Origin of the sequence: Streptomyces tauricus (assembly GCF_014650955.1) — a bacterium.
In the GTDB taxonomy this organism is placed as follows: domain Bacteria; phylum Actinomycetota; class Actinomycetes; order Streptomycetales; family Streptomycetaceae; genus Streptomyces; species Streptomyces tauricus.
In genome coordinates, this window is record NZ_BMVY01000030.1 from 1 (window position 1) to 114,292 (window position 114,292).

95 protein-coding genes, 2 tRNA genes and 1 pseudogene are annotated in these 114,292 nt (G+C 70.9%); 58 read left to right on the forward strand and 40 right to left on the reverse strand.

Going from position 1 to position 114,292, the window contains the following annotated elements; translation table 11 throughout:
* From malQ to IE278_RS32220, 4 genes are all read left to right on the forward strand, one after another.
* Nucleotides 1–2,017, forward strand: a 2,017-nt coding sequence (malQ, locus tag IE278_RS32205) for a 4-alpha-glucanotransferase (protein ID WP_189777287.1), incomplete at its 5' end; no start/stop codon positions are given.
* Between the two features lie 101 nt (nt 2,018–2,118).
* Entirely contained in the window at nt 2,119–2,415 is a 297-nt protein-coding gene (locus tag IE278_RS32210) for a hypothetical protein (RefSeq protein WP_189777290.1), read from the forward strand.
* Between the two features lie 235 nt (nt 2,416–2,650).
* The gene (locus IE278_RS32215; protein ID WP_189777292.1) at nt 2,651–4,126 is read left to right on the forward strand and encodes an FAD-dependent monooxygenase; all 1,476 of its coding nucleotides are present in this window, start codon (nt 2,651–2,653) and stop codon (nt 4,124–4,126) included.
* Nucleotides 4,127–4,350: 224 nt separating this feature from the next.
* A complete protein-coding gene (locus IE278_RS32220; protein ID WP_189777293.1) occupies nt 4,351–4,956 on the forward strand; it encodes a response regulator transcription factor in 606 nt (201 codons plus the stop codon).
* Nucleotides 4,957–4,991: 35 nt separating this feature from the next.
* On the opposite strand, the gene IE278_RS32225 is transcribed toward IE278_RS32220, so the two are convergent.
* The 3 genes from IE278_RS32225 to IE278_RS32235 form a co-directional block, all read right to left on the reverse strand.
* On the reverse strand, nt 4,992–6,263 hold the full coding sequence (locus IE278_RS32225) for a sensor histidine kinase (protein WP_189777296.1): 1,272 nt from the start codon (nt 6,261–6,263) through the stop codon (nt 4,992–4,994).
* A 254-nt stretch (nt 6,264–6,517) separates the two neighbouring features.
* Nucleotides 6,518–8,788, reverse strand: coding sequence for a TOMM precursor leader peptide-binding protein (locus IE278_RS32230; RefSeq protein ID WP_189777298.1), 2,271 nt, complete (start codon nt 8,786–8,788; stop codon nt 6,518–6,520).
* Nucleotides 8,785–8,964 (reverse strand): hypothetical protein, encoded by a 180-nt coding sequence (locus IE278_RS32235; RefSeq protein ID WP_189777300.1) that lies wholly within the window; start codon nt 8,962–8,964, stop codon nt 8,785–8,787. The genes IE278_RS32230 and IE278_RS32235 overlap by 4 nt, the downstream gene beginning before the upstream one ends.
* 264 nt (nt 8,965–9,228) lie before the next feature.
* Here IE278_RS32235 and IE278_RS32240 point away from each other — a divergent pair, with 264 nt between their 5' ends.
* Nucleotides 9,229–10,047: an AfsR/SARP family transcriptional regulator gene (locus IE278_RS32240; protein ID WP_189777302.1), complete on the forward strand. Its 819-nt coding sequence runs from the start codon at nt 9,229–9,231 to the stop codon at nt 10,045–10,047.
* An 18-nt stretch (nt 10,048–10,065) separates the two neighbouring features.
* Here the strand turns inward: IE278_RS32240 and rfbH are convergent, their stop codons facing one another.
* Nucleotides 10,066–11,370, reverse strand: a complete 1,305-nt coding sequence (gene rfbH / locus IE278_RS32245; RefSeq protein WP_189777304.1) for a lipopolysaccharide biosynthesis protein RfbH — start codon at nt 11,368–11,370, stop codon at nt 10,066–10,068.
* Nucleotides 11,371–11,533: 163 nt separating this feature from the next.
* On the opposite strand from rfbH, the gene IE278_RS32250 reads away from it, so the two are divergent.
* Nucleotides 11,534–12,526: a Gfo/Idh/MocA family protein gene (locus IE278_RS32250; RefSeq protein WP_246570970.1), complete on the forward strand. Its 993-nt coding sequence runs from the start codon at nt 11,534–11,536 to the stop codon at nt 12,524–12,526.
* A 79-nt stretch (nt 12,527–12,605) separates the two neighbouring features.
* Here IE278_RS32250 and rfbB read toward each other — a convergent pair whose 3' ends face one another.
* From rfbB to IE278_RS32275, 5 genes are all read right to left on the reverse strand, one after another.
* A complete protein-coding gene (gene rfbB, locus IE278_RS32255) occupies nt 12,606–13,577 on the reverse strand; it encodes a dTDP-glucose 4,6-dehydratase (protein WP_189777306.1) in 972 nt (323 codons plus the stop codon).
* On the reverse strand, nt 13,565–14,911 hold the full coding sequence (locus IE278_RS32260; RefSeq protein ID WP_189777308.1) for an activator-dependent family glycosyltransferase: 1,347 nt from the start codon (nt 14,909–14,911) through the stop codon (nt 13,565–13,567). The genes rfbB and IE278_RS32260 overlap by 13 nt, the downstream gene beginning before the upstream one ends.
* Before the next feature lie 70 nt (nt 14,912–14,981).
* Complete coding sequence (locus IE278_RS32265) at nt 14,982–16,334, reverse strand: cytochrome P450 family protein (protein ID WP_189777310.1); 1,353 nt, start codon at nt 16,332–16,334, stop codon at nt 14,982–14,984.
* Between the two features lie 73 nt (nt 16,335–16,407).
* The gene (locus IE278_RS32270) at nt 16,408–17,214 is read right to left on the reverse strand and encodes an SDR family NAD(P)-dependent oxidoreductase (protein WP_189777312.1); all 807 of its coding nucleotides are present in this window, start codon (nt 17,212–17,214) and stop codon (nt 16,408–16,410) included.
* A gap of 45 nt (nt 17,215–17,259) precedes the next feature.
* Complete coding sequence (locus IE278_RS32275) at nt 17,260–17,694, reverse strand: nuclear transport factor 2 family protein (RefSeq protein ID WP_189777314.1); 435 nt, start codon at nt 17,692–17,694, stop codon at nt 17,260–17,262.
* A gap of 214 nt (nt 17,695–17,908) precedes the next feature.
* Here IE278_RS32275 and IE278_RS32280 point away from each other — a divergent pair, with 214 nt between their 5' ends.
* Together IE278_RS32280 and IE278_RS32285 are read left to right on the forward strand one after the other, a co-directional pair.
* Nucleotides 17,909–18,694 carry a cyclase family protein gene (locus tag IE278_RS32280; protein ID WP_189777316.1) on the forward strand — a complete coding sequence of 262 codons (786 nt, stop codon included), beginning with the start codon at nt 17,909–17,911 and terminating at the stop codon, nt 18,692–18,694.
* Nucleotides 18,695–18,766: 72 nt separating this feature from the next.
* Nucleotides 18,767–19,495, forward strand: coding sequence for a class I SAM-dependent methyltransferase (locus IE278_RS32285; RefSeq protein WP_189777318.1), 729 nt, complete (start codon nt 18,767–18,769; stop codon nt 19,493–19,495).
* A 32-nt stretch (nt 19,496–19,527) separates the two neighbouring features.
* On the opposite strand, the gene rfbA is transcribed toward IE278_RS32285, so the two are convergent.
* Nucleotides 19,528–20,403 (reverse strand): glucose-1-phosphate thymidylyltransferase RfbA, encoded by an 876-nt coding sequence (gene rfbA, locus IE278_RS32290; protein ID WP_189777320.1) that lies wholly within the window; start codon nt 20,401–20,403, stop codon nt 19,528–19,530.
* Nucleotides 20,404–20,611: 208 nt separating this feature from the next.
* Between rfbA and IE278_RS32295 the strand changes: the two genes are divergently transcribed.
* The gene (locus IE278_RS32295; RefSeq protein WP_189777322.1) at nt 20,612–21,721 is read left to right on the forward strand and encodes a DegT/DnrJ/EryC1/StrS family aminotransferase; all 1,110 of its coding nucleotides are present in this window, start codon (nt 20,612–20,614) and stop codon (nt 21,719–21,721) included.
* An 89-nt stretch (nt 21,722–21,810) separates the two neighbouring features.
* Here the strand turns inward: IE278_RS32295 and IE278_RS32300 are convergent, their stop codons facing one another.
* From IE278_RS32300 to IE278_RS32325, 6 genes are read right to left on the reverse strand one after another with little or no spacing between them, the layout of a single operon-like run.
* Entirely contained in the window at nt 21,811–23,163 is a 1,353-nt protein-coding gene (locus tag IE278_RS32300) for an NDP-hexose 2,3-dehydratase family protein (RefSeq protein WP_189777324.1), read from the reverse strand.
* Between the two features lie 51 nt (nt 23,164–23,214).
* On the reverse strand, nt 23,215–24,186 hold the full coding sequence (locus tag IE278_RS32305; protein ID WP_246570973.1) for an NAD-dependent epimerase/dehydratase family protein: 972 nt from the start codon (nt 24,184–24,186) through the stop codon (nt 23,215–23,217).
* Nucleotides 24,150–24,767, reverse strand: coding sequence for a dTDP-4-dehydrorhamnose 3,5-epimerase family protein (locus tag IE278_RS32310; protein ID WP_281403197.1), 618 nt, complete (start codon nt 24,765–24,767; stop codon nt 24,150–24,152). The genes IE278_RS32305 and IE278_RS32310 overlap by 37 nt, the downstream gene beginning before the upstream one ends.
* Nucleotides 24,768–26,090 (reverse strand): activator-dependent family glycosyltransferase, encoded by a 1,323-nt coding sequence (locus IE278_RS32315; protein ID WP_189777326.1) that lies wholly within the window; start codon nt 26,088–26,090, stop codon nt 24,768–24,770.
* A gap of 37 nt (nt 26,091–26,127) precedes the next feature.
* Nucleotides 26,128–27,510, reverse strand: a complete 1,383-nt coding sequence (locus tag IE278_RS32320) for an SRPBCC family protein (RefSeq protein ID WP_189777328.1) — start codon at nt 27,508–27,510, stop codon at nt 26,128–26,130.
* A 47-nt stretch (nt 27,511–27,557) separates the two neighbouring features.
* Nucleotides 27,558–28,343: an SDR family NAD(P)-dependent oxidoreductase gene (locus IE278_RS32325; protein ID WP_189777329.1), complete on the reverse strand. Its 786-nt coding sequence runs from the start codon at nt 28,341–28,343 to the stop codon at nt 27,558–27,560.
* 350 nt (nt 28,344–28,693) lie between these two features.
* Here IE278_RS32325 and IE278_RS32330 point away from each other — a divergent pair, with 350 nt between their 5' ends.
* From IE278_RS32330 to IE278_RS32355, 6 genes are all read left to right on the forward strand, one after another.
* A complete protein-coding gene (locus IE278_RS32330; RefSeq protein WP_189777331.1) occupies nt 28,694–29,092 on the forward strand; it encodes an antibiotic biosynthesis monooxygenase family protein in 399 nt (132 codons plus the stop codon).
* Nucleotides 29,089–30,360 (forward strand): beta-ketoacyl-[acyl-carrier-protein] synthase family protein, encoded by a 1,272-nt coding sequence (locus IE278_RS32335; protein ID WP_189777333.1) that lies wholly within the window; start codon nt 29,089–29,091, stop codon nt 30,358–30,360. The genes IE278_RS32330 and IE278_RS32335 overlap by 4 nt, the downstream gene beginning before the upstream one ends.
* Nucleotides 30,357–31,622, forward strand: coding sequence for a ketosynthase chain-length factor (locus tag IE278_RS32340; protein WP_213089758.1), 1,266 nt, complete (start codon nt 30,357–30,359; stop codon nt 31,620–31,622). Before IE278_RS32335 ends, IE278_RS32340 begins: the two co-directional genes overlap by 4 nt.
* Before the next feature lie 89 nt (nt 31,623–31,711).
* The gene (locus IE278_RS32345) at nt 31,712–31,987 is read left to right on the forward strand and encodes an acyl carrier protein (protein WP_189777335.1); all 276 of its coding nucleotides are present in this window, start codon (nt 31,712–31,714) and stop codon (nt 31,985–31,987) included.
* On the forward strand, nt 31,987–33,216 hold the full coding sequence (locus IE278_RS32350; protein ID WP_189777337.1) for a ketoacyl-ACP synthase III family protein: 1,230 nt from the start codon (nt 31,987–31,989) through the stop codon (nt 33,214–33,216). Before IE278_RS32345 ends, IE278_RS32350 begins: the two co-directional genes overlap by 1 nt.
* Complete coding sequence (locus IE278_RS32355; protein WP_189777339.1) at nt 33,213–34,238, forward strand: acyltransferase domain-containing protein; 1,026 nt, start codon at nt 33,213–33,215, stop codon at nt 34,236–34,238. The genes IE278_RS32350 and IE278_RS32355 overlap by 4 nt, the downstream gene beginning before the upstream one ends.
* 215 nt (nt 34,239–34,453) lie before the next feature.
* On the opposite strand, the gene IE278_RS32360 is transcribed toward IE278_RS32355, so the two are convergent.
* A complete protein-coding gene (locus IE278_RS32360) occupies nt 34,454–35,314 on the reverse strand; it encodes a class I SAM-dependent methyltransferase (protein ID WP_189777341.1) in 861 nt (286 codons plus the stop codon).
* Between the two features lie 259 nt (nt 35,315–35,573).
* On the opposite strand from IE278_RS32360, the gene IE278_RS32365 reads away from it, so the two are divergent.
* From IE278_RS32365 to IE278_RS32380, 4 genes are all read left to right on the forward strand, one after another.
* A complete protein-coding gene (locus tag IE278_RS32365; protein ID WP_107016224.1) occupies nt 35,574–36,008 on the forward strand; it encodes an ester cyclase in 435 nt (144 codons plus the stop codon).
* A 54-nt stretch (nt 36,009–36,062) separates the two neighbouring features.
* Complete coding sequence (locus IE278_RS32370; protein ID WP_189777343.1) at nt 36,063–36,905, forward strand: AfsR/SARP family transcriptional regulator; 843 nt, start codon at nt 36,063–36,065, stop codon at nt 36,903–36,905.
* An 84-nt stretch (nt 36,906–36,989) separates the two neighbouring features.
* On the forward strand, nt 36,990–37,436 hold the full coding sequence (locus IE278_RS32375; RefSeq protein ID WP_189777345.1) for a nitroreductase family deazaflavin-dependent oxidoreductase: 447 nt from the start codon (nt 36,990–36,992) through the stop codon (nt 37,434–37,436).
* Nucleotides 37,437–37,507: 71 nt separating this feature from the next.
* Nucleotides 37,508–39,136 (forward strand): FAD-binding oxidoreductase, encoded by a 1,629-nt coding sequence (locus IE278_RS32380; protein WP_213089759.1) that lies wholly within the window; start codon nt 37,508–37,510, stop codon nt 39,134–39,136.
* A gap of 123 nt (nt 39,137–39,259) precedes the next feature.
* On the opposite strand, the gene IE278_RS32385 is transcribed toward IE278_RS32380, so the two are convergent.
* Nucleotides 39,260–39,973, reverse strand: coding sequence for a class I SAM-dependent DNA methyltransferase (locus tag IE278_RS32385; RefSeq protein WP_189777347.1), 714 nt, complete (start codon nt 39,971–39,973; stop codon nt 39,260–39,262).
* 15 nt (nt 39,974–39,988) lie between these two features.
* Nucleotides 39,989–40,870 (reverse strand): NAD(P)H-binding protein, encoded by an 882-nt coding sequence (locus IE278_RS32390; protein ID WP_189777349.1) that lies wholly within the window; start codon nt 40,868–40,870, stop codon nt 39,989–39,991.
* Nucleotides 40,871–41,131: 261 nt separating this feature from the next.
* On the opposite strand from IE278_RS32390, the gene IE278_RS32395 reads away from it, so the two are divergent.
* The 4 genes from IE278_RS32395 (at nt 41,132) to IE278_RS32410 (ending at nt 44,346) form a co-directional block, all read left to right on the forward strand.
* Nucleotides 41,132–41,563, forward strand: coding sequence for an ester cyclase (locus IE278_RS32395; RefSeq protein WP_189777350.1), 432 nt, complete (start codon nt 41,132–41,134; stop codon nt 41,561–41,563).
* 174 nt (nt 41,564–41,737) lie between these two features.
* A complete protein-coding gene (locus IE278_RS32400) occupies nt 41,738–42,352 on the forward strand; it encodes a PadR family transcriptional regulator (protein WP_189777352.1) in 615 nt (204 codons plus the stop codon).
* A gap of 162 nt (nt 42,353–42,514) precedes the next feature.
* Nucleotides 42,515–43,495, forward strand: coding sequence for an ATP-binding cassette domain-containing protein (locus IE278_RS32405; RefSeq protein WP_189777361.1), 981 nt, complete (start codon nt 42,515–42,517; stop codon nt 43,493–43,495).
* Entirely contained in the window at nt 43,492–44,346 is an 855-nt protein-coding gene (locus tag IE278_RS32410; RefSeq protein WP_189777363.1) for an ABC transporter permease, read from the forward strand. The genes IE278_RS32405 and IE278_RS32410 overlap by 4 nt, the downstream gene beginning before the upstream one ends.
* Nucleotides 44,347–44,644: 298 nt before the next feature.
* On the opposite strand, the gene pepN (IE278_RS32415) is transcribed toward IE278_RS32410, so the two are convergent.
* A complete protein-coding gene (gene pepN, locus IE278_RS32415; RefSeq protein ID WP_189777365.1) occupies nt 44,645–47,236 on the reverse strand; it encodes an aminopeptidase N in 2,592 nt (863 codons plus the stop codon).
* A 112-nt stretch (nt 47,237–47,348) separates the two neighbouring features.
* Between pepN (IE278_RS32415) and IE278_RS32420 the strand changes: the two genes are divergently transcribed.
* Nucleotides 47,349–47,864 (forward strand): DUF1203 domain-containing protein, encoded by a 516-nt coding sequence (locus tag IE278_RS32420; RefSeq protein WP_189777367.1) that lies wholly within the window; start codon nt 47,349–47,351, stop codon nt 47,862–47,864.
* A gap of 132 nt (nt 47,865–47,996) precedes the next feature.
* Nucleotides 47,997–48,830 carry an SCO4651 family lipoprotein gene (locus IE278_RS32425; protein WP_189777369.1) on the forward strand — a complete coding sequence of 278 codons (834 nt, stop codon included), beginning with the start codon at nt 47,997–47,999 and terminating at the stop codon, nt 48,828–48,830.
* A gap of 89 nt (nt 48,831–48,919) precedes the next feature.
* Here IE278_RS32425 and IE278_RS32430 read toward each other — a convergent pair whose 3' ends face one another.
* The gene (locus IE278_RS32430; RefSeq protein ID WP_189777377.1) at nt 48,920–49,945 is read right to left on the reverse strand and encodes an aspartate-semialdehyde dehydrogenase; all 1,026 of its coding nucleotides are present in this window, start codon (nt 49,943–49,945) and stop codon (nt 48,920–48,922) included.
* A gap of 280 nt (nt 49,946–50,225) precedes the next feature.
* Between IE278_RS32430 and IE278_RS32435 the strand changes: the two genes are divergently transcribed.
* On the forward strand, nt 50,226–50,780 hold the full coding sequence (locus IE278_RS32435; RefSeq protein WP_189777379.1) for an RNA polymerase sigma factor: 555 nt from the start codon (nt 50,226–50,228) through the stop codon (nt 50,778–50,780).
* A 1-nt stretch (nt 50,781) separates the two neighbouring features.
* Entirely contained in the window at nt 50,782–51,633 is an 852-nt protein-coding gene (locus IE278_RS32440) for a hypothetical protein (protein ID WP_189777381.1), read from the forward strand.
* 79 nt (nt 51,634–51,712) lie between these two features.
* On the opposite strand, the gene IE278_RS32445 is transcribed toward IE278_RS32440, so the two are convergent.
* Nucleotides 51,713–55,018: a S8 family serine peptidase gene (locus tag IE278_RS32445; protein ID WP_189777383.1), complete on the reverse strand. Its 3,306-nt coding sequence runs from the start codon at nt 55,016–55,018 to the stop codon at nt 51,713–51,715.
* A gap of 231 nt (nt 55,019–55,249) precedes the next feature.
* Here IE278_RS32445 and IE278_RS32450 point away from each other — a divergent pair, with 231 nt between their 5' ends.
* Together IE278_RS32450 and IE278_RS32455 are read left to right on the forward strand one after the other, a co-directional pair.
* Entirely contained in the window at nt 55,250–55,723 is a 474-nt protein-coding gene (locus IE278_RS32450; RefSeq protein ID WP_189777385.1) for an NUDIX hydrolase, read from the forward strand.
* 251 nt (nt 55,724–55,974) lie between these two features.
* Nucleotides 55,975–57,732, forward strand: a complete 1,758-nt coding sequence (locus IE278_RS32455) for a TIGR03767 family metallophosphoesterase (protein ID WP_189777387.1) — start codon at nt 55,975–55,977, stop codon at nt 57,730–57,732.
* 71 nt (nt 57,733–57,803) lie between these two features.
* Here the strand turns inward: IE278_RS32455 and IE278_RS32460 are convergent, their stop codons facing one another.
* Complete coding sequence (locus tag IE278_RS32460) at nt 57,804–58,880, reverse strand: hypothetical protein (RefSeq protein WP_189777389.1); 1,077 nt, start codon at nt 58,878–58,880, stop codon at nt 57,804–57,806.
* 310 nt (nt 58,881–59,190) lie between these two features.
* Nucleotides 59,191–61,767: an aminopeptidase N gene (gene pepN, locus IE278_RS32465; RefSeq protein ID WP_189777391.1), complete on the reverse strand. Its 2,577-nt coding sequence runs from the start codon at nt 61,765–61,767 to the stop codon at nt 59,191–59,193.
* A gap of 164 nt (nt 61,768–61,931) precedes the next feature.
* Here pepN (IE278_RS32465) and IE278_RS32470 point away from each other — a divergent pair, with 164 nt between their 5' ends.
* Complete coding sequence (locus IE278_RS32470) at nt 61,932–62,588, forward strand: mycothiol-dependent nitroreductase Rv2466c family protein (protein WP_189777401.1); 657 nt, start codon at nt 61,932–61,934, stop codon at nt 62,586–62,588.
* Nucleotides 62,589–62,608: 20 nt separating this feature from the next.
* Here the strand turns inward: IE278_RS32470 and IE278_RS32475 are convergent, their stop codons facing one another.
* From IE278_RS32475 to IE278_RS32510, 8 genes are all read right to left on the reverse strand, one after another.
* The gene (locus tag IE278_RS32475) at nt 62,609–62,830 is read right to left on the reverse strand and encodes a hypothetical protein (protein WP_189777404.1); all 222 of its coding nucleotides are present in this window, start codon (nt 62,828–62,830) and stop codon (nt 62,609–62,611) included.
* A 273-nt stretch (nt 62,831–63,103) separates the two neighbouring features.
* Nucleotides 63,104–64,510 carry an amino acid permease gene (locus tag IE278_RS32480; RefSeq protein ID WP_189777406.1) on the reverse strand — a complete coding sequence of 469 codons (1,407 nt, stop codon included), beginning with the start codon at nt 64,508–64,510 and terminating at the stop codon, nt 63,104–63,106.
* A 128-nt stretch (nt 64,511–64,638) separates the two neighbouring features.
* Nucleotides 64,639–65,532: a TauD/TfdA dioxygenase family protein gene (locus IE278_RS32485; RefSeq protein ID WP_189777409.1), complete on the reverse strand. Its 894-nt coding sequence runs from the start codon at nt 65,530–65,532 to the stop codon at nt 64,639–64,641.
* 31 nt (nt 65,533–65,563) lie between these two features.
* On the reverse strand, nt 65,564–66,973 hold the full coding sequence (locus IE278_RS32490; RefSeq protein WP_189777411.1) for an LLM class flavin-dependent oxidoreductase: 1,410 nt from the start codon (nt 66,971–66,973) through the stop codon (nt 65,564–65,566).
* On the reverse strand, nt 66,970–67,776 hold the full coding sequence (locus tag IE278_RS32495; protein WP_246570976.1) for an ABC transporter ATP-binding protein: 807 nt from the start codon (nt 67,774–67,776) through the stop codon (nt 66,970–66,972). Before IE278_RS32495 ends, IE278_RS32490 begins: the two co-directional genes overlap by 4 nt.
* Nucleotides 67,752–68,738: an ABC transporter permease gene (locus IE278_RS32500; RefSeq protein ID WP_246570979.1), complete on the reverse strand. Its 987-nt coding sequence runs from the start codon at nt 68,736–68,738 to the stop codon at nt 67,752–67,754. The genes IE278_RS32495 and IE278_RS32500 overlap by 25 nt, the downstream gene beginning before the upstream one ends.
* A 5-nt stretch (nt 68,739–68,743) precedes the next feature.
* Nucleotides 68,744–69,811 (reverse strand): ABC transporter substrate-binding protein, encoded by a 1,068-nt coding sequence (locus tag IE278_RS32505; protein ID WP_189777413.1) that lies wholly within the window; start codon nt 69,809–69,811, stop codon nt 68,744–68,746.
* Nucleotides 69,812–70,142: 331 nt separating this feature from the next.
* Nucleotides 70,143–71,393, reverse strand: a complete 1,251-nt coding sequence (locus tag IE278_RS32510; protein ID WP_189777415.1) for an ROK family transcriptional regulator — start codon at nt 71,391–71,393, stop codon at nt 70,143–70,145.
* 521 nt (nt 71,394–71,914) lie between these two features.
* Here IE278_RS32510 and IE278_RS32515 point away from each other — a divergent pair.
* Nucleotides 71,915–72,496 (forward strand): biotin transporter BioY, encoded by a 582-nt coding sequence (locus IE278_RS32515; RefSeq protein WP_189777417.1) that lies wholly within the window; start codon nt 71,915–71,917, stop codon nt 72,494–72,496.
* Here IE278_RS32515 and IE278_RS32520 read toward each other — a convergent pair.
* Nucleotides 72,480–73,850 carry an FAD-binding oxidoreductase gene (locus IE278_RS32520; protein WP_246570991.1) on the reverse strand — a complete coding sequence of 457 codons (1,371 nt, stop codon included), beginning with the start codon at nt 73,848–73,850 and terminating at the stop codon, nt 72,480–72,482. The genes IE278_RS32515 and IE278_RS32520 overlap by 17 nt on opposite strands.
* A gap of 171 nt (nt 73,851–74,021) precedes the next feature.
* Nucleotides 74,022–74,807 carry a hypothetical protein gene (locus IE278_RS32525; RefSeq protein WP_189777420.1) on the reverse strand — a complete coding sequence of 262 codons (786 nt, stop codon included), beginning with the start codon at nt 74,805–74,807 and terminating at the stop codon, nt 74,022–74,024.
* 240 nt (nt 74,808–75,047) lie between these two features.
* Between IE278_RS32525 and IE278_RS32530 the strand changes: the two genes are divergently transcribed.
* Nucleotides 75,048–76,955, forward strand: a complete 1,908-nt coding sequence (locus IE278_RS32530; RefSeq protein WP_246570982.1) for a serine/threonine-protein kinase — start codon at nt 75,048–75,050, stop codon at nt 76,953–76,955.
* Between the two features lie 98 nt (nt 76,956–77,053).
* Here the strand turns inward: IE278_RS32530 and IE278_RS32535 are convergent, their stop codons facing one another.
* A complete protein-coding gene (locus IE278_RS32535; RefSeq protein ID WP_189777423.1) occupies nt 77,054–78,538 on the reverse strand; it encodes an amino acid permease in 1,485 nt (494 codons plus the stop codon).
* 251 nt (nt 78,539–78,789) lie between these two features.
* On the opposite strand from IE278_RS32535, the gene IE278_RS32540 reads away from it, so the two are divergent.
* Together IE278_RS32540 and IE278_RS32545 are read left to right on the forward strand one after the other, a co-directional pair.
* On the forward strand, nt 78,790–79,275 hold the full coding sequence (locus IE278_RS32540; protein ID WP_189777425.1) for a ribose-5-phosphate isomerase: 486 nt from the start codon (nt 78,790–78,792) through the stop codon (nt 79,273–79,275).
* Between the two features lie 194 nt (nt 79,276–79,469).
* Entirely contained in the window at nt 79,470–80,279 is an 810-nt protein-coding gene (locus IE278_RS32545; RefSeq protein WP_189777427.1) for an Fpg/Nei family DNA glycosylase, read from the forward strand.
* Between the two features lie 30 nt (nt 80,280–80,309).
* Here IE278_RS32545 and IE278_RS32550 read toward each other — a convergent pair whose 3' ends face one another.
* A complete protein-coding gene (locus tag IE278_RS32550; RefSeq protein WP_189777429.1) occupies nt 80,310–81,545 on the reverse strand; it encodes a GNAT family N-acetyltransferase in 1,236 nt (411 codons plus the stop codon).
* Nucleotides 81,546–81,731: 186 nt separating this feature from the next.
* On the opposite strand from IE278_RS32550, the gene IE278_RS32555 reads away from it, so the two are divergent.
* Nucleotides 81,732–82,913 (forward strand): PP2C family protein-serine/threonine phosphatase, encoded by a 1,182-nt coding sequence (locus IE278_RS32555; protein ID WP_189777431.1) that lies wholly within the window; start codon nt 81,732–81,734, stop codon nt 82,911–82,913.
* 173 nt (nt 82,914–83,086) lie between these two features.
* On the opposite strand, the gene IE278_RS32560 is transcribed toward IE278_RS32555, so the two are convergent.
* Nucleotides 83,087–84,268 carry a cation:proton antiporter gene (locus IE278_RS32560; protein ID WP_189777433.1) on the reverse strand — a complete coding sequence of 394 codons (1,182 nt, stop codon included), beginning with the start codon at nt 84,266–84,268 and terminating at the stop codon, nt 83,087–83,089.
* A gap of 116 nt (nt 84,269–84,384) precedes the next feature.
* Here IE278_RS32560 and IE278_RS32565 point away from each other — a divergent pair, with 116 nt between their 5' ends.
* Nucleotides 84,385–84,735 (forward strand): hypothetical protein, encoded by a 351-nt coding sequence (locus IE278_RS32565; protein WP_189777435.1) that lies wholly within the window; start codon nt 84,385–84,387, stop codon nt 84,733–84,735.
* Nucleotides 84,732–85,208, forward strand: a complete 477-nt coding sequence (locus tag IE278_RS32570) for an HD domain-containing protein (RefSeq protein ID WP_189777437.1) — start codon at nt 84,732–84,734, stop codon at nt 85,206–85,208. Before IE278_RS32565 ends, IE278_RS32570 begins: the two co-directional genes overlap by 4 nt.
* A 149-nt stretch (nt 85,209–85,357) precedes the next feature.
* Here the strand turns inward: IE278_RS32570 and IE278_RS32575 are convergent, their stop codons facing one another.
* Nucleotides 85,358–86,530, reverse strand: coding sequence for an acyltransferase family protein (locus IE278_RS32575; RefSeq protein WP_189777439.1), 1,173 nt, complete (start codon nt 86,528–86,530; stop codon nt 85,358–85,360).
* Nucleotides 86,531–87,120: 590 nt separating this feature from the next.
* Here IE278_RS32575 and IE278_RS32580 point away from each other — a divergent pair.
* Complete coding sequence (locus IE278_RS32580; protein ID WP_107016269.1) at nt 87,121–87,315, forward strand: hypothetical protein; 195 nt, start codon at nt 87,121–87,123, stop codon at nt 87,313–87,315.
* 337 nt (nt 87,316–87,652) lie between these two features.
* Nucleotides 87,653–88,492: an alpha/beta fold hydrolase gene (locus IE278_RS32585; protein ID WP_246570985.1), complete on the forward strand. Its 840-nt coding sequence runs from the start codon at nt 87,653–87,655 to the stop codon at nt 88,490–88,492.
* A gap of 87 nt (nt 88,493–88,579) precedes the next feature.
* On the opposite strand, the gene IE278_RS32590 is transcribed toward IE278_RS32585, so the two are convergent.
* Nucleotides 88,580–88,653, reverse strand: a tRNA-Gly gene (locus tag IE278_RS32590).
* Nucleotides 88,654–88,806: 153 nt separating this feature from the next.
* Between IE278_RS32590 and IE278_RS32595 the strand changes: the two genes are divergently transcribed.
* The 5 genes from IE278_RS32595 to clpX all read left to right on the forward strand — a co-directional run bounded on the left by IE278_RS32595 (nt 88,807) and on the right by clpX (nt 93,916).
* Nucleotides 88,807–88,883, forward strand: a tRNA-Pro gene (locus IE278_RS32595).
* A 187-nt stretch (nt 88,884–89,070) separates the two neighbouring features.
* Nucleotides 89,071–90,459, forward strand: a complete 1,389-nt coding sequence (gene tig / locus IE278_RS32600; protein ID WP_189777440.1) for a trigger factor — start codon at nt 89,071–89,073, stop codon at nt 90,457–90,459.
* A gap of 624 nt (nt 90,460–91,083) precedes the next feature.
* Nucleotides 91,084–91,689: an ATP-dependent Clp protease proteolytic subunit gene (locus IE278_RS32605; RefSeq protein WP_189777497.1), complete on the forward strand. Its 606-nt coding sequence runs from the start codon at nt 91,084–91,086 to the stop codon at nt 91,687–91,689.
* A 99-nt stretch (nt 91,690–91,788) separates the two neighbouring features.
* Nucleotides 91,789–92,469: an ATP-dependent Clp protease proteolytic subunit gene (locus tag IE278_RS32610; protein ID WP_281403199.1), complete on the forward strand. Its 681-nt coding sequence runs from the start codon at nt 91,789–91,791 to the stop codon at nt 92,467–92,469.
* A gap of 160 nt (nt 92,470–92,629) precedes the next feature.
* The gene (gene clpX / locus IE278_RS32615; protein ID WP_189777442.1) at nt 92,630–93,916 is read left to right on the forward strand and encodes an ATP-dependent Clp protease ATP-binding subunit ClpX; all 1,287 of its coding nucleotides are present in this window, start codon (nt 92,630–92,632) and stop codon (nt 93,914–93,916) included.
* Between the two features lie 75 nt (nt 93,917–93,991).
* On the opposite strand, the gene IE278_RS32620 is transcribed toward clpX, so the two are convergent.
* Nucleotides 93,992–94,915, reverse strand: coding sequence for a hypothetical protein (locus tag IE278_RS32620; RefSeq protein WP_189777445.1), 924 nt, complete (start codon nt 94,913–94,915; stop codon nt 93,992–93,994).
* Nucleotides 94,916–95,050: 135 nt separating this feature from the next.
* Here IE278_RS32620 and IE278_RS32625 point away from each other — a divergent pair, with 135 nt between their 5' ends.
* The 14 genes and pseudogenes from IE278_RS32625 to IE278_RS32690 all read left to right on the forward strand — a co-directional run.
* Entirely contained in the window at nt 95,051–97,681 is a 2,631-nt protein-coding gene (locus IE278_RS32625; protein WP_189777455.1) for a valine--tRNA ligase, read from the forward strand.
* A gap of 318 nt (nt 97,682–97,999) precedes the next feature.
* Nucleotides 98,000–99,505: a bifunctional tetrahydrofolate synthase/dihydrofolate synthase gene (gene folC / locus IE278_RS32630; RefSeq protein ID WP_189777457.1), complete on the forward strand. Its 1,506-nt coding sequence runs from the start codon at nt 98,000–98,002 to the stop codon at nt 99,503–99,505.
* A gap of 3 nt (nt 99,506–99,508) precedes the next feature.
* Nucleotides 99,509–99,853, forward strand: coding sequence for a DUF4233 domain-containing protein (locus IE278_RS32635; protein ID WP_189777459.1), 345 nt, complete (start codon nt 99,509–99,511; stop codon nt 99,851–99,853).
* Nucleotides 99,854–100,028: 175 nt separating this feature from the next.
* Nucleotides 100,029–100,442, forward strand: coding sequence for a nucleoside-diphosphate kinase (gene ndk, locus IE278_RS32640; RefSeq protein WP_189777461.1), 414 nt, complete (start codon nt 100,029–100,031; stop codon nt 100,440–100,442).
* Between the two features lie 404 nt (nt 100,443–100,846).
* A complete protein-coding gene (locus tag IE278_RS32645; protein ID WP_107016277.1) occupies nt 100,847–101,866 on the forward strand; it encodes a rod shape-determining protein in 1,020 nt (339 codons plus the stop codon).
* A gap of 199 nt (nt 101,867–102,065) precedes the next feature.
* A complete protein-coding gene (gene mreC, locus IE278_RS32650) occupies nt 102,066–103,010 on the forward strand; it encodes a rod shape-determining protein MreC (RefSeq protein ID WP_189777463.1) in 945 nt (314 codons plus the stop codon).
* A 14-nt stretch (nt 103,011–103,024) separates the two neighbouring features.
* Nucleotides 103,025–103,696 carry a rod shape-determining protein MreD gene (mreD, locus tag IE278_RS32655; RefSeq protein ID WP_189777465.1) on the forward strand — a complete coding sequence of 224 codons (672 nt, stop codon included), beginning with the start codon at nt 103,025–103,027 and terminating at the stop codon, nt 103,694–103,696.
* Nucleotides 103,693–105,948, forward strand: a complete 2,256-nt coding sequence (gene mrdA / locus IE278_RS32660; protein WP_189777467.1) for a penicillin-binding protein 2 — start codon at nt 103,693–103,695, stop codon at nt 105,946–105,948. The genes mreD and mrdA overlap by 4 nt, the downstream gene beginning before the upstream one ends.
* Nucleotides 105,945–107,144 carry a rod shape-determining protein RodA gene (rodA, locus tag IE278_RS32665; RefSeq protein WP_189777469.1) on the forward strand — a complete coding sequence of 400 codons (1,200 nt, stop codon included), beginning with the start codon at nt 105,945–105,947 and terminating at the stop codon, nt 107,142–107,144. The genes mrdA and rodA overlap by 4 nt, the downstream gene beginning before the upstream one ends.
* Before the next feature lie 160 nt (nt 107,145–107,304).
* Complete coding sequence (locus IE278_RS32670; RefSeq protein WP_189777470.1) at nt 107,305–108,822, forward strand: CYTH and CHAD domain-containing protein; 1,518 nt, start codon at nt 107,305–107,307, stop codon at nt 108,820–108,822.
* A 429-nt stretch (nt 108,823–109,251) separates the two neighbouring features.
* On the forward strand, nt 109,252–111,219 hold the full coding sequence (locus IE278_RS32675) for a TIGR03960 family B12-binding radical SAM protein (protein WP_189777472.1): 1,968 nt from the start codon (nt 109,252–109,254) through the stop codon (nt 111,217–111,219).
* Between the two features lie 133 nt (nt 111,220–111,352).
* Nucleotides 111,353–112,717, forward strand: coding sequence for a hypothetical protein (locus IE278_RS32680; protein ID WP_189777475.1), 1,365 nt, complete (start codon nt 111,353–111,355; stop codon nt 112,715–112,717).
* 48 nt (nt 112,718–112,765) lie between these two features.
* Nucleotides 112,766–113,560, forward strand: a complete 795-nt coding sequence (locus IE278_RS32685) for a TIGR03936 family radical SAM-associated protein (RefSeq protein WP_189777477.1) — start codon at nt 112,766–112,768, stop codon at nt 113,558–113,560.
* Nucleotides 113,561–113,809: 249 nt separating this feature from the next.
* Nucleotides 113,810–114,292: pseudogene (locus IE278_RS32690) on the forward strand (Rne/Rng family ribonuclease); the annotation flags it as partial.

Below are 114,292 nucleotides of genomic sequence, written 5' to 3' on the forward strand. Positions count from 1 at the left end.
ACGCCGACCTCGGCCATCGCTTCGACCACGGCGGGTTGACGGTGTCGGCGGGGGCGGAGCCGCAGCCGAGGGCGCCCCGGGAGCTGCCGCGCCGGCCGGGACCCCGGGCGACTCCCTGCCGGGCGGCGACCCGCCCAGCGGGTCCTCGCTGGGCGCCGCCCTCGCCGCCCTGCCCGTCGGGACCCGGCTGAGCGTCAGGACCGAGCAGGGGGAGGTCCGGGAGTCCGTCGAGCGGCTGCCGGTCGGGGTGCACGAGCTGGAGGCCGCCGCCCCCGACGGACGTACCGCGCGGGCGCATCTCGTCGTCGCCCCGTCGAGGCTGCCCGCGCCTCCGGGGCGTTCGTACGGGCTGCTCGTGCAGGTCTACTCGCTGCTCTCCCGGCGCTCCTGGGGCATGGGCGACCTCGGCGACCTCGCCGAACTGACGGCCTGGGCCGGACGGGCGCTCGGCGCCGGTTTCGTCCAGGTCAACCCGATGCACGCGGCCGTGCCGGGCGCACCCACCGACCCCTCCCCGTACCGGCCCTCCTCGCGCCGCTACCCCGACCCCGTGCACCTGCGCGTCGAGGACGTCCCCGAGTTCGCGTACGTCGACGAGGGGGACAGGGAACGGCTCCTCGCGCTGCTGACGCGGGCCCGCCGGCTGCGCGAATCCGTGCTCGACAAGGGCGCGTTGATCGACCGCGACGCCGTGTGGGAGCTCAAGCGCGAGGCCCTTGAGCTGGTCCGGGAGGTACCGCTCGGGCCCGGCCGCCGGGCCGCCTACTGCGACTTCCTCGCCGAGGAGGGCGAGGCCCTTGAGGACCACGCCACCTGGTACGCCCTCGCGGAGGTGTACGGCTCCGACTGGACGCGGTGGCCGCAGGGCCTGCGCGACCCCCGCTCCGCCGAAACCGCCCGCGCCCGCGCCGAGTTGATGGACCGCGTCGACTTCCACAGCCGGCTCGCCTGGCTGACGGACGCCCAGCTCGCCGCCGCCCAGCGCAGCGCCCGCGACGCCGGTATGGACGTGGGGCTCGTGCACGACCTCGCCGTGGGGGTCCACCCGAACGGCGCCGACGCCTGGGCGCAGCAGGAGTACTTCGCGGCCGGCATGTCGGTCGGCGCGCCCCCGGACGCGTTCAGCGTCCAGGGCCAGGACTGGGGGCTGCCGCCCTGGCGCCCGGACCGGCTCGCCGAGTCCGGCTACGCTCCGTACCGCAGGCTCCTGCGCGCCCTCTTCCGGTACGCGGGCGCGCTGCGGATCGACCACGTCATGGGTCTCTTCCGCCTCTGGTGGGTCCCGCAGGGCCGCCCGGCCACCGAGGGCACCTACGTCCGCTACGACGCCGAGGCCATGCTCGCGATCCTCGTCCTGGAGGCCTCCCGCGCCGGGGCCCTGGTGATCGGCGAGGACCTCGGCACGGTGGAACCGGGGGTGCGCGAGACCTTGCAGGAGCACGGCGTGCTCGGCACCTCCGTCCTCTGGTTCGAACGCGACTGGGACGGTACGGGCCTGCCGCTGCCCCCGGAGAGCTGGCGCGCCGACTGCCTCGCCACCGCCACCACCCACGACCTGCCGCCCACCGCGTCCCGCCTCACCGGCGACCACGTCGAACTCCGCGACCGGCTGGGCCTGTTGACCCGCCCGGTGGGCGAGGAGCGGGCCGAGGCGGCCGCGGACGTGGGGGAGTGGCTGGCGCTGCTCACCCGGCTCGGGCTGCTGCAGGGGGCCGCCGGGGGTGTCTCGGAGCAGTCGGAGGAGGCGGAGATCCAGGCCGTGCACCGGTTCCTGCTGCGCACTCCCGCCCGGCTCGTCGGGGTCTGGCTCCCGGACGCCGTCGGCGACCGCCGCCCGCAGAACCTGCCGGGCACCTGGGACCAGTACCCGAACTGGCGCCTGCCCGTCGCCGACGCCGAGGGCCATCCCGTCACCCTGGAGGAACTGGCCGCCTCCCCACGGCTGCACGCCCTCGTCGAGGTGCTGCGCGAGGACGGGGCGGACCGGGTCACCGACGGCCGGGGACCCTCCGCGTGAGCCCCCGCACGCCGTCCGGCGGCCGGCACCGCAGCCGGTGCCGCACCCCGTACGGCACCCCCGGGCGCGCGGCCGCGACAGGAGTTCGCTACGTTTGCACCGTGGACAAGAAGAACGCCCTGCGCGCCGGCGCCCTGGCTGCCGGTACGACGCTGATGATGCTGCTGATGTCGGCCCCCGCGCTCGCGCTGACGCCCGACGACGGCGACGACCCCGGTCAGGGGCTGAGCGTCATCGAGACGCTGGGCCTCTATGTCGTGGCGCCGATCGGGCTGTTCGCGCTGATCGCCGGACTGGTCTGGGTGCTCGACGGTTCGTCGGACCGCGAGCCGAGGCGCAAGCCGGGAGGCAAGGGCCAGGGCAAGATGCAGGGCCCGGACCAGGTCCGCGCCTCCTGACCCCGGTTCCCCACCGAGATCTGAGAGTTCCCTCCGAGGGCACCGTCCTCGCACCCGTACGCGACCGAAGTCGTACGGGGGCGAGAACGGTGCCCTCGGCGTGTTCCGGGAAGCGCCCTAGGGTGGCGGACAGACGTCGGCCGACGCGTCCGCGCCATCTGTCAGCTGTACCTGTCACCTGCGACCCGCCGCCGGCCGGCGACCCCGACCGGAACCGCCGGCATCAGGAGGCCGCATGAACGGCACTGTCCGCAACGTCATCGTCGTCGGCGCGGGACCAACCGGGCTGCTGCTCGCGGGTGACCTCGCGAGCGCGGGTGTCCCCGTCACCCTTGTCGAGCGGCGGCCGCACGGGATCAGCAACCTCTCCCGTGCCTTCATCCTGCACGCCCGCACGCTGGAGCAGCTCGACGCGCGGGGCCTCGCCGACGAACTGGAGGCCAAGGGCCGGACCCTCGACCGGCTGCGGCTCTTCGGCCGGCTGACCGTCGACCTCACCACCCTCCCCTCCCGCTTCCGGCACCTCCTGGTCCTGCCGCAGTACGAGGTGGAGAAGGCGCTGGAGCGGCGGGCCGTGGAGGCCGGGGTGCGGTTCGTGTACGAGACCGAGGCGACGGGCCTCGTACAGGACGCGGACGGGGTGACCCTGCGGGTGCGCGGAGCCGGCGGGGAGGCCGACGAACTGCGGGCCGCGTACGTCGTCGGGACGGACGGGATGCGCAGTGCCGTGCGGGAGGCGGTGGGGCTGCCCTTCCCCGGCCGGTCGGTGATCCGGTCCGTCGTCCTCGCCGACGTGCGGCTCGCCGAGCAGCCCGAGACGCTGCTGACGGTGAACGCGGTCGGGGACGCGTTCGCGTTCCTCGCGCCGTTCGGGGACGGCTACCACCGGGTGATCGGCTGGCACCGGGGCCGCGATGTCGCCGACGGCGAGCCCCTCGGTCTCGACGAGGTCAGGGAGATCACCAGGCTCGCGCTCGGCCGTGACTTCGGTATGCACGACGCCCGTTGGATGTCCCGCTTCCACAGCGACGAGCGGCAGGCCCCGGCGTACCGGGTGGACCGCGTGTTCCTCGCCGGGGACGCCGCGCACGTGCACACCCCGGCCGGCGGCCAGGGACTGAACACCGGCCTCCAGGACGCCGCCAACCTGAGCTGGAAGCTGGCGGCGGCGATCGACGGGTACGCGGGCGAAGGCCTGCTGGACACCTACCAGGCGGAGCGCCACCCGGTCGGCAGGTCCGTGCTGCGCAGCAGCGGCGGGATCGTCCGGCTCGCGATGGCGAAACGCCCCTGGACACTCGCGTCCCGCGCGCTGCTCACCACGTTCCTCGACCACGCCCGCCCGGCCCGCACGCGCATGGTGGGCCAGGTCACCGGGATCGGCTACGCGTACCCGGCCCCGCGCGGCGCCCACCCGCTGGTCGGCAGGCGCGTCCCGGACGTGGCCCTGCGGGACGGCCGCCTGTACGAGGCCCTGCGGGACGGCAGGTTCGTCCTCGTCGCGCCCGCCACCGGGACCGGCGACCCGGCCACCCCCGCCACCCGGACCGGCACCCCCACCCGCAAGGACCGGCTCACCGTCGTGACCTGGGCGAGCGGCCGGCGTACGAGCCTGCTGGTCCGGCCGGACGGGTACGCGGCCTGGGCGGCGGAATCGGCCACCGCCGAGGAGACCGAGGCGGCGCTGGCCGAGGCCGTCGGTCGGGACTGAACGACCGTCCCCGGGCGTCGTATAACGCCGTTCGAGGGGTCGGCCGAAAGAGGAAATCGACGCGGTTAACAGGGGTGATTGAATCTGTGACTTCCTTTCGGAAACGGAACCCCGACGGGAAGTCAACCGAAAGGCAAGGAACTTGGCGCTTCGAAGCCTTGTTCTGGCTTTCCGGATGAGAGTATGGGGCCTGGGCGACCTGTGTGCGGTCGATGTGGGGGGCCATGATAAAGATTCTGATCGCCGAGGACATGGCGATGCTGCGCCGGGCGCTGGCCGAACTTCTGTCGCTGGAAGCGGACTTCGAGGTGGTGGCCGAAGTCGACCGCGGGGACGAGATCGTTCCGAGGGCGCGGGCCCTGCAGCCCGACGTGGCCGTGCTCGACATCGGCCTGCCCGGTATGGACGGCATCTCCGCCGCCGCCGCGCTCGGCACGGCCGTGCCCGCCTGCCGGATCCTCATGCTCACGGGCCTCGGCAACCCCAGCACGCTGCGGCGGGCGCTGGCCACCCGCGCCACGGGCTTTCTGCGCAAGGACGCCGATCCCACCCAACTCGTGGGCGCCATCCGCGCGGTGGCCGCGGGCAAGCGGGCCGTCGACCCCCAACTGGCGGTGGCGGCACTGGAAGACGTGACACAGCCGCTGGCCCCCCGTGAGCTGGAGGTCCTGCGGCTGGCCGCCGCGGGCGAGGGCACCGCGGCCATCGCCCGCCGGCTGTTCCTCTCGCCGGGCACCGTGCGCAACTACCTCAGCAGCGCCGTGGTCAAACTGAGCGCCCGCAACCGCATGGACGCGGTACGCATCGCCCGCGAGGGCGGCTGGATCTGACCCCTGCCGCGCGGCTCGGGGCACCGTCGCGCGGCTCAGGCCACCGTCGCCGAGTCGCGCAGTTCGCTCTCCGGCGGGTGCGCCGGGGGGCGGGCGGGTGCGGCGGCGGTGCGGAGGAAGGGGCGCTTGGACTCGTGGGCCCCGGCCGGAAGCGGAACGACCGCCGTCAGCGAGAACCACTTGTCGTCCATGATCTTGACGCTGAGCCTGCCGTCGACCGCTTCGATGCGTTCGCGAAGGTTGGTGAGTCCGCTTCCGGGCCGCGTACCGCCGGCGGGGCCGGACGGACGCGCGGGGATTCCGTCGTTGGTCACGATCAGTCCGACGGCGCCCGGTTCGCGGCTGAGCTGCACGACGCAGGTGCCGACCCTGCTGTGCCGGAGCATGTTGGTGATCCCCTCGCGCAGCACCGTCGCCAGCGTGGTCTCTATATGGGGCGGCAGCGGACCGGCCCCGCCGCGGAAGACGGCGTGTATGCCCATGTCCTTGAGGGTCGCGAAGACGGTGTCGACCTCCGCGGTCAGTGACATGGCGCGGTAGGTCTGCGAGACGGCCCGTACGTCGGCGAAGGCCCGCTGGGTGGTGTCCAGGATCTCCGTCAGCTCCTGGTGGAGCCGGGCGTGCTTGGAGGGCGGCAGCCGCCGCGCGAGTTCGCACTTGAAGGCGATGGTGGTCAGGCTGATGCCCAGCAGGTCGTGCAGATCGCGGGAGAACCGCAGCCGCTCCGCCTCCAGGGCCATCCGGGTCAGCTCGCTCCGGGAGCGGTGGGCCTCCTGGACGAGCCGGGTCAGCTCGGAGAGTCCGTACACCACCAGGCCGGTCAGCGCGGTCGCCACCGTTCCGTACCAGATCGAACCGCGGCCCATGCCGGTCTCCAGCACCAGCAGGCTGGCCGATCCCACGGCCGCCGCGTACGCGGGCCACTTCCAGCGGGCGGGCAGCACGAGCAGTGCGGAACCGGCGAGGAAGCCGGGGGCGGCGAGCCAGGCCTCGGCGTAGACGAGAAACGGAAGGTACGTCAGGAGCGCCTGGAACCCGAGGGTCCAGTACTGCCTGCGGGCCAGCCGGGGCGACAGATGGGGAAAGGAATGCGCCAGTTGGAGCCCGTAGACGAGGAGCAGGGTGGTGATGCCCGTGCCCAGCCTGAGAGGTGAGGGGTGGCCCTCCACCAGGTAGGTCACGCCGATGCCGAAGAAGGCCACGAGGACCGCGAAGGTGATGGCGATGGAGGTGCCGCGAGCGAGGTGCCTGCTTCGCGCGTCCTCATGATCGACGCGCGCACCGTCATGCAGGGCAGAACCTTGCATCTCTTCCCCCCGGACGAACCGAACGAATTAGTGAGTCAGGTTGTGCCGTGCCCACCCTCTCACGGCATACCGGGAGGATGAGAAGTCGCCATCGATAGTAATCGATCGAAACCGCTCAGAAGCGGAACTCGGTGGGGTGGAGTGTGCTTCGGGCTCCCTAATGGAAGAAGACCGTCCACGAAGTGAAAAGGTTTGCTCCAGCCTGTGAAAACAAGCGGAGGATTTCATTCCGTAAAGAGGAATGCTTCCTTCCGTCACAAGTGCAGGGGAAAGGGATTCAGTTCGGCGAAGTCCGTCGGGCGGGACAGCCGGCCGAGCGCGACCGGTACGTCGAACAGCCGGCCCGGGCCGAATCCCGCCCAGTGCGGGCGCAGACCGGGGATCAGCACCTTGGCGACGGGCAGCTCCACATCGGGACGGGTCTGGTCGAGGACGAGGACGTCGAGGCCGTGCCGGCGCAACAGTCCGACCAGCGCCACGGCCTGGGCCGCGGCGTCGGCGGGCGGGCGCGGCGCGGCGGGCGGCGGGGCGGAGCGGCGGGCGGCGGGCAGCAGATAGGGCTGACCTGCGGTCGTGGCGTGCCGGAACCAGTCGAGGGCCTCCGGGTCGTCACCGGTGTAGGCGGTTCCCCCGTCGGCCGGCTCGGCCGTCAACGGCGGCAGCATCTGGTTGAGTTCGGTCAGCGCCCGGCGCAGCGCGATCCGCGCGTCGAAGTGCGCGCCGAAGCCCAGCACGATGTCCTCGGCAGGTGTGCCGATCCGCGCCGACACGGCCGCGACCACGGGGATCCCGAGGTCGGACGTGAGGTCGAGGGCCCACACCGACCGCCCCATGGCCCTGAGTGAGGCCCGGGTCCGGGTGATCCACTCGTCCCGCCCGTCGAGGACCACACCGGGCTGCCGGGTGCGGTTGTACCACCACAGGGCGACCGCGTCCCGCTCCACCAGCTCCAGGCAGCCGTGTACGACGGCGTCCTCCAGGCTGGTGCCCGCGGCGGCCCCGTTGGAGGTGGCCCGGCAGTAACGATTCTCCGCGTCCGGGGCGTTGTAGTAGAGCAGGCTCGTGGGCGCCAGCCGCTGCCGCCGCTCGGTCAGTGACCAGACGGGCGTCCAGTCGAGCGGGGCGTCCTCGTCGAAGGGCTCGGTCACCTGGTGGAAGGGACCGTGCGCGCGGTTCCAGGCCGCCCGGTCCGCGAACTGCCGCCGGTCGAAGAGCTGGACGGTGTCCGGGTGGACGGCCCGCGGCGCCAGCTCGCGGTAACTGCCGCGCAGGCGCGGCTCGTCGCCCTGGAAGTAGCCGCTGTACCGCTCAAGGGCCTCGGCCAGCGCACTCACCTTCGCGTGGGCCTCGGTGACGCCCTTGCCCGAACCCGGGCTGCGCAGCGGTGTGTGCAGCGCGGGCGGCGGCTGGGCCGGGTCCCAGGGCGGCTGGGCGCCCGCGTGGAAGCAGTTGAGGAACTCCGGCCCCCGCGGGTCCCGGCGGATCTCGCCGACCAGACCGGTGACCGGGTCCACGAGATGGCCGTACCGGTCGAGGACCTCGTCGGGGCCGGCCGTCCGGTGGCCTCCTCCGCCGGTGTCGCGCACCGGCCGCGGGGACAGTACGACGGGGGCCGAGACCCGGTCGCGTACGAGATGGGGGTCGCCACAGCGGGCGCACTGCGGGCGGCGCCGTACGGGATGGCGGCTGCTCTGCAGGGTGCGCGTGTCCAGCCGCCACAGGGTGCCCTGCTGGGGGTCGCGGTGCCCGGCGAGCCACTTCGCGGCCTCCAGCAGGGCCAGGTGCAGGGCCGCCGCCCGGCCCGTCGGCAGATACGAGGGCCGGTGCCCGGCCGGCCCGCCGCGCCCGAGCCGGTGCTGGACGTACGCCTCGCTGCGCCGCCGCAGCCGCAGCCGGTCCGCGAGACAGCTCCAGCAGGGACCCTCGCCGGGGGAGAAGAACGGGCCCACCCACAGGTGGGTGCCGCTCGCCCGCACGGGCAGCCAACTGGTGCCCGTGGCACGGTGTTCCGCGTCCAGGGCGCTCAGCCGCGGATCGAGGTAGTCGTGGCACAGCGCCAGGGTCAGATCGGCGGGCCCGCCCACGGCGGCCGGACGCAGTCCGGCCGCCGCCACGGCCTCGCGCAGGGTCCCGCCGGTGTCCTCGGTGAGGTCGACCGGGGCCAGCCGCCCGCCCCGGCCGTCGTCGGGTCCCGCCGCGAGCCCGGTGAGGGCCCAGTAGGCGCGCTCCTCGGGCCCGGCGCGTCCGTCCGGCGGATAGGCGGACAGCAGACCCGCGTCCAGCAGCCTGGCCACGAGCCGTTCGGTGCGGTCGGGTGACAGCCGGGGCGCCGCGTCGGCGACGATCCGGGGCAGGTCGCGGCTGCCGTCGAGCAGCGGGGCGAGCAGCGCGACCTGCTCCCCGCCGAGCGTGGTCACCCGGTCCTCGGTCATCAGGAACACGGGCTCCCCCGGCGCCGATTCGACCCGCAGGTGCGGTGCGAACCCCAGCCGGGGGAGCCCGTCGTCCGGGGTCGGCAGGTTCATCGGGTCTGACGGCCGCCGTCCGCGGAGGTACCGGAGCCGGCCCCGGGCATCCAGCAGATACAGATACGACCGTCGGTGGACTCACCGGATTCGGGGCCGAATTCAGTGATCACGAGATCGTCGGCGCCCCTCGCGATCGCCGCGTCGCCGTCGAGCAGAGGCGTGATCCGTGACATGTGTGCTCCTTGTTCGCTGTCGACTTCGGTCGGCGCGCCCGACCCCGGCCGGGGCCCTGCGCGTTGCCGCCATCCTTACGGGCGTCACAGGTCGATACCAGTGCGTCACGCACAGGGCCCATATGAGAAATACACATCTTGCGCATAGGTTCCTCATATGCCTGGCCGGGCCCCTGGCACTGGTTGATACCGGAAGTAGCCAGCCAGACTCCCTGAGCAAGGAGCTCTTCGCGGTGCTCTGCGGACCACATGGGGGAGAAAAAGATGGACATATGGCTGCTTGGACCGCTGACGGCCGAGGTACGGGGCCGGTCGATCGTGCCGACAGCGGCGAAACCGCGCCAGATTCTGGCCCTGCTGGCGATCCACGCCAACCGCGTCCTGCCCGTCGGGACGCTGATGGAGGAGATCTGGGGCAGCGAGCCGCCCCAGAGCGCGCTGGCCACCCTCCACACGTACATCCTCCAGCTGCGCCGACAGCTCACCGCGGCCTACGGCGCCGACGCGGGGGTGTCCGCCAAGGACGTCCTCGTCACCCAGTACGGCGGCTACTGCTGGCAGGCGCCCACGGACGCCGTCGACGTACCGCGCTACGAGCGGCTGGTCGCCGCGGGCCGGGTCGCCTCGGGCGAGGACCGGCAGGAGAAGGCGTCGGCGTACTTCCGCGAGGCGCTCGCCCTGTGGCGCGGGTCCGCGCTCGTCGACGTGCGCATCGGGCCGGTGCTGAGCATCGAGGTGGCACGCCTGGAGGAGAGCAGGCTCGGTGTGCTGGAGCGGTGTCTGGAGGCGGACCTGAGGCTGGGCCGCCACGCGGAGCTGCTGACCGAGCTGATCGAGCTGACCGGACGCCATCCGCTGCACGAGGGGCTGCACGCCCAGTGCATGACGGCGCTGTACCGGGCGGGCCGCTCCTGGCAGGCGCTCGACGTCTACCAGCGGCTGCGCCGCCGGCTGGCGGAGGAGCTGGGGCTCTCGCCCTCCCCGCGCCTGCAGCGTCTGCAGCAGGCGGTGCTCTCGGCGGAGCCGTGGCTGGACGTGCCCGGGTGCGGGGAGGACGCGCTGCTCGACCGCATGATCGGCTGACCGCCGCCCCCGGGCCGCTCAGCCGTTCTTGGTGACGAACTCGACGATCGACTCCCGCATGTAGTCGGTCATCTCCTCGGTGATGCCCGGGTACACCCCGATCCAGAAGCTCTGCTCGGTGATGATGTCGGAGTTGCGCAGGTCGCCCGCCACCCGGTGCGGGGTGCCGAGATACGCGGGGTGCCGGGTGAGGTTGCCGCCGAACAGCCGTCGCGTGCCGATGCGCCGCTCCTCCAGGAAGGCGATCAGGTCGCGGCGGGTGTAGGTGGCGTCGGGCAGCACGGTCAGGACGAAGCCGAACCAGCTCGGGTCGCTGCCGGGGGTCGCGGTGGGCAGCAGCAGCCCGGGGACGTCCGCGAGGCCGTCGCGCAGCCGCTGCCAGTTGCGCCGCCGGGCCTCGCCGAACTCCGGGAGCTTCTTCAACTGGCTGAGCGCCAGGGCCCCTTGGAGATCGGTCGCCTTCAGGTTGTAGCCGATGTGCGAGAAGATGTACTTGTGGTCGTACCCCTTGGGGAGGTTGCCCAACTGGTAGTCGAACCGCTTGAGGCAGGTGTTGTCCTCGCCCGGCTCGCACCAGCAGTCCCGGCCCCAGTCGCGGAACGACTCTACGATCCGCGCCAGTTCGAGGTTCCGGGTCAGGACGCAGCCGCCCTCACCCGTCGTGATGTGGTGGGCGGGGTAGAAGCTGACGGTGGCCAGGTCCCCGAAGGTGCCCGTCATCCGCCCCTGGTAGGTCGAGCCCACGGCGTCGCAGTTGTCCTCGATCAGGAACAGCTCGTGATCGGTGGCCAGTTGCTGGATCTCCGCCACCTCGTAGGGGTTGCCCAGGGTGTGCGCGATCATGATCGCCCGGGTCCGGTCCGAGATCGCCGCCCGGACGCGTTCCGCCGTCGTGTTGTACGTGCCGAGTTCGAGGTCCACGAACACGGGCGTGAGGCCGTTCTGGAAGATCGGGTTCACCGTCGTGGGGAAACCGCCGGCCACCGTGATCACCTCGTCGCCCGGCAGCAGCCGCTTCTCCCCGAGCCGCGGGGAGGTCAGCGCCGACAGGGCCAACAGGTTCGCCGACGAACCGGAGTTCACCAGGTGCGCCTTGCGTACGCCGATGTGGCGGGCGAATTTGCTCTCGAAACGCCGGGAGTGCGCCCCTGCCGCGATCCGCAGATCCAGGGCCGCCTCCACCAGAGAGACCCGGTCCTCCTCGTCCAGGACCGCCCCCGAGGAGAGGATCGGTGTCACTCCCGGTACGAAGTTCCCGGGCTGCTGCTGCCGGTGGTACTCGCGAACCTGCTCCAGGACCAGGGCCTTGGTGTCCGACGTCATAGCCGTCCCTCCTGTAAGGATTGCCTCGGGAGCCATGCTTGCGCCGTGCGGTAGAGGAGCCATGGAGTCCCCGCGGAAAGGGCCTGCTCCAGCGGGCTTCCAGGTGCTTTCGACCTGTGCTGGCTAGCTTGTTCGGCGATGTATCCGACAGGTGAGGTGGCAGATGCCCGAGGACACTCCACGACCCGGACTCCGCATGGGGGTGCTGGGCTGTGCCGATATCGCGGTGCGCCGGATCCTGCCTGCGATCGTGGAGCACCAGGCGGTGCGGCTGGTGGCCGTGGCCAGCCGGGACGGGGCCAGGAGCGCCCGGCTGGCGGCCCGTTTCGGCTGCGCGGCGGTGACCGGCTACCGGGCGCTGCTGGACCGGGACGACATCGACGCCGTCTATGTGCCGCTGCCGCCGGGCATGCACCACGAATGGGTCGCCGAGGCGCTCACCGCCGGCAAGCACGTCCTGGTGGAGAAGCCGCTCAGCACCACGTACGAGCAGAGTGCCGAGCTGGTGGAGATGGCCGACCGGCTCGGTCTGGCGCTCACCGAGAACTTCATGTTCCTGCACCACTCGCAGCACGCGGCGGTACGGGACCTGGCCCGCGACGAGATCGGTGAACTGCGGGTCTTCTCCAGCTCCTTCGGAGTACCGCCGCCCCACCCGTCGTCCTTCCGGCACGACGCGCGGCTCGGCGGCGGCGCCCTGCTCGACGTCGGTGTCTATCCGCTGCGCGCCGCCCAGCTCCACCTCGCCGGGGAACTCGACGTCCTCGGCGCCTGTCTGCGCGTCGACGAGGCCACCGGGGTCGACGTCGCCGGCAGCGCGCTGCTCTCCACGCGGACAGGGGTGACCGCCCAGCTCGACTTCGGCTTCCAGCACTCCTACCGGTCGGCGTACGCCCTGTGGGGCAGCCGGGGCCGGATCAGCGTGCCGCGGGCCTTCACCCCGCCCCGGGAGCACCGCCCGGTGGTCCGCCTCGAACAGCAGGACAGGACCACCGAGGTGACGCTGGCGGCCGACCACCAGGTCGGCAACGCGCTCGACGCGTTCACGGCGGCGGCCCTGTCGGGCACCGGGCGGGCGGCGCTGGGGGAGGCGCTGCTGCGGCAGGCGCTGCTGGTCGAGCAGGTACGCAAGGCCGCGCGGGTCGTGAGCCTCTGAGGCACACACGCCCGCGCGCGACGAGAAGGGCCGGCCCCGCCGGGGCCGGCCCTTCTCGTTCGTTCGCGGCCGGGGCGGGTCAGACCCGCTCGGCCGTCGCGGGCATCCGCGTCAGCCGGTCGCGGTACCAGTCGACGACCTCGCGCAGACCGTCGTCCAGCGACCGCAGCGGCCGGTAGCCGAGTTCGTCGCGGATCTTCGAGTCGTCCACCGCGTACCGCAGGTCGTGGCCCTTGCGGTCGGGCACCTGCCGCACCCGGGACCAGTCCGCGCCGCACAACTCCAGCAGCCTGGAAGTCATCTCACGGTTCGTCAGATGCGTACCGCCGCCGATGTTGTAGATCTCGCCCGCCCGGCCGCCGGTCAGCACCGCGTGGACGGCCCGGCAGTGGTCGTCGACGTGCAGCCATTCGCGGACGTTGTCGCCGTCCCCGTACAGCGGCACGGTCCGGCCGGCCAGCAGTTCGGTGACGAACAGCGGGATGAGCTTCTCCGGATGCTGGCGCGGGCCGTAGTTGTTGGCGCACCGCGTGGTGCGTACGTCGAGACCGTGGGTGCGCCAGTAGGAGCGGGCGACGAGGTCGCTGCCCGCCTTCGACGCCGCGTAGGGCGAGTTGGGCAGCAGCGGCTCCTCCTCCGTCCAGGTGCCCTCGGCGATGGACCCGTAGACCTCGTCCGTGGAGACGTGCACGAAGGTGCCGACCCCGCAGCGCAGGCTCGCCTCCAGCAGCGTCTGCGTGCCCAGCACATTGGTGGTCACGAACTCCGCGGGCCCGGTCAGGGAGCGGTCGACATGGGTCTCGGCCGCGAAGTGCACCACCGCGTCGTGCCCGGGGAACACCTTCAGGAGCGCGTCGAGGTCACGGATGTCGGCCCGGTGGAAGTCCAGCCGCGGATCCTCCAGCGGCAGGTTGTCCGTGCTCCCGGCGTACGTGAGCAGGTCGACGACGCTCACCCGGCTCGGCGCGGGTCCGGGCAGGCCGCCGGCCAGCAGGGAGCGCACATAGTGGGATCCGATGAAACCGGCGCCGCCGGTGATCAGGACGCGCATGGGGTGGACGCACCTCCGAGAGGCCGGCGCCCGTGGGCGCGGTGCTGGGCGGTCAGCCGCTCCAGTACGGGGACGACCTCCGCCGGGGTCGGTTCGGACTCGGCCTCGGCGCGCAGCCGGGCGGCGGCCTCGGTGAACGAGGGCTCTTCCAGGAGCCGTACGAGCCTGCTCCGCAGCCCTTCCACCGTCACCTCGTGGGAGGGGAGGTGGAGTCCCGCGCCCAGTTCCTGCTGGCGGCGGGCCCGTTCGATGGCGTCCCAGATCCAGCCCATGGCTATCTGCGGAACCCCCTCGACGAGCGCCGTCGACCAGGTGCCGGCGCCACCGTGGTGCACGATGGCCGCGCAGGTCGGCAGCAGCGCGTGCAACGGTACGTGGTCCACCAGGCGCACGTTGTCCGGGACATGGGTGAGCAGCGCCCGCTCCTCGGCGTCGAGCGTGGCCACCACCTCGATGTCGAGCCCCTCGATGGCCTTGAGGACCAGGTCGACCGGGACCGCGTTCGGGAACTCGGAGGTCCTGGCTGTCAGTCCGAGGGTGACGCAGACCCGGGGACGCGTCGGCGGGACGCGGAGCCAGTCGGGTACGACGGCGGGCACCGGGCCGTTGTAGGGGATGTAGCGCATGCCCACGGTCGGCACCTCCGACGGCGGGCGGAAGCTGCGCGGCACCTGGTCCACCGACCACTGCCCCGTCACCGCCTCCTCGTCGAAGGGCAGTCCGTAGCGGCCGAGCGTCCACTGCAGCCACTGGCCGAGGGAGTCCTCGGGGTGCGCCGCCCCCTGCTCCCCGTCCTGGGCTGCGAGGCCCGTCCCGGGACCGGCGCCGAGCTGGGCGAGGAAGCCCTGCCGCATCGGCATGAACATGTCCGGGAACGACAGCACGCGCGCGTGGGCCGCGCCGGTCACCTTCGCCGCCACCGCCCCCGCGAACGTGAACGGCTCCCACAGGACGAGGTCGGGCTGCCACTCGCGGGCGAACGCGACGAGTTCGTCGACCATCGGATCGTCGTTGATCAGGGCGAAGAAGGTGGCGGTCATCATCGCGTCCCAGCCCTTGAGGAAGGCGGGGGTGAGCTGACCGGGGGCGTCGGGGTCCAGCGACTGGTTGGCGTGGTGGGACAGCACGGAGTCGCCCACCCCCTTCACCATCGCGTCGAGACCGGGGTCGGCCCCCACCGGGACGGCCGTCAGCCCGGCCGCCGTGATGCTCCCCGTCAGCCCGGGCTGACTGGCCACCCGTACCTCGTGCCCGGCGGCCCGCAGCGCCCAGGCGAGCGGCACGGACCCGTTGAAGTGCGCGTCCAGCGCGAAGGACGTCAGCAGAACCCGCATGGGCGGTTCCCTCTCTCTTCTGCCTTCTCTGCGTTCGCTGTCACGGCGGCTCCTGTCCCGGCGTCCGCCGTCACGCGGAGGTGGTCAGGGTGAAGCGCAGCACTCCGCCCAGGACGGGGGAGCGCATCCGGCGCTGGACGCCGTCCGCCGGGGCCAGCGCCGGGTGGCGCTCCCGCAGTGTGCGGATCGCGGTCTCCGCCTGGAGCCGGGCGAACGCCCCGAAGAGCGAGGTGTGCGGGCCGGACAGCGCCAACTGGCCCTGGTCCACCGGCCGGGTGAGGTCGAAGTGGTCCGGGGCCAGGAACACCTCGGGGTCCCGGTTCGCCGCGCCGACATGCGCGACGACCTGGGCGCCCGCGGGGATGTCCTGCCCGGCCAGCGTGAGGTCCTCGGCGGCGATCCGGCTCTCCAGACGCACCGGCGGCGCGTGCCGCAGCGTCTCCTCCACCGCCCCGGCCGCGAGGTCCGGGCTCTCGCCGAGCAGCGCCCACTGCCGGGGATGCGCGAGCAGCGCCTCCAGGGCGTTGTTGATGAGCCCGGCGGTGAACTCGACGCCCACCGCGGCGGTCAGCACCCCGACCGCGAGCGCGTCCTCGGCGGCGGAGGCCGTGGAGCCGCCGGAGCCCGCCCGCAGCACGGTGCTGAGCAGGTCGTCGCCCGGCTCGGTCCGCCGCGCCGCGACGAGGTCGGCGACCAGGGCGCGTACGTCCTCGACGGCCGCGGTGAGCCGGCGGGTGACGGCGAGCGGCTGCGGGCACAGCGCCGCGTCGAGCGCGACCCTGAGCGCCGCACAGGCGTGGGCGAACCGGTCGCGCTGCGCCTCAGGGACGCCGAGCAGCGCGGCGGCGGCCTCGGTGGCCGCCGGGCGGGAGTAGTCCGCCATGAGGTCGAAGGAGGCACCGAGGCGGTCGGCGGTCTCCTGGTGGACGCGTTCGGCGTGCTTGCGGTGGCCGTCCGCCGCGCCCGCGCCGAGCACCGGGGCCGCCGCCCGCTCCCAGCGCGCGTGGTCGGCGCCCGAGGCGTGCAGGAAGGCCCGGTCCAGCGGGATGATGTGGCACAGCAGCGGGTTGCTCCAGGCGTCCGAGAAGACGTGCCGCTGGAGGCCGGGCAGATCGGCGTGCCGCAGGCTCAGCCGCGGGTCGGCCAGCACCTCGGCGGCCACGCTGTGCCGGCCGGTGACCCAGGCGCCGGCGGCGCTCTGCCACAGCGGGGTCTGCGACTCCCGTATCCGGCGGCCCAGCACCACCGGGTCGTCGCTCTCCGCGCGCAGGGTGAGGGCGTACGGGTCGCCGCTGGTCCCGTAGATCCAGTGGAAGCCGCGGGCGGTCAGCAGATGGCGGCCGAGTTCGCTGTCGGTCTGCCGGACCTGCTGGACCTGCTCGGGTGCGGCGGGGGTCGTCTCGTCGGTTTCCGTGTCGGTCACGGCAGTCTCCTTCGGGGCGGGGCAGGGGTGTGGCACAGCGGGGCGTGGTTCTCAGGTGACAGCGGATGGTGTTTCAGGTGAGGGACAGACCGCCGTCGACCGCGAGCACCGCGCCGGTCGCGTAGGCGGCGCGCGGGTCGGTGAGCTGCAGTGCCCACCAGGCGATGTCGTCGGGGCGGCCGACCCGGCCGGCCGGGACGACGGTGGCCATGTGCTGGAGGAAGCCCGCGTAGGCCTCCGGCGTCATCCCGGACCGCTCACCGATACCGGTGTCGATCACACCGGGGGCGAGGCCGAGGACCCGGATGCCGCGGGGCGCCAGTTCCACCGCCCAGGTCCGGGTGAGGAAGTCGAGCCCGGCCTTGGCGGCGCCGTAGACACCGTTCTCCGGCCAGGCGCGGCGGTACAGCGCGCCGGCCGAGCCGATGTTCAGCACGGTTCCGCCGCCGTCCGCCGCGAGGGCGTCCAGACTCTGCCGGGTGAGCAGCAGCGGGGCCAGCAGGTTGGTGTCGAGCTGGTCGCGGGCCGCTTCCCGCTTGGTCTCCGCGAGGGAGGCGAAACCGCCCGAGGCCGCGTTGTTGACCAGCACGTCGATCCGGCCGAACGCGTCGAGCGCCGCGTCGGTGACGGCCCGCGGGGTGTCCGGGTCGGTGAGGTCGGCGGCGAGGACGCCGATGCCGGGGTACCCCTCGGCGGTCTCGGTGAGGGTCGCGGGCGTGCGGCCCACGACGAGCACCCGGTCGCCGCGGTCGGCGAAGGCACGGGCCACGGCCCGTCCGATCCCGGTCCCGCCGCCGGTGACGATCACGCCCCGGGGTGTTGTGGCGCCCGGTGCCGGGCCGGTGTCCTGTGCCGTCGTGCTCTCCTGTGGCGCGCTCATGTCCGCGACCGTAGGCCGGGGCGCTCGATTCGCGGTCGACTCCCGCTACGGCCGGTCGTCACGGGTCACCACCCTGTCCTTGACCAGCAGTTCGCCGGCCTCGCGCACGAGGACGTCACGGCAGACGCACACCAGGTGCAGCCGGGCGGGACCGCCCCGCGGCACGGCGACGATCGAGACCAGGCTCTCGGCGGTCAGCGAGCCGTCGTCCGCGGGGGTGACGGTGAGCATGCCGACGTAGTGGCGGTGTGTCTCACCGGCGGTCGCGAGCCCCGCGGCGGCCTGCCGGGCGCCCTCGGTCAGGGCCGGGCGACCACGTACGGGCTCCGGGAGCGAGGGCGGCTTGAAGGCGCCGTCCTCGGTGAAGGTGCCCGCCCAGGACTCGGCCTCGCCCGAGTCCAGGTCCCGCATCTGCCGCGCGTAGAAGTGCTGTACCTCGGCGTACACGTCCGCCGGGGCCGTCGGGGCCAGTGCTGCCATGCCGTGTTCCTTCCGCCGCTCCCGTTCCCGGGTTCCGGGTGAGGTCACGACGGTGGCAGCGGTCCCTCCAGGATCGGTCGAGCGCGGGGCGTGCGGGCGGGCTGGCGGCCGTTCAGCCAAGCTCCAACGCTTCTCTAGCCGCGCTGGTGAGCATGGGCTCGCTGGCGCAAGACGCCGGCGGAACGCTCGCAGGACCCATCGCCGGGAGGCTCGTGTGCGCATCATCGACCTGTCCTCGCCCGTGGACGCGGCGGGTTTCGAACCCGATCCCGTGGTGCACGACGTCCTCGGCCCGAAGGAGGCCGCCACGCACATGAGTGAGGAGATGCGCGACCACTTCGGGATCGAGTTCGATCCGGCGGTACTGCCGGAGGGCGAGTTCCTCTCGCTCGACCGGCTCCAGCTGACGACCCACACCGGGACGCACATCGACGCGCCCTCGCACTACGGGACGCGCGCCTCCTACCGGGACGGCCCGCCGCGGCACATCGACGAGATGCCGCTCGACTGGTTCTTCCGGCCCGCGGTCGTCCTCGACCTCAGCGACCAGGGCACGGGCGCGGTCGGCGCCGACGTGCTCCAGCGGGAGCTGGACCGGATCGGCCACACCCTGTCGCCCATGGACATCGTGCTGCTGCGCACCGGCGCCGACGCGTGGTCGGGGACGCAGAAGTACTTCACGGACTTCACCGGCCTCGACGGCTCGGCCGTGCACCTGCTGCTCGACCAGGGCGTGCGGGTCATCGGCACGGACGCGTTCAGTCTGGACGCGCCGTTCGGCGACATCATCAGCCGCTACCGGGAGACCGGGGACCGCTCGGTGCTCTGGCCCGCCCACATGATCGGCCGCGACCGGGAGTACTGCCAGATCGAACGGCTCGCCGGGCTGGAGCAGTTGCCCGTCTCCCGAGGCTTCCGGCTCGCCTGCTTCCCGGTGCGGATCGCCGGCGCCGGCGCGGGCTGGGCGAGGGCGGTGGCACTGCTCGACGAGGACGAGTGAGAGGTACCGCGCACAAGTACCGCGGCTGGGTGAACCACGCGCCCGCCAGGGCGACGACGGAAGGACACAGACATGTACGGCCGGGAACTCGCGGACGTGTACGAGGCCATCTACCGCAGCCGGGGCAAGGACTGGGGGGAGGAGGCCGCGGACGTCTCGCGGCTCATCGCCGAACGCCGTCCGGGAGCCGACTCGCTGCTCGACGTCGCCTGCGGCACGGGCGCCCATCTCAGCGTGTTCAGCTCGCTGTTCGAGGTCGCCGAGGGGCTGGAGATCGCGGAGCCGATGCGCCGGCTCGCCGAGCAGCGGCTGCCCGGCACCACGGTGCACGCGGGCGACATGCGCGACTTCTCGCTGGGCCGCACCTACACCGCGGTGAGCTGCATGTTCTGCGCCATCGGCTACCTGGAGACGCTGGACGACATGCGGGCCGCCGTCCGGTCGATGGCCGGGCACCTGGAGCCCGGCGGCGTCCTGGTCGTCGAACCCTGGTGGTTCCCCGAGAACTTCATCGAGGGCTATGTCGCGGGTGACCTGGCCCGTGAGGAGCACCGCACCATCGCGCGGATCTCGCACACCACCCGCAAGGGCCGGGCCACCCGCATGGAGGTCCGTTTCACCGTGGGGGACGCCACCGGTATCCAGCAGTTCACCGAGATCGACGTCCTGCACCTGTTCACCAAGGAGGAGTACGTCTCGGCGTTCACCGACGCGGGGTGCTCCGTGGAATTCCTGGAGGACGGCCCCACCGGCCGCGGTCTTTTCGTCGGTATACGCGAAGGTGTACGCGAAAAGAACTGAGAGGGCGGCCGGGTGGGAAGTCGGTGGAATCCTCAGGGTGCCATTTCGCGGGCCACCGACATCACGTACTGGCCGTAGCCCGACTGGGACATCTTCTCGCCGAGCCGGTAGCAGCTGTCCGCGTCGATGAACCCCATACGGAGGGCGACCTCCTCGACGCAGGCGATACGCACACCCTGCCGTTCTTCGAGGGTCCGCACATACTGGGCGGCCTGGAGCAGGGATTCCGGAGTTCCGGCGTCGAGCCAGGCGAAACCGCGGCCGAGGTCGACGAGACGGGCCCGGCCGCGGGCCAGGTAATTGCGGTTGACGTCGGTGATCTCCAGTTCTCCGCGCGCCGAGGGGCGGAGGTTCTTGGCGATGTCCACCACTTCGTTGTCGTACAGATAGAGCCCGGTGATGGCGAGGTCGGAGCGCGGCCGGGCCGGCTTCTCCTCCAGGGAGACCAGACGTCCCGACGCGTCGGTCTCGCCCACCCCGTAGCGCTCCGGATCCTCGACGGGATAACCGAACAGCACACAGCCCTGTACGTCCCTGACGTTGCTCTGGAGCATGTCGTAGAAGTGGTAGCCGTGGAAGATGTTGTCGCCGAGCACCAGGGCCACGTCGTCGTCGCCCACGTGGTCGGCGCCGATGACGAAGGCCTCGGCCAGTCCGGCCGGCCGGTTCTGCACGGCGTAGTCGATGTGGATGCCGAGCTGTGAGCCGTCGCCCAGGAGCCGGCGGAACTGGTCCAGGTCGCGCTCGGTGCAGATGAGCAGGATCTCCTTGATGTCCGCGAGCATCAGCACCGAAAGCGGATAGTAGATCATCGGTTTGTCGCCGACCGGGAGAAGTTGCTTCGACACGGAAACAGTTATTGGATGGAGCCTTGTTCCCGAACCGCCGGCGAGAATAATCCCCTTCATGGGTATGCCCCTGTCCTCGATTTCTGCCCATGCTAACGAGCGAATTCGTTCGGCAGCAAGCAGGAAAGTATCCGGTCCAGGGAAATTCGAGCGGTAATAGAGGGAAAACAAGGGTTGTGGACCGGCCCGGCCATGTGATGTGCTGCGAGGGGATGGTGACGCCCTGCGGCAAGGAAATGATGTCAGCAATGGGAGGGAAGCGAATTCGATGACGACTCTCGTATGGGACTACCGGCAGGAATACGAGAACGAACGCGCCGATATTCTGGACGCCGTGGAAACGGTCTTCAGCTCGGGGCAGCTCGTCCTCGGTGACAGTGTCCGCGGCTTCGAGCGGGAGTTCGCCGGCTACCACGGCGCGGCCCACTGCGTCGGTGTCGACAACGGCACCAACGCGATCAAGCTGGCGCTCCAGTCGCTCGGCGTCGGCCCCGGGGACGAGGTCGTCACGGTGTCCAACACCGCGGCCCCCACCGTGGTCGCGATCGACTCGGTGGGCGCCACCCCGGTGTTCGTCGACATCGACCCGGACAGCTACCTCATGAACACCGACCAGGTCGCCGACGTCCTCACCCCCAGGACCCGGTGCCTGCTCCCCGTCCACCTCTACGGCCAGTGCGTCGACCTCGCCCCGCTGGAGCGACTGGCCGCCGAGCACGACCTGTCCCTCGTCGAGGACTGCGCCCAGGCGCACGGCGCCCGCCGCGACGGCCGGCTGGCCGGCACCACCGGGGACGCCGCCGCCTTCTCCTTCTACCCGACGAAGGTCCTCGGCGCCTACGGCGACGGCGGCGCCGTGGTGACCTCCCGGGACGACGCCCACCGGGCCCTGCGCCGGCTGCGCTACTACGGCATGGAGGAGCGGTACTACGTCGTCGGCACCCCGGGCCACAACTCCCGGCTCGACGAGGTGCAGGCCGAGATCCTGCGGCGCAAGCTGCGCCGCCTCGACACCTACGTCCAGGGGCGCCGGGCCGTCGCCCGCCGCTACGAGGAAGGGCTCGGCGACACCGACCTGGTGCTCCCGCACACGGTCCCCGGCAACGAGCACGTGTACTACGTCTACACGGTGCGCCACCCCCGGCGCGACGACATCATCAAGGCCCTGAAGACGTACGACATCGAGCTGAACATCAGCTATCCCTGGCCGGTGCACACGATGTCCGGGTTCGCCCACCTCGGCTACCCCGCGGGCTCGCTGCCCGTCACCGAGGAACTGGCGGGCCAGATCTTCTCGCTGCCCATGTACCCGGCGCTCGCGCCGGACATCCAGGACAAGGTGATCAGCGCGGTGCGTGACGTGCTGGACAGCCTCTGAACCCGTGCGGCGGGCCCGCCCCGGCCCGCCCCGCGCACACCGAAGGCCCGGCGGAGGGATCCCGCCGGGCCTTCGGTGTGCGGAAGGGGTCAGCCGGTGGAGCCGGCCGCCTCCAGGGCACGCCAGCACGCCACCAGGCTGCGGGCCTGCACGTTGAGGTAGTGGCTGTGCCGCAGCAGCTGCGTCAGCTGGTCCATGGTCAGCCAGCGGTAGTCGGGGTGGCCGGGGTCCTCGGGGAGGTCGCTGTCCACGATCAGATAGCGGTTGCGGGCGTGGAAGAAGCGCCCGCCCTCCTCGGAGAGCACGGCCTCGTAGCGGATACGGTCCGGCCCGGCGGCCAGTACCTCGTCGAGGTGGCGGGGCCGGGCGGCGGGCGGCAGCCAGCTGTAGCTGTCCGGCACGCACTGCACGGTCGGCGCCAGTTCCACGACGTCCGCGTAGCCCGGCTCGGTGCGGGCGTGCAGCAGGACGTGCGGCACCCCGCCGATCTCCCGCGTCAGGAAGGCGATGACGCCCGTGCCGCGCGGTTCGATCATCGGCTGGCGCCAGGTGCCGACCTCGCGTCCCGCGGCTGTCACGGAGACCCCGATGACGTCGAAGAAGCCGCCGCTCTCGTGCGAGTAGCCCATCTCGCCGTGCCGCCACTCGTCGAGCGCGTTGAGGGCGATCCGCTCGGTGTGCACCGAGGCCAGCGAACGGGCGCCGGCGATCCAGCTCAGCACGTCCGTCATCCGGTGCAGGGCGCCGTCCGGCCGCGCGGCGTGCGGCAGACACGCCAGTACGGTCCGCGCGTCCATGTTGATGATGTCGTCGCGCGACAGCAGCCGGTACAGCTGCCCGAGCGTGAACCAGCGGAAGCCCTCCAGGACCTCCACCTCGGTGGTCGTCTCCACCACCATGTTGCGGTTGCGCTTGCGGTAGAACCAGGCACCCTGCTCCGACTGCCGGACGTCCGCGAGCACCCGGTGCCGTGAGGTGTCCCGGAAGTAGTCCACGTACGGCACGGGCTTGCCCTTGTGGACGCCGGTGTAGTTGCTGCGGGTCGCCTGGACGGTGGGGGAGAGCTGCAGTCCGCCCGGGTTGCCCGGTTCGGCCTTGGCCTGCATCAGGAAGTGCGGGACCCCGTCGAACTCCTTGATCAGGATGCCGAGGATGCCGACCTCGGGCTGGTCGATGATGGGCTGGTCCCACCAGGGCACCGCGTTGGCGGGGTCGTGCACCCGCAGACCGTGGACCGTGAAGAACTTGCCGCTGCGGTGCCGCAGATCACCGGTGACCGGTGTCTGGTACCACTGGTCGAGGGCCGCCAGCGGGATGCGCTCGGCGGTCGTGTAGATCTGCTCCCCGTACTCGGCGAACCAGTTGTCGAATCCGGCGAGATCGGTCGGCGGGCTCTCCAGAGCCGCGGCCGACCTGGCGATACGGGCCGTCACATCGGCCATCTGAACTCCTCGTCTTGGGTGGGGCACACGCGGCTCGTCGGGCGTGGTGGCTCAGTCGGCGGGTGTCTCCCAGGTCGCCCGCATCGCCTCGGCCAGCGGGATCCGCGGCTTCCAGCCGAGCAGTTCGCCGGCCAGCCGGATGTCGGCCAGGGTCCAGCCGCCGCCCTTGCTGGCGATGGGTCCGTCCTCGACCCGTATCGCCTGCGGCGGCAGTCCCGAGGCGGCGACCAGCAGGTCCACCAGTTCGCGCATCGCGGTGGCCTCGCCGCGGCCGATGTTGACGACCTGCCCGGTGGCCGGTGACGTCACGGTGAGGACCACGGCCTCGGCCAGGTCGCGCACGTCGATGAAGTCCCGCCGCGCATCCGCGACCCGCAGGGTCACCGGGTCGCTCGCGTCCGCGGCCCGCAGCCGCTCGACGACCGCCCCGAGGAAGCTGGCCCGGGTGGTGCGGGGCCCGCACACGTTGACCGCGCGCAGCACCAGCCCCTCCAGCCGGCCGTCCCGGGTGGCGTCGAGCACCAGCTCGGAGCCGGCCAGCTTGGTCCGCGCGTACATCGTGGTCGGCCGGGGGTCCAGGTCCTCGCCGATGGCGAGCGGCTCGGACACCGGGCCGTACTCGTGGATGGAGCCGACATGGATCAGCCGGGGGCGCTCGTCCATCAGCGTCACGGCCTTCACCAGCCGCTCGACCAGGGTGATGTGGGCGTACCGCATCTCCTCCTCGGTGGTGCCCCAGCCGCCCGTCACGTTGACCACGGTCCGCACCCGGTGCCGGGTGAACAGCCGCGCGAGCTCGGCGGGCCCGGCCGCCGCCACGTCCAGGCCGACGAAGACGTGGCCCGCGACCGCGGGTCCGCCGCGCCGGGCCACGGCGAGCACGTCGTGCCCCTCGCGGGCCAGCGCGGCGCTCACACAGCGTCCGACGCAGCCGGTGGCCCCGAGGACCGCGACCCGCTCTCCGCCGGCCGGCGGCCGGTCGCCGTTCAGGGCCGCCACAGTGCGGCCTCGATCCGACGGCACTTGTCGTACTCCGGCAGGCCGCCCTCCGCCTGCACCTGGGCGAGCAGGGGTGCGGCGGTGTCCCGCGCGGACAGCAGGGGCGCCACGTCCGTCGGGATCGGCAGGCCGAGCGCCGGGTCGAGCGGCGAAAGGGACAGCTCGTGCTGGGCCTCGTAACTCCCGGAGAGCATGTACGACATCACCGTGTCGTCCTCCAGGGCGATGAAGGCGTGTCCGACGCCGACGGGGAAGTACATGGCGCTGAAGGTCTCCTGGTCGAGCACGGAGGAGTCCCAGCGGCCGAAGGTGGGCGAGCCGACGCGGATGTCCACCACGATGTCGATGGCACGGCCGCGGGCGCAGTACACGTACTTGGCGACGCCCGGCGGGGTGACCGTGTAGTGGATGCCCCGGACGGTGCCGCGCTTGGACTTGCTGTGGTTGGACTGCGCGACGGGGAAGAGGGGATGTCCCAGGGCCTCCACGAACGCCGGTTCCTGGTACGGCGAGGTGAACAGGCCGCGGTCGTCCTCGAAGACGGGCGGGTTGAAGGCGTACGCGCCGGACACGGCGAGTTCGCGGAACTTCACGGCGGTGGTCATCTACAGCTCCCCCCGGGCGGTGCCGTCGGCGGCCGGGGCCGCGCGGTGTTCCGCCACGAGCTTCTCCAGCAGCGGGACGATGTCGTTGGGGCTCGGCGTGCCCACCATCTCGCGGCGGATCCGCGCGCAGTTGTGGGCGAACGACGGCTCGTCCAGCAGTCGCAGCACGTGGTCGCGCAAATCCTGCGCGGTGTAGTGGTCGACGTCGTGCAGGTACAGGCCCGCGCCGAACTTCTCCAGCTGCTTCGCCTTGTGGATGGTGTCCCAGACCATGTCGGGCACGATCAGCTGCGGCACGCCGTGCGCGAGCGCGGTCTGGAAGGTGCCGGAGCCGCCGTGGTGGATGACCGCGGAGCAGGTCGGCAGCAGCGCGTTGAGCGGGACGAAGTCGACGGCCCGCACGTTGTCGGGGAGTTCGAGACCGGCGAGCTGCTTCTCGTTGAGGGTCGCGACCACCTCGACGTCCAGCTCCGCGAGCGCCGAGACGAGTTCGCCGATCGAGGCGCGGTCGCCGTCCAGCACCTCGCGGTGGGCCACCCCGAGGGTCAGACAGATCCGGCGCTTCTTCGGCGGCTCGTGCAGCCAGTCCGGGATGACGGCCTGGCCGTTGTAGGGGATGTACCGCAGCGGGACGAACGGCTGCTTCACCGGGAACCGCATCGACGGCGGCACCGGGTCGATCGTCCACTGGCCGACCGCCACCTCCTCGTCGAACTCGGCGCCGTAGCGGCCGAGCGTCCAGGTCAGCCACTCGCGCAGCGGATCGTCCCGCTGCTCGGGCAGCCGCTCCGCCTGGAGGTCGAGGAAGGTCTCGCGCATCCGGCCCAGCAGGTCGAGCCCGAACAGCAGCCGGGCGTGGGCGGCGCCGGTGACCTTCGCGGCCACCGGACCGGCGAAGGACAGCGTGTCCCAGACGACCAGGTCGGGCTGCCACTCGCGGCTGAACGCGACCAGGTCGTCGATCATGCGTTCCGGGCAGGAGTTCTGGAAGGCCATCGCCGTCATCGAGGTGAACACCCCGAGGACGTGGTCCCAGGTCAGCATCTCGGGACGGGTCTCGGTCATGTCCATCCCGGCTTCCGCCTGGCTCTCCATGATCTCGGCGTCGTCGCCCAGGCCCTCGTTGACCCGCTGCATCTGCTCCTCCAGGAGCAGCGGCTCACCGACGCACACGGCGGTCAGTCCGGTACGGGTGATGTCCTCCGCCAGGTCCGGCTGGCTGGCGATCCGGACCTCGTGACCGGCGGTCTGGAGGGCCCAGGCCAGCGGGACCTGGGCATGCATATGGGACTTCGCGGCGAACGTGGTGAACAGGACCTTCATCGATCTCCCTCTTCGCAGGTGGTGGCGTGGCGCTGCTTCACTGCCCGTCGTGGCCGACGTACCGGCTTCTCACCAGCCAGCCGTCCCCGGTCCCGGTCCCGTCCCCGGTCCCGTCCTCGTCGGCGACGAGGACGTCCTGGCACGACGTGCTCAGCCGGATCTCCGGGGCCGCGCCCTCGGCGGTCGAGACGACCAGGGCGTCGTAGCCCGTGCGCACCGAACCGTCCGGGAACCGCCAGGCGGCCGGCAGGCCCAGCCAGTGCCGGCGCACCGTGCCGGCGGGCGCCGCGGGCCGGCCCCGGACCGCCGCCGCGATCGCCGCCCGGCCGCGGACCGGCTCGGCGAACGAGCTCTGGTCGAAGGTCCCGTCCTCGGTGAAGGTGTCCGCCCAGGCGTCCCCCTCGCCCTCGTCGAGGAGCCGCATCTGCCGGGCGTAGAACCGCTGGATCGAGGCGTACTCGGCGGGCGGCACCGGCTCGGCCTTCGCCCGCCCCTCCGCGTACTCCTTGGCGTGCCGCATGGTGATCGTGCTGTTGCCGCCGAGCGCGTCCCGGATGAAGGTGCGGGCGTCGGCGGTGGTGGCGTCGGCGCCGAGGACCTTGGTGACGGCCGCCGCGTTGACGACCACGGTGTGCCGGGAGACCGCCACACAGCCGGACGGGGTCTCCCGCACCGTCCACTCCCCGGTGTGCACCGACATCAGGGCCGGGGTCTGCAGCTGCTTGTACGAGATCCGCCCGTCGGGCAGGCAGATCCGCACCGAGGCCGTGGTGTGCGTCGAACCGTCGGGCGTGCGCGTGTCCATCTCCAGGTGCTGCACGTCGGGGGTGTCCTCCTTCAGCAGCACCCGGGCGACGTGCGGCAGCCGCTCCTGCCACCGGCCCGCGTCGTGCAGGAAGTCCCGCACCTCCTGGGCCGGGGCGTCGATCCGCACCGAGTCCTCGAAGGTGTACGGGGCCTCGTCGGTGCCGGTGCGCAGCGCGGCGGACTCCAGCGCGGCCAGCTCGGCGCCGCTGTTGCGCTCGATCGCCTGCAGGATCCAGCTGACGTTGCGCTCCAGGCCGTCGACCGCCTCGAAGTCGTGCAGCAGCCGCACCCGGCTGCCACCGTCGGGCAGCGCCTCGATGATCCACTCGCCGCCCATCGCGGCGACGGGGTCCTGGGAGACCTCCTGGCGGAAGCGGATCCGCAGTCCGTCGCGGTCCAGAGTCCGCCGCGAGGTCCAGGACTTGACCTCGCCGTTGGCGGTGGCCCAGATCCGCAGCCGCTCCTCGTCGTCCGAGCGCTCCAGATACTCCACGTGCAGGCTCGGCGGGAAGACGAACGGCCAGTCCTGTGCCCGCTCCACCAGGGCGAAGACGGCCTCCGGGGCGGCGGCCACCGTGATCGTGTGTTCGGTCGTGTGCACCTCGTGCGCCATGCTGATCCCCTCTGTCCGGCCGCGGCCGCGCACGGCCGGGCCCGCTGTCAGTAGTTGCCGAGCCCGCCGCAGACGTTCATCGCCTGGGCGGTGATCGACGCGGCGGTCGGGGAGAGCAGATAGCCGACGAGCCCGGCGACCTCGTCCGGCGTGGAGTAGCGGCCGAGGGGGATCTTCGCCTCGAACTTCTCCAGCACCTCGTCCTCGGTGATGTCCCAGGCGCCCGCGTAGCCCTGGCGCACCCGCTCGGCCATCGGCGTCTCGACGTAGCCGGGGCAGACGGCGTTGACGGTGATGCCCGTCTTCGCCAGCTCCAGGCCCAGGGCCTTGGTGAAGCCGACCACGCCGTGCTTCGACGCCGAGTAGGGCGCACCCAGGGCCACGCCCTGCTTGCCGCCCGTGGAGGCGATGTTGACGATCCGTCCGGTGCTCAGCTCCAGCATCCCGCCGGTCGTGAGCACCTCCCGGGTCATCCGGAAGACGCTGTTGAGGTTGGTGTCGATCACGTCGAGCCACAGCTCGTCGGGTATCTGCGCGGTGTGGCCGCCACCGCTGCGGCCGGCGTTGTTCACCAGGACGCCGACGGGGCCGAACCGGTCCCTGGCCTCCTGGACGAAGGCGCGTACCCGCGCGGTGTCTCTCACGTCGCAGGAGGCGCCGTCGACGTCGTGGCCGGCCTCGCGCAGCTCCTTGACGGTGTGGGCGACGCGGTCGCCGTCGCGGGCGCAGATGAAGACCCGCGCCCCGCCCTCGGCCAGGCTCCGGGCCACGGCGAGACCGATCCCGCTGGTGGCACCGGTGACGATGGCGACGCTTTCTGCTGCTGGCGGCATGACGGCTCCTCAGCGGTCCCTGCGGGGGTGTCTCGACGGGTGTCGGTGGTGGATGTCCGCGGTCTGCGGTGGTGTGCGTGACGCGTGTCCGTGCTGCGTGTCCGTGCTGCGTCTCCGCTCCGGATGCCGGACGAGAGCGAGGGTTTCAGCGGCCGCTCGAATCGCGCTCGACCCCCGGCCCGGCCCGGGCTCCAGCGGCCTTCCACCCGCCTGCGAGACCAGGCACGCAGCGTGGAACGACACGAGCGACCGCACGATGTCAAGCGATGCCGGGTCACACGAACGGGTCAAAAACAGACCCGGCAACACCGGGCAATACCGGGCAACACCGTTGAACGAGGAGGCCATTGATGACGGATCACGAGCCAGACGCCAAGGGGGCCGGCGCCGTGACCTTCGTGAACACCTTCACCGTGCACGCCGAACCCGAGGTGTTCGAGAAGGAGTTCGCGCGGACGTCCGAGTTCATGGCGCGGCAGCCGGGCTTCGTCCGGCACACGCTCTCCCGGCACGCGGAGCGGCCCGGCCAGTACGTCAACGTCGCCGAGTGGCGGGACGTCGCCTCGTTCCGCGCGGCCGTCTCGCACGCCGACTTCCAGCCGCACGCCGGTGCGCTGCGCGCCCTGAGCGAAAGTCGGCCGGAACTGTATCTGGCGCGGCTGCGCCGCGACGGCGGCCCGGCACCCGAGGGCCCGGCACCGGAGGGTTCGGGACTCGACGAGGCGCCCCGCGCGGGGGAGAGGATATGACGGCCCGTCGGGTGGTGATCACCGGACTCGGAGTCATCGCCCCGGGCGGCATCGGCACGAAGGCGTTCTGGGAACGCATCGTCTCCGGCGTCTCCGCGACCAGGACCATCACGGCCTTCGACCCGGCACCGTTCCGCTCCCGGATGGCCGCCGAGTGCGACTTCGACGGAGCCCGGCACGGACTGTCGGCCCGGGACACCGCCCGGCTGGACCGCGCCTCCCAGTTCGCCCTGGTCGCCGCCCGCGAGGCGATCGCCGACAGCGGCGTCGAGATCGACGCGGGCAACGCGCACCGGACCGGCGTCAGCCTCGGCTCCGCCGTCGGCTGCACGCTGAAGCTGGAGGAGGAGTACGTCGCGCGCAGCGACGGCGGCAAGCAGTGGCTGGTCGACCACGCGGCGGGCACCCCGTACCTCTACGACTACTTCGTGCCCAGCTCGATGGCGGCGGAGGTCGCCTGGGAGGCCGGCGCCGAGGGCCCGGCCGCGCTCGTCTCGGCGGGCTGCACCTCCGGCCTCGACTCCCTCGGGCACGCCGTCGAACTCATCCGTGAGGGCAGCGCCGACATCATGATCGCCGGGGGCAGCGACGCCCCCATCGCGCCGATCACCGTGGCCTGCTTCGACGCCATCAAGGCCACCTCGCCGCGCAACGACACCCCGGACCACGCCTCCCGGCCCTTCGACCGGACCCGCAGCGGATTCGTCCTGGGCGAGGGCGCCGCGGTCCTCGTACTGGAGGAGCGGGAGTCGGCCCTGCGGCGCGGCGCGCAGGTCTACGCCGAGATCGCCGGGTTCGCCGCGCGCGCCAACGCCCACCACATGACCGGGCTGCGTCCCGACGGCCTGGAGATGGCCGCCGCCATCACCGGGGCACTCGACGACGCCCGGATCGACCGCGAGGCCGTCGGCTACGTCAACGCGCACGGCACAGCCACCCGGCAGAACGACATCCACGAGACGGCCGCCATCAAGCACAGCCTGGGCGAGCACGCCCACCGGGTCCCGGTCAGCTCCATCAAGGCGGTCATCGGCCACTCGCTGGGTGCCGTCGGCTCCATCGAGGCCGCCGCCTCCGCCCTGGTGATCCGGCACGGCGTGATACCCCCCACCGCGGGCCTGCACGAGCCCGACCCCCAACTCGACCTCGACTACGTGCCGTTGACCGCCCGCGACCAGCCCACCGACACCGTACTGACGGTGGGCAGCGGCTTCGGCGGCTTCCAGAGCGCGATGGTGCTCACCGCATCGGAAGGCAGGCGTCCATGACCACCGCGCCCATGACCGCCGGGCCGCGGACCGCCGCGTCCGGGACCGCCAGAGCCGTGGTGACCGGCGTCGGCGTGCTCGCGCCCAACGGGATCGGGGCCGAGGAGTACTGGTCGGCGACCCTGCGCGGACAGAGCGGCATCGACCGCATCACCCGCTTCGACCCCTCCTCGTACCCCTCCCGGCTGGCCGGCGAGATCACCGGCTTCTCGGTGCGCGACCACGTCCCCAGCCGGCTCGTCCCGCAGACCGACCGCACCACGCAGTTCGCCCTCGCGGGCTCCGACTGGGCGCTCGCGGACGCCGGGCTGAGCGCGGAGAGCCTGCCCGCGGACGAGCGCGGAGTGGTCACCGCCAGCGCCTCCGGCGGGTTCGAGTTCGGCCAGCGCGAACTGGGCCACCTGTGGGGCAAGGACCCCAAGCACGTCAGCGCGTACATGTCCTTCGCCTGGTTCTACGCCGTCAACTCGGGCCAGGTGTCCATCCGGCACGATCTGCGCGGGCCCACCGGCGTCCTCGTCACCGACCAGGCGGGCGGCCTCGACGCGGTCGCGCAGGCCAGGCGCCGCATCCGCAAGGGCACCCCGCTGATGCTGACGGGCGGCATGGACGCCTCACTGTGTCCCTACGGGCTCGCCGCGCAGATCTCGGCGGGGATCCTCAGCGAGAGCGAGGACCCGACCCGCGCCTACCTGCCCTTCGACGCCGCCGCCAACGGGCATGTGCCCGGCGAGGGCGGCGCGATCCTCACCCTGGAGGACGCGGGACGGGCCCGGGAGCGCGGGGCGCGGGTGTACGGGGAGATCGCCGGGTACGCCGCCACCTTCGACCCCCGCCCCGGCTCGGGCCGCCCGTCCAACCTGGACGGGGCGATCCGCGGGGCGCTCACCGACGCCGGGCTGCGCCCCGAGGACATCGCCTTCGTCCTCGCGGACGGCGCCGGCGAACCGGAACCCGACCGCGTCGAGGCACAGGCCCTGACCGCGGTCTTCGGACCCGGCGGTGTACCGGTCACGGTCCCCAAGACGATGACGGGACGCCTCTACTCGGGCGCCGCACCGCTCGACCTCGTCACGGCCCTGTTCGCCCTGCGGGACGGCGTGGTCCCGCCGACGGTGCACGTCGAGGAGACGACGGGCCACGACATCGACCTGGTGACCGGGGCTCCCCGCCCCGTCACGGGGGACGCCGCGCTGGTACTGGCGCGGGGCCGCGGGGGCTTCAACAGCGCGATGGTCGTACGAGGCCCGTCGGCGCCCTGAGCCCGCCCCCACCCCGATCCCCAGCACCCCGATCACCAGCACCCCCTCACGACCACCCCGCTCACCATCACCCATCGAAGGAGAACGTCATGTCCGCTTTCACCACCGACGACCTGTTCAAGATCATGCGTGAGTGCGCAGGCGAGGAGGAGGCCGTCGACCTGTCGAGCGCCGCCGCCGACCAGGAGTTCGCCCTGCTCGGCTACGACTCGCTGGCCCTCATGGAGGCGATCAGCAGGGTGGAGCGCGGCTACGGGATCACGCTGCCCGAGGAGACGCTCGGTGACGCGCTGACCCCGGCCGCGTTCGTCGCCGCCGTGAACACCGCGATCGCCGACCGCATGCCCGCGGCGGGGGCCGCCTGATGACCGAGGCGGGCCTCGGCGCCGAGGGGGCTCCCGCCGCGGAGACCCCGGCGCCGGACATCCGGATCGCGGGGTGCGCGGTCTGGCTGCCGCCCCGCACCCCGGTCGCGGACGCCGTCGCGGCCGGACTGTGCGACGAGGCCCTGGCCACGACCACCGGCATGCTGTCGGTGGCCGTGGCGCGGGACGAGCCGGCGCCCGAGATGGCGGCCCGCGCGGCCCGGACCGCCCTGGAGCGGTCCGGCTTCGGGCGGCCCGGCTCCGACGGCGCGTCCGGCGCTGACGGTGTGTCCGGCGCTGACGGTGTGTCCAGCTCCGGTGCTGCTTCCGGGGCCGCCGGTCCCGGCTCGGGTGACGTGTCGCTGATCCTGCACGCCAGCTTCTTCTACCAGGGCCACGACCTGTGGGCGCCCGCCTCGTACGTCCAGCGCACCGCCGTCGGCAACCAGTGCCCCGCGATCGAGGTCGGCCAGGTCTCCAACGGAGGCATGGCCGGACTCGGACTCGCGGTCGACCATCTGCGGGCCGGACCGGCGGCCGGGGAGCCGGACCGGCGGGTCCTGCTGACGACCGGCGACGCCTTCCGCCCGCCCGGCTTCGACCGCTGGCGCAGCGACTCGGGCACCTTCTACGGGGACGGGGGCACCGCCCTCGTGCTGTCCTCGCGGGAGGGCTTCGCCCGGATCCGGGGCCTGGCCACCGTCTCCGTGCCGGAGCTGGAGGGGATGCACCGCGGTGACGACCCGTTCGGCCACGCCCCGTTCAGCCACCGGCCGGTCGTCGACCTGGACGCCTGCAAGAAGGACTTCCTGGCCACCCACCGGGTGCCCCAGGTGATCGCCGCGAGCGGGGCCGCGCAGGACGCCGCCGTCGAACGGGCCCTCGCCGCCGCCGGGGTCACGCTCGCCGACGTCGACCGGTTCGTCCTGCCCCACCTGGGCCGCAAACGGCTGCGGGCGGGGCACCTGGCCCGCTTCGGGATCGCGGAGGAACGCACCACCTGGGAGTGGAGCCGCGGCATCGGGCATCTCGGCGCCGGTGACCAGATCGCCGGGTTCGACCACCTGGTCGGCTCCGGGAGCCTCGGCGCCGGGGACCTCGTCGTGTGGATGAGCGTGGGCGCCGGGTTCACCTACTCCTGCGCGGTCGTCGAAATGCTGGAACGCCCTCACTGGGCGGCCACCACACCCACGGCACCACCCCCGACCTCCGCAGGAGACGCCGCATGAGCGCCGAACGTCCGCTGCCCGTGGCCCTGTTGCTGCCGGGCCAGGGTTCCCAGCATCCGCGGATGGCCGCGGGCCTCTACGGGTACGAGCCGGTGTTCACCGCGTCGATGGACGAGTTCTTCGACGCGGCGGGCCCCGAGGGCGGTCCGCTGCGCGAGGACTGGCTGGCCGAACGGCCCGCCACGGAGCTGGACCACGTCACGCGCTCGCAGCCGCTGCTCTTCGCCGTGGACCTCGCGCTGGGCCGGCTGGTGCTGAGCTGGGGCGTACGCCCGGCCGCCCTCCTCGGGCACAGCATCGGGGAACTGGCCTCGGCGGTGCTGGCCGGGGTGTTCGACCCGCGGGACGCGACGGGGCTGGTGCTCGACCGGGTGGGGCGGCTGGCGAAGGCCCCGCCGGGCGGCATGCTCGCGGTCGCCGCGTCCACGGCGGAGGTGGAGCCGTATCTGAGCGGGGACGTGGTGGTCGGCGCGGTCAACGCCCCGCGCCAGACCATCCTGGCCGGCCCCGACGGCCCGCTGGAGAAGGCCGGCCGCGCGCTGGGGGAGGCGGGGTTCGTCTGCCGCCGGGTCCCGTCGCTCAGCGCCTTCCACAGCCCCATGCTGGAACCGGCCTGCCAGGGCGCGGCCGAACGCTTCGCAGCGGTGCCCAAGCGCATGCCGTCCCCGCCGGTCCACTCGGCGTACACAGCCGCCCCGTTGACGCGGGCCGACATCGACGACCCGTCCTTCTGGGCACGGCAGCCGGTGGCGCCGGTGCTCTTCTGGCCCGCGCTGGAGGGGCTGCTGGCGACGGGCGACCACCTGCTCGTGGAGGTGGGCCCCGGGCAGGGCCTGTCCCAGGTGGCCCGCCGCCACCCGGCGGTCCGCCGGGGCACCAGCACGGTGGTGTCCCTGCTCCCACCCCGCCCGGGCCCCCCGGAGTCGGACCGCACCGCGGTGGCGACGGCGGCAACCCAGATCCGGGCGGCGGGCCATGCCATCACGGCCCACGCCGACTCGCACGGAGTGCCGACGGCCTGACGGCCCGTATCGCGCGGTGACGGTCTGACGGCCCGCGCCGCGCGCTGACGGCCGGCGCCCCGCGCCGTGTGCAGCACCCGCTACAACAGACGCCCCGCCCCCGGTCGGTACACGGGGGAGGGGCGTCGGCTTTGGGCGGCCGGGGCTGTGGCTCCGGTCCCGGCCGTGGCCCCGGCCGGGACCCGTCGTGGGGAGGGCCGGGGCTCGGGCCTCGATCAGGTGCGGGCGGTCGCCGTGACGTAGCGGACCGGGGTGTCGATCGTCAGCGGGCCGTCCCCGTCCCGCATCGCGTCGAGCGAGGTGATCAGCCGCTCCCGCAGCTGCTGCCGCTTGTCGTCCGCGAGGTGGTTCCACAGCAGGCGCATGCCCTGCGTGTGGGACCAGTCCACCCACGCGAGCCCCGACTCGGCCACCAGCTGGACGGACTCGTCGACGACCGACACGTCCTGGAAGCCCGCCTTCTCCAGGGTGCGGGCGAGGTCGGCCGGGTCCGCGAGCCAGCTGTTGAAGCGCTGCTGCAACCGCTCGGGCTGCCACTGCGGCGGCAGGTCGAGCAGCAGCTCGCGCGGGATGAGTTCGGTGAACACCGGCGGCAGGAAGGGGAAGGTGTCGTCGCTGAACACCGGGCTGGTGAAGGCGAGCCGCCCGCCGGGGGAGAGCAGCGGCGCGTAACGGGCCAGCGCCGCGGGCGCGTCGGGCAGGAAGATGACGCTGTAGCTGCCCAGCACGACGTCGAAGGAGCGCGGTTCGAAGTCGGGGTGCTCCCCGTCCATCACCCGCAGTTCGACCGTGTCGGCGTTGCGCAGCGCGGCCTCCTTCGCGGCCTCCTCGATCATCGCCTCGGCGACGTCGATGCCCACGACGCGGCCCGTCGGCCCCACCCGCTCGGCCGCGGGGAAGACACAGGCCCCCCGGCCGCAGCCGACGTCGAGGACCCGTGCGCCCTCGCCGGGGGCCGCGCGTTCCACCAGGCGCCGGCCCATCGGAGTGAAGAACTCCACGCCGAGCCGGTCGTAGGACGCCGCGGCGCTGTTGAAGGCCGCCGCCACTTCGGATTTGTACGTGGACGTGTCCACTGAATCTCCCGCTCTCTCGGTGGATACACCACTTTTCCCTCCTGGTCTCGGGCACGGATGGAGAGGCCTTGGAGCGCCACTGGACTGCGGCTGGACAAAACGCAAAGAAGTCCCCGGGAGGCCGATCCGCTCTTGTTCCGGACGACGCCGTCTCCTAAGAATTGATTCCAGAACGTACTGCCGCACCGGTTCACGACCGGCGGCGGCCGATTCAGGGCCGATTTCGTGTCGATTCGAGACCGATTACTGAGGAGTAAACGTGAGCGATCAGATAGCGAGCGTCCGGCGCCTGGTGGAGGCGTACAACACCGGGAAAACGGACGATGTGGCCGACTACATCCACCCGGAATACATGAATCCGGGAACTCTGGAATTCACCTCGCTGCGTGGCCCCGAGCTTTTCGCGATCAACGTCGCGTGGGTCAAGAGGACGTTCTCCGAGGACGCGCGCCTGGAGGAGGTGGCCATCGAGGAGAACGGCGACTGGGTGCGCGCCCGCCTGGTGCTCTACGGGCGGCACGTCGGCGAGATGGTCGGCATGGCGCCCACCGGCCGGCTGTTCTCCGGCGAGCAGATCCACCTCCTCCACTTCGTCGACGGAAAGATCCACCACCACCGCGACTGGCCCGACTACCAGGGCACCTACCGCCAGCTCGGTGAGCCGTGGCCGGAGAAGGAGCACCGCCGTCCGTGACGGCGGAGTCCTCGAAGCGGCGCGGCGAGCAGGCGGAGAGTAGGGGGAAGCACGATGGAATTCGGTGTGCTGGGACCGCTGTATGTCCGGGTGGACGGGGAGACGACCGCCCCGAGCGCCCCGAAGCTGCGGAACGTACTGGCGATGCTGCTCGTCCACACGGGACAGGTGGTGCCCGTGCCCTCACTGGTACGGGACCTGTGGGACGACGATCCACCCGTCAGCGGTCTGACCACGCTGCAGACGTACATCCTGAACCTGCGCAAGATGTTCTCCGCGGTCACCGGGCTGACCACCGACGAGGTGGCCCGCGACATCCTGGTGACCCGCGCGGGCGGATACGTGCTGGCCGCCGAGGCGGGCGTGCTCGACCTGCACCGCTACCGCCGGCTGGTGACCTCCGGCCGGGAGGCGCTGGCACGCGGCGACGACGCGGCCGGGGTACGGGACCTGAACGAGGCGCTGCTGATGTGGCGGGGCCCCGCGCTGGTCGACGTACCGGCCGGGCGGGTGCTGGAGAGCCGGCGCAGGCAGCTGGAGGAGTCCCGGCTCGCCGCCTTCGAGTACCTGGTCGACGTGGAGCTGCGGCTCGGCATGTACCGCGAGGTGCTGGCCGAGCTGGCGGCCCTCACGGTGGAGAACCCGCTGCACGAGGGTCTGCACGGCCAGTACATGTGGGCCCTGCACCTCAGTGGCCGCAGGGCCCAGGCGCTGCAGGTCTTCCACCGGCTGAGGGGTGCGCTGGTCGCGGCCCTCGGCCTGGAGCCGGGGCCCCAGGTGCAGCGGCTGCACCGGGCGGTGCTGAACGCGGACACCGAGTTCGAGCCCCGCTTCGCGGTGGGCCGGGTCCCGGTCGCCGTACCGGCCAGCGCCTTCGGTGGCGCGCGCCCCTACTGACGTACCAGTACTCAAATTTGATTGCGCCTCTGGGCCTGGCGTGACTAGGGTGCAGCTAGACAAATTTGATTAGTTGGAGGGGAAATGCCGGAACAGCCGGAGGAGGCGCCCGTCGACAGTCCGACGGGCTGGGTCGCGGCGCACATCCGCCGCTACGACCGCAGCGGTGGAAAGGAGGGGGCGAAGTGGTACGGGCTCGACACCCTGCTCCTGACCACCCGCGGCCGGAAATCGGGAAAACTGCGCCGCACCGCGGTGATCTACGGCCGGGACGGCGACAACGTCATCGTGGTCGGTTCGAACGGCGGAAAGCCCGAGCATCCGCTCTGGTATCTCAATCTCGTCGCCTCGCCCGAGGCTCATGTCCAGATCGGTGAGGACCATCTCGATGTGCGGGCCCGTACGGCGACGGCCGAGGAGAAGCCGGATCTCTGGAAGCTCATGACGGGGCTTTTCCCGCAGTACAAGAGTTACCAGAAGAAGACCACCAGGGAAATTCCCGTGGTGATTCTGGAGCCCGTCGAGTCGTAACCGCCGACGGGCCCCATCAGAAATCTCATGGCACGGAAAATCTCATGGCACGGAAAGGAAAGGTGTCTGTGGTGAACGAATTCACGCGCCGTGGATTCCTCGGCAGCGCGGCGGCGGTCGGCGGGGCCACTGTGGTGACCACGGCCGTCCCCGGTGCGGGGACCGCCGAGGCCGCCGTCCCGGAAGCGGCGGAAGGCGGCGCGTGCGGCGCCCGGACCGGGCTCGTCCAGGTGGACCGGACGGACCGGCGCTACCAGGACCTGGTCAGCCGCGGGTTCAACGGACGGTTCCGCGGCAAGCCCGACGCCGTGTACGTGGTGCACACCGCGGACCAGGTCGTCGACGCGGTGAACCGGGCCCTGGACGCGGGCCAGCGGATCGCCGTACGCAGCGGCGGTCACTGCTTCGAGGGCTTCGTGGACGACCCCGCCGTACGGGCCGTCATCGACATGTCCGAGATGCGGCAGGTCTTCTACGACTCCGCCAAGCGGGCGTTCGCCGTGGAACCCGGCGCCACCCTCGGGGAGGCGTACCGCACCCTGTATCTCGACTGGGGTGTGACCATCCCGGCGGGCGTCTGCCCCCAGGTGGGTGTCGGCGGCCATGTCCTCGGCGGCGGGTACGGCCCGCTCTCCCGCCGCGACGGTGTGGTGGCCGACCACCTGTACGCGGTCGAGGTCGTCGTCGTGGACGCCTCGGGCCGGGCCCGCAAGGTCGTGGCCACCAGTGCGGCCGGCGACCCCAACCGCGAACTGTGGTGGGCCCACACAGGCGGTGGCGGCGGCAACTTCGGCATCGTCACCCGGTACTGGTTCCGGACGCCCGGCGCCACCGGCAACGACCCGTCCGGGCTGCTGCCCAAGGCGCCGAAGTCCACGCTGCGGCACATCGTGACCTGGGAGTGGTCCGCCCTCACCGAGAAGGCGTTCACACGGATCATCGACAACCACGGGGCCTGGCACCAGCGCAACAGCGCCGCCGACACCCCGTACGCCAGTCTGCACAGCGTCTTCTACCTCAACAGCAAGGCGGCCGGACAGATCCTGCTGGACATCCAGATCGACGGCGGACTGGACGGCGCCGAGGGACTGCTGAACGACTTCGTGGCCGCGATCAACGAGGGCACGGGTGTGGAGCCCGCCGTGCAGCGGAGCACGGAACCATGGCTGCGCGCCACACTGGCCAACAAGTTCGACACCGGTGGCTTCGACCGGACCAAGTCCAAGGGCGCGTATCTGCGCAAGCCGTGGACCGCCGCCCAGGCCGCCACCCTCTACCGGTATCTGAGCGCCGACACCCAGGTGTGGGGCGAGGTCTCGCTCTACTCGTACGGGGCGAAGGTCAACTCCGTGCCGGAGACGGCCACCGCGACCGCTCAGCGCGACTCCATCATCAAGGTGTGGATGTCCGCCACATGGATGGATCCCACACAGGACGACGCCAACCTCGCCTGGATCCGGGAGATCTACCGCGACGTCTTCGCCACCACGGGCGGCGTCCCGGTGCCCGACGACCGTACCGAGGGCACCTTCATCAACTACCCCGACATCGATCTGGCCGACCCGGCGTGGAACACCTCCGGAGTGCCCTGGCACACCCTCTACTACAAGGGGAACTACCCGCGCCTGCAGAAGGTCAAGGCCCGCTGGGACCCCAAGAACGTCTTCCGGCACGCGCTGTCGGTACGCCTGCCCGACTGACCGCGACGGCGACGGCGACGGCAGGACGAGACACGACGAGGCATGACGAGAGGGGGGGGCGGTGGCCGCGATCCGCGGCCACCGCCCCCCTCTCGTTCGCGTCGTTCCCGTTCCCGTCGCCGTTCAGCCGCGGTCCGCGAGGAACAGGCCGCGGCCCGACTGGATCCCCTCGACGTAGGCGACCTTCAGCCCCGCCCGGGTGAACGCCTCCTCGTACTCGGCCCGCGTGAAGAGCGTCAGCGTGTGGCTCTCCGCGAAGTGCTGCACGCCGCTGCCGGGTTCGGCCACCACGTAGTGCACGTCCATGTGCGACGTGTGCCCCTGGCGCTCCGTGTGGGAGACACGGGTCAGCGTCCGCCGTCCCACGGTCACGGTGTCGCCGCTCACATGGTGGTCGAGGGCCGTCTCCAGGAACCACCAGGGGTCCACCGCCACCACACCGCCCGGTGTCAGGTGTCCGGCGAACGAGCGCAGGGTCGCGGTGAGTTCGGCGGTGTCCTTCAGATAGGCGATCGACCCGAACATGCAGGTGATCGCGTCGTAGGAGCGCCCCAGGGAGAGGTCGCGCATGTCGCCGCCGTGCAGGACGGCGGCGGGCACCGCGGCGCGGGCCATCGACAGCATCGCGTCGGACAGTTCGAGCCCCTCGACCTTGTCGAAGAGCTCGGCGAAGTGCCGCAGGTGCGCGCCGGTGCCGCAGGCGACGTCCAGGAGTGAGGCCGCCGCGGGGTTGCGGGCCCGTACGAGCCCCGCGACGGTGGCGGCCTCCACCCGGTAGTCCTTGCCGCGCGACTCGTGCAGCAGCTCGTAGATCTCGGCCATCCCGGGTCCGTACATGGCGGACTCCCCTCCTCAGCTGGAACTGCTGGAACCGGCGGCGGCACCGGCGGTGTCGCCGGCACCGCTGAAACCGCCGACGTGCTCCGCCGCCCAGCTCGCGAAGGTGCGCGCCGGGCGGCCGGTGACCTGGCGCACCGCGTCGGACACCGGGCCCGGGGTGACGGCCGACTCGGCGAGGTAGTCGAGCAGCATCTCGACGACCGGCGGCGGCATATGGGCGCTCATGGCCTCCCGCCCGGCCTCCCGGCTCAGCTCCTCGAAGCGGATGTCCCGGCCGATCGCCTCCGCCAGCACGCCGACCTGCTCGATCTGCGTCAGTGCCTGCGGTCCCGTGACCAGGTACTGCGCACCCGCGTGGCCGTCCTCCAGGAGTGCGGTCGCCACCACCGCCGCGATGTCGGCCTCGTGGACGATCGCGCGGGCGGCCTTGCCGTAGGGGGCGCGCACCACGCTCTCCGTGCGGATCGAGTCGCCCCACTTCCAGAGGGTGTTGCCGGCGAACTCGTCGGGGCGTACGAAGGTCCAGTCCGCCCCGCTGTCCTCGACGGCCCGCTCCACCGCGCGGTGGTGCTGGTGGCTGGGGTTGCTCTCGTCCTCCAGGACCGAGCTGGACGACAGGACGACGATGTGCCGGACCCCCGCCTTCCGGGCGAGCGCCGCGACCTCGTGGGCGGTCTCGGGCACCGGGAAGAGGTACATCCGGTCGATGCCCTCCAGCGCGGCGGGCAGGGTCCGCGGCTGCTCCAGATCGCCCTCGACGACCTCGACGCCGGCCGGCAGCGCGGCGGCTCCGGGAGTCCGGGTGAGCGCCCGCACATGGTGTCCCGACGCCACCAGGCTCTCCGTGACATGGCGTCCGACCTTGCCCGTGGCACCGGTCAGCAGGATGTTCAAGGCCCCTCCTCGGCGTACGAAACGATGCTCCCCGGCCCGGCCCGCGCTGGTGCGCCGGGCTGTGCCGGGGAGGCGGTTCCAGGCGCCCAGGCTGTCGCGCCGGCCTAGAGGACTCCGTGAGCCCCGATGGATCCCGGACGGCCCCGCGCAGCCGCGGGACGGGCTCCAGGGAGACTGGAGCGGTCCTGCAGCCGTTCTCAGGCGGGGGAGGGGCAGTCTGGCGTGACATCGTCCGCGAGACTGTGAGGAATCGCCATGTCAATGGCCGAGCGCAAGGCCCTGTGTCTGGAAATGGTCGCCGCCTGGAACCGGTGGGACCTGAGCGGGATCATCAAGCACTGGTCGCCGGACATCGTGCACTACTCCGAGGACACCGAGGTGAGTTCCGCCGACATGATCAAACTCATGGAGGGCGGGCTGCAGGCGTTCCCCGATCTCCAGCTCGAAGTGAAGAGCATCATGGCCGAGGAGGACCGGGTCACCCTGCGCATCACCGTGACCGCCACCCACTCGCGCGAGTTCATGGGCGTGCCGCCGACCGGTGAGCGCGTCAGCTGGCACCTGGTGGAGGAACTGCGCTTCGAGGACGCCAAGGTCGTCGAGCACTGGGACGTCATCAACATGCGCCCGCTCCTGGTCAAACTGGGCAAGCTGCCGGACGTCCCGAAGGTGGAACTGGAGACGAGCGCCTGACCTGCGCGGACGCTCGGCCGCCGGCTCATGGGCCGGCGGCAGCGGTCCGGGGGCGCGGGCGCGTCCCGTGCCCCCGGCCGCGACTCCGCCGCCGTGTCCGGAGCGGCTGTCTAAGCTGACGCCCAGGCGGGGCGGCGGACCGGAAAGCGCCGCACCAGACGGAACGGGGTGACGATGTCGGCGACGCGGTTGCTGGTCCTCGGGGTGGTACGCGGGTTCGGCAGGACGCACGGATACCGGGTGCGGGCCGAGCTGCTGTCCTGGGGGATCGACGACTGGGCCAACGTCAAACCCGGTTCGATCTACCACGCGCTGCGGCAGCTCGCGAAGATCGGCCTCCTGGAGGCGAGCGAGATCGCGCACTGGCCGGGGCGGGTGGACTACAGCGTGACCCGCGCGGGGGACGAGGAGTTCTTCCGGCTGCTGGTCGACGCCCTGGAACGGCCCGAGCACCGCGCCGACATGCTCAGCGCCGGCCTCGCCCTGATGCCGGCCCTCTCCCGCGAGCGCGCCGTGGCGGCCCTCTCCACCCGCCTGGCCGTCCTGGAGGCGCAGCGGGCCGTGCTGCGCAAGGAATCCGCCCCGGTCCACGCCGAGGGCCTGCCGGCGCATCTGGGCGAGCTGTGGACGATGCGTACGCGCTACGCCGACCTCGGCGTCGAGTGGACCCAGGACCTGCTGGAACGGGTCAGGTCGGGCGAGTACGAGATGGCCGGCGAGCACGGGCACTCCTTCGGGACGCCGGGGTCGTGGCGCACGCTGGTCGGGCCCGGCTCGGCGGGCGGTTGACGCACCGTCGTCTCCGCATGACCTACTAATCAAACTTGCATAGTGGGCCGCCCGTGCTCTAGCTTGGAGCAGTAATCAAATTTGATTACTGCTCGGAGTGCCGTTCGTTCCCTGCCATGGCGCACAGCCTCTCGTGGCGCATCAGGACCAAGGAGTCACAGATTGAGTTCGCAATCCACACTTGCCATCGAGACGTCGGGACTCGTCAAGACATTCGGTGAGACCCGGGCCGTCGACGGTGTCGACCTGGCCATCCCGCAGGGTGTCGTCTACGGCGTGCTGGGACCCAACGGCGCGGGCAAGACGACGACGATCCGGATGCTGTCCACCCTGCTCACCCCCGACGGCGGCACCGCCCGCGTCCTCGGGCACGACGTGGTCAAGGAGGCCGGGGCGGTACGCAGCCGGGTCAGCCTCACCGGCCAGTTCGCCTCGATCGACGAGGACCTCACCGCCACCGAGAACCTCACCCTGCTCGCCCGGCTGCTGGGCTTCTCCCGCACCCAGGCCGCCGCCCGGGCCGAGGAACTGCTCGCCGCCTTCGACCTGACAGAAGCCGCCGGACGGCAGTCCAAGACCTTCTCCGGAGGCATGCGGCGCCGCCTCGACATCGCCGCCAGCCTCGTCATCACCCCCGACCTGCTCTTCCTGGACGAGCCGACCACCGGGCTCGACCCGCGCAGCCGCAACCAGGTGTGGGACAGCGTGCGGGCCATGGTGGCGCTGGGCACCACGATCCTGCTGACCACGCAGTACCTCGACGAGGCCGACCAGCTCGCCGACCGGATCGCCGTCATCGACCACGGCCGGGTCATCGCCGAGGGCACCACGGGCGAGCTCAAGTCGTCCGTCGGCACCGGAGCGCTGCACGTACGGCTCGTCAACGCCGAGAGCCGCCCCGAGGCCGCCCAGTTGCTCACCCGGGCCCTCGCCTCGCCGGTCTTCCAGGAGTCCGACCCGTTCGCGCTCTCCGTGCGGACCGACGACCACGAGCGGGTCGCCGGAGCCCTGGCGGAACTCGCCCGCTCCGAGATCGCCGTCTCGGACTTCGCGTTCGGCCGGCCCAGCCTCGACGAGGTCTTCCTCGCCCTGACCGGGCGCCCCGCGGAAGACGGCACCACTGACCAGGAGGTAGCGGCATGACCCTCACATCCGAGACGACGGCCGCCCCGGGCGTGCCCGCCGACGCCCTGCGCAAGGCCCTCACCAGTCAGATCCGCCCCTCCCGCCCCAACCCGCTGACCGCCGTACGGGTCTCGGCCTGGCGGACGATGCGGAAGATGAAGCACTACGGCGTGGCCGTGCTCTTCGACGTCACGCTGATGCCGATCGTCTTCCTGCTGACCTTCACCTACCTCTTCGGCGGCGCGTTCGCCGGCTCGACCAAGGAGTACCTGCAGTACTTCCTGCCGGGCGTCCTCGTGCAGACCGTCATCATGCCGACCGTCTACACCGGTACCGCGCTCAACATGGACATCACCCGGGGCATCTACGACCGGTTCCGGACCCTGCCGTTCTGGCAGCCGGCCACCATCGTGGGCAGCCTCCTCGGTGACATCGTCCGCTATGTGCTGGCGCTGACCACCACGATGGGGGTCGGGCTCGCGCTCGGCTTCCGGCCCGACGGGGGAGTGGGCGGCGTACTGGCCGCGATGCTGCTCCTGCTGGTCTTCGCGGTGAGCGTCAGCTGGATCTTCGCCGCGCTGGGGGTGGTCGCCAAGGCGCCCGAGACCGTGTCCGGGTCCAGCATGCTGGTGATGTTCCCGCTGGTCTTCACGAGCAACATCTTCGTGGAGCCCGACACGATGCCGGGGTGGATGGAGGCGATCGTCAACGCGAACCCGGTCAGCAACGCGGCCACGGCTGTTCGTGGGCTGGTCCACGGGGACGCGAGCGGGGCGGACATCGGGTGGGTGCTGCTGGCCAGCGGGGTCATTACGTTGATCTTCGCGCCGCTGACGATGCATCTGTACCGGGCGAAGAGTCGGCAGTAGGCGGGTGGGGGCGCGCGGGGGCGTCGTGGCTGGTTGCGCCGTTCCCCGCGCCCCTGAAGGCGAAAGACTGCGCCGTTCCCCGCGCCCCTAGGGGCTGCGCCCCTGAAGGCGAAAGACTGCGCCGTTCCCCGCGCCCCTTCGGTTGTCCGGGGCGTCCATGAACGAGCCACGGCAGGCGGGCTGGTTGTCTCCCCCGTCGGCCGGTGCCGTACTGCCGTGGCTCCCCTTCCCCCACACGGAAGCGGCGCCTCCCGGGCCGAAGGCCTTGAGGAGGCGCCGCTTTCGGGTGCGGGGCCTGTTACTCCCCGGTCGGTGTCGAGGCCGACGCCGCCGTGTCCGCCGCCTGGGCCTTCAGGGCGCGTTCGACGCCCGAGCGGGACTCCGAGATCAGCCGGCGCAGCGCCGCGCTCGGCTCCGCCGAGGCCAGCCACTCGTCCGTCTTCGCCAGGGTGTCCGCGGAGACCTGGAGCGACGGGTAGAGGCCGACCGCGATCTGCTGGGCCATCTCGTGCGAACGCGAGTCCCAGACGCCCTTGACCGCCTCGAAGTACTTGTCCGTGTACGGGGCGAGGAGTTCGCGCTGCCCGTACTGCACGAAGCCGCCGATGACGGCCTCCTGGACGGCGTTCGGCAGCTTGTCGGACTCGACGACCGACGCCCAGGCCTCCGCCTTGGCCTCGTCCGTCGGGCGGGCGGCCCGCGCGGTCGCCGCGTGGCGCTCACCGGCGGCGGTCTTGTCGCGCTCGTACTCGCTGGTGATCTCGGCGTCGTCGAAGCGCCCCACCGCCGCGAGCCGCTGCACGAACGACCAGCGCAGCTCGGTGTCGACGGCCAGGCCCTCGATGCTCTCCCGGCCGTCCAGCAGGCCCTCCAGGAGGTCCAGCTGCTCCGGCGTACGGGCGGTCGCCGCGAACGCGCGCGCCCAGGCCAGCTGGTGGTCGCCGCCCGCCTCCGAAGAGCGCAGGTGGGCCAGCGTGGCGTCCGTCCAGCGGGTCAGCAGCGCCTCGCGGGCGTTCGGGTCGGCGTACAGCTCGACGGCCGTCAGCACCTGGCGGTGCAGCGACTGCACGACGCCGATGTCCGACTCCTTGCCGATGCCGGACAGCACGAGCGAGAGGTAGTCGCGGGTCGCCAGCTCGGCGTCGCGGGTCATGTCCCAGGCCGAGGCCCAGCACAGGGCGCGCGGCAGGGAGGCCTCGAAGTCGCCGAGGTGCTCGGTGACGAACGCGAGGGACTGCTCGTCGAGGCGGACCTTCGCGTAGCTGAGGTCGTCGTCGTTGAGGAGGACCACGGCAGCGCGCCGCTTGCCCACCAGCTCGGGCACCTCGGTCAGTTCGCCGTCCACGTCCAGCTCGATACGCTCACCGCGCACCAGCTTGCCGCTGTCGTCGTCCAGGTCGTACAGGCCGACCGCGATGCGGTGCGGGCGCAGCGTCGGCTCGCCCTTCGCGCCGGCGGGCAGCGCCGGGGCCTCCTGGCGGATAGCGAAGGCGGTGATGACCCCGTTCGCGTCCGTCTCGATCTCCGGGCGCAGGATGTTGATGCCGGCCGTCTGCAGCCATTTCTGCGACCACGTGCCCAGATCACGTCCGCTGGTCTCCTCCAGCGCGCCGAGCAGGTCGGACAGCTGGGTGTTGCCGTACGCGTGCGCCTTGAAGTACGCCTGCACACCCCGGAAGAACTCGTCCTCGCCGACGTACGCCACGAGCTGCTTCAGGACGCTGGCGCCCTTGGCGTACGTGATGCCGTCGAAGTTGACGAGGACGTCGTCGAGGTCGTTGATCGTGGCCATGATCGGGTGCGTGGAGGGCAGCTGGTCCTGCCGGTACGCCCACGTCTTCATGGAGTTGGCGAACGTCGTCCACGAGTGCGGCCAGCGGGAGTCCGGCGCGTACGCCTGGCAGGCGATCGAGGTGTAGGTCGCGAAGGACTCATTGAGCCACAGGTCGTTCCACCACTCCATCGTCACGAGGTCGCCGAACCACATGTGGGCCAGCTCGTGCAGGATGGTCTCCGCCCGCACCTCGTACGCGGCGTCCGTCACCTTCGACCGGAAGACGTACTGGTCGCGGATGGTCACCGCGCCCGCGTTCTCCATCGCGCCCGCGTTGAACTCCGGCACGAACAGCTGGTCGTACTTCTTGAACGGGTACGCGTAGTCGAACTTCTCCTGGAACCACGCGAAGCCCTGCCGCGTGACCTCGAAGATCGCGTCCGAGTCGAGGTACTGGGCCAGCGAGGGCCGGCAGTAGATGCCCAGCGGGACACTCTGCCCGTCCTTCTCGTACACGCTGTGCACCGAGTGGTACGGGCCGAGGATCAGCGCCGTGATGTACGTCGAGATCCGCGGCGTCGGCTCGAACTCCCAGACGTCGTCCTTGGGCTCCGGCGTCGGCGAGTTGGAGATGACGGTCCATCCGGAGGGCGCCTTCACGGTGAACTGGAAGGTGGCCTTCAGGTCGGGCTGCTCGAAGCTCGCGAAGACCCGGCGGGCGTCCGGCACCTCGAACTGGGTGTAGAGGTAGGCCTGCTGGTCGACCGGGTCGACGAACCGGTGCAGCCCTTCGCCGGTGTTCGTGTACGCGCAGTCGGCCACGACCCGCAGGACGTTGCGGCCCTCCAGGATGCCCGACAGCGCGATCCGCGAGTCCGTGAAGACCTCGGCGGGATCGAGGGAGTCACCGTTGAGGACGACCTCCTGGACGGCCGGGGCCACCAGGTCGATGAAGGAGGCGCCGTTCTCGGCCGCGTCGAAGCGCACCGTGGTCACGGACCGGTAGGTGCCGCCCTCCACCGCGCCGGAGAGATCGAGATCGATCTCGTACGAGTCAACGGTGAGCAGCTTCGCCCGCTGCTGCGCCTCTTCGCGGGTCAGGTTTGTGCCAGGCACGCGGTCATCTCCTCGTGATGGGTCAGTTGCGTCATCCTTCCACGGCGGCTGCGGGAGTGCGATGTCCGTTTCCCGCCGGTGTGCGCGGCGTGCGCCGGGCCACCCTGGAGCCATGACCAGCCATCACGCACGTCCCATCGAACCCCAGGTGTTGGGGGAACTCCGGGCGACGGATGACGCCGGGCGTCCGTGCGTCCCCGTACAGGACACGGAGGGCGGGGCTCCGCTCCGCTGCTGTCTTCGGCCGAGCGAACCGGGGGAGCGCATCGCCCTCGTCTCCTACGCGCCCCTGCGCCGCTGGGCGGCCCGGACGGGCGCGACGCCGGGCGCGTACGACGAACAGGGCCCCGTCTTCGTCCACGCCGAGGCGTGCCCGGGCCCCGGCCCCGCCGGGCCCGGGTACCCCTTCGTCCGGCCGGGCGTCCTGCGCACCCTGCGCCGCTACTCCGCCCAGGGGCACATCCTCGGCGGCCGCCTCCTGGAGGTACCGGAGCCGGCCGGCCGGGACGCGCCCGACGAGGCCATGGACGCGGCGCTCACGGAGGCGTTCGCCGACAGCGAGGTGGCCCTCGTGCATGTCAGGGCCGTCGAGTACGGCTGCTTCCTCTACGAGGTCCGCCGCTCCTGACGCCGGATATGGGCAAGGAGGAGTGGTACGTAAAGGACTGGGAACTCGGGTTCGAGTCAAGTAACCCAACTTTGACCCGAGTTGAGGGGGAACATTCTCATGGCAGTAAAGCGCGTCCTAGGAATCGCTACCGTGCTGGTACTCACCGCCGGGGTGTCCGCCTGTTCCGGCGGCGACGACAGTGCCGACGGGAAGAAGGACGGGGCGAAGGGGGCGTCCTCGACCAAGGGCGCGTCCGAGTCCCAGGTCGTGCGGGCGGCCCACCAGAAGACCACCGCGGCGGACTCGGCGAAGATGACCCTCGTCTCCGAGGCGGCCGCGGCCGGCAAGACGGTGACCGTCCGCGGCGCGGGCGTGATGGACCTCGAAGACGGCGCGAGCACCATGACGATGACGTCCCAGGGGCAGAAGATCGAGCAGCGCGTCCTCGACGGAGTCGTCTACCAGAAGGCGCCGGCCGAGCAGCGCGCCCAGCTGAAGCTGCCCGAGGACAAGACCTGGATGAAGATCGACCCGGCCAAGCTGGACGGCGCGGGCGGCCAGGTCAACGACCCGGCGGAGTCCTTCGGGTTCACCAAGGGCGTGACCGACAAGGACGTCGAGAAGGTCGGCACGGAGACGATCGACGGGACCAGCACCACGCACTACCGCGTCAAGGTCGCCGTGAAGGACCTGGCCCAGGGCGACCAGGCGAAGGCCGACCAGCTGGAGAAGCAGCTGGGCACCTCCACGCTGCCGCTGGAGCTGTGGCTCGACGACGAGGGCCGGCTGCGGCAGGAGACCATCAAGCTCACGCTGAAGCCGCAGGCGGGTGAGGGCCAGAAGGACCAGGCGGTCACCAGCACCACGACGCTGAAGTTCACCGACTTCGGTACGGAGGCCGATGTCGAGGCGCCGGCCGCGGCCGACACGGTCGACGTGACGAAGAAGCTCGCGGACGCCTCGAAGGCACAGGGCACCGCCTGAAGACAAAAAGATCGCGCTGTTCCCCGCGCCCCTCTTCAGGGGCGCGGGGAACAGCGCGATCTTTTGCCTTGCAGGGGCGCGCCCGGCACTCAGCCGAGTTCGGCGGCGACCAGTTCCGCGATCTGGACGGCGTTCAACGCCGCCCCCTTGCGGAGGTTGTCGTTGGAGACGAAGAGCGCGAGCCCGTGCTCGACGGTCTCGTCCGCGCGGATCCGCCCCACGAAGGACGGGTCCTGCCCGGCGGCCTGCAGCGGAGTCGGGATCTCCGAGAGCGCGACCCCCGGCGCCCCGGCCAGCAGCTCCGTGGCGCGCTCCACACTCAGCGGGCGCGCGAACCGGGCGTTGACCTGGAGCGAGTGCCCCGAGAAGACCGGCACCCGGACACAGGTCCCGGAGACCTTCAGGCCCGGGATCTCCAGGATCTTGCGGGACTCGTGGCGGAGCTTCTGCTCCTCGTCGGTCTCGTACGAGCCGTCGTCCACGACGGAACCGGCCAGCGGGAGGACGTTGAAGGCGATGGGCCGCTGGTAGACCTGCGGCTCGGGGAAGTCGACCGCCGAACCGTCGTGGGTCAGCTTGTCCGCGTCGGCGACGACCTTCTGCGCCTGGCCGTGCAGCTCGGCGACACCGGAGAGACCGGAGCCGGACACTGCCTGGTACGTGGCGACGACGAGGGCTTCCAGGCCCGCCTCCGCGTGCAGCGGCTTCAGCACGGGCATCGCGGCCATGGTCGTGCAGTTCGGGTTGGCGATGATCCCCTTGGGGCGGTCCGCCACGGCGTGCGGGTTGACCTCGGAGACCACCAGCGGAACCTCGGGGTCCCTGCGCCACGCGGAGGAGTTGTCGATCACGACGGCACCCTGCGAGGCGACCTTCTCGGCGAGCGCCCTGGACGTGGCGCCGCCCGCGGAGAACAGCACGATGTCGAGGCCGGAGTAGTCGGCCGTGGAGGCGTCCTCCACCGTCACGGTCTTGTCCTTGTAGGCGATCGTCGAACCGGCCGAACGGGCCGAGGCGAACAGACGCAGCGTCTCCACCGGGAACTCGCGCTCGGCGAGGATCCTCAGCATGACAGTGCCGACCTGACCGGTGGCTCCGACGATTCCTACCTTCACGGCGACTCCCTTTTTTGCCCGTACGTTACTGACCAGCGCTTCCATCATGCGTCTCACCCCGGCCCACCTGTCCAATCCTTTGCCCGCGAAGTGGGACGGTCCTCTCCCCCGCGAAGCGGGACGGCCCGGTGAGGATCATCTCGGTTTCGTATCCGGTGTGACGTACGCCTCCCGCTCCCTGGCCCGCCCGGCCCACCGGCCCGCATATTCGTCCCGAGCCGGTCGAACGTTTTCCGCGCCACCGGCGTCGTAGAGGAAACGCGGGGAGGGGAGGGGTGCTGTGCTGCGCAGAAAAGCCCGCCGCGTCCAGGGGGCCGAGGAGTCGGCCGGGGGAGCACTCGACGACCCCCTGGACGCGGCACAGGAGCGCCGGGTGCGCGCGGTGCTCGCGCTCGGCGGGGTGCCGCAGACGGACCTGCCGGACGGGGTACAGCAGGTACGTCTGCGGCTCCTGGAGCGGGCGGCGAGCGGGGCCGAGGCACCGCGTGACGTGTCGGCGTGGGCGGCGGTCGTCGCCTCGAACCTGGCCATGGACTGGCACCGGGCCAGACGCCGGCAGGAACGGATCGGCGAACGGCTGGCCTCGCTGCGGCCCCCGGAGCACACCGCGGACGACTCCGGCGAGGAGACGAAGGTGCTGTCGCTCGCCGTGGCCCAGGGACTGGACGAGCTGCCCGACGCCCAGCGGCAGATCCTCGTGCTGCGCTTCTACGCCGACCTGCCCGTCCGGGGGATCGCCGAGGAGCTCGGCATCCCGGAGGGCACGGTCAAGAGCAGGCTGCACTCGGCGGTCCGCGCGCTGCGCACCCGCCTGCACGAGGACGAGGTGGTGTGACATGCCCGAGTACGAAGGAGCCGGGCACGAAGAAGCCGGGCACGAAGAAGCCGGGTACGAGGGAATCGACGCGCTGCTGGCCGCGATCACGGACGAACCGCTGCCCGAGGGAGCGCGGCACGACACGGTGTTCATGGCGGAGCACCGGTCGGCGGTCGCGGACGTGGCCCTGCTCAGGGAACAGCTGCGGATCATGGGCGACACCCTGGCCGGGGAGGCACCCGCCGGGCAGGCCTCGCCCCCCGGCCGGCCTGCGGCCGGCCGGGGACTGGAGCAGCCCCGGGCGTCCGCGCCGCGCAGGCCGCCGAAGGAGGCGAGGCCACGGCGGCCGCGCCGCTACCGGCGTCACGCGGGAGCGGCCATGGGGACCCTCGTGGTCGTGGCGGGCACGGCCCTGCTCGGCGGACTGGTGTGGCTCGGCGTGCGGGGAGGCGCCGACAGCACGGGCTCCGCCGACTCGTCGGCCGCGAAGCAGGAGGACAGCGGGGGCGACTCGTCGGCGTACTCGCCCGAGATGCACCTCGCGTGCTCCAAGGTCCTCGTCGAGGGGACGGTACGGAGCATCACGCCCACGGGCGACGGCACCGTACGCGTCGTACTGGAGGCGAAGCGCTACTACCGGCCCGAGCAGTCGGCGACGGCCCACCCGACGATCACCGTCACGCTGCTGGACAGTGCGCGGAAGGACCTGAAGGTCGGCACGTACACCCTGGTGCGGCTGCCGGTGGACCCGCGGGACCGGCAGGACTGGGAGACCGGCCGGGGGGTCGGCGACGCCCGCAAGGAGATCCTGGAGGCTCTGCCGGGAGCGCGCGGCATGGAGTGCGCGAAGGGGGAGGGCGGCAAGCGCTGAGCGCGACGGCGGGGGAACGCGAAGGGCGGGCGCCCGGTGGAACCGGACGCCCACCCCTGTCGTACGCGACTGCCGAAGGCTACGGCGTGACCTTCTCGATCAGGACGCTGCCCGTTCCGGCCGCGGTGCCCCGCGCGTTCACGAGCTGCACCTGCCCGAAGAACGTACGGCCGGCCGGCGGCGCCGCGTTCGCGACGACCTGCGCGGTGACCGACGTCGAAGCGCCGGTGGCGAGCTTCACGGGGGCCGGGGAGACCTCCACCTGTCCGAGCGAGGGCGCGAAGTACACGTCCAGGTAGTCGTACGCGGTGGTGCCCGCCGGGACCGAGTAGCCGTCGACCAGCACGGTGTACGTGCCGGCCGCGGGCGTCGGCACGGAGACGGCCTCCTCGGAGTCGCCGTCCGCGGACGAGCCGACCAGGTTGCCCTGCCCGTCGTAGACGGACAGGTCGAGGTCGGCGGCGGCGTCCGAGACGTTGCCGATGCTCACGTCGAGCGACTCGGCGCCCGTGGGCACGTCCACCGTGACGGTGTCCGTGGCGCCCTGGGCGATGGTCGGCCGCGTGCTCTTGGAGGAGCCGAGCGGGCCGCCCTTGAGCGAACCGTCGACCGGGGCCAGCTTGTTCGTGACCTTCCAGGAGGCCGGGGTCGGCGTACCGACCTTGGCGTCGGGGACGGTCACGACGGCCGGGTCGAAGTCGGCGCCCAGCACCTCGACGCCCAGCTTGTACGGGTTGTCGAGCAGCGGTGACGTGCGGCGCGACTCGACCTCGATCTCCCAGACGCCCGGCTGCGGGTCGCTGTAGGACCGCAGGTCGGGACGGCAGCCGTTGCCGTCGAGGTAGTTGTTGTAGCAGTACGGCGTCGACGTGTTGTCGACCGGGACGCCGTACGGGTGGATGGCGATGAACCGGGTCTGGCTGCCGGTCTTCAGGCCGCCGATCGCGACCTCCAGGTTCTTCGCGCCCTCGGGGACGGTCACGAAGTACGAGGTGGAGGAGTTGCGCTGGACCGTGCCGGACGCCGAGTAGGTGTACTTCAGCGGGGCGGCGGCCACCACGGTGGTGAGGACCTGCTTGTCGACGCCCTCGGTGCGCGGGTCGTCGACCTCCAGGATCGCGCTGCTCAGCCCGGCGCTGCCCGGCTTGGCCTCGACCTTCACCGTCACCGGCTTGAACAGCGGGAGCAGGACCTTGTCCCCGCCGACGATCCGGAACGTGCTGCCCTGGTTGTTCTTCAGGTGCAGCTCGTGCTTGACGGCACGGTTCGCGCCGGTCGTACGGGTCAGCGTGACGTCGTACGTCTTCTTCTGGCCGACCTCGATGCCACCCTCGCGGTCGTAGAGGCCCGTGCCGAAGCCCGGGGTCTTGAGCGCGAAGTCGATCGCGGTGTCGACCGGGGCCTTCACCAGGTAGTCGTGGGCGGTGGCGCCGTCACGGATCGAGTCCCAGGCGTCCTCGATGTCGATGAGGCCCGCGCCCTCCGCGTACGCCTGCGTGCCGCTGATGTGGTCGGCGGTGGAGGTCAGCGCGGTGCGCAGCTTCGCGGGCGTCAGGTCGAGGCCCTTCTGCTTCGCGGCGCTCAGCAGCAGCGCGGACGCGCCCGCGGCCTGCGGGGACGCCATCGAGGTGCCCTGGAGCATCGAGTAGCCGGGCGGCAGGGAGTAGCCCGCCTCGGCGACCGGGCCGCCGGGGAACCAGGTCTGCGTGGTGTTGATGGCCGCGCCGGGCGCGGTCAGCGTCGGCGTGAAGCCGCCGTCCTCACGCGGGCCGCGCGAGGAGAAGGGCAGCATCGCGTACTTCTTCGACACCTGCGAGCCGTAGTTGGCGGCCCAGGTCTCCTTGGAGATGGACGCGCCGACCGAGATGACCTTGTCGGCCAGGCCGGGGTCGCCGATGGTGTTGGCGCCGGGCCCCGAGTTGCCGGCCGAGATGACCAGCTGCACGCCGTAGGTGTCGATGAGGCGCGTGTACAGCTCGGCGCGCGCGTTGTTGCCGTCGTTCAGCGCGGGCAGGCCGCCGATCGACATGTTCACGATGTCGACGCCGCGGTTGGCGACGAGGTCGATCATGCCCTCGGTGAGCGCGACGTTCGTGCAGCCGCCGCTCCAGGTGCAGGCGCGCGAGGAGACCAGCTTGGCGCCGGGCGCCGCGCCGTTCATCTTGCCGCCGAACAGCTTGTTGGCGGCGGTGATGCCCGCGACGTGCGTGCCGTGCTCGGACTCGATGATGCCGATGTTGACGAAGTCGGACTTCTTGCCGACCCAGTCGCCGCCCAGCGGGTCCATCGGGACGTCCTTGCGGATCTCCACGACGAACGGCACCCGCTCGGCGATCTCCGTCGCCGGGTCGTCGGTACCGAAGTAGCCGATCTGGTAGCCGTCCTTGTACGGCTTCATCGCGGCGTCGTCGGTGAAGTCGTTGTTGTCGTTCAGGTCGACGCGGACCGTCTTCGCGGCGGCGTCGTAGAGGACGCCCCAGCTGTCGGTCGTGTCGCCGTCCCGGTTCAGGTCGCCGTTGGCGTCGCCGCCGACGGAGGCGGACTCGCGGAAGCGGCTGACCGCGTAGTCGCCGGCCGGGGCCTTCCAGCTCTCGCCGTCGTAGGTGAAGACCGGGCCGGAGCGGGCGTTGGTCATCGCGCGCCAGGTCGCGTCGCCGTCGACCAGCGGGTCGGTCGCCGTCACCCAGTCGACGATCTTGCGCTCACCGGTCGTCGTCTTCTGCAGCGCGGGGTGCGCCACGTCGACACCGGAGTCGAGGATGCCGATGGTGATGCCCCGGCCGTCCGCCTTCGGGTTCTTCTTCACGAAGTCGACGGCACCCGTCTCGAAGGACGGGTTGTACGGGTTCACGGCTGGCGTGTTCTTGCCCGGCGCCGGGTACGCGGCGGCGGTGGCGCTCTTCTCGGCGCCCTTGGCCGTGTCCGCGGACGGGGTCGGGTCGTCCAGCACGATCTCCTGGCGCAGGTCGATGCCGTGCACGGAGGAGAGCTTGGAGGCCGCCGCGATGGCCGCTTCGGCCTTGGCGGTCGGGACGGTCGCGCGGACGTAGCCGAGCTTGTCGTAGGTGCGGCCGACCGAGCCGCCCTTCACCGCGTCGAGCTGCCCCGCGACCTGCTCGGTCTGCCCGGGGGCGGTGGCGATCATCATCGTGACGTTCTTGTCGCCGCCCGCCTGCGCCTGCGCGAGGAGGTCGGCGTCGGCCGAACCGAGCTTCCCGCTCGCGGACTTGACGGGCGTGTCGGCGGCCGGGACCGGGTCGTCCGCGGAGAAGGCCATGGGTATCGGCCCGGCCGCGGAGAGAGCGGCCACGAGACCGGCGGCGACGGCTATGCGTGCCGCGCGTCTCGCCCCGCTGATCGGAGCGCGCTGAGAGTGGAGGGTCATCAGCATCCTTGTGAGTAAAGGAAAAGTCCGTTCACGATCGGATCGACATCGGACCGATCGCATCAGTCCGGAATGTGAACCCGGATGACCGCTCAGCTTTACGTAAGAAACGGAAGTTTGGGGAGAGCTGACCGAGACGTGAACTGTTCATGGCGTAATTCCGCCATGCGTCATGGCGCCGATCTCCGGCCAAACCGGGACGTGCGGGTGTCCCTGACGTAACGTCTGCCCATGCGCGAGGAGTTGAGGGTGGCGGCCTACGCCGTGTGTGTGCGGGACGGGCGAATACTTCTCGCGCGCTTGGTGGAGAAGGGTGGCGGCAAGCGCTGGACGCTGCCGGGTGGCGGCATGGACCACGGCGAGGACCCCTACGACACCGTCGTCCGGGAGGCCGAGGAGGAGACCGGATACAGGGTCGAACCCCTCTCCCTGCTCGGTGTCGACTCGATCAAGCGGACCTACCCGCGCCGCCTCGGCGCCGATGTCGACTTCCACGCCCTGCGGATCGTCTACGAGACCCGCGTCACCGGCGGCGAACTGCGCCACGAGGCCGACGGCTCGACCGACCTGGCGGCCTGGCACCCCCTCGACGAGGTACCCGCGCTGCAGCGGGTGGGACTGGTCGACGTGGGACTCGCCCTGTGGCGGGAGCGCCCCGGGACCGGCCGTGTGACAGGCATCCCGGACGACCCCGCCGGCGCCTGAGACCTGGCGGCGGAACCTACCCCCTACCCCGTCAGATGAACATGGAGTGACCGGCTGGCCTCCGTTCGAGGAGGGCTCGGTGGACGCGGAGGGTAGTCCAAGATCGACGTACGGTGATCGGCGCTGCCCGTTGCCGCCCAGTTAACGCGCAGGTCACCCCCGGTGCCAACCATCAAGTACGAGCGGGAAGTTCGCGTCGATGGACCACCCGCGACCACTGCTGACGCGTCCGCACCAGGGGAGACCGCGCCATGTCGCGCATACGCTCTGTCGCCACCGCCGCCCGTGACCGCCGCGCCTTCCTGGCCGCCACCGGGGCGGTGTCCCTCTCCGCGGGCATCGGCTTCGCGCTGCGCCCGGGAACCAGCGAGGCCGCCACCCACACCGCCGCCCCCCAGGGGCAGCCCATCGCCGTCTCCCGCCGGGCGCCGGCCGCACCCCTGGCCCCGTACACCCGGGGCACCACCCTCTCGACCATCGCGACCGCCCGCCCGGGCTCCGGCTACCGGCGGCTCGGCGACGGGCCCGCCTGGTCCCGGGTCGTCCGCGGCGACCTGGCCGCCGCCAAGTCCGGCCGGGCCGAGCGGCGCACCGCGCTCGCCGCGTTCGTACAGTTCACCGACCTGCACCTGGTCGACGTACAGCACCCGCTGCGGTACGAGTACCTGCGCGCCCAGACCGCCAGCGCCTGGCGCCCCCAGGAGTCCCTGTCGGTGCCCGGCGCGATCTCGCTGGTCGAGCGGGTCAACGCGCTGCGCGGCGCCCCCGTCACCGGCTCCCCGCTGCACTTCGTGATGACCACCGGCGACAACACCGACAACAACGCCAAGACGGAACTGGACTGGTTCCTCAAGGTGATGAGCGGCGGCCGCATCACCCCCAACTCCGGTGACCCGGCCCGCTACGAAGGCGTCCAGAACAGCGACCTCAAGCTGTACTGGCAGCCCGACGCGGCCCTGCGCGACGCCGACAAGCAGCTCGGCTTCCCGCGCATCGAGGGCTTCCTCGCCGCGGCGATCCGCGAGGTGCGCAGCCCCGGCCTCAACCTGCCCTGGTACTCCACGGTCGGCAACCACGACTCGCTGCCCGGCGGCTGCTACGCGCCCGGCGACTCCTTCTTCGCCGAGTTCGCGGTCGGCTCCAAGAAGCTGCTGACGCTCGACGAGTCGGAGGGCGTCGCCATCTGGAAGAACGTCAAGAAGGGCGGCGACCCCAAGGGCGCCGGCTTCAAGGCGATGCTCAAGTCCCAGGCGCGCAGGATGCGTTCGGTCACACCGGACGAGGGCCGCGCCCCCTTCACGCCGACCGAGTACCTCCAGGCCCACCTCGACCCGGCGCACGCCGGGGTCGGCCCCGTCGGACACGGCTACTCGCAGGCCAACCTCGCGGCGAAGACCCAGTACTACACGTTCCGGATCGCGGACGACGTGCTCGGTGTCAGCCTCGACACCACGGACCCGGGCGGGCACTACGAGGGCTCGCTCGGCACGTCCCAACTGCGCTGGCTGGAGCGCACGCTGAAGGCGGCGGAGAAGAACAAGGAACACGTCATCGTCTTCAGCCACCACACCAGCAAGTCGATGCGCAACCTCCGCGAGGACCCGGCGCACCCGGGCGAGCGGCGGCACGGCGGCGACGAGGTCCTCGCGGTACTCGCCGCCCACCGCCCGGTCCTGGCCTGGGTGAACGGCCACAGCCACAAGAACAACATCACCCCGCACTCCGCCCCGGACGGCCGCTCCTTCTGGGAGATCTCCACCGCCTCCCACGTCGACTTCCCGCAACTGGCCCGCGTGATCGAGATCGCCGACAACAACGACGGCACGATCTCCCTGTTCACCACGCTGATCGAGTCCGCGGCCCCCCACGACACGGACTTCACGGACCTCTCCCAGACAGGCCTGGCCGCCCTGTACCGAGAACTCTCCTTCAACGCCCCCGGCGCCCGAACGGACCTGAGCGGCACCCCGGAGGACCGCAACACGGAACTGGTCCTGAAGAAGGCCTGACACCTCCAGAAGGGGCCGCCGGACGCCCGGCGACCCCTCCCTCCCCCCCCCGGGGGGTGCTGCCCCGCCCCCTACCGGGGCAGCACCACGACGTACGCCGCCGGATCGCGGTCACCGGACGCCATCAGAGCCGTACGCACGACGGTCGCCTGCTGCTCCATCGAGTCCCGCAGCTTCTTCGGCGTGACGTGCACGACCGTGATGCCGAGCCGCTCCAGGTGCTCGCGCTTGCGGGCGTACTCGGACCACATCGCGTCGTCGTCCTGGCGCGGGGCCCGGGTGTCGAGTTCGAGGGCGACGGCGTGGTCGGGCCAGTACGCGTCGAGTCCGCCGAGGAGCGGGCCGCCGGGCAGCCGGAGGTCCACGTTCCAGACCGGGTCGGGCAGTCCGTGTTCCCTGACCAGGCGGTAGAGCCGGTCCTCGGCGATGGCCCGGCCCTCGGCGAGGAGCGAGTCGACGGCGTCCACCACATGCGGCCGGCTCAGCAGCCGGGCATGGGTCAACTCCCGTACGACCGCCGCGGGTTCGCAGTGGTTACCGCGCACCGCCTCGGTGAGCAGCCGGCGTACGACTCCCGCGTCCGTGATGTCGGCGACCGCGTCGGCCAGCGCACGCGGCACCGGCGCCACAGGGACACCGCCGATCCGCACGGGCTCCGGCATACCCGGTGTACGGACGATACGCACGCAGCCCGTCGACCGCAGCCGGCGCAGCCGCGGGACGAGGACGTCGACGCGGTCCAGGGAGAGCAGCGGGGGAGCGGACGCGAAGCGGTGCAGGGCGAGCGCGGCGAGACCGGTGATCATCGCGTCGTCGTACCCCTGCGGGGCGGCCGCTTCACCGGCACCGGCACCGGCACCGGCACCGGCACCGGCGCCCGGCTGGGTGGGGACGGCCGGTTCCGTGACGGGGGAGCGGGCCGCGTACATGAGGACCGCGTGCAGCCGCTCCTCGATGGTGGCGGGCCCGGGGCGGAGCAGGAAGACACCCGGCAGGAGCTGCTGCCAGGAACCGCCAGGCCGGCACTGCGTGTTGATGTCGGCGGTGCTCACGCCCCGCGCCCGCAGGTGCGCGGTGGTCATGACGCGCTGCTGGACGTCGGACAGATGGCGGAGAGGCCGGGGGGAGAGCGGGGTGTTGTGGTTCATGACCTCGAATCTGCCGCGTCCGATCCGCCACCTAACCGCTGTTACAAGCCCGTCGTCGAACCCGGACAACCCCGCCCTAAAGTCCACCCCCGCACCTGCCGAAACCCCCAGGTCCGCCGGGGGTCACGGCCCCACCCACCCAAATTAGGTAACTGTTATGAACGCCCCCCAAGTCAACCCAACGGACACACATCCCCCGTTAGGGAACCCCCCAGGGGCGCGGGGAACGGCGCAGTCTTTCGCCTTCAGGGGCGCGGGGAACTGCGCACTCCGCCACGGCACACCCGCACCCGCACCCACCCCCGAGAACTCACCCCGCACCCCCATCACACGCCTGCCCACGAAGCGCCCGCCCCAGATCGTCCCGAGCCTCAAGCACCAACCGCCGAAGCGCAGGCGCAGCCTCCCCATGGGAGGCAAGCCACGCGTCAGCCGCGGCCAACGTCTCGCCGGAGTCCTGCAGCGACGGGAACAACCCCCGCACCACATCCATCCCGATCTGGATCGACCGCTCGGCCCACACCCGCTCGATGACGTCGAAGTACTTCGACGCGTAAGGAGCGGTCAGCTCCCGGTGGGACGCCTGCGCGAACCCCCCGATCGTCGCCTCCACCAGCGCGTTGGACAGCGAGTCGGACTCCACCACGGCGGCCCACGCCTGCGCCTTGACCGCCGCGGACGGCCGGGCGGCCAGACACCGCACCTGGTGCCGCTTGCCGGACGCGGTGTCGTCGCGGGCGAGTTCCGCGGCGAGCACGGACTCGTCCGCCACCCCGTGCGCGGCGAGCGGTTCCAGGAACGCCCAACGCAGCTCCTGGTCCACCTCCAGGCCGTCGATCTTCGCCGACCCCTCCAGCAACTCCTGGAGCAGCCGCAGATCGTCCTCGTCGGAGGCGACCGCCGCGAAGAACCGCGCCCACGTCAGCTGGTGCTGGCTGCCGGGCCCGGCGGACCGCAGCTCGCGCAGCGCGCCCTCGGCGAGCAGCCGCCCGCCGGTGGCCCGCCACTCGGGCGCCACATAGTGGGTGAGCGCGGAGTTCGCCCACGCGTGGAGCGTCTGGAGCACGCCGATGTCGGACTCGCGGCCCGCGAAGCGCAGCACGAGGTCGACGAAGTCCCGCGCGGGCATGAGCGCGTCGCGGGTCAGGTTCCACAGCGCCGACCAGCACAGGGCGCGGGCGAGCGGGTCGGTGAGGTCGCCGAGGTGGGCCCGCAGGGTCTCCAGCGACCCGTCGTCGAAGCGGATCTTGCAGTACGTGAGGTCGTCGTCGTTGACGAGGACCAGTTCGGGGGCGTCGGCCCCGGCCAGCTCACCGACGATCGTGCGCGGCCCGTCGACGTCGACCTCGGCCCGCGCGTACCGCACGAGCGAGCCGTCCGCGCCCTCTTGCCGGTAGAGGCCGACCGCCACCCGGTGCGGCCGCAGTTCGGGATGCGACTCGGCGGCCTCCTGGAGCACCGTCAGCTCACTGACCCGCCCGTCCGCGTCGAGGAGCACCTGCGGTGTGAGGGAGTTGACGCCGGCGGTCTGCAGCCAGGACCGCGACCAGGCCGCCATGTCGCGCCCGCTCGTCTCCTCCAGGACCGACAGCAGGTCACCGAGGCGCGTGTTCCCGTACGCGTGCCGCTTGAAGTAGCGGCGGGCGCCCTCCAGGAACGCGTCCCGCCCCGCGTACGCCACCAGCTGCTTGAGCACGGACGCGCCCTTGGCGTACGTGATCCCGTCGAAGTTGAGCTTGGCGTCCTCCAGGTCGCGGATGTCGGCCGTGACCGGGTGCGTGGAGGGCAGCTGGTCGGCGCGGTACGCCCATGCCTTGCGGTTGTTGGCGAAGGTCACCCAGCCGTTGGTGAAGCGGGTCGCCTCGACCATCGAGAACGTGCCCATGAAGTCGGCGAAGGACTCCTTGAGCCACAGGTCGTCCCACCACACCATGGTCACCAGGTCGCCGAACCACATGTGGGCCATCTCGTGCAGGATCACGTTCGCCCGGCGCTCGTACGACGCCTGCGTCACGTTGCCGCGGAAGATGAACTCCTCACGGAAGGTCACACAGCCCGGGTTCTCCATCGCGCCGAGGTTGTACTCGGGCACGAACGCCTGGTCGTACTTCCCGAACGGGTACGGGTAGTCGAAGTGGTCGTGGAAGAAGTCCAGGCCCTGCTTGGTGACGAGGAAGACGTCATCGGCGTCGAAGTGCCTGGCCAGGCCCTTGCGGCAGAGCGCGCCGAGGGGGATCTCCAGCCGCGTGCCGTCGTCGAGGACCCGCTCGTAGGAGTCGGTCACATAGTGGTACGGGCCGGCGACGAAGGCCGTGATGTATGTCGAGATGGGCTTCGTCCCGGCGAACTTCCACACCCCGTCGGACAGTTCGCCGACGCCGTTGCTCCACACCACCCAGTCCTCGGGGGCCCGCACCTCGAAGCGGAAGGGTGCCTTGAGGTCGGGCTGCTCGAAGTTGGCGAAGACGCGGCGGGAGTCGGCCGGCTCGTACTGCGTGTAGAGGTAGACCTCGCCGTCCTCGGGGTCGACGAAGCGGTGCATGCCCTCACCCGTGCGGCTGTACGCGCACTGGGCGTCGACCACCAGCTCGTTGTCCTCGGCCAGGTCCTCCAGGAGGATGCGCGAGCCGTCGAAGACCGCGCCCGGGTCGAGGTCCCTGCCGTTCAGCGAGACCGCTGTGACGCTCGGCGCGATCAGGTCCGCGAAGCTGCTCGCGCCCGGCTCCGCGCTGCGGAACCGGATGGTCGTCACCGACCGGAACGTACGCGGCTCGGTGTCCGTCCCGCCCACCGCGGAGCGCAGGTCCAGGGACACCTCGTACTCCTCGACGGACAGCAGTGCTGCCCGCTCGCGGGCCTCGTCGCGGGACAGATTCTCACCGGGCACGGGCGGCACTCCCTCGTGGCGTCATGGGTACGTGTGAACAGGACCGATCCTGCCATGTGCCCCTGACAGCGGGTACCTGGGAATGGCGCGAGCGACCGATCGCGTTGAACATGAGTCCGGCGACCCAGGGTGCCGGGCACCGGCGTCCCCCAACGAGGAGAACCATGTCTGAGCAGACTGCCGCCAAGACGCCCGTCGACTTCTGGTTCGACCCGCTGTGCCCGTGGGCCTGGATGACCTCGCGCTGGGTCCTGGAGGTGGAGAAGGTCCGGGACATCGAGGTCCGCTGGCACATCATGAGCCTCGCGGTGCTGAACGAGCCGAAGCTGGACGAGCTGGACGACCACTACCGCGAGATGATGTCCACGTCGGCGTGGGAGCCCGTCCGCGTGGTCACCGCGGCCTGGCAGAAGCACGGCGCCGACATCCTCGGCCCGCTCTACACCGCGCTCGGCAACCGCATCCACAACGACGGCCAGGGCCCGACGCGCGAGGCCATCGCCGGAGCGCTCGACGAGGTCGGCCTCCCCGCCGATCTGATCGACTACGCGGACCAGAAGGACTTCGAGTTCGACGCCGAGCTGCGCGCCTCCCACAAGGAGGGCATCGACAAGGTCGGCCAGGACGTCGGCACACCCGTCATCGCGGTCCCCGGCGCCGACGGCGGGCAGATCGCCTTCTTCGGCCCGGTCGTCACCCCGGCCCCCAAGGGCGAGGACGCCGCCAGGCTGTGGGACGGCACCCTCCTCGTCGCCTCGGTCGAGGGCTTCTACGAGCTCAAGCGCACCCGCACGAAGGGCCCGGACTTCAGCAACCTGTAGTCCTCACCGGCCGGTGAGCGTCATTCCGGCTCGGGCAGGCGCAGGGGTTTCCTGAAGGGCTTCTCCTGCCAGTACGTCCGGAGGTTGCGGCACTGCTTGGCTCCGCCGCCCACCCAGGCCAGGCAGACCATGAAGGTGTCCACGTTGTTCGTGTCCAGTTCCTTCTTGAGCCAGTCCGCTTCATCGGGCTCCAGGAAGCGGTGCTCCTCCTCCTGGCTCCGCCAGGTGCTGCAGCTCCTCATCGGCATTCCGTAACCATCACCCGGAGCCCCTCATACCGGAAGGCCCCCGCGAGTCACATCCTCGCGGGGGCCTTCCGTTCATCCGCCTGCCGCCGTGAAGGGTGAGAAGACGATCACGAGGCAGGACGCTCCGGCGTTCCCCGGAGGGCTTATTGCAAGTCTCTTGCAAATGCAGGCTAACAGCAAGAGGGTGGAGCCGCGTGGTCGAGCACGCGGAAGGGCCCTCGCACGAACCGTCCTCCGTGCGAAGGCCCTTCGGTGCCGAAGCCGCCGTCAGCTCCCGGTGCTCCCGGCGCTCCCGGTGCTCCCGGCGCGCGTCCGCTGCCGGGCGTAGCCGACCGCCGCCAGGAACAGCGTCATCCCGCCCGTCGAGTACAGCTGCACCCGGGTGTCCGGCTCCCGTGCCATCAGGACGAAGACCGCCACCATGCCCGCCAGCGCCACCCACGTCAGCACCGGGAACGCCCACATCCGCACGGCGAGCCTCTCCGGGGACTCCCGCTCCAGCCGCCGCCGCAGCCGCAGCTGCGAGACCGCGATGAAGATCCAGACGACCAGGATCACCGCGCCGATCATGTTCAGCAGCCAGGGGAAGACGTCCTCGGGCCGCCAGTAGCTGAGCAGCACGCAGCCGAAGCCGAACACCGAGGAGGCGAGCACGGCGACCCGCGGCACCCCGCCGGAGACCCGTCCGAGAGCCCGCGGCCCCTGGCCCCGCTCCACCAGGGAGTAGGCGATGCGCGAGGCCCCGTACACATTGGCGTTCATCGCGCTCAGCAGGGCGACGAGGACGACGACGTTCATGAGCGGCCCGGCGCCAGGGATGCCCAGGTGGTCGAGGGTCGCGACGTACGGGCCCTTGTCGACGACCGTCTTCGAGTCCCACGGGACGAGCGTCACGATGACGGCCATCGAGCCGACGTAGAAGAGCGCGATGCGCCACATCGCCGTGCGCACGGCGCTCGCGACACCCCGTACCGGGTCCTGCGACTCGGCCGCCGCGATCGGCACCGTCTCCAGGCCGCCGTACGCGAAGACCGAGGCGAGCAGGCCGACGACGAGCCCCTCACCGCCGTTCGGCAGGAAGCCGCCCTCGCCGGTGAGGTGGGTGAGGCCGGGGGAGTCCGTGCCGGGCAGCAGGCCGGTGATCGCCAGCACGCCGAGGACCAGGAACAGGGCGATCGCGCCCACCTTCAGCGCGGCGAACCAGAACTCGAACTCGCCGAAGTTCTTGACGGCGGCGAGGTTCGCGGCGCAGAAGACGACCATGAACAGGGCCACCCACGCCCACTCCGGCGTGCCGGGCAGCCAGCCGGTCATGATCTTCGCCGCGGCGATGCCCTCCAGGCCGACGGCCGTGCACAGCAGCACCCAGAACGACCAGCCCGCGGTGAAACCGGCCCACGGCCCGACGGCCCGCTCGGCGTGCGCGGAGAAGGAACCCGACGACGGATACGCGGCCGACATCTCGCCCAGCATCCGCATCACCAGCATGACGAGCAGACCGGACACGGCGTACGCGACGACGATCGACGGGCCCGCCGCGGCGATACCCGCGCCGGAGCCGACGAACAGACCCGCGCCGATCACCCCGCCGAGGGCGATCATCGACAGATGGCGCTGCTTGAGCCCGTGGGTGAGGGAGGGCGAGGGCTCGACGTCTTGAGTGGTACGGGACATGCGTGGGGGTGGTCCCTTACGTGCGACTGCGGCTGGGCAAAAACGCCCACAGTCTGGGCGGCCCCTCCGCACACGCGAAGGAGCCGTCCATCATCCGGACACGCCCGCCACCAGGGGTGATGCCCCGACTACGCGACCGAGGTGTAGTGCGAGGCGTCGCCCGCGATCGAGTAGCTCTCCTTGCCCTCGACGCCCACCGGCACGTCACCGGCGACCGTCACCCGGTTCAGCCGGCGCGGCAGACCGTCGTAGTTGTCGATGGCGTAGTGCTGGGTGATCCGGTTGTCGAACAGCACCAGCTGGTTCGGCGACCAGCGGTGGCGCAGGACGTTCTCGGGCCGTACGACATAGGCCTGGAGCAGATCGAGGACCTTGCGGGACTCGTTCACCGACAGCCCCACGATCCGCTGGGCGAAACCGCCGATGAAAAGACCGCGTTCACCGGTCAGCGGGTGGACCCGGACCACGGGGTGGGCGGTGCGGTACGTGATGGACGTGAACTGGGCACGCTGGGCGGCCTGCGCCTCGTCGATCTCCTCGTCCGGCACCGCGTAGTCGTAGTCGTTGGTGTGCTCGGCCCACAGCGTGTCCGCGAGCCGGCGCAGGGGCTCGGGCAGATCGCGGTAGGCGGCGGCCGAACTGGCGATCAGCGTCTCACCCCCGTACGGCGGGAGCGTGATGCTGCGCAGGGTGCTGGCCTGCGGCGGATTGAGCACGAACGTGACATCGGTGTGCCAGTGGTTGGCGGCCCGGCCGCGCTCGCTGTCGACGGGCAGCACGTTCGGGGCGCCCGCCACGGCGGGCACGGTCGGATGGGCGGTGGTGAGGTCGCCGAAGTGCCGGGCGAAGGCCTGCTGGCCCTCGTCGTCCAGGTCGACGTCGTCGAAGACCAGCGCCTTGTGCTCGTCGAGGGCGCCGCGCAGGGCGGTGACGGTCTCCTCGTCGAGCGGCTTGGCGATGTCGACGCCGGACACCCGCGCGCCGATCCTCGCGGTGACCTTCTGGATCTCGATGTCGGTCATGGGGTTCCTCTCGGGTGTGCGGAGCGGGTGGTCAGACGCGGGCGAGCGCCGGGGAGCCGGGCGCCGGGGTGACGTACTGGTTGGCGGGGCGGGGGAGGCCGTACCTCTCGCGCAGGGTCTGCCGGGGCCGGCCGGTGCCCCCGGCGCCTTCGAGTTCGGTGCCCTCGGACCCGGTGCCGTCGTACGCCGTGCGGAGCAGGCCGCGGGTGCGCAGGATCGGCACGACGTGGTCGACGAACGCGTCGAGGCCGGACGGCAGGACCGCGGGCATGATGTTGAAGCCGTCGGCGGCGCCGAGCGTGAACCACTCCTCGATGGCGTCGGCGACCTGCTCGGGCGTCCCGGTGAAGGTGAGGTGCCCGCGTCCGCCGCCGAGCCGGCCGATCAGCTGCCGCACGGTGAGGCGTTCGCGCCGGGCGAGTTCCACGACGAGCGTGTACCGGCTCCTGGCGCCCTCGATGGAACTCTCGGGCGGCAGATCGGCGGGCAGAGGACCATCCAACTCCAGTGTCCCCGCGGGCAGTTGCAACAGGCTCTCCAGCCGGGCCACGCCGTGCGTGTACACGATGTGGTCCTCCAGCACCTGCTCGTTCGCGCGTGCCTCCGCCTGCGTGGAGCCGATCACCGGGACGATCCCGGGCAGCACCTTGATGTGGTCGGGGTTCCGGCCGGCCGCCGCCGTCAGGGACTTGAGGTCGGCGTAGAAGTCCTGCGCGTCCTTCAGGGTCTGCTGGGCGGTGAACACCGCCTCCGCGTAACGGGCCGCGAACGCCTTGCCGTCCTTCGACGAACCGGCCTGCACCAGCAGCGGATAACCCTGCGGGGAACGCGGCACGTTCAGGGCGCCCTCGACGCCGAAGTACTTCCCCCGGTGCCGGGGCGGATGGATCTTCGTGTCGTCGCCCCAGACACCGGCCGCCTTGTCGGCGACGATCGCGTCGTCCTCCCAGCTGTCCCACAGCTTGAGCGCCACATCGAGGAACTCGGCGGCCCGCGCGTACCGCTCGGCGTGCGCGGGCTCCGCGTCGAGCCCGAAGTTGCGGGCGGCCTCGGCACCGGCCGTGGTGACGATGTTCCAGCCCGCCCGGCCCCCGCTGATGATGTCCAGCGAGGCGAACTTGCGGGCCAGGTTGTACGGCGAGTTGTACGACGTGGACGCGGTGGCGATCAGTCCGATGTGCTCGGTGGCCGTCGCCAGCGCGGTGAGCAGCGTGAGCGGTTCCAGGGCGCCGGCCGGCCGCTGCGCGAGATTGCTCCACAGCTGCGGTCCGTCGGCGAGGAAGAGCGAGTCGAAGGTGCCGCGCTCGGCGATACGCGCCAGCCGGACGTAGTGGCCCAGCTCCACGTGGGCGTAGGGATCACTCTCCGGGAGTCGCCAGGACGCCTCGTGGTGGCCGGTGTTCATGAGGAAGGCGTTGAGGTGCAGCCGTCGCCGGGTCACTGGTGGTCCTCCTGGTCCGGGTGGGCCTCGGAGCCCGTGTGGTCCTCGGTCACGCCGAGTGCGGCGAGCAGCCGTTCGCGGTACTCGCCGAGCAGCGGATCGCGGTACGAACGCGGATGCGCGCGGTCGATGGTCAGGTCGAGGCCGATCCGGCCCTGGTCGAGTACGAGCACCCGGTCGGCCAGCACGATCGCCTCGTCCACGTCGTGGGTGACGAGGAGGACGGAGGGCCGGTGGCGCTCCCACAGCTCGCGCAGCAGACCGTGCATCTTGATCCGGGTGAGCGCGTCCAGGGCGCCGAACGGCTCGTCAGCCAGGAGGAGTTCGGGCTCCCGCACCAGGGAACGGGCCAGCGCGGCACGCTGGGCCTCGCCGCCGGACAGCTCGTTGGGCCAGGCCCTTTCGCGTCCCGCGAGCCCCACCTCGGCGAGCGCGGCGCGGCCCCGCTCCGCCGCCTCCTTGCCGTCCGTGCCGAGCAGGACGTTGTCGAGGACGCGGCGCCAGGGCAGCAGCCGGGAGTCCTGGAAGACGACGGACACCCGGTCCGGTGCGCTCAGTTCGCCGCTGCCGACGACCTCGTGGTCGAGACCGGCGATGGCGCGGAGCAGGGTGCTCTTGCCGGAGCCGCTGTGCCCGAGCAGGGCCGTGAGCTGCCCGGCCGGCAGGTCCAGGTCCACGTGGTCGAGGACGGTCCGCCCGTCGAAGGACCGGGTCAGCCCCCTGAGCCGCACGGCCGGGGCGGCCGGAGCCGTAGTGGCCGACGGGGCCGGCCGGGACGTCAGCTGTTCAGTGTGCGTCGCCATGACAGCACCCTCCGTTCGATGAGGCGGACCGCGCTGTCGGAGACCAGGCCGAAGATCCCGTAGATGAGCAGGCCGACGAGGATCACGTCCGTCTGGCCGTAGTTCTGGGCCTGGAACATCATGTAACCGAGGCCGCTGGTGGCGTTGATCTGCTCCAGCACCACCAGGCCGAGCCAGGAGCCGGTGACGCCGAGCCGGAGTCCCACGAAGAACCCGGGCAGCGCGCCGGGAATGACGATCTCCCGGATGAAGCGGAGCTTGGACAGCCCCTGCACCTCGGCGAGTTCGACGAACCGGTGGTCGATGCCGGACAGCGCGGAGTACAGGTTCAGATAGATCGGGATGTAGACGACGATGGCGATGATCGCGATCTTGAAGGTCTCGCCGATGCCCAGCCAGAGGATGAACAGCGGGATCAGACCGAGGGTCGGGATCGCCCGGTTGAGCTGGACCGTCCCGTCGATCAGCGCCTCGCCGACCCGGCTGAGCCCGGCCGTCAGCGCGAGGACCACCCCGGCGGTCAGCCCGAGGGCGAACCCGGATCCGGCGCGCCGCAGCGAGGTGAGGATGTCGGTGGACAGCGTGCCGTCGCTCCACAGCTGACCCGCGGTCCGCAGGACCGTCCAGGGCGCGGGGATCGCGTTCGTGTCCAGCTGCCCGGCGGCGGAGGCGCCGGCCCAGAGCGCGAAGAACAGCACGGGACCGATCAGCCGGGAGGCGGGCAGCCGCTTGCCGGGGGAGAGGCCGCCGCGCCGGCGCCGCCCGGTCCGCCGTGCCGGGGCGGCGGTCTCGGCGGCGCCGGAGGTCTCGGCGGCCCCGGCGGTCTCGGCGGCGCCGGAGGTCTGGGAGATCTCGCCGGTCTCGCCGGTCTCGTCGCTCCGGCCGTTCTCGCCGTCCTCGGACACAGCGGTCGCGGCGGCGGTGGAGGTGGCGGCGGTGGCGGAGGGGATGGAGGTGGTCATCGCGCTCACTTCCGGTACTCGGCGGAGACGGCTTTCGCCGCGATGCCCTCGAAGCGGCGGTCGAAGAGCGGGTCGACCTCGAACTCCTTCACGAAGCCGCCCTCGGCCAGCAGGTCCGCGGTCTCCTGCTCCCACTTCACGGCCTCGTCCCAGCTCGGCGGGAACAGCGGCTTGTTGGCCAGCTCGGTGATCGCCTCCGCCTGCGCGAGGCTCAGGTTCTGCGTCTTGACGTAGAACTCTCTGTTCCATTCGTCGGGGTGCTCGTACGCCCACACCTGGCCCTTGGCCCACAGCGGGATGTACGCGGCCACGGCGGCGGCCTTCGCCTTGTCGGCCAGCACGGAGACGGGCGCCCACAACAGGCTGAGGAGGTCCACGACATCGGTGGGGATGGTGTGGGCGCCCTTGGACCCGTACTGCTTGAGGTAGGCGGGCGACTGGCTGTTGGCGAGCGGGGCGATGTCCACCTGGCCCGCCTGGAGCGCGGTGAGGAACTGGTTGCTGGTCAACGGCACCAGCTCCACGTCGTCGTACGCCAGCCCGGCCTGCTTGAGCGCCCGCAGCAGGACGACCCCCTGGGCCTGGCCCTGCGAGAAGGCCAGCTTCCTGCCCTTGAAGTCGTCGACGGACCGGATGTCGCTGCCGGGCTTGGTGGCGAAGAGGTAGTTCGGCTTGCGGGTGATGTTGATCGCGACGATCTTCGCGTCGTAACCCTGGTAGTGCGCCTGGATGGGCGGGATGCCCGCGTTGTTGGCGACGTCCAGGGACTTGGAGCGGAAGGCGTTGATGACGTCGGGACCGGCCCCGATGTTCGCCCAGGAGGACACCTTGAACGGCAGGTCGGTCAGCCCCGCGAGCTTGAACTGCAACTGCTGGACGCCCTGGTAGGAGGAGATCTTGAGGCTCGTACCCGAGGGGACCTTGTCGGCCAGCGGGGCGGACGTCGACCCCTTGGCCCCGGTGTCGGCGGCGCTGCTGCCCGCGCAACCGCTGAGCCCGGCAGCGGCGGCGGCGCCGAGCAGGGAGGAGAGGAAGAGCCGCCGGTCGACTCCGGACGCGGACAGAGGTGGCATGGGAGGACTCCCTGAGGTCATGGATGGTGCACGGGGCCGCGCTGCGGACAGCGAGGGGAGGGGTGCGCGCGACGGGCAGGCGGCCACACGGCAGCGCGGCAGAGCGGCAGCGCGGCGGGAACAGCCGGAGGATGAGGAACCGGAGCGAACCGGAGCGTGAGGAGCGGCAGACGACGGACGGACGCGGACGGAACGTCAGCGCGTCAACGTGTCAGTGCGTCAACGTCTCAACGTGTCAACAACAGAGGGTGCGGCAGCTCTTGGACTCGGTGCTCATGGACACGATGCTCCTGGCCTGGTGCGACGCCTGTCAACATTCGGATTTTCTGAATTAAATCGATCCCGGTGAAGAGCCCGACGAGGCGCGGAGCCGGCCCGGGGACACGCCGAGCGGGTCCCGGTAGAGCACGTCCAGGGCCACCGAGCCGCCAGCTACGGCCAGTACCGAATCCGGGAAACTGGTCGGCGCGACGGCCGCCGCCCGGTCGGGCCCGACCTCCTCGCGCAGCGCGGCGAGGCAGTCCTCCCGGTGGATGGCGCCCACCTCGGTGACGACGACCGTGTCCGGGTTGAGCACGTCGAGCAGCAGCCCCACGGCCCGCCCGGTCATCCGCGAGCGGTGCAGCAGCAGCCGTACGGCGTCCGCGTCGCCGCCGGCCGCGGCGGCCAGCACGTGCATGGGGTTCGCGGTACGGATGACCCCCGCCTCGCGCGCCCGCCGGCACAGGGTCCGCTCGCTCAACTCGGCCTGCAGGCAGCCCGTCCGGCCGCAGTCGCACCGCTCCGTGCCGCCCGCGAGCGGCAGATGGGCGATCGAGCCGGCCTGGGAACGGGGACCGTGGTGGACCCCCTCATGGGTGGCGAACGCGGCGTCCACGACGTTGCCCGCGAAGAGGTGCAGCACGCTCAGACCCTCGCGTGCCACCGCTCCGAACAGCCGCTCCCCGTTGACCAGCGCCCGTGCGTGGCCGTCCACATGGACCGGCAGACCGGTGTACGCGTGCAGCACCTCGCGCACCGGCACGTCCCGCCAGCCGAGCAGCGGATGCTCCACGACGGTCCCGGAGTCCCGGTCCACCCAGCCGCCGGCCGCGAAACCCACGGCGAGGGGGATACGGCCCCGGGCGTCCGTCAGCAGGGCCCGCAGCCCGGCGGCGGCGTTCGCGAGGACCCGGGCAGGTTCGGGGGCGGCCTCGTCATGACGCAGCCGGCGCTCGGCGACGACCCGGCCGCGCAGGTCCAGAAGGGCGACCGTGGTGTACGGCACCGCCACGTGCACGCCGCCCACGACGAACCGGGAGCCGTCCAGGTCGACCGGTACGTGGGGGCGGCCGACCCCGTTCGACCGGCGCGGTCCCGGCGCCTCCCGGATCAGACCGAGTGAGGTGAGCCGGGCGCAGTGGTCGGTGACCGAGGCCGGGGAGAGGCCGGTCAGCCGGGCGACGGTGCTGCGGGCCACCGGGCCGTGGTCAAGGACCGACCGCAGGACGGCGCTGGCACTGGTCCTGCGCCGGTCGCTGTCCACGGCGCCGCGGGGATGGGGGGAGAGGGGGCGTACGGGGGCGAGGGAGGAACTGGGCATGGAGAACTTCCTCGGGGAGGGTCCGACACTGCGCCGACGTCTGACGTCTTACGTCTGTCTCGTCCGGCGAGCGGGTGCCTCCGCGCTCGCCTCAGCGCAGGCGACAGGTGGCCGTGCCCTGGCGCCGCAGGTCGACGTAGCGACGCGACGCGAAGTTCTCAGCTTGCGGAACCATGCGCCGAGCGTAGGCGCTACGGCCCACTCCGGCCAGGGGGGTTGTTCGTCCTCGAACGCCGGACGGGCTAGGGATAGCCCCTCCGGCGTTTGAGGAGCGGGGGTTCGGGGGCGGAGCCCCCGAGACGTGGACGGGAACGGGTAGGGGCGGCGGGGGCGAGGAACCCCCCGGCGGGATCACACCCCCTCCGTGACCAGCATCACGCCCCCACGGGTGTACGGCCCACCCTTTGTCGGAGGTGCACCAACCCCCACCGACCCCCTTTGTCGACCACTGACGGAGATCGACACAACCCCCCTGGGATAGCGTCACAACGTCCCCCGCCCTCACCAACGCCGGAGCCCCGATGACCACCGCCGTCGCCCAGACAACCCCGCGCCAGGTCCTCGCCGACCTCCTCCCCGCCTCCCGCGTCAGGGACATCGCACTCGTGGCCGGCGGCGCCGCGCTCACGGGCCTCGCCGCCCAGCTCGCGGTGCCCGTCCCGGGCTCCCCGGTCCCGGTGACCGGCCAGACCTTCGCCGCCCTCCTCGTCGGCACCGCGCTCGGCGCCGGCCGCGGCCTCGCGGCCCTCGCGCTGTACGCGCTGGTCGGCCTGGCCGGCATGCCGTGGTTCGCCGGGGGCGGTTCAGGCGCCACCGCGTCGTTCGGCTACATCCTCGGCATGCTGCTCGCCGCGACCGTCGTGGGCGCCCTCGCCCGCCGCGGCGCGGACCGCTCGGTGGTCCGCATGGCGGGCGCGATGCTGCTGGGCGAGGCGATCATCTACGCGGTCGGCGTTCCGTACCTGGCTTGGGCGGCCGACATGACGACGGCCCAGGCCGTGGCGGCGGGCCTCACCCCGTTCCTCATCGGCGACGCCCTCAAGGCCGCCCTGGCGATGGGCGTGCTCCCGGCCGCGTGGAAGCTCGTCAGCCGCGAGAGCTGACAGCCGCCACGCCGCCGTAGTTCCTGCGGAAGAGGTTCGCCGGGTCGTACTGAGACTTCAGCCCGGCGAGCCTTTTTCGCGTCCCCGGGTCGTACAGCCCGTCCGCCGCACGGCCATTGCCCCCGGCCGCCCCGTACGCGAAGTTCAGGGCCCGCCCGATCGTCCACGGCTCCACCGTCGCGAGGGCGCGGCGCAGCAGTTCCCGGGCCGGGCCGTCGACGCCCCCGAGGACCCGTACGAGGAAGCGGCCCTCGCGGTGCGGTACGGAGTTCGGCCGCGACCGGGCCAGCGCGCCGCCCAGGTGGTTGACCTGGACGACGTACATCGAGGGTGCGCCGGGGCCGGTCAGGGCGAGGAGTTCGCCCACGGCGTCCACGTCCAGCGCGCTGAGCACCGCGCTGTCCCCGTGGTACGCGTGCGGGAAGTCCGGGTCGGAGTGGATCGTGCGGCTCTCGGCGTACGGCATCTCGCGCAGCGAGTCGGACAGCACCGGACCGATCCCGCGCAGCGGGGCGACGAGCCGTTCGCCGTCGGCGGCGGTGCCGGTGTGGGCGACGCGCACGGAGACCACGTACCGCCCGCGCAGGTGCGGCGGCAGCGCGGGCACGTCCGGGTAGGGCACGGCCGCGAACGACGAGGTCAGAGCGTCCGGAACGGTCGCCGTCCAGTGCTCGTACGCACGCAGCGCCGCCACCGGGTCCACCGCGCGCCCGTCGAAGGCGAGCGCCCCGCCGTACAGCCGCTTCACCGGTACGAGGCCGATCTCCAGCTCCGTGACCACCCCGAGGTTCGCCCCGCCGCCGAGCAGCCCCCAGAAGAGCTCGCCGCCGTCGGAGAGTTCGGCACCGTCGGCGGTCACATGGCGGAGCCGTCCGTCCGCCGTGACGACGTCCAGGGAACGGACGTGGTCGGCCGCGTACCCGAACTCCCGGGCCAGGATGCCGAGTCCGCCGCCCAGCGTGTATGCGACGGCGCCGACGCCGGGCGCGGAGCCGTTCAGCGGCGCCAGCCCGTACGGTTCGGCCGCCTCGACCACCTGCCGCCAGGTGACCCCCGCCCGCACGCGGACCGTGCGCGCCCGCGCGTCGACCGTCACCGAGTCCATCCGGCGCGTCGTGATCAGCACCCCGCCCTCGGAGTCGCCCGGCAGCCCGTGCCCGGTCGCCTGGACGCCGACCGGCAGCCCCGCCGCGCCCGCGTACGCCACCGCGGCGGCCACGTCCTCGGCGGACCGGGCGGCGAACACGGCGTCGGGCCGCTGGGTGAAGCCGGTCTGGAACCCGGCCAGTTCGTCCTCGTACCCGGGGTCACCGGGCACGAGGACGATACGGCCGGGGCTGATGAAGTCCTGCAGACTCACGGGGGACGTCCTTCGCGGTCGAAGCGCGGTCGAGGCGCTGCCGGTTCGCTGTCGGACGTCATGCTGACGGGATTACCTGACACCCGCCGTCAACATTTCCCCGTGATCAACATTTCCCCGTGAGCATGTCCCGTGAGTACGACCGTGGGAAGGGCAACGACTCCGTCAGGACTCGCTCCGCACGCCGCGCCGCTGCGTCCACCACAGACCCGCCACTCCCGCGGAGATGAGCGCGGCGCCCGCCGCGCCGAGCGGCAGCACCTGGTCGGCCGGACCGGTCCTGGGCAGCTCCTCGCCACCGGACTTGTCCCCCGACTTGTCACCCGACGTGTCGCCCGAGGAGTCACCGGGGGTGTCGCCGCCCGGGGTGACGGGGCTGTTGTCGGTGCCGAGCAGGAGAGGCGTCGCCGGAGCGTTCGGCGAGGGGTTGTTGGCGCCGAACGGGACCGGGCCCTGCTGCCAGAACGTCTTCGTGCCGTCGGCGTCCTGGACGGGCAGACAGATCTTGCCCTCCTTCTTCAGATCGAACGTCGCGTCCACGGCGTACGACTTCGACTTGCCCGCGGCCAGACTGTCGATGGCGCAGGCGAAGCCGCTGTTCGATCCCTCGGGGAGGTCCTTCTCGGCGATTTGCGAACATCCCTTGACGCTCTTGACCGAGAGGCCGTCAAAACCGACCACGAGCAGTCGGATTGCGCCGCTCTCCTTTGTTCCTCCGTTTTTCACCGTGGCGGTGATCGCCGTCTCCTGCGAGCCGTTGTCGACGCTGATCTTCTCGGGCAGCGACGTCGTCAGCTTGACGCCCGCGGGCGCTTCGTCAACGACCTTTCCCCCTTGGTCACTCATCGGTCCCGGATCGTCCGCCCCGGCGGAGAAGGAAAAGATCATCACCGCCGAGAAAGATGCGGTGAGCAGCGATCCCGTGGCGATCGTCCTACGACGAGAACTCATGTTCGTCCCCCTTGTAACCCCGTGACTGCGCCTGAATTCGCAGTACTTGAAGAGGTACCACAAGATTTCTCCGCACTATGCTGGTGCGGCACAAAGTTGTGGCCATTGTGCTTCTTTGCGATTCTTCTGTGGCTGGTGTTGAAGGGGGGAATGGGGGTGCCGGAAATAACGAGGGGCGGTATTCCGGGATTGCTGGTTACAGGTCGGTACCGATTGGTCGAGAGTATTGGACAAGGGGGAATGGGGCGGGTGTGGCGGGCCGCCGACGAAACGCTCGACCGGCGGGTCGCCGTCAAGGAGATGCGCATAGACGGCATGGACCAGGAGGACGCCAGGACCCGCCGCGAACGGACCCTGCGCGAGGCGAGGGCCACCGCCCGGATCGACCACCCCAATGTGGTGCGCGTGTACGACGTCGTCGACGAGGGCGAGCGCCTGTGGATCGTGATGGAGCTGGTCGACGGCCGCTCCCTGGAACGGGTCGTGGCGGAGGACGGGCCGCTGAGCCCGCGCGCCACGGCCCGGATCGGGCTCGAACTGGTGGCGGCGCTCGACCAGGTGCACGCGGGCGGTGTCCTGCACCGGGACATCAAACCGGGCAACGTCCTGATCGAGCGGCGGGCCGGCCGGGTCGTCCTCACCGACTTCGGCATCGCCGCCATCCAGAACGCGGAAGCCCTCACGATGGCCGGCATGCTGGTCGGCTCCCCCGACTACATGGCACCCGAGCGCGTCTCGGGCCGCCCGCAGGGCCCGCCGTCCGACCTCTGGTCCCTGGGCGCCACCCTCTGCGCGGCGCTGGGCGGCAGGTCCCCGTTCTCCCGAGCGACGACCCTCGCGACGCTGCACGCGGTGCTGTACGAGGAGCCCGAGATCCCGTCCGCTGCGGGGGAGTTGCGGGACGCGCTCACGGCCCTGCTCCAGAAGGACCCCGCGGACCGCCCCGCGCTGGAGGAACTGGCCGCACTCCTCGGCCCGACGGCGGACGGCACCACGGGAACGGCGGCGCTCACGACCACGACCACGCCCCCGGAAGCGACACCGGAAGAGACGCCGGAGCCGGAACCCCTCCCGGAACCGGAACCGGAGCCGGAGCCGGAGCCCGAAGAACCGGCCGCCACCGATCCGGAGCCCCCACCGGCCGAGCGCCCGACACCCCTGTACGTACGCATCCCGCCCCCGGAGCCGGAGTCGGAGCCGGTGGAGGACGCCGTACCGGCCAGGCCCACCCCGACACCCCCGCCGACCCCGACACCGGAGTCGCCCGCCCCCGAACCACTCCCCGACGTGGAGAACACGTCCTCGGAAGCCCCTGCCGAGGGCACCCCCGAACTCCCCTCCGAGGGCGCGCCCCCCGGGCAGGAGTCACCACCGGAGCCACAGCCACAGCCGCAGCCGGAGCCGCAGTCGGAGCCGCAAAGGAATGCCGAACTGCCCACGAGGCCGCGGTCCGCCCCGACTCCGACTCCGGCCCCGTCACCGCCCCCGTCACCGATGCCACCGGGTGAACTGCCCGGCCCCGCCGTCCCGTCAGCACCGCGCCGCACGGGGGACCGGAACCGCGGCCTCCTCGGCCGGAAGGGGCTGATCGCCGCTGTCGGCGTGGTCGTCGCCGGCGCGCTCGCCGCTCTGCTCGTCCCGATGCTCGGCGGCTCGCCCGACGACAAGGACAAGGGGTCCTCGTCCCCGTCCCCCACCGTCGCGGGCACCGTCCGCCCGCCGAGCCTCCCGGCGGGCTCCCGCACGGAAGCGGGCATGTACGCGTGGGCGCCGCCCGACGGCTGGGAACGGGTCGTACAGAGCGGCGCCGAGGTCCACTACACGTCACCCGACCGCAAGCAGGAAATCCTGGCCAACGCCTCACCGGCCCGCGGCGATCTGCTGGAGCAGTGGCGGAAGACGGAGGAGACCACCAGCAAGGGCCTCGACTACCAGCGGATCCGGCTGGAGGAGACCACGTTCCGGGGGGAGCCCGCGGTCGTCTGGGAGTACACGGTCACGGCCAAGGGACTGCCCTGGCACGCCCGGCTGCTCGGTTTCGACGCCGACGGCAAGTCGTACGAGATCACGACCTGGTACCACCCGGACGTCGAGGAGCGGGCCCTGCGCGTCTACGACAACGTCAAGAAGAGCTTCACTCCGCTGTGAGCACCCCGCTCCCGCACACGACGACGCCCCCACGGAAAGGCCCGCGGGGGCGTCGTACGGAATAGGGGCCGTACGGGCAGCAGTCAGACCTGCTCGGTTCAGACCCGCTCGGTGTCGGACGCACCGGAAGCGAGCCGGTCGTTCTTCCCGCGCCGGACCTTCTCCAGTACCAGCGAGACGCCCACGACCAGGGCCGCCACCAGCAGCGACAGGAGCACGGTCTGGCGGCCGTCGTGCTCGGTGTCGGTGAGCATGTAGCCGAGGACGAAGACGATCAGCGCGATCGTCGCCCAGGTCAGATACGGGTACAGCCACATCCGGACGACCAGCTTCTCCGGCGTCTCACGCTCGATGATCTTCCGCATGCGCAGCTGCGAGAGACAGATGACGAGCCAGACGAACAGGGCGACCGCGCCGGAGGAGTTGACAAGGAAGAGGAAGACCGAGTCGGGGAACTCGTAGTTGAAGAACACGGCGACGAAGCCGAAGGCGACCGACGCGAGGATCGCGGCCATCGGGACGCCACGGCTCGTGGTGCGGGCGAAGACCTTGGGCGCGTCACCGCGCCGGCCGAGCGAGAACGCCATGCGGGAGGCCGTGTAGAGGCCGGAGTTGAGACAGGACAGGACGGACGTCAGCACGATGAACTTCATGATCTCGCCGGCGTTGGCGATGCCGAGCGAGTTCAGGGCGGCGACGTACGAACCGTCCTTCTGGATGGACTCGGAGTCCCAGGGCAGCAGCGTGACGACGACGAAGATCGAGCCGAGGTAGAAGACGCCGATCCGCCAGATGACGCTGTTGGTGGACTTGGTGACGGCGCGCTGCGGGTTCTCGGACTCGCCGGCCGCGAGGGTGGCGATCTCGCTGCCCATGAAGGAGAAGACGACGAGCAGGATGCCGGTGAGGATCGAGCCGGGTCCGTGCGGCAGGAAGCCGCCGTGGTCGGTGAGGTTCCCGAGCCCCGCGCTGTCGGTGTCGACACCCGGCAGTACGCCGAAGACGGCGAGCCCGCCGATGACGATGAAGGCGCCGATGGCGACGACCTTGATCCCGGCGAACCAGAACTCGAACTCGCCGTACGAGCCGACGGAGCCGAGGTTCGTCGCGGTCAGCACGAGCATGACGATGAGCGCCCAGCCCCACTGCGGTACGGCCGGGACCCAGCTCTCCAGGATCACCGCGCCCGCGGTGGCCTCGATCGCGAGCACGACGACCCAGAAGAACCAGTACAGCCAGCCGATCGAGAAGCCCGCCCAGCGGCCGAGCGCACGGTCGGCGTGCGCGGAGAACGAGCCCGAGGTCGGGTTCGCGGCGGACATCTCGCCGAGCATCCGCATCACGAGGACGACCATGGTCCCGACGAGGGCGTACGAGAGCAGGATGCCGGGGCCCGCGGTGGCGATACCGGTGCTGGAGCCGACGAAGAGGCCGGCGCCGATGACCCCGCCGATCGCGATCATCGACAGGTGCCGGTTCTTGAGCCCGGCGTGCAGTCCGCCGTCGGGCTCTGCGGGGCTTCCTGGGCCGTCGGGGCCGTCTGGGCCGTTACCGGCCTTCGTCATGGTCGGCTGCGAGGTCATGTGGGGATTCCTTTACGCCGGGGATGCGCCGGGATGCGCCGGGACACGCCGGGGGCCGTGGGGGTCGGCCCGTCGAGCCGGTCCAGTGAATCCCAGGTGAATAGATTCGTGAACCTTTGAATCCAGATCGTTACTTGAGGTTTCTCTGAGGTTCTATAGTGTTGCCCGCTGTTTTCCGGCACTCGCCCCGGAGCGTTTCCTGCGCCTGCCCCGACGGGGCCGATGCGAAACAGCCGTGTCACACTCGGACCATGCGCGTGTACCTCGGCTCCGACCATGCCGGTTTCGAACTCAAGAACCACCTCGTCGAGTGGCTCAAGTCCGCCGGGCACGAGCCCGTCGACTGCGGGCCCCTCATCTACGACGCCCAGGACGACTACCCGCCGTTCTGCCTGCGCGCCGCTGAACGTGCCGCGGCCGACCCCGAGGGTCTGGGCATCGTGATCGGCGGGTCCGGGAACGGTGAGCAGATCGCCGCGAACAAGGTCGCGGGGGTGCGGGCGGCTCTCGCGTGGAGCGTGGAGACGGCGGCGCTGGGGCGTCAGCACAATGACGCCAACGTCGTGGCGGTCGGGGCGCGGATGCACTCCGAGGAGGAGGCGACGAAGTTCGTCGAGACCTTCCTGAACACGCCGTTCTCGGGGGACGAGCGGCACGTCCGCCGCATCGACATGCTGTCGTCCTACGAGACGACCCACGCCCTCCCCCCGATCCCGCCCCACCACCCGCAGGCATAGAAGCTTCCCGTCACGTACTCGGGGGCTGCGCCCCCGAACCCCCGGTTCTCAAACGCCGGACGGGCTGAAAGATTCGCGGACCGTCGGCGACGTCTTCAGCCCGTCCGGCGTTTGAGGACGAAGGGGGTCTGGGGCGCAGCCCCGGTTTCGGGAAGGGGCGGGGCTGGGGAAAAAAGAAACCCGTAGGAGGACCCGTGCCGGAGGGGCACACCATCCACCGGCTGGCCGAGGACTACCTCGGCGGATTCGGCGGCCGCAAGGCGCACGTCACCAGCCCCCAGGGCAAGCTCACCGACGCCGCCGCCCTCCTGACCGGCACCACCCTCACCACCACCGAGGCCCACGGAAAACACCTCTTCCTCCGCTTCGAGACGGACACCTGGATCCACATCCACCTCGGCCTCTTCGGCAAGGTGAACTTCGGCGCGACCCCCGCGCCCCCACCCACCGACACGGTCCGCCTGAGACTCAGGAACGACACCGCGTACGTGGACCTCCGCGGCCCCACCACCTGCACCCTGATCACGGACACGGAGAAGCAGGCGATACACGACCGCCTGGGCCCCGACCCGCTGCGCGAGGACGCCGAGCCGGCCCGCGCGTACGAGCGCGTCTCCCGCAGCCGTACGACGATCGCCGCCCTGCTCATGGACCAGAAGGTCGTCGCGGGCGTCGGGAACGTCTACCGCGCGGAGGTCCTCTTCCGGCACGGCATCGACCCGTACCGGCCCGGCAGGGACATCACGCGCGCCGAGTGGGACGCGATGTGGGCGGATCTGGTGGCGCTCATGCGCGAGGGGGTCCGCAACAACCGCATCGACACGGTCCGCCCGGAGCACGAACCTGAGGCGATGGGCCGCCCGCCGCGCAAGGACGACCACGGCGGCGAGGTCTACGTGTACCGCAGGGCCACCCTGCCCTGCCACATCTGTGGCGGCGAGATCCGCACCGCCGGTCTCGCCGCCCGCAACCTCTTCTGGTGCCCCACCTGCCAGAAGACCTGAGGTCCCCCGAGAGACCCGGGGGAGGGCTCCTCAGAAGCCGTGCGGCAGCCAGGGTGCCACGACGGAGGCGAAGCCGAGCGAGGCCTCCGCGAGGGCGCCCTGGCGCAGTTCCCGCACCCGTCCCGCCGCGGCCAGCGAGGCGAGGGACACCCCGCCGAGATAGGCCGCCCCCAAGTCCCGTACGGACAGGCCGATATCGGCCGGGTCGGAGGTCCGCGCGCAGGACGCGCCCTTCGCGTCGCCGGAGAGCCGCCAACGCCCCTCGTTCCAGGGGCAGAAGGAGTCCTCGACCTCGAACACCACGTCCACCGGCGCCTGGTACGTCCGCGCCTCCAGTGCCGCGCCGACCTCGACGAGCCGCACATGGAGCGAGTCACGCGGGGCCAGGTCGCAGCGCCGGCTGTCGGAGACGAGGTGCTGCCAGGCGTCGTCCAGCGGCCTGTTCCACACCTTCACCTTCGACGTCAGGTCGATGTCGAAGAGGTGCCGCCACAGCGCCGCGTACGCCGCCGGGTCGAGCGCCTCCAGATCACGCAGCTCGACCGTGCCCTTCGGCCCGGCCGGATCCCAGTCCGGCTTGTTGAAGTAGCGCGCGTAGCCCACGACTTCGCCGTCCCGCTCCGCGAGTACGCACTGCAGCGGCGAGGTGCCCTTGCGGTCGCTCTCCGGGTCGAGCAGCGCCAGCCGCTCCCAGCCGGGCCGCCGCGCGAGCATCCCGGGCCGCACCGCCACGTGCCGCGCGTACACCGCCTCGCAGGCCTCGGGCACCCCTGGCGCGTCGGGCTTCACGAGCCGCAGCCGTACGTCGTCCGTGCCGTCCGGCACCGACAGCCGCACCCGGTCCGTGTCGATCTCGGCCCGCAGTTGCTGGGTCGCGATGCCGTAGCCGAAGCGGCCGTAGATGGCCGGTTCCGACGCCGTGAGGGCGGCCAACGGCTCCCCCCAGGACCGTACGTCGTCCAGTTGGCGCCGCATCATCGAGGTGAGCACCCCGCGCCTGCGGTGGGTCGAGGCGACGCTCACCATCGTGACGCCCGCGGTCGGTACGGACGCGCCGCCCGGCACCGTGAGCCGGAAGGTGAAGGCGCCGGCCGTGCCCACGCACTCGTCACCGTCCCAGACCCCGAGGGAACGGTCGTGCTCCGTGAGGTCGCTCCACAGGGCGCGTTCCTCGGCCGATTCGGCGACCCCGCCGAACGCGAGCTCCAGTTTCCCGTACCACGCGTCCCAGTCGGCCGGGCGCAGCACGCGCAAGTCTGTCGTCATGTCCCCATGCCTACCAGGGCAATCCGGGATGAGCGACCGGATTTCTCCTGGGCGGGCGGTGCCGGGTCCCCATCCGGCCGTACGCTCTGCGATGACCGGGCTTCCCTGTGACTTCCGTCCCCGGACGGGGGACAAGTGGGACCTCCCGTGCCAAGCACCTGGTCCGATGGATAGGGTCCCGAACTAATGGCAGCAGGACGAGAGCGGCGCGCAGAAGCCGATACGTTCACGGCCCGGTTGAAGAAGCAGGTACACCGGGTCCGCACAGGGCTGCGCAGATCCGCCGTCGACTACTTCCGGGGCGACGGTTCGGACTGGGTCGCGCTCGCCCTTCTCCTGATGACCATTCCCGTGATCGCCTTCGTCACACTCATGAACTCCGTCTGGTGCTCACCGGCGATGCTCGTCCTGCCGATCGTCGCCGGCGGCCTGCTGCTGCGACCCTCCAGCCTGCTCAGCCTGTACGCGGCGGCCGCCACGGCGCTGATCGTGGAGTCGGTGAGACTGGGCCCGTACACGGAGGGCCCCTCCCGTGTGACGCCCGGAATCGTGCTGGTCGTGGCGGCCTGCGGGTTCTTCGGCCTGCTGATCGCCCAGTTCCGCAGCCGGGTCGGGGTGCCGTGGCGGCGAGGCGGAACGATGCTGTTCGACCTGCGCGAGCGGATCCGGGTGCAGAGCAAGCTGCCGAAGCTGCCGATGGGCTGGCACCGGGAGATGGCGCTGCGGCCGGCCGGCGGTCAGTCGTTCTCCGGTGACTTCGTCGTCGCGGCCCGTACGAACGGCGGGCGCACCCTGGAGGTCGTCCTCACCGACGTCTCCGGCAAGGGCATGGACGCGGGGTCGCGTGCGCTGCTCCTGTCCGGCGCGTTCGGCGGCCTGCTGGGCTCTCTGCCGCCGCACGCCTTCCTGCCCGCGGCGAACGGATACCTGCTCCGCCAGGACTGGGACGAGGGTTTCGCCACGTCCATCCACCTGGTCCTGGACCTCGACTCCGGGGACTACGAGCTGTTCTCCGCCGGACATCCGCCGGGCCTTCAGCTCAGCGCGGGCAACGGCCGCTGGGAGGAGAAGGTCGCGGAGGGACCGCTGCTGGGCGTGTACGGCGGCGCGCAGTTCGACTCGGTGAAGGGCTCGCTGCGCCCGGGCGACGTACTGATGCTGTTCACGGACGGCCTCGTGGAGACGTCCGAGCGGGACATCGTCGAGGGCATCGACCGCCTGACCGGGGAAGCCGACCGCTATGTGGCGGGCGGCTTCCACGGGGCGGCCTGGCACCTGATCGAAGCGGTGGCGAAGGACGTGAACGACGACCGCGCCCTCCTGCTGATCTGCCGAGAGGGCGCGACAACGGGCCCGGCCACGCTGTGAGCTCCGCTCGGGGCAGGGTTCGTCGACTGCGGCCCGGCGGGGGCGGGCCGCGCAGTTCCCCGCGCCCCTGAGGGGGCGGTTCTCAGGGGCGCGGGGAACTGCGCAACCGGGGGCGAGGGGGCGGAGCCCCCATGCGGGACGGGTAGGGGCGGCGGGGGCGAGGGAAAGGTCCGCTAGCCGACCGGTGTGGGCTTCCGTGGCTCAGAGGCCCGCTCAGCCCCGCCGCCAGGCAAAGCCCGGGCTAGCCACTCCGCCCGGCCCGCCGCCAACGGCCCCAGCACGGCCAGCACCAGCACATACCCCGCGATGAACGGCGACAGCCGGGCGTCGAGCCCCGCCACCGCGGCCATCGTGGCAAGAATCAGCGCGAACTCCCCCCGGGCCAACAGCGTCGTGGAGATATTGGCCGCGGGCCCGGGCCCGAATCCGTAGATCCGCGCGGCCCCCAACCCCGCCAGCACATTCATCACCAGCGTCACAGCCACCGCGGCCAGCACCGGCCACAGCACACTCGGCAGATCCCCCGGATCGATGGACAGCCCGAACGCGAAGAAGAACATCGCGCCGAAGGCGTCCCGCAGCGGATGCACCAGCTTGAGGATCCGCGGCCCCGACGTCGTGCTGCCGAGCATCAGTCCGACCATGAACGCCCCGATCGCGTCCGCCACCCCGAACCACTCCGAGACCCCGGCCATGAACACGGCCGCGCCGAGGAAGGAGATGACGAGCAACTCGTCGTCCCTGGTGTCGAAGAGCCGTCCCACGATCCGCGTACCGAAGCGCGCGGCGAGGGCGAGCAGCAGCAGGAAGGCGAAGGCCTTGCCGCCGTCCAGGACCGCCGAGCCGAGCGAGTCGGCGCCGGACAGGATCGGCTGGAGGGCCGCCAGGTAGAGGGCGAGGAAGATGTCCTCGACGACGATGATGCCGAGGATCGGCTTGGTCTCGGGGTTGCCGAGCCGCCCCGTGTCGACCAGCACCTTCGTGACGATCGCCGACGAGGAGATGCCGAGCACACCGGCGAGCACCAGCGCCTCGGACGTACCCCAGCCGAGGGCGAAGCCGAATCCGAGGCCGGCGCCGACGTTCAGGGCGAGGTAGGTCCCGCCGGCGAGTGCCATGCGGCGTCCGCCCGCCTTGAGGTCGTCCATGTGGAATTCGAGGCCGAGGTAGAAGAGCAGCAGCACCAGGCCGAGTGCGGAGAGCATCTCCATGTCGTGCGGGTCGGAGACGAGCACGAAGCCGGGTGTGTGGGGGCCGAGGAGTATCCCGGCCAGGATGAAGAGGGGGATGGTGGGGAGCCCGATGCGGGCACCCACGCGGGCGAGAACGGCGGCGGCCAGAAAGGCGCCGCCCATGGCTATCAGAAGCTCTGCGTGTCCGATGGGCCCGTTCCTCCTTGGTCGAGTAGGTCAAGAGAACGTCAAGAAAGCGTCAGTAGTTAGTTTACCAAACGATTAGGAGGGTGATCGGGATGGGGTTCTCCCCACCCGGACCGGGCGGCCGCCCCGGCCGCCCGTATCGCCGCCCGCATGACCGCCCTGACGGCCCCCTCCTGCGCTTCGCGGGCGGCGGCGCGGGCCGGCCTCCCCAGGAGGGCGAAGTCGTCCTCACCCAGGGCGCCGTAGGCAGGGAGGGTACCGACGGTACGGTGGGCGACCGCGTCACCCTCACCCTCGTCCCGCTGATGAAGGGCTTGACGGGCCGGGCACCGTACATACCGCCGCTGGTGCACGGATCCTTCGCGGCGGCCGTGGTGATCCTCGGGCTGACGGCGGTGACCGTACCGGTCAGGGCGGCGCTACGGGGCACACTCGACGCATGACCGACAACGAGCGCCGCCCGCTGCTGACCCTCACCGAGGTCGAGGCCCTGGCGCGCAACGCGCACGCCGCCCAGACGGACAAGGCGGGCCGCCCGTACGCCGAGCATCTGCGGGCGGTGGCCGAGGGGGTACGCGCCCGCGGCGGCGACGAGGACCAGATCGCCGCCGCCTGGCTGCACGACTCCGTGGAGGACGACGCGCTCTCCGAGGACTGGCTGCGCGAGGCCGCGCTCTCCACCCGTACGAAGGACCTCGTGCTGGCCGTCACCAAGCGGCCGGGCGAGTCCCCGCAGGCGTACGCCGCCCGCATCCTGGCCACCCCGGGAGCCCTCCTGCTGAAGGAGTCGGACCTGGCCCACAACGCGAACCCGGAGAGGCTGGCGGCCCTGGACCCCGCGACCCGCACCCGCCTGACCGAGAAGTACAGGAAGATGCGCGAACTCCTGGACCTGCCCCAGAACCCGCGCCCCTGAGGAGCGCCCCTGAGATGCGTCTCAGGGGCGCTCCTCAGGGGCGCGGGGAACTGCGCAACCCAGCCGCATCGAACCCGCGGGTTACGGGCTACGCCGATATCCCGATCCCGGGTCCGACGGGGCGGGCCAAGTCCTGACAGGCCGACCCGTCAGGACTTGGCCCGCTCGCGCGCGAGCTCCGTAGCGTCCCGCTTGAACGCCCACTCCATCTTCGGCTCCATCGCGAAGCGGAACATCCGCTGCACCACAGGCGTGCACAGCGCGGTGATGACCGCCGCCGCGAAGACGGACACGAGGACTTCCCCGACCGGATGGTTCAGCCAGGCGTACTCGTCGTACCAGCCCCAGAAACGGGAACCCTTGGCGAGGAAGCCGTGCAGCAGGTAGCCGTACAGCGTGCCCGCGCCGAGGACCGTGAACCACATCTTGCGGCGCGGCACCCACGCGAAGAAGCACGAGGTCAGCACCATCGAGCAGCCGAACATCGCGAGCGTCATCACGACACCGGCCCACCAGGGCGCACCCAGCTCCTGGGCGCTGTCACGGTGGTAGAACCAGGCCGAGTTCATCCGCGGCCCCGCCCAGTACGCGAAGGCCAGCGTGACCGCGAGGACCGGTACCGACAGGATCCGTACCTCGCGGCGCCGCATCAGCTGGAAGTGCTCGGGCTTCATGAACAGGCCCACGACGAAGAACGGCAGGAACTGCAGGACGCGTTGGAGGTCCAGGTCGTCGCCGATGTCGGGGGAGACGGAGGCGAGGACGGCGATGGCGAGCGCGAGCGGTACGGGCCAGCGCACCGCCTTCCACAGCGGGACGGTCATCCGCCACACGAACAGCGCGACCAGGAACCACGTGAGGTACCAGGGGTCCAGCAGACTGATCGGATGGCTCGGATCGTCGTCGGCCCACCTCTTGAAGAGGGAGTACGCCACCTCGAAGAGGACGTACGGCACGACGACGCCCGTGATCAGGCGGCGCAGCCGGTCGGGGCGCATGTCGAAACTGCGGGAGAAGTAGCCGGAGATGATGATGAAGGCCGGCATGTGGAAGGTGTAGACGACCATGTAGAGCGCTTCGGCGGCGCGGCTGTGGTCGGTCAGCGGTTCCCAGGCGTGGCCCATCGCGACGAAGACGATCGCGAGGTACTTGGCGTTGTCGAAGAACGCGTCACGCTGCTTGACGGGTCTGACGTCCGGCGCGGCGGCGGGGCTCGCGTGCGGTGTTCCTGGTGGTCGCGGGCTCGGTACTCCCGGCGCCGGTGACTGTGCCGGCGGGAGCGGAGCCCTCTGTTGGCCGTGCGGACGGAGCGAGTTCGTCACAGACCCTCCCACCAGGAGCCGGGGGAGACGATCCGCGACCTCGCCGCACATGCGGGGGACGAGGCGGCGTAGGACATCTGAAGCACCCTAGCGTTGTCTGTGGGATTCCGTGAAACCCCTGAGTCGATTCCTGCTTATCGTCCCTCGGGTACCCAGGATTTCGTGAAGTTGACATGGCAACGGCTATGGCGAGCGCCACATTTGGTGTGGACGTTACGTCCTGATTCGTCATGACTAAACATCGCATACCACCCGCGGGCGACTCTGGTGGAATGTCCGATCGAGTCGGCTTTAGTGCCCTGTTAGTGCCCCGCCCGACGAGGTGCGGGTGTGCCTGTGCCAACAATTCGAATTACCTGCGAACAGGTTGTGTGCACAGGTGTGTGGACATGGAAACGATCTCTATGAATTCCCCGTGCGGGGGATACCTCGAATTGCCGTGCGGGGCCTGGCCGTTCACGTCGGTGACCGATGGATGCCTCACCCGCCGCATACGGCGGCCCTGTTGGTGGCACGATGGTTCTGGCGGGGGTGTGCGGGGTTGCACCTCCGGGCCGGGAGAGCGGACCGACCGTAGGGTGTGATCAGTTGTGGCCATTTCGCTGTCAGTGGTGCTGCTGTTGGCGATCGTCCTGGTGGTGTTGATACGGGGTGGTTCGATCAAGGCGGGGCCGGCGGTAGTCGCCGTGCTCTTCGGCTTCTTCCTTGCCTCCACGGGCATGGCGGACGACATCCAGCGCTTCCTCAACTCGATAGCGGAGACCATCAACTCGATCCAGTTCTGAGCGGGTGCACGGGCCCGGCGATCCATGGGCGCGCGGCGCGGGAGCGGACGGGACGGGGCTGCCCGGACCCGTTGCCCGGCGTACTCCGCGCACGGCCGGCCCGCCGACGACCCCGGAACGGGCCCTTCGTCTTCGCTACTGCCACCGCTTCTGCCGCCGTCGCTCCTGCCGCTGCCGCTGCCGCCGCGGTCGCGGTCCTGTCCGGGCTCGCGTCCCGCACCGGACGCCCGGCGTGCGACGCGCGAACGTCCGTCCCTCGTACGCCCCTTACGCGCCCCTGGCAGGCCGCGGACGCGCGGTGAGGGCTCACCGGAATCCAGCGAAGGAGAGCGCCGACGTGGACGGAACGACCGCCTGGCGGCTGCGTGAGAGCTGGGAGAGCCCGACCGGGACCGTCCGCTGGGACCGCCTCGGACCGGACGACGGCCCGCCGGTGGTGCTGCTGCACGGCACCCCGTTCTCGTCGTACGTGTGGCACGAGATCGCCCCTGCGCTGGCGGCCGAGGGGCACCGGGTCCACGTCTGGGACATGCCGGGCTACGGCGCCTCCGCGAAGAGCGACGGCCAGGACGTCTCACTGAAGGCGCAGGGAGAGGTGTTCGCCGGGCTCCTCGGCGTCTGGGGACTCACGCGTCCCTCGGTGATCGCCCACGACTTCGGCGGCTGCGTCTCCCTTCGCGCGCACCTGCTGCACGGGGCCGGCTACCGGCGCCTCGCCCTGGTCGACCCGGTCGCGCTGGCGCCCTGGGGCTCGCCCTTCTTCCGCCTGGTCGCCGAGCACGCCGACGTCTTCGGGCAACTGCCGCCCCCGCTGCACGAGGCCCTGGTCCGCGAGTACGTCAGTTCGGCAAGTTACCGCGGGCTGCGGTCCGACGTCCTGGCCGCCCTGGTCGCCCCCTGGACGGGAGAGGCGGGACAGCCTGCCTTCTACCGTCAGATCGCCCAGGCCGACCAGACCCACACCGACGAGATCCAGGGCCTGTACCCCTCGATGGACCTGCCCGTCACCGTCTGCTGGGGCGAACGGGACACCTGGATCCCGCCCGCCAAGGGAGAGGAACTGGCCTCCCTGATCCCCGGCGCCCGCCTGCGCACGATCCCGGACGCCGGCCATCTCGTACCCCTGGACGCCCCGGCCCGCCTCCTGGCGGCCCTGCTCACGTTCCTCACCGACTGACCCACACGGCGCGAGAACCTGACCGGAACCCCGGAAACGACCGAGGGCCAGGCGGAGGAATGACCTCCGACCTGGCCCTACGTCATCTGGAGCGGGCGACGGGAATCGAACCCGCGTAGCTAGTTTGGAAGACTAGTGCTCTACCATTGAGCTACGCCCGCACAGCATGCGCCGCAGGTCAGTGACGCGCGGCACTGGAGCATCGTAGCGGGTCGTACGCCCTCGTCGCACACCGCGTTCCGGTGGACGGCGACGCCCCGGGAAATGCGGACGTGGCACGGTCCGCGGGCATGTACCCTACGTGTCGCACCAGACGGGGTGTGGCGCAGCTTGGTAGCGCGTCCGCTTTGGGAGCGGAAGGCCGTGGGTTCAAATCCCGCCACCCCGACCACCGTGCCGGACCACCGGCGAGATCACCTTTTTGGGGCGTGTACCGGCTGCGGCTAGTATGCAAACTGCGCGCCCGTGTGTCTGCATTTTTACGTCCCTCAAGGGCCGCCAGTCCGCTGAGGTTCCGCCGTATCCGGCGGAGACCGTCAGTAGAACCCAAAGAAGTCAGCCCCCAAGGAGACCGAACCGTGAAGAGCGCCGTGGAGACCCTGAACCCGACCCGGGTTCGGCTCAGCATCGAGGTGCCCTTCGAGGAGCTCAAGGACAGCCTCGACGCGGCGTACAAGAAGATCAACCAGCAGGTCACGGTGAAGGGGTTCCGGAAGGGCAAGATTCCGGCTCGTGTCATCGACCAGCGGTTCGGCCGCGGTGCGGTTCTTGAGGAAGCGGTCAACGACGCGCTTCCCAAGTTCTACACCGACGCGGTCAACGAGGCCGAGCTGAACGTCCTCGGCCAGCCCGAGGTCGACATCACGGAGCTGAAGGACGGCGAGACGCTGAACTTCACCGCCGAGGTCGACGTCCGTCCGACGATCGAGATCCCGGACTACTCCGGTATCGAGGTCGAGGTCGACGCCGTCGAGGTCGGCGAGGAGGACATCGACAAGGCCGTCGAGGAGCTGCGTGAGCGCTTCGCCTCGACCGCTCCCGTCGAGCGTGCCGCCGAGGAGGGTGACGTCGTCACCCTCGACCTGGAGGCCAAGGTCGACGGCGAGGTCCTGGAGGACGGCGTCGCGAGCGGCGTCTCCTACACCATTGGCTCCGGTGAGCTGCTGGAGGGCATCGACGAGGCCGTGAAGGGCCTGGAGGCCGGTGGCGAGGCCACCTTCTCCTCCGAGCTCAAGGGCGGCTCGGCGGCCGGCAAGGAGTCCGAGGTCACCGTCAAGGTCAGCCAGGTCGCCAAGCGCGAGCTGCCCGAGCTGGACGACGACTTCGCACAGCTCGCGTCGGAGTTCGACACCCTCGAAGAGCTGCGCGCCGACAGCCGCAAGCGCCTCGAGAACATGAAGCAGTACGACCAGGCCACGCAGGCCCAGGAGCGCGTCCTGGAGAAGCTGCTTGAGCTCGTCGAGGTGCCCGTCCCCGAGAAGCTCCTCGAGGACGAGATCAACACCCGCAAGCACAACCTGGAGCACCACCAGCTCGGCCAGATGGGCCTCGACCTCGAGAAGTACCTGGAGATCCAGGGCAAGACGGCCGAGGAGTTCGACGCCGAGACCAAGGAAGCGGCGGTCAAGGGCATCAAGACGCAGTTCGTCCTGGACGAGCTCGTCAACAAGGAGAAGCTGAACGTCAACCAGGAGGAGCTCACCGAGCACCTCATGCGGCGTGCCGCCTCTTCGAACATGTCTCCCGACCAGTTCGCCCAGGCGGTCGTCGAGGGTGGCCAGGTTCCGATGCTGGTCGGCGAGGTCGCCCGCGGCAAGGCGCTCGCCGTGGTCGTCGAGGCCGCCACCGTCAAGGACACGAACGGCGAGATCGTGGACCTGGACGACGAGGACGAGGACGAGACCCCCGCGGAGACCTCTGCCGAGGCCCCGGCGGAGGACGCCCCCGAGGACAAGCCGGAGGCCTGACGCCCCCGCAGTCCCCCAGCACGCCGGTACGGGCCCCCAGGACACCCCCTGGGGGCCCGTACCCCCTTCCGACCCGTGCGCGCCAGCCGCGCCTGCGGCCCGACCCAGGACACCCCGCACCCGCCGACGCGCCTTGCGTGCCAGACGCGTCTGCGGCCCGCCGGCGGTCGCGCCTGCGCAGTTCCCCGCGCCCCTAAAGGCCCCTTGCGGGCCGACAGGCCCCCTCAGGGGCGCGGGGAACGGCGCACCCGGCCCAAGACGGGCCGCACCCGCCGACGTGCCCTGCGTGGCGGACGCGACCGCGGGCCGTGGCAGGGCGCACTCGACGACGTGCATGCGCGGCAGTCGCGACCGCGGGCCCGCGGGCCCGCGAGGGCCGGGCGCGGCGGCCGAGGGCCGTGAAATGCCTGCTCGACCCAGCGGAGCGCATGCGCTCACAGCGAACAGTTCCTTCTGCGGGATTCCCCGGAGGGACCCGCGCGTTAGGGTCCATGAGTACGAGGGCAGGGGAGTCCCCGGAGCCGTCCGACACGGCACGCACACGGGGTCCCACGCCCCCAGCAGAAGACGTGTAGACGGCCCGGCGCCGTCGTAAGACGAGCAGGTGGATACGTGACGAATCTGATGCCCACAGCCGCCGGCGACCCCATCGGTGGTGGCCTCGGCGACCAGGTCTACAACCGGCTGCTCGGCGAGCGGATCATCTTCCTCGGCCAGGCGGTCGACGACGACATCGCCAATAAGATCACCGCACAGTTGCTGCTCCTTGCCTCCGACCCGGAGAAGGACATCTACCTCTACATCAACAGCCCCGGCGGCTCGATCACCGCCGGCATGGCGATCTACGACACCATGCAGTACATCAAGAACGACGTGGTGACGATCGCGATGGGCATGGCGGCCTCCATGGGCCAGTTCCTGCTGAGCGCGGGCACTCCGGGCAAGCGCTTCGCGCTGCCAAACGCGGAGATCCTGATCCACCAGCCCTCGGCCGGTCTCGCCGGTTCCGCTTCGGACATCAAGATCCACGCCGAGCGGCTGCTGCACACCAAGAAGCGGATGGCGGAGCTGACCTCGTTCCACACCGGCCAGACGGTGGAGCAGGTCACCCGCGACTCGGACCGGGACCGCTGGTTCGACCCGGTCGAGGCCAAGGAGTACGGCCTCATCGACGACATCATGCCCACCGCGTCCGCGATGCCGGGCGGCGGCGGCACCGGAGCGGCATAGGGCGGCCCAGCGCCACCGGGCGTCGGCGCAGGCCGACGCCACCCGCTCCGAGACCTCAGCCGACCGCCCCAGCCCTTACCAGGCTCTTCAGGAGACACAGTGAACGACTTCCCCGGCAGCGGGATCTACGCCCGCGCGCAGGCCGAGTACACGGGTCCTCGCGCGGAGTCCCGCTACGTCATCCCGCGCTTCGTCGAGCGCACTTCGCAGGGCGTGCGCGAGTACGACCCGTACGCGAAGCTGTTCGAGGAGCGCGTGATCTTCCTCGGCGTGCAGATCGACGACGCCTCCGCCAACGACGTCATGGCGCAGCTGCTGTGCCTGGAGTCGATGGACCCCGACCGTGACATCTCGGTCTACATCAACAGCCCCGGCGGCTCCTTCACGGCGCTGACCGCGATCTACGACACGATGCAGTTCGTGAAGCCGGACGTCCAGACTGTTTGCATGGGTCAGGCCGCCTCGGCCGCCGCGATCCTCCTGGCGGCCGGTACGCCGGGCAAGCGCATGGCACTTCCGAACGCGCGTGTGCTGATCCACCAGCCCTACAGCGAGACCGGCCGCGGCCAGGTGTCGGACCTCGAGATCGCCGCGAACGAAATCCTCCGGATGCGCGGTCAGCTGGAAGACATGCTGGCCAAGCACTCGACGACGCCGATCGAGAAGATCCGCGAGGACATCGAGCGCGACAAGATCCTCACGGCCGAGGACGCCCTCGCGTACGGTCTGATCGACCAGATCATCTCGACCCGGAAGATGAACAACGCCGCGGTCGCGTGACGCATCGCTGTATCGTCTGCCGCTCCTTGACGCGGTTCACGACAAAGTGAACCGCGCCAAGGGGGGCCCGGACGGGGGCCTCGGCAAGGTACCGTCGGACATAAGGCAGCACCAGGAGCCGCTGGACCTAGGCGTCTCCCAGGCGAAGGGGAAGCACACCGTGGCACGCATCGGTGACGGCGGCGATCTGCTCAAGTGCTCGTTCTGTGGCAAGAGCCAGAAGCAGGTCAAGAAGCTCATCGCAGGCCCTGGTGTGTACATCTGCGACGAGTGCATCGATCTCTGCAACGAGATCATCGAGGAAGAGCTCGCGGAGACGAGCGAGGTGCGCTGGGAGGAACTTCCCAAACCTCGCGAGATCTACGAGTTCCTCGAGGGTTACGTCGTAGGCCAGGAGTCAGCCAAGAAGGCCCTCTCGGTCGCGGTGTACAACCACTACAAGCGGGTCCAGGCCGGCGAGAACAGCGCGGGTCAGAACCGCGAGGACGCCATCGAGTTGGCGAAGTCCAACATCCTCCTGCTCGGCCCCACGGGCTCGGGCAAGACACTCCTCGCCCAGACGCTGGCCCGCATGCTGAACGTCCCGTTCGCCATCGCGGACGCGACGGCGCTCACGGAGGCGGGATATGTCGGCGAGGACGTCGAGAACATCCTGCTGAAGCTGATCCAGGCGGCGGACTACGACGTCAAGAAGGCCGAGACCGGCATCATCTACATCGACGAGATCGACAAGGTGGCTCGCAAGAGCGAGAACCCGTCGATCACGCGCGATGTGTCGGGCGAGGGCGTCCAGCAGGCACTGCTCAAGATCCTGGAGGGCACCACGGCCTCCGTGCCTCCGCAGGGCGGACGCAAGCACCCCCACCAGGAGTTCATCCAGATCGACACGACGAACGTCCTGTTCATCGTGGGCGGCGCCTTCGCGGGCCTGGAGAAGCTCGTCGAGTCCCGTGCGGGTGCCAAGGGCATCGGCTTCGGCGCGACGATCCGCTCCAAGAAGGAACTTGAGGCGAAGGACCGCTTCGAGGACGTCATGCCCGAGGACCTGGTGAAGTTCGGGATGATCCCCGAGTTCATCGGCCGCCTCCCCGTCATCACGTCGGTCCACAACCTCGACCGCGAGGCCCTCCTCCAGATCCTGGTGGAGCCGCGCAACGCGCTCGTGAAGCAGTACCAGCGCCTGTTCGAACTGGACGGTGTGGAGCTGGACTTCGAGCGCGAGGCCCTCGAAGCCATCGCGGACCAGGCCATCCTGCGCCAGACCGGCGCGCGCGGCCTGCGCGCCATCATGGAAGAGGTCCTCCAGGCGGTGATGTACGAGGTCCCGTCCCGCAAGGACGTGGCCCGAGTCGTCATCACGTCGGAGGTGGTCCGCTCGAACGTGAACCCGACCCTCATCCCGCGCGACGCGCGCGGCCGGGGCCCGGGCGAGCAGAAGACCGCGTAAGCGGCACGCACGCACGCGAGTTACGGCGAAGGGCCCCGGTCGATGACCGGGGCCCTTCGCCGTCGTACGCGCCACTCAGAGCTTGACGCGGACCTCCTTGCGGACCTTGGCGGTGATGTCGGCCACCTCCGTGGGGTCCGAGCTCTTGCCGGCCGCCACGTCGGAGTACTCCATCGGCATCACGAAGCCGAGCGTGCTGTGGTCGCCCCAGACGCAGTACGTCACGTTCATCGACTTCGGCACACCCGCGCCGGCGTCGGAGTTGTCGAACTTGGCCTCCTGGCACTTCAGGACGGCGCCGTCCAACGAGCTGGGCTCGTACGCCTTCGGGCTGCCGACGAAGGTGACGTCCTCGTCCTTGGCGTCCTTCTTCATGAAGCCGAAGAATCCGTCCACGGCCTTCTCCGGGTCCTCGATGTCGCCGTAGACACCGCCGAAGGTGAGCAGCTTCCCGGCCAGCGGGTTGTCCGCGTCCTCGCCCGCCTGGTAGGAGGCGCTGACGTCCTTGGGGTTCTTCACACCCCAGGACTCGGCGTCCTGCAGATCGGACTTGGTCATGCCGTCCTCGGAGTCCTTGCCCTTCTTGTACTCGGTGAGCAAGGTCGCCGGAGTCGTCAGCTTGTGGGGGCCGTCGTCCGCCACGTCCGCGGAGCCGCCGTTGCCGCCGCCGATGATGAAGTACGCGCCCACCGCGATCGCGGCGACGACCGCCACCGCGCCGACGATGAGGCCCGTCTTCTTCTTGCCGCCGCCGGGGGGCGGCACCGGGGCGCCGTAGGGGGCGCCGGGCGGCTGCTGGCCGTAGCCGGGCTGCTGCGGCGGGACGCCGGGAGGGGCCTGCTGGGGGTACCCGTAGCCGGGCTGCGGCGGGGGAGCCTGCTGCGGGTAGCCGTAACCGGGCTGGGGGGCCTGCGGCTGCTGGCCGTAAGGACCCGGCTGACCGTACGGTCCGGGCTGCTGCGGCTGCCCGCCGTACGGGCCCGGCTGGTTGTAGCTCATCCTGGGTTCCCCTCCAGATACTTATGTGTTCCGAACATCCTCACCCAGGGCGGGGACGGCCGAAGCGCCGGGGGCCGCACCGTTACCAATTAATCGAGTTTCGGAGCAAGCCTGTGACACCTCTAAACTGGGTGGGTGACCGACAACGCTCAGCAGCAGCCGCCAGCCAACGCCCCCGAACTGCCGACCCAGTACGCGCCGGCCGAGGTAGAGGGGAAGCTGTACGAGCGCTGGGTCGAACGGGGTTACTTCGCCGCCGACGCGAACAGTGACAAGCCGCCGTACACCATCGTCATCCCGCCGCCGAACGTCACCGGGTCCCTGCACCTGGGGCACGCCTTCCAGCACACGCTCATGGACGCCCTGACCCGCCGCAAGCGCATGCAGGGGTACGAGGCGCTGTGGCTGCCCGGCATGGACCACGCCGGTATCGCCACGCAGAACAAGGTCGAGCAGCAGCTCGCCGAGGAGGGCAAGTCCCGGCACGACCTCGGGCGCGAGGAGTTCGTCGAGCGCGTCTGGCAGTGGAAGGAGGAGTACGGCGGCAAGATCCTCGGGCAGATGCGCCGGCTCGGGGACGGCGTCGACTGGGACCGCGAGCGGTTCACCATGGACGAGGGCCTGTCCAAGGCCGTCCAGACCATCTTCAAGAAGCTGTACGACGACGAGCTGATCTACCGCGCCGAGCGGATCATCAACTGGTGTCCCCGCTGTCTGACGGCCATCTCCGACATCGAGGTCAACTACCAGGAGGACGACGGCGAGCTCGTCTCCATCAAGTACGGCGAGGGCGACGAGACCCTCGTCGTCGCCACCACGCGCGCCGAGACGATGCTCGGTGACACCGCCGTCGCCGTTCACCCCGACGACGAGCGCTACCGCCACCTCGTCGGCAAGCGCATCAAGCTCCCGCTGACCGACCGCACCATCCCGGTCGTCGCGGACACGCACGTCGACCCCGAGTTCGGCACGGGTGCCGTCAAGGTCACCCCCGCCCACGACCCGAACGACTTCGCCATCGGCCAGCGCCACGGCCTGGAGTCGATCACGATCATGGACGAGCGGGCGGTCATCACCGTCCACGGCCCGTTCGAGGGACTCGACCGCTACGAGGCGCGTTCCGCGGTCGTCGGCGCACTGCGCTCGCAGGGCCGGATCGTCGCCGAGAAGCGTCCGTACGTCCACAGCGTCGGGCACTGCTCGCGCTGCAGCACCACCATCGAGCCGCGGCAGTCCCTGCAGTGGTGGGTCAAGGTCGGTCCCCTCGCGCGGGCCGCCGGTGACGCGGTCCGCGACGGCCGGGTGAAGATCCACCCCGAGGACATGTCGAAGCGGTACTTCGACTGGGTCGACAACCTCAACGACTGGAACATCTCGCGTCAGTTGTGGTGGGGCCACCGCATCCCGATCTGGTACGGCCCGAACGGCGAGACGGTCTGCGTCGGCCCCGACGAGCAGCCGCCCGGCACGGAGGCCGAGGGGTGGAAGCAGGACACGGATGTCCTCGACACCTGGTTCTCGTCCGGCCTGTGGCCGTTCTCCACGCTCGGCTGGCCCGAACAGACCCCGGACCTCGAGAAGTTCTATCCGACCGACGTCCTGCTCACCGGCCACGACATCATCTTCTTCTGGGTCGCCCGGATGATGATGTTCGGTCTGTACGCGATGGACGGCGAGGCACCCTTCAAGACGATCGCCCTGACCGGTCTGGTCCGTGACGAGCGCGGCAAGAAGATGTCGAAGTCGTTCGGCAACGTCGTCGACCCGCTCGACTGGATGGACAAGTACGGCTCGGACGCCGTCCGCTTCACCCTGGCCAAGGGCGCCAACCCCGGTACGGACGTGCCGATCGGCGAGGACTGGGTCCAGGCGGCCCGTAACTTCGCCAACAAGATCTGGAACGCGACGCGGTTCGCGCTGATGAACGGCGCGACGGTCGAGGGGCCGCTGCCGGACGCGTCCGCGATGTCGGCGACGGACCGGTGGATCCTGTCCCGCCTCAACGAGACCGTCGCGGAAGCCGACGCGTTCTACGAGGACTTCCAGTTCGCGAAGCTCTCCGACGCGCTGTACCACTTCGCGTGGGACGAGGTCTTCGACTGGTACGTCGAGCTGTCGAAGACGACGTTCATGGCGGGCGGGCCCGCGGCCGACGTCAGCAAGCGGGTCCTCGGTGAGGTCCTGGACGTCACGCTGCGGCTGCTGCACCCGGTCGTTCCGTTCGTCACGGAGACGCTGTGGACGACCCTCACAGGTGGTGAGTCGGTCGTGATCGCCGACTGGCCCGTCGACAGCGGGTTCCGGGACGCGGGTGCGGAGCGGGAGATCGAGGCGTTGCAGCAGGTCATCACGGAGGTTCGCCGCTTCCGTGCCGATCAGGGGCTGCAGCCGGGGCAGCGGGTTCCGGCGCGGCTGTCCCTGGAGGGGACCGCGTTCGCTCCGCACGAGGCGGCCATCCGGCAGCTGCTGCGGCTGCAGCCGGAGGGGGACGACTTCTCGGCGACGGCGACGCTGCCGGTCGCGGGGGCGTCCGTCGCGCTCGACCTGTCCGGGACGATCGATGTGGCGGCGGAGCGGAAGCGGCTTGCCAAGGACTTGGCCGCCGCGGAGAAGGAGAAGGTCGCGGCCAACGCCAAGCTGGGCAATGAGGCGTTCCTCGCCAAGGCGCCGGATCAGGTCGTGGACAAGATCCGCGGGCGGCTCGCGAAGGCCGACGAGGACATCGCGCGGTTGCGGGCGCAGCTGGACGGGTTGCCGCAGGCGTAGGTGTCGCTCTGGGGGCCCCGGGACCGTGATGGTTCCGGGGCCCTCGGTGCGTTCGTCGTCGGGCGCGGGTGGGTGGGGGCCGTTCGCGCAGTTCCCCGCGTCCCTGAAGGCGAAAGATTGCGCCGTTCCCCGCGCCCCTAAAAGCCAAAGATCGCGCCGTTCCCCGCGCCCCCAAAGGCGAAAGATTGCGCCGTTCCCCGCGCCCCTAGAAGACAAAAGACTGCGCCGTTCCCCGCGCCCCTGAAGGCGAAAGACCGCGGCCCTGGGCGGGTCGCGCCCTGGCACGGGGGGCGGGGTGGGGCTCCGTAGACTGGGTGTGTGAGTGAGCTTCCGCAGGACAGCAGTGGGTCCGATCCGTTCGATGCGATCGTCGAGGCCGAGACGGAGCGTGATCCCGACCTCGCCGTGATCGAGGCCGGCAGCCGCACCCTGCGTACGCAGGGCCCGGCACCTCAGTCCGACATTCCCGCGCGCCCGGACGACCCGGAGGCCGACAAGGCGCTGCGCCAGGTCGAGACCGAGCTGGCCACGCGGTGGGGCGAGACCAAGCTGGAGCCGTCCGTGAGCCGGATCGCCGCGCTCATGGACCTGCTCGGCGAGCCCCAGCGCGCGTACCCCTCGATCCACATCACGGGAACGAACGGCAAGACGTCCACCGCCCGCATGATCGAGGCCCTGCTCGGCGCCTTCGAACTGCGCACCGGCCGGTACACCTCGCCGCACGTCCAGTCGATCACCGAGCGGATCAGCCTGGACGGGGCCGCGATCCCGGCCGAGCGGTTCGTGGAGACGTACCAGGACATCCAGCCGTACGTCGAGATGGTCGACGCGGCCCAGGAGTTCCGCCTCTCCTTCTTCGAGGTGCTCACGGGCATGGCGTACGCGGCCTTCGCGGACACGCCCGTCGACGTGGCCGTCGTGGAGGTCGGCATGGGCGGCAGCTGGGACGCCACGAACGTGATCGACGGGGACGTCGCCGTGGTGACCCCCATCGATCTGGACCACACGGACCGGCTCGGCGAGACGCCGGGGGAGATCGCCAAGGAGAAGGCCGGCATCGTCAAGCAGGGCGCGACGGTCATCCTGGCCCAGCAGCCCGTCGACGCCGCGCAGGTGCTGCTCAAGAAGGCCGTCGAGGTCGACGCGACCGTGGCCCGCGAAGGGCTTGAGTTCGGCGTGCTGAGCCGGCAGGTCGCGGTCGGCGGGCAGCTGCTGACGCTCCGCGGTCTCGGCGGCGAGTACGAGGCGGTGTACATCCCGCTGCACGGGGCGTACCAGGCGCACAACGCGGCCGTGGCGCTCGCCGCCGTGGAGGCGTTCTTCGGCGTCGGGTCCCAGCGGTCCGAGGCACTCGACATCGACACGGTCCGCAAGGCCTTCGCGTCGGTCACCTCGCCCGGGCGGCTGGAGGTCGTGCGCAAGTCGCCGACCGTCGTACTGGACGCCGCGCACAACCCGGCGGGCGCGCGTGCCACCGCCGAGGCGGTGCGGGAGGTCTTCGACTTCAGCCGGCTGATCGGTGTGGTCGGGGCGAGCGGCGACAAGAACGTACGGGGGCTGCTCGAAGCGTTCGAGCCGATCTTCACCGAGGTCGTGGTGACACAGAACTCCAGTCATCGCGCGATGGACGTGGACGAGCTGGCGGGTATCGCCGTCGAGGTGTTCGGGGACGACCGCGTGCAGGTCGAGCCCCGGCTGGACGACGCGCTGGAGGCCGCGATCACGCTGGCCGAGGAAGAGGCCGAGTACGCGGGCGGCGGCGTCCTCGTGACCGGTTCCGTCATCACGGTCGGCGAGGCCCGGCTGCTGCTGGGAAGGGGCTGAGCCGTGCGGACGCTCTGTGCTTCGACGCTGATCGGTGAGTTCTTCGTGATCGGGTTCGCCGGACTGGTGGCGATGAAGGATCCCGATCTGTCCATGGCCACGGTCTGGACGGTGAGCGGGACCGCGATGGTGCTGTGTCTGCTCCTGTGCGGGATGATCACGCGCCCGGGTGGTGTCCAGCTGGGCTGGGCCCTGCAGATCCTGCTGATCGCGAGCGGGTTCGTGGTGCCGGTGATGTTCTTCCTCGGCGCGGTCTTCGCCGCGCTGTGGTGGGCCTCGGTGCACTACGGAAGGAAGGTCGAGGAGGCGAAGGCACGGTTCGCCGCGCAGGCGGAGGCGGGTGGGTAGCCGGCCGCGCGGTTCCCCGCGCCCCTGAAAGTGGGGCTGCGCCCCTACTTCCAGACCGTCCGGTGTTTGAGGACGAGTGCGCAAGCGCGTAAGGGGGCCAGGGGGCGCAAGCCCCTGGGAACACGCCCTGTAGCCTCGTCATCCGCACATCTGTGACCCTGAAGGAGCCACCACCGTGAGCCAGCGCACCCTCGTCCTTCTCAAGCCCGACGCGGTCCGTCGCGGCCTGACCGGCGAGATCATCAGCCGTATCGAGCGCAAGGCCGGCTGGCAGATCATCGCGCTGGAGCTGCGCACGCTCGACCAGGAGACGCTGGAGCAGCACTACGGCGAGCACAAGGGCAAGCCCTTCTACGAGCCGCTGGTCGGCTTCATGGCCTCCGGCCCGGTCGTGGCGCTGGTCGTCGAGGGCGAGCGCGTCATCGAGGGCGTACGGGCGCTCGCGGGTCCGACCGACCCGATCGCCGCCGCCCCGGGCTCCATCCGCGGTGACTTCGGTGTGATCGTGCGCGAGAACCTGATCCACGCCTCGGACTCCGAGGAGTCCTCCGCGCGCGAGCTGAAGATCTTCTTCCCCGGTCTGGCGTAACCGCCGGACAGGCCGGCGCGGGCAGGGGCCGCCCCCCTCGGAGGCGGCCCCGCGGCCCGGGGACTCCGCCGGGCCGGGCCCCGGTGAAAATCTTGTGAAACGAAAATCCCCTGAAGCTTTGTCAGGCAGGTAGCGTCTGACCTGCGGCCCGCACACAATGGGACGCACATGAGGGCCGTCTGCGGGCATATGCGTGCCGATCGGGGGAACGCATGCCCCCGATGGCCCGTCTCCAGAAGCGAGGCGGCACGTCATCTGCTGACAATGGCGAAGACCCTCGCGCAGTGTTCGTGCAGGCGAGACTACGATGGAAGTCTTCACGTCACAGCGCTCACCCTCGCCATCCTGAAAAGCCATCAAAAGCTCCACTTGGGAAGGCCAGACGAATCCTGATGGGGAACTCAATGTCGTTCATCGGCCGTGACATGGCTGTCGACCTCGGGACCGCCAACACGCTGGTGTACGTCAGGGGTCGCGGGATCGTACTCAACGAGCCGTCCGTCGTCGCGATCAACACCAACACCGGTGGCATCCTCGCGGTCGGCGCGGAAGCGAAGAAGATGATCGGGCGGACGCCGGGCAACATCGTTGCCGTGCGGCCGCTGAAGGACGGTGTCATCGCCGACTTCGAGATCACCGAGCGCATGCTCCGCTACTTCATCCTGAAGATCCACAAGCGGCGCTACCTTGCCCGTCCTCGCGTCGTCGTCTGCGTGCCCTCGGGCATCACGGGCGTCGAGCGCCGTGCCGTCATCGAGGCGTCGTCCCAGGCCGGCGCCCGCCAGGTGCACATCATCGAGGAGCCCATGGCCGCGGCCATCGGCTCCGGCCTGCCGGTCCACGAGGCCACGGGCAACATGGTGGTGGACATCGGCGGCGGCACCACCGAGGTCGCGGTCATCTCGCTCGGCGGAATCGTCACGGCACAGTCCATCCGGGTGGCCGGCGACGAGCTGGACAACGCGATCATCCAGCACATCAAGAAGGAGTACTCGCTTCTTCTCGGTGAGCGGACGGCAGAGCAGATCAAGATCACGATCGGTTCCGCGTACGACCTCGACAATGACGAACACACCGAAATCCGCGGCCGGGACCTGGTCTCCGGCCTTCCGAAGACCGTCGTGATCTCGGCGGCCGAAGTCCGCAAGGCGATCGAGGAACCGGTCAACTCGATCGTCGACGCCGTCAAGACCACCCTCGACAAGTGCCCGCCGGAGCTGTCCGGCGACGTCATGGACCGCGGGATCGTGCTCACCGGCGGCGGCGCCCTGCTGCGCGGCCTCGACGAGCGGCTGCGGCGCGAGACGGGCATGCCGATCCATATCGCCGAGGACCCGCTGGACAGCGTGGCGCTCGGGGCCGGCAAGTGCGTGGAGGAATTCGAGGCGCTCCAGCAGGTACTGGACGCCCAGCCGCGCAGATGACGTAACTCTTCGATTCCGCCGTACGAGATGATCCCCTCTCGTACGGCGGATCGTTGATATCGAGGCATAAGCTCCCCCATAACACCTGCTGGTTCCGCCCGGTCCGGGCGCCGACCGGGCGCTCTGGGGTTCTTTGGGGTTTCCGGGGTTCGGCAGGACCCATACATGAATTCCGACGAGGAAGGCACGGCCGTCGCACGTGAGGGACACACGAGAGAGCCGGCTGCTCCTGGTGCTGCTGATCGCCATCGCGTTCGCCTTGATCACGGTGGACATCCGCGGGGGTGAGGACTCCCCGGTCGACGGTGCCCGCCGTGGCGCCGCCACGGTCTTCGGCCCGATCGAGGACGGGGTGTCGACCGCCGTCGATCCCGTCGGCAACGCGATCCAGGCAGTGAAGGACTCCGGTGACCGCCACGACCGCGTCACCCGACTGGAGCGCGACAACGCCGAGTTGAAGGCGAAGCTCGGCAGTGACGACCGCAACCGCAGCCGTGGCGCGCAGCTCGACAAGATGCTCAAGACGGCGGGCGCCGGGCAGTACGGCATCAAGGGCGCCGAGGTCATCGCGATAGGAGCGGCCCAGGGCTTCTCCTGGACCGTCACCATCGACGCCGGCGCGAACGACGGCATCAAGCGCGACATGACCGTCCTCAACGGGGACGGACTGGTCGGCCGCGTCACCACGGTCGGCCCCGGCACCGCCACGGTGCTGCTCGCCAACGACCCCGACTTCACCGTCGGTACGCGCATGGAGTCCACCGACGAACTCGGCTTCGCGTCCGGCCAGGGCGACCGCCCGCTGCGCGTGGAACTGCTCAACGGCAAGGCCAAGATCAAGAAGGGCGACCGGCTGGTCACCTTCGGCTCCCAGGCCGACAAGCCCTTCGTACCCGGCGTGCCCGTCGGCCTGGTCTCCCGCGTCGACCCGTCCGGCGGCGACCTGACCCGCACGATCTACGTCACGCCGTTCGTGTCCTTCTCCAAGCTCGACATCGTCGGTGTCGTCGTCCAGGCCCCGCGCAAGGACCCGCGCGACGAGGTGCTGCCCGCCAAACCCAAGCCAACGCCCACGCCGACCGTGACCGTGACGGTCACACCGTCCGCGAACGCGCCCGCCGACGGCCTGCAGCAAGAGCAGTAGGAGCTGACTTCCCCATGCGCTTCAACCGAATGCTGCTCTCCGCCACGCTGGTGATCGTCGCCCTGGTGATCCAGGTCAGCGTCCTGGCCCGGCTGCACCTGCCGGGTGCCGTACCGGACCTCCTGCTGCTCACCGTCCTCGGCCTCGCCCTCGTCTACGGCCACGTCGGAGGCGCCCTCGTCGGCTTCGGCGCGGGCCTGCTCGCCGACCTGGCCCCGCCCGCCGACCACGCCGCCGGCCGCTACGCCCTCGTGCTGTGCGTCATCGGCTACCTCGCCGGACTCGCCAAGCCCGAGAACGGCCAGCTCAAGTCCGCCACGGGCCCCATGGCCGTGGTCGTGGCCGCCTCGATCGGCTCCACCCTCCTGTACGCGGGAGTGGGTGCCCTCGTCGGCGACACCGCCGCCCGCCATGTGGGCCTCGGCGGCCTGCTGTTCACCGCCGCCCTGTACGACCTGCTGCTCGCGCCGTTCGTGGTCCCCGGCATCATGGCCCTGGCCCGGCGCGCGGAGAACGATCCGCTCGCCGACACCGGCGGTTCGGGCAAGTCGACCGACGTCGCCGCGGGCTGGATCTCCTCCGGCACGGGCCTGCGCATCGGCAGCCAGCGCGGCGGACTGAGAGTGAAGGCCGCGAAGGCCCGGATGGCCAGGGCGGGACGCATCAAGGGGGTCAAGCGACTGTGACCAACATTCCCGAGACCGGCCGGACCCCGCGGGTCCAGATCCGGCTCATCGTCATCCAGATCCTCGTCCTGTCCCTCCTCGGCACCCTCGGCGGGCGCCTGTGGTACCTCCAGATCCGCAACGGAGACGAGTACGCCAAGGAGGCGTCCGGCAACCACGTCCAGCAGGTCGTCAGCCCTGCCGTGCGCGGCTCGATCCTGGACGCCCGGGGCGTGCCGATCGCCGACAACGAGACCCGGCTCGTGGTCTCCGCCTCCCGCACCGACCTGCTGAAGATGAAGGACGACGGCGACGCCGTCCTCGCCAAGCTCGCGGACGTCCTCGGCCTGAAGGCCGCGGACGTACGGGACAAGGTCCGGCTGTGCGACGCGAAGACCCCGCAGCCCTGCTGGAACGGCTCGCCCTACCAGCCGATCCCCATCACCGACGAGGCCACGCCCAAGCAGGCCCTGCAGATCCGCGAGCGCGCCGAGGACTTCCCCGGCATCACCGCGGAGCCGCAGGCCGTGCGCCGCTACGCGGCCCCCGGCAAGGCCAACACCGCCCAGGTCCTCGGCTATCTCTCGCCCGTCACCGACGAGGAGATCACCAAGGCCGAGAACACCGACTCGCCGTATCTGCGCTCCGACCAGGTCGGCCGCTCCGGCCTGGAGCGCCAGTACGACAAGCAGCTGCGCGGCAAGGCCGGTGTCACCCGCTACGAGGTCGACAACCTCGGCCGGGTCATCGGCCAGGCCGAGAGCGACGAGGCCCAGCCCGGCGCGAACGTCGTCACCAGCATCGACTCCCGCGTCCAGCGCGTCGCCGAGTACGAGCTGAACGAGGCCATGAAGACCGCCCGCAAGGAGATCGACCGGAACACCGGTGTGAACTACAAGGCCGACTCCGGCGCCGTGGTCGTCATGGAGACCAAGACCGGCCGCGTCGTGTCGATGGCGTCCAACCCCTCGTACGACCCGAACGCCTGGGTCGGCGGCATCTCCGGCAAGGACTACACCCGGCTCACCGGCAAGGAGTCCAACTACCCCCTGCTGAACCGCGCCATCCAGGGCCAGTCGGCCCCCGGCTCGGTCTTCAAGGTCATCTCGACGGCCGCCGCCATAAAGGCCGGCTACTCCTTCAACGGCCCCTACCAGTGCGGTGCCTCGTACTCCATCGGCGGCCAGGTCTTCAAGAACTTCGAGTCCAAGGGGTACGGCCCGATCAGCCTCGGCCGCGCCCTGGAGGTCTCCTGCGACACCGTCTTCTACAGCCTCTCCCACGAGCAGTGGAAGAAGGACGGCGGCATCAAGCCGAAGAAGAACGCCAAGGACTGGTTCTACAAGACCGCCCACCAGTTCGGCCTCGGCAAGGAGACCGGCATCGACCTCCCGAACGAGGTCACCGGCCGCGTACCCGACCGCAAGTGGAAGTCGGACTACTGGAAGGCCAACAAGGACGCCTGGTGCAAGTACGGCAAGAAGGGCGGCTCGTACGCCCAGCAGATCGCGTACGAGAACTGCCTCGAAGGCAACCGCATGCGCGCCGGTGACTCCGTCAACTACTCGATCGGCCAGGGCGACACCCTCGTCACACCGATCCAGATGGCGACGATCTACGGGGCCATCGCCAACGGCGGCACGCTGTACGACCCGACCGTCGGCAAGGCGATCATCAGCGCGGACGGCAAGAGCGTCCAGGAGATCAAGCCGAGGTCGCACGGCAAGCTGCCGATGACGAAGAAGACCCGCGACGAGATAGACGGTGCTCTCGAAGGCGTCGCGACCCGGGGATCGGCCGCCTGGCGGTTCACCGGCTGGCCGCAGGACGAGATCCCGATGCACGCCAAGACGGGAACGGCCGAGGTCTACGGCAAGCAGACGACCTCGTGGTTCACCACGTACACCGAGGACTACACGGTCGTCATGACCATCTCCCAGGGTGGTACCGGTTCCGGCGCCTCGGCCCCGGCCGTGCGCAAGATCTACAACGCGCTGTACGGAGTCTCCGAGGACGGCAAGATCGACAAGAAGAAGGCGCTGCTCCCCACGCCGCAGAAGAACCTGCCGAAGATCCAGAAGGACGGGTCGATCGACGCCCCGAAGAACGAGGTCTACCCGCCGAAGGCCGAGGAGACGGCCGTCGAGGAGGGGCAGCAGCAGGTGGCGTACGAGGTTCCGGCCGCGACCGTTCCGAACACCGGCACCGGCAGCAACCGGGATGCCCGAAGGCGCTCGGCCCGGCCGAGGAAGAGGCGGAGGGCGCTCGTATGACCGGCGCGAACGGCTTCTCCGTCTCCGGGTACGGACCCGAACGCGCGGGCTGGACGCGGGTGTTCGCCCGTGACTCGCTGGCCCGCAGGCTCGACTGGCCGATACTGTTCGCGGCCCTCGCGCTCTCCTTCATCGGCGCGGCCCTCGTCTACTCGGCGACCCGCAACCGTACCGAGCTGAACCAGGGCGACCCGTACTACTTCCTGTTCCGGCATCTGCTCAACACGGGCATCGGCTTCGGCCTGATGATCGGCACGGTCTGGCTCGGCCACCGCACCCTGCGCACGGCCGTACCGATCCTGTACGGGCTCTCCGTCTTCCTGGTCCTGCTGGTGCTGACCCCGCTCGGCGCGACCATCAACGGCGCCCACGCGTGGATCGTCATCGGCGGCGGCTTCTCGCTGCAGCCCTCCGAGTTCGTGAAGATCACGATCATCCTGGGCATGGCGATGCTGCTCGCGGCCCGGGTCGACGCGGGCGACAAACCGCACCCCGACCACCGCACGGTCGTCCAGGCGCTCGGCCTGGCCGTCGTACCGATACTGATCGTCCTGCTCATGCCCGACCTCGGCTCGGTCATGGTCATGGTCATCATCGTGCTCGGTGTGCTGCTCGCCTCCGGCGCCTCCAACCGCTGGATCTTCGGCCTCATCGGGGCCGGCGCGCTCGGGGCGATCGCGGTCTGGCAGCTCAAGATCCTCGACGAGTACCAGATCGCCCGCTTCGCCGCGTTCGCCAACCCCGCGCTCGACCCGGCGGGCGTCGGCTACAACACCAACCAGGCACGGATCGCGATCGGCTCCGGCGGACTGTTCGGCACCGGACTCGGCAAGGGCTCGCAGACCACCGGCCAGTTCGTGCCCGAGCAGCAGACCGACTTCGTCTTCACGGTCGCGGGCGAGGAACTGGGCTTCGTCGGCGCCGGCCTCATCCTGGTCCTGCTGGGCGTCGTCATGTGGCGGGCCTGCCGGATCGCCCGCGAGACGACGGAGCTGTACGGGACGATCGTCGCCGCCGGGATCATCGCGTGGTTCGCGTTCCAGTCCTTCGAGAACGTCGGGATGACGCTCGGGATCATGCCGGTGGCGGGGCTGCCGCTGCCCTTCGTCTCGTACGGAGGGTCGTCGATGTTCGCGGTGTGGGTGGCGGTGGGACTGCTGCAGTCGATCAGGGTGCAACGGCCCATGTCGGCGTAGCCGTTCCACGGGGCGTTCCACTGGGTTCGGCCGGAGGGGTGCGGTGGTTCATTTGGGTGCCGGCCGGTCGTGGCTGAGCGCGCAGTTCCCCGCGCCCCTTTCGGGGCGCGGGCCTGCGGCCCTCTTACAGGGCTCGGGGTACTGCCTCTAAATTCAGGTCATGGCGGACACCAAGCGTGAGATCGAGCGTAAGTACGAAGCCGATGAGAATGCCGGACTGTCGGATCTGCCGGACCTGACGCGTGTGCCGGGCGTCTCGGCCGTCATCGACAAGGGCGTCGCCGAACTCGACGCCACCTACTACGACACGGCCGACCAGCGCCTCGCCGCCGCGTCCCTCACCCTGCGCCGCCGCACCGGTGGCGACGACGCGGGCTGGCATCTGAAACTCCCCGTCTCCGACGGCGTACGGGACGAGATCCACGCCCCGCTGTCCGACACCGTGCCCCGCGCCCTCGCCGGACTGGTCCGCTCCCGGGTGCGCGACGCCGAACTGCTCCCCGTCGTACGGCTGCTGTCGGCCCGCGACGTCCGCCACCTCGTCGACGAGTCCGGGGGCCTGCTCGCCGAGGTCAGCGTCGACCGCGTACGGGCCGAGCGGCTCAGCGGCGGCGACGGCACCGCGCAGTGGACCGAGATCGAGGTCGAGCTGGCGGACGACGGCGACCCCGCCTTCCTCGACAAGGTCGAGAAGAAACTGCGTAAAGCCGGCGTCTCCCGCTCCAGCTCGGCGTCCAAGCTGGTCAGGGCGCTGGGGGAGACGGGGCGCAAGGCACGCAAGGAGGCCGTCGTGGCGGCGGCGCCCGTCACCGCGGGCGACCACGTCCTCGCGTACGTCCGCGCCCAGCGCGACGCGCTCGTCGAGCTCGACCCCGCCGTCCGCCGGGACGTCTTCGACGCCGTGCACAGCATGCGGGTCGCCACCCGCCGACTGCGCAGCACGTTCCGCTCGTACGGCAACGTCCTGGACCGGGGCGTCACCGATCCACTCCGCGACGAGCTGAAGTGGCTGGCGGGGGAGCTGGGCGTCGACCGCGACCAGGAGGTCCTGACCGAGCGGCTGACGACCGCCCTCGGCGGACTGCCGCGCCCCCTGCTCGCCGGCCCCGTCCGCGGCCGGCTGCGCACCTGGGCGCACGCCCGCCGGTCCGGCTCCCGGCGCCGCCTGATCGCGGTCCTCGACGGCGGCCGCTATCTGAACCTCCTCGTCTCCCTCGACGCGCTGCTCGCCACCCCGCCGCTGCGCGGGGCCGCCGCGGACACCACGGGGAAGGCGGTCACGAAGGCGGTGCGCAAGGACTTCGACAAGCTGTCCGGCCTGGTCGGGCATGCCGTCGAGCTGCCGCCGGGGGAGGGCCGCGACCTCGCGATCCACGAGGCCCGCAAGAAGACCAAGCGCACGCGCTACGCGGCCGAACTGGCCGCGCCCGTCCTCGGAAAACCCGCGAAGAGCCTGGTGAGCGACATGAAGTCGCTCCAGGGCCTGCTCGGCGAACACCAGGACAGCGTGATGGCCAGACTGGCCCTGAGAGACCTCTCGACCCAGGCCCACGCGGCGGCCGAGAACGCCTTCACCTACGGGGTCCTGTACGGCAGAGAGGAACGCATCGCGGCATCGGTGGAGACAGACCTGCCGGGGACATGGCAGACGATCAACAACGGGAGGGGCACCTTCTAGGGTCACGGGAACGGCGCACCCAGCCACGACGGCCCGCCAGCCGCGCGACGACCGATCGCCCCCGAAGGGGCGCGGGGAACGGCGCACCCGACCACGACGGGCCTGCAGCCGCACGACGCCGGTCGCCCCCGGAAGGGGCGCGGGGAACTGCGCACCCCAGCCACGACGGGCCCGCACCCGTGCGACGCCGGTCGCCCCCGGAAGGGGCGCGGGGAACAGCGCACCCCAGCCACGACGGGCCCGCACCCGTGCGACGCCGGGTGACGCCGGAAGGGGCGCGGGGAACGGCGCGGACGGCCACGACGGCCCCGCAGCCGCAAGAGGGCGGGTCGCGGTACGTCCGGGGGCGCCAAGCCCGCCCGGACGGGACGTACCCGCAGGCACGTTAGGCTGGAAAGCCCTCCCCATCGGCTCGCAAAGGTTCGTGAGATGTCTGCCGAAACCGCTGTGTCGGTCTTTCCACAGCTCGAAGCTCTGCTCCCGCATGTGCAGAAGCCGATCCAGTACGTCGGCGGAGAGCTCAACTCCACGGTCAAGCCCTGGGAGGACTGCGACGTCCGCTGGGCGCTGATGTACCCGGACGCGTACGAGGTCGGACTCCCCAACCAAGGCGTCATGATCCTCTACGAGGTCCTGAACGAGCGCGAGGGCGTGCTCGCCGAGCGCACCTACAGCGTGTGGCCGGACATGGAGGAGCTGATGCGCAAGCACCAGGTCCCCCAGTTCACGGTCGACGGCCACCGCCCGGTCAAGGCCTTCGACGTGTTCGGGCTGAGCTTCTCCACGGAGCTGGGCTACACGAACATGCTGACCGCGCTCGACCTCGCCGGCATCCCCCTGGAGTCGAAGGACCGCGGTCTCGACGACCCGATCGTGCTGGCCGGCGGCCACGCCGCCTTCAACCCCGAGCCGATCGCCGACTTCATCGACGCGGCGATCATCGGCGACGGCGAGCAGGCCGTGCTCGACATGACGCAGATCATCCGCGCCTGGAAGGCGGAGGGCAGGCCCGGTGGCCGCGAGGAGGTCCTGTTCCGCCTCGCGAAGACCGGCGGCGTGTACATCCCGGCGTTCTACGACGTCGAGTACCTCCCCGACGGCCGTATCGGCCGCATGGTCCCGAACAAGTCGGGCGTCCCGTGGCGCGTGTCCAAGCACACGGTCATGGACCTGGACGAGTGGCCGTACCCGAAGCAGCCCCTCGTGCCGCTCGCCGAGACCGTCCACGAGCGCATGTCGGTGGAGATCTTCCGCGGCTGCACCCGCGGCTGCCGCTTCTGCCAGGCGGGCATGATCACCCGCCCCGTCCGTGAGCGCTCCATCACGGGCATCGGCGAGATGGTCGACAAGGGCCTCAAGGCGACGGGCTTCGAGGAAGTGGGCCTGCTCTCCCTGTCCTCGGCGGACCACTCGGAGATCGCCGACATCGCCAAGGGCCTCGCGGACCGGTACGAGGAGGACAAGGTCGGCCTGTCCCTGCCCTCCACCCGCGTCGACGCGTTCAACGTCGACCTGGCGAACGAGCTGACCCGCAACGGCCGCCGCTCCGGTCTGACCTTCGCCCCCGAGGGCGGTTCCGAGCGCATGCGCAAGGTCATCAACAAGATGGTCTCGGAGGAGGACCTGATCCGCACGGTCTCCACCGCGTACGGCAACGGCTGGCGCCAGGTGAAGCTGTACTTCATGTGCGGCCTGCCCACCGAGACCGACGAGGACGTCCTGCAGATCGCGGACATGGCGATGAACGTGATCGCCGAGGGCCGCAAGGTCTCCGGTCAGAACGACATCCGCTGCACGGTCTCCATCGGCGGTTTCGTCCCCAAGCCCCACACCCCGTTCCAGTGGGCCCCGCAGCTCTCGGCGGAGGAGACGGACGCCCGCCTCGGCAAGCTCCGCGACAAGATCCGCGGCGACAAGAAGTACGGCCGCTCCATCGGTTTCCGCTACCACGACGGCAAGCCCGGCATCGTGGAGGGCCTGCTCTCCCGCGGCGACCGCCGCATCGGCTCCGTCATCCGCGCGGTCTACGAGGACGGCGGCCGCTTCGACGGCTGGCGCGAGTACTTCTCGTACGAGCGCTGGATGCGCTGCGCCGACAAGACGCTCCCCGCCTTCGGCCTGGACGTCGACTGGTACACGACCCGCGAGCGCACCTACGAGGAGGTCCTGCCCTGGGACCACCTCGACTCGGGCCTCGACAAGGAATGGCTCTGGCAGGACTGGCAGGACGCGCTCGACGAGACGGAGGTCGACGACTGCCGCTGGACGCCGTGCTTCGACTGCGGAGTGTGCCCCCAACTCGACCTGGACATCCAGGTAGGCCCGACCGGCAAGAAACTCCTCCCCCTGACGGTCAAGAACGCCGCAACCGCCTCGGCGGGCGGGCACAGCCACTGAGGTTGGTTCGGGGACGGGCGTCATCCCGGGCGCTGCGGTCCTGAACGGTGTGATCCGGGGGCGGACCTGGGGGAAAGTTCCGTTCCCGGATTGTTTGTGCATCCATACGGGCAGTTGGCGCGTCCGTGTAGGTATGGACCTTGAGAAGTCGCCGCAGTCCGCGCCGCCCGTGATGCCCGCGCGGCAGCGGGACGTCGCTCCTGAGGGATGTCTCGCCGTCGCCATCCGTATCCCGGTGCGGATCGTGGTGTTCGTGCTGATCGTGCCCGTACGGATGGTCTGGGACGCGCTCGTCGTCTGCGGCCGGCTTCTCAACGACTCGCTGTTCCGGCCGCTCGGCCGGGCGCTCATGTGGGTGCTCGCGCCGGTCGGACGGGCCCTCGTGTGGCTTCTCGACGGTGTCGCGACCGTCATCGCGTGGCTGTTCACCGGCCTCGGCTACGCGCTGAAGTGGCTGTTCATGCTGCTGTTCGTCTGGCCGTGGGTGGGCCTGTGGCGTTACGTGGCCGTGCCGGTGGGCCGGGCGCTGGCCTGGCTCGGGTACGTGCTGCTGGTCGTCCCCGCCCGCTGGCTGTACGAGCGGCTTCTCACGCCCCTCGGCCACGGCATCGTGTGGACGCTGCGAGGGCTCGGGGCCGCGTGCGCCTGGCTGTGGCGGGTGTCGGTGCTCACTCCGGCGAGCTGGCTGTACCGGGCCCTGCTCACACCGGCCGGGCACGGCATCGCCTGGGCCGCCCGAGGACTGTGGGCCTCCGTCGTGTGGGTCTCGCGCGGACTGTGGGCGGGAGTCGTGTGGGTGGCCCGCGGGTTGTGGGCGGGCATCACATGGGTCGTCGGGGGACTGTGGGCCGCGATGACATGGGTGGGACGCGGGCTGTGGGCCGGCATCACATGGGTCGGTCGAGGGCTGTGGGCCGGGGTGGTCTGGCTCGGGATGGTCGTCGGGACTCTTCTGCGGTGGACCCTCGTCGTACCCGTCGTCGCCCTGTGGCGCTGGGTCCTCGCGCCGATCGGCCGGGGCATCGCCGTCGTCGCGCGGGAGATCGGCGAGGCACTGGGACACGCCTGGCGTGTCGCCGGATACGTGTCCCTCGCCGTCGGGCGCTTCCTCGGGCGACTCTTCCGGTGGATCTTCGTGGAGCCGGTGCGATGGGTGTACAGGAGTGTGTTCACTCCGATGGGGCACTTCGTGCGGGACGTCTTCTGGAAGCCCGCGGCGGAGGCCGTGCGGAGCGTGGGCCGCGTCACCCGGCAGGCCCTGGCGAGCGCCCGCCAGACGGCACGGCAGACCAGGGCCGACATCCGGCGCGCGCTGTTCGGCGCACCGCGCGAGCCCGAGCCCGTGCCCCTGCCCGAACCCCGCGGCGAACCGGAGCCGGTACGCCTGGTCAAGCCCGGCGGGCCCCTGTGGAGCGCGCCAGAACCCTCCCGAGGGGAACGCGCGGGCGCCGACACACGTACTCTAGGTAGTAGTACGACCGCACTCACGAAGGACTGAACGACACTGGGCAAGCGACAGCCCGAAGGCCCGCCGCCCGCACCCGCGGTGCAGCGCATCCGACTGCGCTACACCAAGCGCGGCCGCCTCCGGTTCACCAGCCACCGTGACTTCCAGCGTGCCTTCGAGCGCGCGTTGCGCCGAGCCGAGGTGCCCATGGCGTACTCGGCGGGGTTCACGCCGCACCCGAAGGTGTCGTACGCCAATGCCGCACCCACCGGCACGGGCAGTGAGGCGGAGTACCTGGAGATCGCGCTCACCGACGCGCGCGATCCCGGGAAGCTGCGCGCACTCCTCGACGAGTCGATGCCCGCCGGGCTCGACATCATCGACGCCGTGGAGGCCCGTACGTCGGGTCTCGCCGACCGGCTCACCGCGTCCGTGTGGGAGATGCGCCTCGACGGCGTGTCGCCCGAGGACGCGCGACGCGCGGTCGACGCCTTCACGGCGGCCGAGACCGTCGAGGTACAGCGCAAGGCGAAGAACGGTATGCGCACCTTCGACGCCCGCGGCGCCGTCGCGAGTCTGGAGGCGCACAGCGCACAGTCGGCGGCACACGGTCCACAGGCTGATAGGCCGACCGACCAGGCCTGTGCGATACTGCGGCTGGTTGTTCGGCACGTGACGCCTGCCGTTCGACCTGACGACGTCCTGTCCGGTCTCCGAGCTGTGGCCGACCTGGCGCCGCCGGTCCCCGCAGCGGTGACCAGGCTGGCGCAGGGGCTTTTCGATGAAGAGACCGGCACGGTGACCGACCCGCTCGCGCCCGACCGCGAGGCAGCAGCACCTTCTCCGGAGATCTCCGGGGACAGCGCAACTGCCGCCGCGAAGGCACTGGCGTAAGGAAGGTCCCGCGTAGGGACGTACGTCGAAGCGCCGCCCTCGTATCCGGGAGCCACCTGGTTCGGGCAGCGCACCGACCAGAAGACTTTCGCCAGGCCGTACGCACACATGGCATACGGAACCGGCGAGACAGGACACAGAGAGCTCCCGTGCGGCGCCCGCGCCCCGGACGGCGGCACCGCGCAACGCGCGAGCCGCGGACGTCACCGGATCCGCGGCGCCCGGGAGCCTGACGGGAGATCCACCCGCATGCTTGAGCCGACCGACCCCACCGAGCCTTCCACCGGCTCCGACAACAGCACCCCGAGCGACACGCTGCCGCCACGCCGGCGCCGTCGTGCCGCCTCGCGCCCCGCCGGCCCGCCGTCGGCGAACGCCGAGGGCACGGCCGTGGCGGAGACCACGGCGCCGGCCATACCGGCTGGGACCTCCGCGGACCTCAGTACAGAAGAGGCGCTGGAGAGCGAAGAGGCGGCTGCGACCGCCGCCCCCAGGAAGAGGGCCGCCGAGAAGGCGCCCCAGGCCGCCGCGGACGACGCGACGGAAGCACCGGCCGAGGAGGCCGCCCCCGCTCCCCGTGCGCGCCGTCGTGCCACCCGCCGGGCATCCGCACCCGCCGGAGCCCCGCAGGCCGCCGAGACGGCGGACGCCACCACGGCACCGGGCGACGAGCCCGCCGAGGCCACGACCGCCGCGCCGGCCGTGGCGGCGGAGCCCGAGGCGCCCGCCGAG

Excerpts from the sequence above, each read along its gene's own strand:
- IE278_RS32215 (WP_189777292.1), top strand. The coding sequence starts at position 2,651 with ATGAACGGCACTGTCCGCAACGTCATCGTCGTCGGCGCGGGACCAACC.
- IE278_RS32220 (WP_189777293.1), top strand. The coding sequence starts at position 4,351 with ATGATAAAGATTCTGATCGCCGAGGACATGGCGATGCTGCGCCGGGCG.
- IE278_RS32225 (WP_189777296.1), bottom strand. The coding sequence starts at position 6,263 with ATGCAAGGTTCTGCCCTGCATGACGGTGCGCGCGTCGATCATGAGGAC.
- IE278_RS32230 (WP_189777298.1), bottom strand. The coding sequence starts at position 8,788 with ATGAACCTGCCGACCCCGGACGACGGGCTCCCCCGGCTGGGGTTCGCA.
- IE278_RS32235 (WP_189777300.1), bottom strand. The coding sequence starts at position 8,964 with ATGTCACGGATCACGCCTCTGCTCGACGGCGACGCGGCGATCGCGAGG.
- IE278_RS32240 (WP_189777302.1), top strand. The coding sequence starts at position 9,229 with ATGGACATATGGCTGCTTGGACCGCTGACGGCCGAGGTACGGGGCCGG.
- rfbH (WP_189777304.1), bottom strand. The coding sequence starts at position 11,370 with ATGACGTCGGACACCAAGGCCCTGGTCCTGGAGCAGGTTCGCGAGTAC.
- IE278_RS32250 (WP_246570970.1), top strand. The coding sequence starts at position 11,534 with ATGCCCGAGGACACTCCACGACCCGGACTCCGCATGGGGGTGCTGGGC.
- rfbB (WP_189777306.1), bottom strand. The coding sequence starts at position 13,577 with ATGCGCGTCCTGATCACCGGCGGCGCCGGTTTCATCGGATCCCACTAT.
- IE278_RS32260 (WP_189777308.1), bottom strand. The coding sequence starts at position 14,911 with ATGCGGGTTCTGCTGACGTCCTTCGCGCTGGACGCGCACTTCAACGGG.
- IE278_RS32270 (WP_189777312.1), bottom strand. The coding sequence starts at position 17,214 with ATGAGCGCGCCACAGGAGAGCACGACGGCACAGGACACCGGCCCGGCA.
- IE278_RS32275 (WP_189777314.1), bottom strand. The coding sequence starts at position 17,694 with ATGGCAGCACTGGCCCCGACGGCCCCGGCGGACGTGTACGCCGAGGTA.
- IE278_RS32285 (WP_189777318.1), top strand. The coding sequence starts at position 18,767 with ATGTACGGCCGGGAACTCGCGGACGTGTACGAGGCCATCTACCGCAGC.
- rfbA (WP_189777320.1), bottom strand. The coding sequence starts at position 20,403 with ATGAAGGGGATTATTCTCGCCGGCGGTTCGGGAACAAGGCTCCATCCA.
- IE278_RS32295 (WP_189777322.1), top strand. The coding sequence starts at position 20,612 with ATGACGACTCTCGTATGGGACTACCGGCAGGAATACGAGAACGAACGC.
- IE278_RS32300 (WP_189777324.1), bottom strand. The coding sequence starts at position 23,163 with ATGGCCGATGTGACGGCCCGTATCGCCAGGTCGGCCGCGGCTCTGGAG.
- IE278_RS32310 (WP_281403197.1), bottom strand. The coding sequence starts at position 24,767 with ATGACCACCGCCGTGAAGTTCCGCGAACTCGCCGTGTCCGGCGCGTAC.
- IE278_RS32315 (WP_189777326.1), bottom strand. The coding sequence starts at position 26,090 with ATGAAGGTCCTGTTCACCACGTTCGCCGCGAAGTCCCATATGCATGCC.
- IE278_RS32320 (WP_189777328.1), bottom strand. The coding sequence starts at position 27,510 with ATGGCGCACGAGGTGCACACGACCGAACACACGATCACGGTGGCCGCC.
- IE278_RS32325 (WP_189777329.1), bottom strand. The coding sequence starts at position 28,343 with ATGCCGCCAGCAGCAGAAAGCGTCGCCATCGTCACCGGTGCCACCAGC.
- IE278_RS32330 (WP_189777331.1), top strand. The coding sequence starts at position 28,694 with ATGACGGATCACGAGCCAGACGCCAAGGGGGCCGGCGCCGTGACCTTC.
- IE278_RS32335 (WP_189777333.1), top strand. The coding sequence starts at position 29,089 with ATGACGGCCCGTCGGGTGGTGATCACCGGACTCGGAGTCATCGCCCCG.
- IE278_RS32340 (WP_213089758.1), top strand. The coding sequence starts at position 30,357 with ATGACCACCGCGCCCATGACCGCCGGGCCGCGGACCGCCGCGTCCGGG.
- IE278_RS32345 (WP_189777335.1), top strand. The coding sequence starts at position 31,712 with ATGTCCGCTTTCACCACCGACGACCTGTTCAAGATCATGCGTGAGTGC.
- IE278_RS32350 (WP_189777337.1), top strand. The coding sequence starts at position 31,987 with ATGACCGAGGCGGGCCTCGGCGCCGAGGGGGCTCCCGCCGCGGAGACC.
- IE278_RS32355 (WP_189777339.1), top strand. The coding sequence starts at position 33,213 with ATGAGCGCCGAACGTCCGCTGCCCGTGGCCCTGTTGCTGCCGGGCCAG.
- IE278_RS32370 (WP_189777343.1), top strand. The coding sequence starts at position 36,063 with ATGGAATTCGGTGTGCTGGGACCGCTGTATGTCCGGGTGGACGGGGAG.
- IE278_RS32375 (WP_189777345.1), top strand. The coding sequence starts at position 36,990 with ATGCCGGAACAGCCGGAGGAGGCGCCCGTCGACAGTCCGACGGGCTGG.
- IE278_RS32385 (WP_189777347.1), bottom strand. The coding sequence starts at position 39,973 with ATGTACGGACCCGGGATGGCCGAGATCTACGAGCTGCTGCACGAGTCG.
- IE278_RS32395 (WP_189777350.1), top strand. The coding sequence starts at position 41,132 with ATGGCCGAGCGCAAGGCCCTGTGTCTGGAAATGGTCGCCGCCTGGAAC.
- IE278_RS32400 (WP_189777352.1), top strand. The coding sequence starts at position 41,738 with ATGTCGGCGACGCGGTTGCTGGTCCTCGGGGTGGTACGCGGGTTCGGC.
- IE278_RS32410 (WP_189777363.1), top strand. The coding sequence starts at position 43,492 with ATGACCCTCACATCCGAGACGACGGCCGCCCCGGGCGTGCCCGCCGAC.
- IE278_RS32420 (WP_189777367.1), top strand. The coding sequence starts at position 47,349 with ATGACCAGCCATCACGCACGTCCCATCGAACCCCAGGTGTTGGGGGAA.
- IE278_RS32440 (WP_189777381.1), top strand. The coding sequence starts at position 50,782 with ATGCCCGAGTACGAAGGAGCCGGGCACGAAGAAGCCGGGCACGAAGAA.
- IE278_RS32445 (WP_189777383.1), bottom strand. The coding sequence starts at position 55,018 with ATGACCCTCCACTCTCAGCGCGCTCCGATCAGCGGGGCGAGACGCGCG.
- IE278_RS32450 (WP_189777385.1), top strand. The coding sequence starts at position 55,250 with ATGCGCGAGGAGTTGAGGGTGGCGGCCTACGCCGTGTGTGTGCGGGAC.
- IE278_RS32455 (WP_189777387.1), top strand. The coding sequence starts at position 55,975 with ATGTCGCGCATACGCTCTGTCGCCACCGCCGCCCGTGACCGCCGCGCC.
- IE278_RS32460 (WP_189777389.1), bottom strand. The coding sequence starts at position 58,880 with ATGAACCACAACACCCCGCTCTCCCCCCGGCCTCTCCGCCATCTGTCC.
- IE278_RS32470 (WP_189777401.1), top strand. The coding sequence starts at position 61,932 with ATGTCTGAGCAGACTGCCGCCAAGACGCCCGTCGACTTCTGGTTCGAC.
- IE278_RS32475 (WP_189777404.1), bottom strand. The coding sequence starts at position 62,830 with ATGAGGAGCTGCAGCACCTGGCGGAGCCAGGAGGAGGAGCACCGCTTC.
- IE278_RS32480 (WP_189777406.1), bottom strand. The coding sequence starts at position 64,510 with ATGTCCCGTACCACTCAAGACGTCGAGCCCTCGCCCTCCCTCACCCAC.
- IE278_RS32485 (WP_189777409.1), bottom strand. The coding sequence starts at position 65,532 with ATGACCGACATCGAGATCCAGAAGGTCACCGCGAGGATCGGCGCGCGG.
- IE278_RS32495 (WP_246570976.1), bottom strand. The coding sequence starts at position 67,776 with ATGGCGACGCACACTGAACAGCTGACGTCCCGGCCGGCCCCGTCGGCC.
- IE278_RS32500 (WP_246570979.1), bottom strand. The coding sequence starts at position 68,738 with ATGACCACCTCCATCCCCTCCGCCACCGCCGCCACCTCCACCGCCGCC.
- IE278_RS32505 (WP_189777413.1), bottom strand. The coding sequence starts at position 69,811 with ATGCCACCTCTGTCCGCGTCCGGAGTCGACCGGCGGCTCTTCCTCTCC.
- IE278_RS32510 (WP_189777415.1), bottom strand. The coding sequence starts at position 71,393 with ATGCCCAGTTCCTCCCTCGCCCCCGTACGCCCCCTCTCCCCCCATCCC.
- IE278_RS32515 (WP_189777417.1), top strand. The coding sequence starts at position 71,915 with ATGACCACCGCCGTCGCCCAGACAACCCCGCGCCAGGTCCTCGCCGAC.
- IE278_RS32525 (WP_189777420.1), bottom strand. The coding sequence starts at position 74,807 with ATGAGTTCTCGTCGTAGGACGATCGCCACGGGATCGCTGCTCACCGCA.
- IE278_RS32530 (WP_246570982.1), top strand. The coding sequence starts at position 75,048 with ATGGGGCGGGTGTGGCGGGCCGCCGACGAAACGCTCGACCGGCGGGTC.
- IE278_RS32535 (WP_189777423.1), bottom strand. The coding sequence starts at position 78,538 with ATGACCTCGCAGCCGACCATGACGAAGGCCGGTAACGGCCCAGACGGC.
- IE278_RS32540 (WP_189777425.1), top strand. The coding sequence starts at position 78,790 with ATGCGCGTGTACCTCGGCTCCGACCATGCCGGTTTCGAACTCAAGAAC.
- IE278_RS32550 (WP_189777429.1), bottom strand. The coding sequence starts at position 81,545 with ATGACGACAGACTTGCGCGTGCTGCGCCCGGCCGACTGGGACGCGTGG.
- IE278_RS32555 (WP_189777431.1), top strand. The coding sequence starts at position 81,732 with ATGGCAGCAGGACGAGAGCGGCGCGCAGAAGCCGATACGTTCACGGCC.
- IE278_RS32560 (WP_189777433.1), bottom strand. The coding sequence starts at position 84,268 with ATGGGCGGCGCCTTTCTGGCCGCCGCCGTTCTCGCCCGCGTGGGTGCC.
- IE278_RS32565 (WP_189777435.1), top strand. The coding sequence starts at position 84,385 with ATGGGGTTCTCCCCACCCGGACCGGGCGGCCGCCCCGGCCGCCCGTAT.
- IE278_RS32570 (WP_189777437.1), top strand. The coding sequence starts at position 84,732 with ATGACCGACAACGAGCGCCGCCCGCTGCTGACCCTCACCGAGGTCGAG.
- IE278_RS32605 (WP_189777497.1), top strand. The coding sequence starts at position 91,084 with ATGCCCACAGCCGCCGGCGACCCCATCGGTGGTGGCCTCGGCGACCAG.
- IE278_RS32620 (WP_189777445.1), bottom strand. The coding sequence starts at position 94,915 with ATGAGCTACAACCAGCCGGGCCCGTACGGCGGGCAGCCGCAGCAGCCC.
- IE278_RS32645 (WP_107016277.1), top strand. The coding sequence starts at position 100,847 with ATGTCGTTCATCGGCCGTGACATGGCTGTCGACCTCGGGACCGCCAAC.
- mreD (WP_189777465.1), top strand. The coding sequence starts at position 103,025 with ATGCGCTTCAACCGAATGCTGCTCTCCGCCACGCTGGTGATCGTCGCC.
- rodA (WP_189777469.1), top strand. The coding sequence starts at position 105,945 with ATGACCGGCGCGAACGGCTTCTCCGTCTCCGGGTACGGACCCGAACGC.
- IE278_RS32670 (WP_189777470.1), top strand. The coding sequence starts at position 107,305 with ATGGCGGACACCAAGCGTGAGATCGAGCGTAAGTACGAAGCCGATGAG.
- IE278_RS32675 (WP_189777472.1), top strand. The coding sequence starts at position 109,252 with ATGTCTGCCGAAACCGCTGTGTCGGTCTTTCCACAGCTCGAAGCTCTG.
- IE278_RS32680 (WP_189777475.1), top strand. The coding sequence starts at position 111,353 with ATGGACCTTGAGAAGTCGCCGCAGTCCGCGCCGCCCGTGATGCCCGCG.